The following is a 115,343-nucleotide window of genomic DNA, read 5'->3' on the forward strand; positions in this document are numbered from 1 at the left end:
ACTTGAAAATTAAATGTTTAACAGCATATATTTAATTTTTGTCATCTACTAAAAAAATAACTAATTTTGCATTCGGATAGGGAGCAACTCTTTCCAATACATAAGAAAAAAGAAGCGTTATGCTCATCAAGTATTTGGAAACGTAGGAAATTTTCAAATTGCATACTCAGATGGCATAGTGGTTCTCACGCATATAGCGTGGGCTGCTATTACTACATCTGTATGCAAGGTTTCCTACGACCTCCGAATAAAGAAGTGGCATTGCAGTCCGCGCTTTTGTATTTTAATAACCTGCCCTGTTGGACTGATGGGCAAAAAGAAAAACGATATGGAACAAAAATTCTGTCAAAGCTGCGGTATGCCGCTAACAAACGAAATCCTCGGTACGAATACCGATGGCACACTCAATGAAGATTATTGCATCTACTGCTACAAAGATGGCAAGTTTGCGCAGGATATGACTATGGAGCAGATGATTGACCACTGCGCCCAATTCACTGATGAGATAAACAAGCAGTCAGGACAGAACTTGACACAGGAACAGGCTAAAGACATGATGCGTCAATTCTTCCCTCACCTTAAACGCTGGAAAAAATAGACTCGTTATGTTTATTGCAATTCTCACATACAAAAAGCCGTTGAGCGAGGTTGATAACTATCTGAGTGCGCACCGTGAATATCTCGCCAAACATTATGCCATCGGAGATTTCATAACATCTGGGCCACAGATCCCTCGCATTGGTGGCGTGATAATGATAAAAGCCAACAACCGTGAAGCGGTTGATGCTATTATTTCCGAAGATCCGTTCTACATCAACGGCATCGCCGATTATCAGATAGTGAAGTTTTCTCCGACAATGTTTGCCAACGATTCGTTAAAATCATTTCTGGAATGAAAGTAATCGGTATTAACGGTAGCGCACGGAAAAATGGCAATACGGCAATCTTAATCCGCACAATATTTGAGGAACTGAATAAGAAAGGTGTTGAAACCGAGCTTATTCAGTTGGCAGATGTCGATATAGAGCCGTGCCGTGCTTGCTTCGCCTGCAGAGGCAAGGACAACTGTGTGTTCCGTAAAGATGGTTTTGCCGAGGTATTCAGTAAAATGGTGGAAGCCGACGGAATAATACTCGGCTCTTCGGTCTATTCAGCCGATGTTTCATCCCGGATGAAAGCATTGTTGGACAGGGGTGGTGTTGTAGCAGCCACTAACCCCGGAATTCTTAAACATAAAGTAGGCGTGGCGGTTGCCGCTGTGCGCCGTGCCGGAGGCATGACATCCGTTGATACCATGAATCATTTCTTTCTCAATAAAGAAATGATTGTCATAGGCTCGACTTATTGGAATATGGTATATGGGCGAGAAATCGGCGATGTACTTAACGATGACGAAGGTATTGCCAATATGCGCAACCTCGGTCAGAATATGGCTTCAATTATGTCTAAATTAAATTCGTGAGATTATGTCATATTTCAATCGAAAACATATAATTAACTATACGAAAAGAAAAAAATCAATGAAACTGCAGATTAAATCATTCATTGCTATCGCAATTTTATCGGGAGTAATCGCAACAGGATGTTCTGGTAATAAAAAGAACAGTGCCAATGTCGCAGAAAGCACAACTTTGAAAACAATGGCGGATGCAGACATTCGGGGACAATGGTACATAGAAAACATAGTCTTCAATGATTCGGATTATGTCCGCCCGGACGAAACTATGCACAGTCTTCGCCAATATATCATTTTTGAAGACAGCACATATTTCATCCAGACAAACTGCAACACAATCTCGGGGCCTTACACCATTACAGGTGATTCAATCACTTTTGGCGACGGAGCAATGACCGAGATGGCTTGCGACGACATGGCGGTCGAAGACGCCTTGCGCAGGATTCTACCGGATATATCCACAATAGATCTTCAAAACGATTCGGTAGTCAGACTGAATGGGGCCACACCTGCAGAATGTATCCTGCTTCGTAAAGCGACCGAAATAAAATGATGACCCCAATATAAAATATTTGTGATATTATGCCATACATATCAGTTGAGAGCGGAGCATTGACCTCCGAGCAAAAGAAAGAACTTATCGAACGACTGACAGCAACAGCCGCCGAGATAACCCATATCCCGGAACAGTTCTTCACCGTCACCATCAAGGAATTGCCAGATGAGAACTTCGGCATAGGCGGCAAGTCGATAGACGAAATCAAACGCAACTATATTGGAAAGGAACATTAGAAATGGCATTTGACTATAAAAAAGAGTATAAAGCTTTATATATGCCTGAATCCACACCGGCAGTCGTTGATGTGCCTGTCATGAAATTCATCGCTGTAAATGGTGCAGGCAACCCCAATGACCCTGACGGCGAATATCAGAAGGCTCTTGGCATGCTATATCCGGTGGCTTATGCCATAAAGATGAGTTATAAGACCGATTACCATATTGACGGGTTCTTTGAATATGTTGTGCCGCCGCTTGAAGGCTTGTGGTGGACAAACAATGCCATAGGTGATTTTACCCACAAATCCGCCTTCAAATGGACAGCAATGATACGTGTCCCTGATTTTGTTGACAACAATGATGTTGAATGGGCGAAAGCAGAGGTGCTGAAAAAGAAAAGACTTGACTGTTCCGCCCTTTTCCTCATGACTTTTGAGGAAGGTCTATGCGTACAGAGTATGCACATCGGGGCGTATGATACCGAGCCTGCAACACTTGCCGTGATTGACCGATTTATAAAAACAGGTGGTTATATCAAGGATATTAATTCCTCCCGTCGTCATCACGAGATATATCTTTCCGATCCGAGGAAAACCAGTCCCGATAAGATGAAGACGGTTCTAAGAATCCCCATTGCAAAGCACGAATGAATCTACAGCTACGACCATACAAATCAGCTGATGCCAATATAATCACTACTTGGCTTAAAAGCGAATATCTTATGCGCCAATGGTGCGCTGACCGATATGAGCGTTATCCCGTCACTCCAGATGATATGAACTCTTATCATCAGCAATACATTGACGGACATAACTCTATTGCTCTGACTATGGTTGACGGTGAAGAGATTGTCGGGTATATTACTCTACGCACTCCGGCAGATGATTTATCCGAACAACGTCTTGGTTTTGTTATTGTTGATGACTCAAAGCGTGGCAAAGGATTGGGAAAAACTCTTGTCAGCATGGCGGTTGATTATGCATTCTGCAAACTCGAAGCCACAAAAGTGTCATTGGGCGTGTTTGAAAACAATCCGGCTGCAATACGTTGTTATGAATCGGTTGGATTCCATCGTGTTGGCAGACAAGAAACTGAGAGTTACAGATGTCTTGGTGAAACATGGAATTGTATTGAAATGGAATACCAGAATAATATTACAATACGCACAATTGAATCAGACGAAGCAATGCTCTTGACAGAATTCCTTTATGAAGCCATATATCAGCCGGCAGGAAGTCAGAAAGTGCCTCGTACAGTATTGCAACAACCCATGATATGGGCGTATGTAAAAGATTTCGGCAAATTGCCGGATGACATATGTCTGGTGGCTGTCGTTGACGGTCTGATTGTCGGGGCGGCATGGTCGAGGCTCGGCTGTTCATACGGCAAGATTGATGACACAACGCCTGAATTTGCAATCTCCGTATATCCCGAATACCGAGGAAAAGGCATTGGCACAAGGCTTCTTTCTTCCTTATTGGATGCTATTCATAAAATAGGATATGGAACAGTCTCATTGTCAGTCGATAAATCCAATTATGCTGTGGGAATGTATCTTAAAGCCGGTTTTGAAATATTGGAAGAAAGAGAACATGATTATATAATGGTTAAACGCTGGAATAATGAGTGAAATTCGACATATTTCATACGACAGTACCTACCTAAACAAGCAGATGGCACTCGCGGTCTATCTTCCTGATGAATATAAATATGGCAGTAAATTCCCTGTATTGTATTTTCTGCATGGAAGAAGTGGTGATGAGTCTTTTATTGAGCAGTTAGGTTTGGCACAATTGACAGATTCACTGATTGCCGCATCCAAAATAGAACCGATGATAATCGTTTGTCCACGAATGGATAATAGCCGTGGTCTGAACTCAGCCAAGATTGCACGTCAGGAAAAGATAGGTAATAATGTGATAGATGTCGGTAGATATGAGGATTATTTTATCCAAGAAATTATTCCATATATTGATGGGAATTTCAATACAATAGCCTCTCGAAAGGGAAGATATGTAGGAGGGTGTTCTGCCGGAGGATTTGCAGCAATCCATTACGGCTTAAAATACCCCGAACTATTTTCCAGGATAGGTGGACATATGCCTGCTATAGAAACTGAACTTGCCCTATCGGATATTCCCTATTATGGGAACGAACACAGTTTTCATAAAAACAATCCTCTGGAGTTCGAGCGATTTGAAAAGCTACATCAAAAGCAAGAGTGGTTTCTTGATGCAGGGGATGAAGATGAGGGTGGTTTCAACAATGCGGTGGAATCATTGTCCAAGAAATTAATATCACATGGAATCTGCGTCGAGCATCATATATCGCCCGGACATCATAATCTTCAATATGTCAAAAGCAATATTTGGAAATACTTAATCTTTTACGGAAACAGGATATGAACGAGTTCAAACAATTAGGTTCACATACGGATTTTACCGCTAATAATTGTATACTGCTATGGAAAGTCGCAAAGTAATCATAACTTGGATTGCCGTTACAGTAGCAGTGATGTTCGCATTGCCGTTTGCTGTGGCAGGATTCGCGTCGGAATGTTCGGGAATGGCTTTGTGTATGATATTGTTTCATGACTTCATAAGGTAATTGGAAATGGAAAGAATGGGTCAGTCCGAAAACCATGTGGGTGATTAATCGTAAACGATGAGTTATAATACTGGTACCCAATCAAGCGGTTGTCTGACATACTTAATTTATAGGGTGTTCAGTTCTATGTTCCAAAATTAACTCGCATTATTGAGTGTTCTGGAACGCAGAGCCACCCGATTCGGAGATAGATTCTCCTTGGCCCAGAGATCTATGTCCTTAAGTTTAACATTGGCCAAGCGTACTTTGAAATTTTGTTTTTTAGCGTCAGAATAGACAGCGATTTTGGGATATAGCGGCAGCATTAGAATCATCGGTGTGAACCCGTGAAGTTTATTGGAAGATACCTTTGATTTCAATATACCGAATTCAGATTCAATTATGTCCGAGGAAATGTTTCGTATCTGCCTGCTGTCATTAAGCACAGCAGCCTGTCGTTTGAAATAATCCAGCATTCTGAGACCGACACAAGCCCGCCTGTTGGTGGCGTTGCCGATTAGATTCCGGATGATATGATGCTGACAAAGGGCGTTGGTTCTGAGTCCAAACCCTTCACGCTTGCAAAGAGTTTCAAGATAGGTTACGGACTCGACGCAGACACCAAGTTCGTCAATGAGGTCTCTATACTGAAGGAGAAAAGAATAAGCTTCCTTCATGTCGTCATCCAGGGAATCAAGACAACCAAGCATTTTCTGACCCCACGTGACCCATTCACGAAGATTCATGAACCGAGCCATGGCACGCATATTGGGAGGCAGAAGCCATGCCTTGTCGGTGAGATGATATTGCAGCCTGATTTTGCCGAGTTTTTCGGTTAGTGACACAAAATCAGCATCCTTCCCATAGACATGCTTCATGCAGTTGCCCAATGTGTGGCTTATGTCAAGATGATGGGCAATGCCTGCATCCTTAAAGCCGCCTACAAGATTATGCGCACCGTCGGATATACCGTATTCCGGAGAACTTCCGGTTTTCTCAGAGGCTTTGTCAATGACCTCTTTGACATCATTCCGTTTGAAGCGGTTCCCGATGTGCATACCCAATATGGTGACATCATCATGATTCAGTGGTTTGCCTGTATGTTCAGCAGGAACACCCAGCACTACAAGAAGTTTCTCCTTGTTAATCATGATGCTTTCATCGATTATGTGAGCATACTTACCGCCTTGTGGAGCATCATCCTCATAGACGGAGAGTCCGAGCTTGCGAACCCAGTTGGCTACAGAGTTGTAGCACGGGAGCTTCCCCAATGGCTCTCCGGTAACCTCCTCAAATATCCCGATTATGGATATGACGGTTCGCAGTCCGCATCCTGTCCGTACATAGATCAGCACGCAAAGCATTATTAGCTGAATAGAGAATCTATGTCCGGGAACAGGCTCGAAAGCAACTTGCGTTGTTCTTCGGTCACGGTTATTGTCGGCACGTCTTTTTTTTTGAGTTCTTTCTTCAAATCTGAGATTTTGGCTTTGTCAGCCTCCTTTTGAGATTTGAGTTTGCTTTTAAGCTTGGAGTTCTCTTTACGAAGACGTTTCAACTCCTGTTCCGGGGTCTCCTCGGGGATATTTGAACCTGATTTTTTCATTGTTTCTTTTAGTTGATTATTAGACTATAAAGATACTAAAAATCAATGAACTACCAAAACTCCCAATGTACTCTTTTGCGCTAAAATTCAATATTTTAAGCACGTATTTTTATTAAATTTTTAGGTGTTTTGAATGACGTTGTTCGGAACATCAAACTGAACACCCTACTTAATTTATAATGCCTTAAAAGAATCTGTATTCTTACATTGCAATATTGGAATTTTTTCAAAATATTATGTCCACAGGGTTTTCGGACTGATCCGAAAGAATCACTGATCAATGCATAGTCGCTCGGCAGTTTTCTTAAATAATACAAAAACACCCGATTTTACATTCTTGGGTGTAAAATCGGGTGTTCATTTTACAATTTGCTGATTTTCAGCGTTTATTGCGGAGAGACAGGGATTCGAACCCCGGGTACCTCGCAGTACAACGGTTTTCAAGACCGCCGCAATCGACCACTCTGCCACCTCTCCAAACTCCTCTTTCAAGAAGTGCTTTTCTCTTAAAGCGATGCAAAGGTACAAATCATTTTTTATTCTACAAACTTTTCTGCACAAAAAAAGAGCAATTATAGCAAAATTCTTGTTCATACCCACTACGAAACCAGCATAACAGCATTTAGACTATTTGTTAAAATGTACCAAAGACAATATAACATTCTACAACAAACTGATTATCAGCGCATTTACAAAGACCCACATTCAGTATACGATTGAACCCTATTCAGTATACGACTGAATGGCATTCACTATACGACTGAATTAGGTTCAGAATACGACTGTTCCTTAAACCTACATCATTTGTAAATAATGCAGATTATTATCCGATTCTTGTTCTGTTCATAAACCATATATTAAAGAAAGTATTAACATCTCCACTTCCACAGACATTCACTACCTAATGACAGTTATTTTATACTGTTCAACATAAAAAGGGTAATCTCTCTTATAAAATTACGGAATTTATTCAGTATTTTTGCACGCTCTAAAGGATAACATTATCTAACCTACTAACAAAAACAAATTTTATGGAATTGAACAAAACCTTTACCAATGGGCTTTGGAGCAAAGAAATCAATGTCAGTGACTTCGTCAGTAGAAACATCGCACCCTATACCGGGGATGCATCCTTCTTGCAGGGACCTACCGAACGTACCAAACGTATCTGGGACATCTGTCTGCAGGCTCTTGAAGAAGAAAGAAACAACAATGGCGTCCGCTCACTAGACAATACCACCGTGTCTACCATCACTTCTCACAAGGCCGGGTATATTGATAAAGACAATGAACTTATTGTCGGTTTGCAGACTGACGAACTGTTGAAACGTTCCATCAAACCTTTCGGAGGCATCAACGTGGTAGCAAAGGCATGCCGTGAAAACGGAGTGGAAGTGGACGATAGAGTAAAAGACATCTTCACCCATTACCGCAAAACACATAACGACGGCGTATTCGATGTATATACCGAAGAAATCCGTTCCTTCCGTTCATTGGGATTCCTGACCGGTCTTCCCGACAACTATGCTCGCGGACGTATCATCGGTGACTACCGTCGTCTGGCACTCTACGGCATCGACCGGCTTATCGAAGCCAAGCAAGAAGACTTGCGCAATCTGACAGGTCCCATGACCGAAGCCCGTATCCGTCTGCGTGAAGAAGTATCAGAGCAAATCAAGGCCCTGAAAGACATCAAAGTGATGGGCGAATACTACGGACTCGACCTCAGCCGCCCCGCAACATCAGCGCAAGAAGCTGTGCAATGGGTATATATGGCTTATCTGGCTGCCGTGAAAGAACAGGACGGTGCTGCCATGTCATTGGGCAACGTTTCTTCATTCCTCGACATCTTTATCGAATATGATTTGGCTCACGGCAAGATTGACGAAACTTTTGCACAGGAACTGATAGACCAGTTCGTCATCAAGCTGCGCATGGTACGCCATCTGCGTATGCAGTCGTACAATGACATCTTTGCCGGAGACCCGACTTGGGTAACCGAAGCCATTGGCGGCCGTTTCAACGACGGACGCGTGAAAGTGACCAAAACCTCTTTCCGTTTTCTGCAAACCCTATACAATCTCGGTCCCTCTCCCGAACCGAACATGACGGTACTTTGGAGCCCGGAATTGCCGGAAGGCTTCAAGGATTTCTGTGCCAAAGTTTCCGTAGACACAAGCTCTATCCAATACGAGAACGATAACCTGATGCGCGAAGTGCGCAACTGCGACGATTATGGTATCGCCTGTTGTGTATCTTACCAAGCCATCGGAAAGCAAATCCAGTTCTTCGGCGCACGTGCCAACCTAGCCAAAGCATTGCTGCTTGCCATCAACGGCGGACGTTGCGAAAATACCGGAACCGTCATGGTGAAAGGTATTCCCGTATTGACCGGCAACACGCTGAAGTTCGAGGAAGTAATGGCCAACTACAAGAAGGTACTGACTGAAATTGCCCGCGTATACAACGAAGCCATGAACATTATTCACTATATGCATGACAAGTATTACTACGAAAAGGCTCAGATGGCATTCATAGATACCGACCCGCGCATCAATCTGGCTTACGGTGTGGCAGGACTTTCCATCGCCATCGACTCCCTCTCTGCCATCAAATATGCCAAAGTCACCGCCCGCCGTAATGACATTGGTCTGACAGAGGGCTTTGATATGGAAGGTTCTTTCCCTTGCTTTGGTAATAACGATGACCGTGTAGATCACCTCGGCGTGGATTTAGTATACTACTTCAGCGAAGAACTAAAAAAGCTGCCCGTCTACAAGAACGCCCGTCCTACCCTCTCCTTGCTGACTATCACCTCCAACGTAATGTACGGCAAAAAGACCGGTGCCACTCCAGACGGACGCGCCAAAGGCGTTGCGTTTGCTCCGGGTGCCAACCCCATGCACGGGCGTGACAAGAACGGTGCCATCGCTTCCTTGAGTTCCGTAGCCAAATTGCGCTACCGCGACTCGCAGGATGGTATCAGCAATACTTTCTCCATCGTTCCCAAATCACTGGGCCCGACACCGGAAGAACGTGTAGAGAACCTGGTAACCATGATGGACGGCTACTTCACCAAAGGTGCCCACCACTTGAACGTAAACGTACTGAACCGCGAGATGCTGGAAGATGCCATGGAGCATCCCGAAAAGTACCCGCAACTCACAATCCGTGTTTCCGGCTACGCCGTGAACTTCGTGAAATTGAGCCGCGAGCATCAGTTGGAAGTCATCAGCCGTTCATTCCACGAAAGAATGTAATATGATAAATGTACACTCCTACGAAAGTATGGGAACATTCGACGGGCCGGGTCTCCGGCTCGTCGTTTTCCTGCAAGGATGTTTGTTCCGTTGTCTGTATTGCGCCAATCCGGACACTATCGACGTGAAAGGCGGTACCCCTACCACTCCGGAAGAGATTCTGCAAATGGCAGTCAGTCAAAAGGCATTCTTCGGGAAGAAAGGAGGTATTACTTTCTCCGGCGGCGAGCCTACCTTGCAAGCAGAAGCACTGATTCCTCTTTTCAAAGAACTGAAGGCAAACGGCATCCACATCTGCCTGGACAGTAACGGAGGTATCTGGAATGAAAAAGTGGAAGAACTCTTCAGCCTGACCGACCTCGTGTTGCTGGACATCAAGCAATTCAATCCCGAACGCCACCGCATGCTGACGGGACGAAGCAACGAACAGACACTCTGCACTGCTGCCTGGCTAGAAGAGCATGAGCGTCCCTTCTGGTTGCGCTATGTACTGGTTCCCGGTTACAGCGACTCGGAAGAAGACATACGCCTGCTGGGCGAAAGTCTTGCCAAATACCAGCAGATACAGCGGGTAGAAATTCTTCCTTACCACCGTCTGGGCGTTCATAAATACGAAGCCATGGGATGGGAGTATAAACTGAAAGAAGTGAAAGAAAACAGCCCGGAACAGTTGGCACGAGCAGAAAAAGTGTTCAAAGAATATTTCACGAATGTTGTAACCAACTGAAAAGTCCCCCAAAACAAGGCTGTCCGGATATGGTTCCGAACAGCCTTTCCTCTATAGGACAAGAATCCTATTCTTTCAAGTCATAGGTAATCTGCCGCACATCGTCACTACTGCCGCCCACCATAAAGACGAAATCACCGTCCTGACCGAATCTCTCGCCCACTGTCACGATAATGACATCCGAAGCCTCAGCAGCCTACATACAAGGTCACCACTTTGTTCCGGTCTGTAGTGGCAGCAAAGCACCTGCCATATCGTACTGGGATGTTGATAGTCCTCCTATCAAGGTTATCTTACTCGTCTGTACCGTTAACGGAAGCACGGATTCTCAGTAAAAAGCCGTGTCCCTTCATCCACCAACGAAGAAACACGGCCGAAAGTTATTAAGAAAATTCTGAATCTACAAGAAAGTGGACAAAAACATGTCTGTCCTGCTATCAATAAGTAAGACGTATGCCGGCCTGCAGCGTAAAGTTACACGGGTTCTCCTTGCGTATGGTCTGTATAGACGAACCGTCATCAAAGAAATAGGATACTCCCGGCTCCACATACAAGCCCACCCTATCGTTTATGTTATACTGAGCACCGACAGCACCCATGACAGAAAGCTGTACCGGTTTCACTGTTTCACTCTCAGTACCAATCTTGCCATACACACATTTTTCAATGGCACCACCCGCCGAAACATACATCGCAAAGTTCTTCGTATTTACAAAGTTCCAATTGGCCCGTACCGGGATGCCAATATAATGCAGCTTTTGGCTTATCTTTTCCGAGCTGCCCTCATATCTTACGTCAGAAGTAAGATAAGTATACGTCAGCCCACTTTCCACAGAGAAGCCTTTCGCCAAATTTTTACGTACCGAAATTCCGAAGTTGAGCGGCTGCTTGTGGTCAATGTCCGCAATCCTTTTCTTATGCCTTTGAAGATAGGGCATACCGTCCTTGAAAACCAGTTCCTGCCCATCGGGGATGGTAACAATACCATTGGCCGTAGAGGACAAATCCACATTACCGCCATAAATAGGACTTTCAGGCATGCTATTCGACATGACATTCGCCTCCCCTTCATTAACCAACGAAAAGCCTCCCGTGTTTCCTACGCACAAACCCACTGCCCATCCTTTAGCATCCCTGCCAGAACTGTTTCTTTCCGGAAGATGCAGTTTGTCTCGCCCGGACGGACGGTAGCGGTCTTCCCTTGTCCTCTCCGGTTCCTCTGTCGGCATTGTGGTTTCATGGCCCGCATCTTCCACTAGCAGCTCCTCTGTCTGCTGTCCGATACCGGCAGTCTCATCTGCCGTTTCATCCGGAAACATTTCCTCCCTCTGTTCTTCGTTAACCCATATTCCGACATGTCGTGCAACCAAAGGGCGACTTGCCTCCTTCTCGGATGCCGATACATTTCCATATGTCCGATAAGCAGGTTCTACGGAATTAGTCCGTACAGCAGGTAACATCTGTTCCGGCAAGACGTCTGGAACCACAGCCCAGGCAGGCACTGACGTATGCCGCATCTCATTACCTATCGGGCTCTGCAACAGCCACAGACTGACGGACGATACTGCCGCCAACAACACTGCTGCCGTAGCCACCGCCCAGCGGTGGAAAGGTATCATCTTATGCGGTCTGGCTATCGGAGTTCCGGAAACGGACAATTCCTTCTCCAACCGCTCCCATCCGGCAACCAGCAACGGTTCGGAATAGTCTTTCAGCTTGTCTTTTATCTTTTCCAACCACAATTCATCTTCCATACGTTCCTTCATTTAATCATTTCTTTTTATCCACTCACGTACTTTTGCCGCTAAAGTCGCTTTAGCACGCGTCAACTGCGAGGCAGAGGATTTTTCATTAATTCCCAATAGTCGAGCAATCTCCTTATGAGATTTCTCTTCAAAAATATATAAGTTGAATACGGTACGGTAGCCGGCAGGCAATTCACTGATAAACTGCATCAATACCTTTTGAGGAACGGCATCTATTGACGAACCTTCCGGTTCCTCATAAGCTTCGGGTGCATTCTCCAAGGGCGATGACTGATTCATCACATCATTTTTCCGCAAATATTGCAATACCGTATTCACCATTACGCGTTCCATCCATGCCCGCAGAGAACCCTCTCCCCGCCAAGTGAACTTATCGAAAGAATCAAAAAGTTTCAGAAAACCGTCATGCATCAGGTCTTGAGCAGTCTCCTGGCTACCTGCATAACGGAGGCATACGCTGAACATGCGTCCCGCATAGCGCTCATACAGTTCTTTGCGGGCAAGATTGTCTCCTTGTCTACAGTGTTCTGCCAATTCCTGTTCTTCCATTCTTTCTTTTAACACGTGTTTTACCTTAAAAATGCAACTGATACAAAATTACTGCATCAGACAGAGAAGAAAATCATACTTTCATTTCTTTAACAATATACTACGCAGTATTTAGTTTTTCACCGCATTTTCTGAGTACAAAAATAAGTTTTAAACAGAAAAAGAGCTAAAACCTACCACTTATGAAGAAACTGAGAATGACATTGGCAACATCCGTGCTTTTATTTCTTACTGCCGCTGTATTGCAGTCATGTCTGGACGATTGGGATGACAAAAATGCTTTGTTCGCCGTAGGCACGGTGAAGGTCATTGAAGGAAAGGACTACTATTTCTCACTGGACGAAGGAAGTAAACTATATCCCAGTGACACAACCTATGTTCACAACTATGCCGTAATAGACGGACAGAGAACTTTCATCTACTTCCACGAACTGGAGGAGAAACTTCCGGGCTACGAATACAATGCCCAAATAAAGCACATAGAGAACATTCTGACCAAAGACATCTACTCCATGCCTGCCGAAAAGGCGGACAGTATCGGCGACGACAACATCAACGCTACGGATTTATGGATTACGGGCGAGTATCTGAACATCAAATACCAATTCTACCACAGCAATAACAAGGACAAGAAGCACATGCTGAACCTGGTCATCAACGAAGCATCCGCCGGCGAAAACAACAGACCGGATTACGTCAATCTCGAATTCCGCCACAATGCCTACAATGACAGCCAGCTCACACTGGGCACCGGACTGGCCTCCTTCAAGCTGGCCAATATAGCAGAACAGCTGAAAGATAAAAAAGGAGTGAACATCCGTGTCAAAAGTCTATATGACGGTGAACGGTTCATGTCCATAGACATTAAAACAGAAAATAACTAAATCTCCTGAAAACACATCTTTCAACATCTCAATGAGAAGTGGAGTAACATTTCAATTTAAATATGTTACTCCGCTTTATTTCTACGTATCCGATACGGGACTCGGTATTCCCCAAGACAAGCAAGAGAGCATATTCGGCCACTTTGTCAAGCTCAACAATTTTGCCCAAGGCACCGGACTAGGATTGCCCATCTGTCAGATGTTGGTACAGCACATGGGAGGCAATACAAGCTCCCTATTCTCTTTCCGCATCATGTCGGCAGCAAAAGTAAAGCAGATTTCATAACTATATGCCACCAATACTGTCGAGGAGTATCATCGCCAAGTACGGAAAGTTACAAAAACAAAGGCATGCTCCCTAATTAATGACAGCCACGATTTATCAGGTCTGTGGAATAGACCTTTTCGCCTAATTCTATCATTCTTTTAGAAAAGTGTCCCATTCCATCAAGGAGTGTCTTTTTCTTTGCTACAAAGATACGGATATTCAGCTTATAATGGTTCAGTAGCAAAATAGATACGGAGGAAGAATCGTTCTTCCATAACGGAAATATTGTTCCACCGTGGCGAAAAAATCGTTCCACCATGGTGGAACGATTTTTTCCTCATGATGGAACGATTTAAAATATGCTTATTTAGTTCTTAGCGTTATCACTTAGCTGCGTACATACGTGCACGTAACTCTTTAATGTGGTCCGAAGTGATATATTCATCATACTCCATCATCTTGTCGATGATACCGTTCGGAGTCAGCTCGATGATACGGTTGGCAACCGTCTGAATGAACTCATGGTCATGGGATGAGAACAGAATATTGCCCCTATAGGTCTTCAAGTTATTGTTGAATGCCTGAATGGATTCCAAGTCGAGGTGATTGGTCGGTGTATCCAAAATCAGGCAGTTGGCATTACGAAGCTGCATGCGCGCAATCATACAACGCATTTTCTCCCCTCCCGACAATACGCTCGCCTTCTTCAAAACTTCTTCTCCGGAGAAAAGCATACGTCCCAAGAAGCTCTTCATGTAGACTTCATTGCCCTCACCGAACTGGCTCAACCAATCTACCAGATTCAGGTCTGTATTAAAGAATGCAGTATTGTCTAGCGGCAGGTAGGCGGTAGTAATAGTCACCCCCCAGTTGAAGGTACCCGCATCCGGTTTCATATTCCCGTTGATAATCTCGAACAGAGCAGTCATGGCACGCGGGTCATGGGAAAGGAATACAATCTTGTCTCCCTTCTCTACATTGAAGTTGACATCGCGGAACAGCACTGTACCATCTTCCAGCGTCTTTGTCAAACCGGAAACCTCCAGTATCTGATTACCCGGTTCGCGCTCAGGCGTAAAGATGATGCCCGGATACTTACGGGACGATGGCTTGATTTCTTCCACATTCAGTTTCTCCAGCATCTTCTTGCGACTGGTAGTCTGCTTGCTCTTTGCCACATTGGCACTGAAACGGCGGATAAACTCTTCCAATTCCTTTTTCTTCTCCTCGGCTTTTGCCTTCTGGTTCTGCTGCTGACGAAGCGCCAGCTGGCTGGATTCGTACCAGAAGCTATAGTTACCGGCAAAAAGATTAATCTTTCCGTAGTCAATGTCTACCGTATGCGTACAAACGGAGTCGAGGAAGTGGCGGTCATGACTCACAACCAGTACAGTGTGTTCAAAGTTCGACAAATAATCTTCCAGCCAGGTCACAGTCTCCATGTCCAAGTCATTGGTCGGCTCGTCCAGCAGCAAGTTGTCCGGATTTCCATAAAGAGCCTGTGCCAGCATGACACGCACCTTTTCCTTATTGTTCAACTCACCCATCAACAGATAATGCTTGTCTTCCTTGATACCCAAGCCACTCAGCAAGGCGGCGGCATCACTTTCGGCATTCCATCCGTCCAGCTCGGCAAACTTCTCTTCCAATTCGGAAACCTTCAATCCATCCTCGTCCGTGAAATCCTCTTTGGCATACAGCACTTCGCGCTGCTTCATGATGTCCCACAACACCGTGTGTCCCATCATCACTGTGTCCATCACTGTAAAAGCATCCCACTTGAAGTGGTCCTGGCTTAAAACGGAAAGACGCTCTCCCGGAGCCAGCATGATGGAACCCGTCGTAGGATCCAGTTCCCCGGAAATCGCTTTCAAAAATGTAGATTTTCCGGCACCGTTGGCACCGATGATACCATAACAGTTACCACTTGTAAACTTCAGGTTTACGTCATTGAACAACACTCTTTTACCAAACTGTACTGAGACATTAGAGACTGTAATCATCTTTATATTTACGATTTATTTATTTACAATTTACTATATAATACCTAATTAGTCTGCGAATTGCGAATGCAAAGATAGTGCAAATTGAACGTAAAACTTTCATGCTCGCATGAAAAAGTTTTGCTGAGATACCGCCTATCTTATTCAAAGATAGTTATTTTTTCCATGAATAGACACTGGGAAGCGCTGTCAATCTGGCATAAAAGTATTACCTTTGCAGCATTTTCGGCAAAAATATCCGTTTTGGCAAAGTTTTTGCTGGGGCACTGGTATCATATTAACTTAAACCCTTGACAGCAATGAAAGCAAAATCATTTTACAAGAATAACAAGCATAACAATATGAATCCGAAAGAAAAAGAAAACAACCAGGAAGAGGAGTTGAAAACTCAAGCTACTCCTAACGAATGTGACGAAGAAACCGTAGGACAAGAAGCTTCACAAGAAAACGAGGCTCCCCTGACAGAAGAAGAAAAGCTCGTCCAGGAACTGGAAAAGGCAAATGAACAGATTGAAGAGCAGAAGGACAAATATCTGCGCTTATCTGCCGAGTTCGACAATTACCGCAAACGCACCATGAAGGAGAAAGCAGAACTTATCCTGAACGGTGGTGAAAAAAGTATCAGCAGCATCCTGCCCATTGTGGACGACTTTGAACGCGCCCTAAAAAACATGGAAACAGCCACCGACGTAGCTGCCGTAAAAGAAGGTGTTGAACTTATCTACAACAAATTCATGTCCGTACTGGGACAAAACGGTGTTAAAGTGGTAGAGACAAAAGAACAACCGCTCGACACAGACTATCACGAAGCCATCGCCGTGATTCCGGCACCCAATGAAGAACTGAAAGGCAAAATTCTGGACTGTGTACAAACCGGTTACATCCTAAACGACAAAGTGATCCGTCATGCCAAAGTGGTAGTCGGAGAATAACATAAAACTGTATGGAAAAAAGAGATTACTACGAAGTATTGGAAGTCGAAAAGACAGCAACGGCAGAAGAAATAAAGAAAGCCTATCGCAAAAAAGCCATCCAATATCATCCGGACAAGAATCCGGGCGACAAAACAGCCGAAGAAAAATTCAAGGAAGCGGCAGAGGCATATGACGTACTAAGCAATCCGGACAAGCGTGCCCGCTACGATCAGTTCGGTCATGCCGGACTGGGTGGTGCCGCCGGTAATGGCGGTCCGTTTGGTGGCTTCAGCGGAGGTATGTCCATGGACGACATCTTCTCCATGTTCGGTGATATCTTCGGCGGACACAGTGGAGGAGGTTTTGGAGGTTTCGGAGGTTTCGGAGGAGGCGGCGGAACACAACAACGCCGCTACCGTGGTTCGGACTTGCGCGTCAAGGTAAAACTGAACCTCAAGGAAATCTCTACCGGTGTGGAAAAGAAATTCAAGCTGAAGAAATACGTGCCTTGTACCCACTGTCATGGTACGGGAGCCGAAGGCGACGGCGGTGCTGAAACATGTCCGACTTGTAACGGCAGCGGCACGGTAATCCGTAACCAGCAAACCATACTCGGCACCATGCAAACAAGAACGACTTGCCCGACTTGTGGCGGTGAAGGTAAAATCATCAAAAACAAGTGTAAGGAGTGTGCCGGTGAGGGTATTGTATACGGTGAAGAAGTAGTAACCGTAAAAATCCCGAAAGGTGTCGCAGAAGGCATGCAACTCTCTATGGGAGGAAAAGGAAATGCAGGCAAGCACAACGGTGTGCCGGGCGACCTGCTGATTCTTATAGAGGAAGAGCAAGATCCGAACCTGATACGTGACGAAAACGACTTGATTTACAATTTGCTCCTCAGTTTCCCGACAGCTGCCTTAGGTGGTGCGGTCGAAATTCCTACTATTGACGGAAAGGTGAAAGTAAAAATTGACTCAGGTACGCAACCGGGAAAAGTACTCCGCCTGCGCGGCAAAGGTTTACCCAACGTGAACGGATACGGTACGGGAGATTTATTGGTAAACATCAGCGTATATATACCCGAAACGCTGAGTAAGGATGAGAAAAAAGCATTGGAAGAGATGGAGACATCGGATAACTTCAAGCCGAATACTTCGATTAAAGAAAAGATATTCAAGAAGTTCAGAAGTCTGTTTGACTGATAACATGGAACATAAAAGAAGAGGATGTGTCAAAACCCTCTTTTTAACAAAATCACCCTTGCTACAGATATCTGTGACAGGGGTGATTTTCATATTTTTGGTGTTTTGACACATCCCCTTCTTTATGTTCTATCGGGGAAATGTTAAAGCTACTCCAACATCCTCTTCATAAAAGCCTCTATTCCCTCCACATCAGAAGCCTGAGGAGCCCACGAAGCCAAATCCTCTGAAGGCAGAGGCTGATATGGGCCTTTTTTAATTTCAAAAATAACAGTACCTGACTCCAAGGCAATAATACTATGCCATGTATTAGAAGGAATCTCCAGACCATATTTACCTTCCGAAGGATTGAGACATACCCTATCTGTTACATTGCCGGCATCATCATAGAAAAATGCCAGCAGACTTCCACGCAAAATCAGATAAGTTTCCTCCTTATCCGTATGACGGTGAGGAGGAAGATAAGTTCTAGGTTCCAAAGCATTCAGCAACCGATGAATAGGGGCATCCATAGACGCATGAAAATTATAATTCATACGTAAGCGGGAGTTCTCCTTAGCTTGTGAAGTAACGGTATCCAGCAGTTCTTCTGTTATCAGCTTCATCATAACTTCAGTAATTGAGCAAACTTGGCAGGAAGTTCTGCTTTTCCTGCTTCAATAGACAAACTTTTTCCTTCTTTATCTACCAATATAGCAGCCTTCTGCGAGGAAGCCAATGAAGTTACTTCCGCCACATTACCGACAACAAACAAACATCCGGAGAAAAGAGGAGCAATCACCTTCCGGGTACGCCCCTTCCATTTTACAAACACAGCCTGCATCGGGCAATATGTAGTATATCCCGCAGCGTTCAAACACTGCATCAACTTATGCTCAGACTTGGGTGCTGTGTACAATGCATGCCAGCACATCATCTCATTATCCGTCATCATATTGTTTGCTTTTTCCATTCCTTTAATAAATCTTTTACAAATAATATCCATCCCACACTGCCGACACCTGCTAAGAACATGAAGCCGATCAAAATCATCAATTTATTGGGCTTTGCAGGCTTTAAAGGTACCGTAGCCGGCTGAACAACCGTATATACCGGTGTAATCTCCTGCACCTTAGCTCTTGCCATCTGCAATTGTTGAGAAACTTGCGTATATACTTGATAGGCTAAATTCATTTCATTCTGTAAACGCTCTTGCTCTGCACGATAACTCAGCAATATTATATTCTGGTTTGCATCTACAAAATTAGCATATTTCTTCTGGGCATCCTCATAACTGGCCTTTGCTTCTCCGTAAAGTTTTTCGGTAAATGCCAAATCATGACGAGCCTTATTAGTCCGATAATCTGTGATGTAGTTCTGCAGGCAATGCATCACAGTATCCGTCAGTGAAGCAGATATCAAAGGATCCTGCATAGTAACAGACAAGGTTGTCACACCTGTCTTTTTGTCTACAGAAACAGAGATACGTTTACTTAAAGCATCTGCAATGGCAGCCTCATCTTTAGTAAGACGAAAAGGATCCAGCTTTGCATCCCCCCCTTCCGGTTCATCCATAAACAAGGACAATGTCCATCCCAATACCTTAAAAGGAGCGGAAATAATTGCACTCCACCACGGAGAACGTTGTTCCTCTTTCAAATAAGTATATAAAGTTGTGTCAACTTTCGCTTTCTGATCCTTGACTCTAACATCGAACAGTTCAATCAGAAAAGGAGTAGAACTTACAATATCAGGATAGAGTTCGGGTGACAAAGCATCTTCACCGGAAGAAGTACCCAGATTGATACCCGCCATGGCAGCAAGAGCTCCCATACTTCCACCGGCAGACTTGCCACCGCTCTCCGGAGCCAAAGTTACACTTGTAGAGTACTCCTTAGGAATACTAAAAGCAACAACCAAACCTATAAGGGCAGCGATGCCACAGGCCTTAAAAACCAATTTGCGACTAGCCCATACTTTTTGGGCCAGTTCTATCAAATCTATCTCTTGTTCCTCAGGTTGTGGAGAAGATATGTTTTGTATTCTTTCTTCGCTCATAATTCAAATTACTTAAAGAGATTAACCATAGTCGCAATCATCGCTGCAATAGAAGCTGTCGTACTTCCCATTCCCAAAATTTCAGTAGTAGTCATCTTCTTTTTCTGCTCTTTACTTGGAACTATTATTTCACAACCAGGTTCAATTGCCTTCTTGTTTCCAGCTCTTAAACGAGAAACTGTACCATTCATGTATATTACATAGGCCTTGCGTTTCTTGGCATCGTTGCCAAAGCCACCAGCCTGATTGATGTAATATTTCAAGCTTTCACCCTTTTTATATAAAACTGTATTCGGATACATTACAGCACCGTTGATTTTCACTGTACTTACATACTCCGGAACAAACAACACATCTCCCTCACGAAGTACCATATCAGCATCTGAACCAGGATTTTTCAAGGCCTCTCCCAGATTTATACCTACAGAATAGGTATTGGACAAATCCAATCTTTTCACAGATATGGAATCTCCGCCTCCGGCTTGTGCCATACGCAGTGCATCTTCCTTACGACGGAATTCTTCTTCAGTCATTCTACGCATAAGACGTGCTCCTTTTATATAAGCATCGGGAGTTACCCCACCAGCCTTAGCTATCAAGTCACTCAAACGTTCATTCTTTTTCGATAGTGCATAATTACCGCCAAAAAGAACTTCTCCACCCACCATAACATTCTGTTGTTTAAAATAAGACGGACTCTTACGAACATAAACTTCATCAAAAGGTTCAAGATAAAAATCCTGACTTCCTTCTCCCAACAATAAGCCATCCTTCAAATCAAAAGAGAAATTCTGGCCTACCGTAGTACAGAAAGACGTACTTTTGGAATCTTTCATACGCCGTGCCACTTCAACCTTTGTTGTAGCCGCTGCCTCCAACAGACCACCAGCCTGCAACACCAAATCCTCTACTGTCATCTTATCAGAATAAAGATACGTACCCGGATTGGCTATTTCACCATGGATGGTAAGTGTAGCTTCTTCTTTCAAGTCATGAATACTTGGAATATATAAAATGTCATTCTTCTGCAAAGGAATATCTGCCGTTGTCCCGTTCAGCAAACCTTTTACATCTACTTGTATAATCTCATGCGACAAGTCTTCAAGCTCACGGTCGATTATAGCACGATTCAAGAATGCATCTCCGCGAAGTCCTTCCGCTTTCTTAATCAACTGCTTCACTGTATTCATTGTACCGTCCAACTGATATAAGCCTTCACGATATACGGCACCGCGGACTTCCACACGATTCTCAAAACGCTGTAAAACGGAGTCAACCGTAATCTTATCACCATCATCTATGCGGAATACGGAATAATCCATTTCATCCACATTATAAATTTGATGTTCACGTCCACTTTTACGAATTATACGTAATGCTTTCTTATAAGCATCACCCGTAAAACCACCTGAATACTTCAATAATGTACCTACGGTTTCAGTGGGTTTCATTTCATAAAACATCGGACGTTTTACCTTACCCAATATCTGTACCAATGACTGGTAAGGATCCACAAGAATCACATCACCATCCTGCAAACGGATGTCATCCTTCATTTTTCCTTCCATAAGCAAATCGTAAACATCCAAATCCGCTATTGTATTTCCATTGCGAATCACTTTAATACTGCGTAAACTACCAATCGGGTTTACACCACCTGCACGATATAGTGCATGGAATACGGAAGCAAATGATGAAAGGGTATAAGTTCCGGGCACCAGAACTTCACCCATAACGTTTACTTGAATAGAACGTATTTCCCCTAATGTCAATTTAACTTGGGTAGAAGGCACATTTCCAGTTACTCCGGAATATATTCTGGCAAACTCTTGTTTCAAATAATTATTGGCTTCCTTTACAGTTTTACCATTGAGATAAACCGGTCCCAGATTATTCACAAGGATGCTCCCTTCCGGAGATATCGTTTGCCGAATCGTTGTTTCAGAAGCCCCCCACACATCAATAATCACCTCGTCACCAGGTCCCAAACGATAGTTCTCGGGAGTAGCGACATTTACATTGGGCTCGAAAGTCAAATTATCGTTAGTAAAAATATTATGACCATAAATTTGCGAAGCCAGATACTCCGTCTCTTTCTCTTGAGGCAAGGAACGATTATCCATCATTTGTAAAGAATCTCCTGCAGCCACTGTTTGTCCGGCAGAATACGTTTCCGAAGTTGTCCGCAACCCTTTGACCACACCACTCATTTCACCACGTTGACGAGAACGTTTCTCATCTTGCGTATTGCGCTGCGAATTTCCAGATTTGGAGTTTTCATACTTTTTCTGAATTCTTTCAACTTGTTCCTTTGTCACTCCCCGCCGCATTAATTCAGTAGTAATCTGCTTTTGATTTTTGCCCATCTGCTGAGCGTTTTTTACATACTGAACAACCTGATCATCTGACATCTGCTGAGCGAAAGCTACCCCTGACAAAGTAAATACCAAAAAGAATAGTGCTATTAATTTACGCATAAGATGATTAACCTTTTGAGTTCTTGTAATAAATATAAATCGGGCGCAAAGGTAATATATTATTTTTATAATATACATTTATTCCACCTCTAAGTTTCAGAAAAAGCATTAAAAAGCTGTTCTTTTCACGCCTTTTCATTTGGTAGAAGAAAGCGGGGAAATTGACACTATTTTTTTATTTGTCCAATCAAAGCCCTTTTTTTCAATATAACCATGTTGCCCCAAGGCCAGTATAACTTTTCCCCATCCCCGTAGCTCCCACTTCCAGGGTGAGCATACAAGCTTCGAACAAGGCCATCATACAATAAGGATTCATTCATCATGCTTCTTAGCTTGGTGTTTATAATAGAAGCATCAGACCTTTAGCCACTCTTATTTTATGTCTGCTGTCCTTTAGAACTTTTGCCTTGAGAATAGCTAATTAAGGGTTACCATAATAGATTAAAATTTGAAGGATAAGTTTTAGATAAGTTATTTAGTCCACCAGTGGACTATGAATCCTTCTTAAAAAAAATCGAAGAATTATAAAACAAAAGCAGAAGCCTAATTGTTTCAAATATAAGACAATTAATGGGCTTCTGCTTTTGAGCCGCTAGCCAGACTTGAACTGGCGACCTACGCGTTACGAATGCGTTGCTCTACCAACTGAGCTATAGCGGCAATAAGCTTTTGTTTACGGGATGCAAAGGTACACCTTTATTTGAAAAGGCAAAAAGAATTTCTGTTTTTTTTGGAAATATTTTAGAGCCTGTTCAAATTTTCCTCGGTATAACTCAGATGAAGCGTGTCAACCAAATGGGCTATCTGCCCGAAAAGCGTTACGTTTCCTACTGTTCCGGTCTTGCTGCCAGCATTGACACGTTCCTCATCGAGCTGACATGCTGAGAAGCCGAAATATCCATCATGAAAAAACACAGTTCCAAAGCATTCCTAACTTCTTCTCTCGTAGTTAGTCACTGCCGTTTTTGAGGTATCCCCGGCACGGAAATCGCCATAGGAATTAAGCACGTCCGAAAAGCTGACACCTTCAACAATAGAATTTACCTTTGTCACGTCCGTTACACTCTCTGTCTTCTTAATAGCAATTCGGGTAAGGGTTGTCATTCGGCAGAGGCAGAAAGGAGGAAGATGGTAGAGATGTCAGCTATCGAATTAACTGATATGACTTGATGGTTTTCACTCCATTTTTTACTAACTTTGCCCAACTAAAGACATTGTAAAATAAAATGGAAAAGAAGAAAATCATTATCGGAACATTCATCGCACTGACTCTCATCGGAGCAGCTTGTGCAGGAACAGCATACTACTATCTGTTTGCCCCGCAATTCCATCCGCAAAAAACAGTCTATATCTATATAGACCGCGACGACACCACCGATTCCATATATAATAAGGTGAAACGACAAGGCCATCCCCGGAGCTTCAACGGCTTCCGCTGGATGGCCCAATACAAGAAATATCCCACAAACATACACACCGGACGCTACGCCATCCGACCGGGAGAAAATGTATATCACGTATTCAGCCGTCTGTACCGCGGATATCAAGAACCTATGAACCTCACCGTCGGCAGCGTACGCACGCTAGACCGCTTGGCACGCAGCGTAGGCAAACAGCTCATGATAGACTCCACCGAAATAGCCGGACTGATGAACGACTCCGCATTTCAACAAAAACTGGGATACACCAAAGAGACTATGCCTTGCCTCTTCATTCCCGAAACCTACCAAGTCTATTGGGACATGAACGCAGAAGAATTTTTCGAAAGAATGCAGAAAGAGCACCAGAAGTTCTGGAACCAGGAACGCTTAGATAAAGCCAATGCCATCGGAATGACCCCGACGGAAGTCTGTACCCTCGCGTCCATCGTCGAGGAAGAAACAAACAATAATTCCGAGAAACCGATGGTAGCAGGACTCTACATCAACCGACTGCACACCAGCATGCCCCTGCAGGCCGACCCTACCATCAAATTTGCCTTGCAGGACTTCGGTTTGCGGAGAATTACAAATGCACATCTGGCGGTAGAATCACCCTACAATACCTACCTCAATGCCGGACTGCCTCCCGGCCCCATACGTATCCCTTCACCCATCGGGCTGGATGCCGTGCTGAATTATACGAAACACAACTACCTCTACATGTGTGCCAAAGAGGACTTCTCGGGTACCCACAACTTCGCATCCAACTATGCCGAGCATATGAAAAATGCAAGAAAATATTGGAATGCATTAAACGAAAGAAAGATTTTCAAGTAATCTGCTGATAGAATAAAAGCAAAATCCTATATTTGCGTCAAACATTAATCCATGACTAACACTTAAACATTCAGATATGAGCAAGCAACTCTTACTTGGCGATGAAGCCATTGCACAAGCTGCATTAGATGCCGGACTTTCGGGCGTATATGCCTATCCCGGCACTCCTTCTACGGAAATCACCGAATATATCCAGATGGCACCGGTTACTGCCGAAAAGAACATACATAACCGCTGGTGCTCTAACGAGAAAACTGCGATGGAGGCCGCCTTGGGCATGTCCTTTGCAGGCAAGCGTTCACTGGTGTGCATGAAGCACGTGGGTATGAACGTGGCTGCCGACTGTTTCATCAATTCTGCCATTACAGGAGTAAAAGGCGGTCTGATAGTCATTGCTGCCGACGACCCCAGCATGCACTCCTCACAAAACGAGCAGGACAGCCGTTTCTATGGCGACTTCTCCCTCATCCCGATGTACGAGCCAAGCAACCAGCAGGAAGCCTACGACATGGCGTACAACGGATTCAGCTTCTCCGAACAGACCGGCGAGCCCATCCTGATGCGCATGGTTACACGCCTGGCCCACTCCCGCTCCGGCGTAGAGCGCAAGGAACAACAACCGCAGAATGAGATTTCCTTCAGCGACGACCCGCGTCAGTTCATCCTTCTGCCGAGTAATGCACGTAAACGCTACAAAGCATTGCTGCAGCGCCAGGACGAATTTATCAAAGCCTCTGAAAACTCCGCTTACAACAAATACACCGACGGTCCCAACAAAAAACTGGGCATCGTGGCATGCGGCATCGGCTACAACTACCTGATGGAGAACTATCCCGAAGGTTGCGAATATCCGGTACTGAAAATCGGACAATATCCGTTGCCCAAGAAACAGCTGATGCAGCTGGTAGAGACGTGCGACGAGATCCTGGTACTGGAAGACGGGCAACCCTTCGTAGAAAAACAACTGAAAGGTTATCTGGGCATCGGCATCAACGTAAAAGGCCGTCTGGACGGTACCTTGGCGCAAGACGGAGAACTGAACCCAGACAGCGTGGCGCGTGCCATAGGCAAGGAGAACAAGGCTGAGTTCAGTGTTCCTTCTCTGGTAGAGATGCGCCCGCCCGCCTTGTGCGAAGGGTGTGGCCATCGCGACATGTACACGGTGCTGACCCAAGTATTGAAAGAAGAATATCCCACATACAAGGTATTCAGCGACATTGGTTGCTATACGCTTGGAGCCAATGCCCCATTCAACGCCATCAACTCTTGCGTGGATATGGGCGCATCCATCACCATGGCGAAGGGCGCTTCGGATGCCGGTCTGCATCCTGCCGTAGCCGTCATCGGCGACTCCACCTTCACCCACTCGGGCATGACGGGATTGCTGGATTGCGTCAACGAAAACGCCGACGTCACCATCGTCATCTCCGATAATGAAACCACCGCCATGACCGGAGGACAAGACTCTGCCGGCACTGGACGTCTGGAAGCCATCTGCGCCGGCATCGGTGTAGCCCCCGAACATATCCGCGTCGTAGTCCCCTTGAAGAAAAACTACGAGGAAATGAAGCAAATAATCCGGGAAGAAATCGAATACCACGGCGTATCCGTCATCATACCCCGCAGAGAATGTATCCAGACATTAGCACGCAAAAAAAGAAACAAGTAAAACCATGAAAAAAGACATCATACTTTCCGGCGTAGGAGGACAAGGTATCCTCTCCATCGCCACCGTAATCGGCAAAGCAGCCCTTAAGGACGGACTCTATATGAAGCAGGCAGAAGTACACGGCATGAGCCAGCGAGGCGGTGACGTGCAGTCCAATCTACGTATTAGCAACCAACCCATCGCTTCAGACCTCATTCCCACAGGAAAATGCGACCTCATCATCTCCCTGGAACCGATGGAGGCACTGCGCTACCTCCCCTACCTCAGCCCCGAAGGTTGGTTGGTGACCAATGAAGCTCCCTTCATCAACATCCCCAACTATCCTGCAGAAAAACTGATATAAACTATAATTGACCCTAAATTTCACCATACCATGAATAACAAATACTGGGAAGAAGAGATTGAAACAATGCCCCGTGAGCAGTTGCGCGAACTGCAACTGCAACGGTTAAAGAAAACTGTCAGCATTGCCGCCAACTCGCCCTATTACAAAAAGGTATTCCAAGAGCATGGCATCACCGCCGACAGCATCCGGTCTGTAGAAGACATACGCAAGATACCCTTTACCACTAAGGCCGATATGCGCGCCAATTATCCTTTCGGATTAGTCGCAGGAAATATGCGTGAGGACGGAGTACGTATCCATTCTTCCAGTGGCACTACGGGCACACCGACAGTCATCGTACACTCTCAACACGATTTGGACTCTTGGGCTAACTTAGTGGCCCGCTGCCTCTATATGGTAGGCATCCGTAAGACGGATATTTTCCAAAACAGCTCCGGCTACGGCATGTTCACCGGAGGACTGGGTTTTCAGTATGGAGCAGAGCGTCTAGGTGCACTGACTGTTCCGGCCGCTGCCGGCAACAGCAAGCGCCAGATTAAGTTCATCAACGATTTCAAAACCACTGCCCTGCATGCTATTCCCAGCTATGCCATCCGTCTGGCCGAAGTATTCCAGGAAGAAGGTATAGACCCGGCCGGTACAAGTCTGAAAACGCTTGTAATCGGCGCCGAGCCCCACACAGACGAGCAACGCAGAAAGATTGAGCGCATGCTTGGTGTCAAAGCCTACAACAGCTTCGGTATGACGGAAATGAATGGTCCCGGCGTAGCTTTCGAATGTACCGAACAAGACGGCATGCATTTTTGGGAAGATTGTTACCTGGTCGAAATCATCAATCCCGAAACCGGCGCCCCCGTACCGGAAGGTGAAATCGGCGAACTGGTACTGACAACCTTAGACAGAGAAATGATGCCGCTCATCCGTTATCGTACACGCGACCTTACCCGCATTCTGCCCGGCAAGTGCCCTTGCGGACGTACCCACATCCGTATAGACCGCATCAAAGGCCGTAGTGACGACATGTTCATCATCAAGGGAGTCAACATCTTCCCCATGCAGGTGGAAAAGGTGCTGGTACAATTCCCCGAATTGGGCAGCAATTACCTCATCACGCTCGAAACGGTCAACAATCAGGATGAAATGATTGTAGAAGTTGAGCTCAGCGACCTCTCTACCGACAACTATATCGAGCTGGAGAAGATTCGCAAAGCAATCACCCGTCAGTTGAAAGATGAGATTCTGGTCACCCCGAAATTACGGTTGGTAAAGAAAGGCTCCCTACCACAGAGTGAAGGAAAAGCTGTGAGGGTAAAAGATTTGAGGAACAACAAATAAACCGTAAAACCTCTTTTCAAAACAGACCATCTGTTTCACAATCACCCGCATCCGCATAAAAAGAAAGAGGAACAGTTATCCAAACAGATTACCGTTCCTCTTTTATAGAAAGCCGCACCGATGATGTGATGAAACTCCGTATGACATGATTTGAGTGCTCCTCCTCTTTGTAATCCACCGACTCAAAAGTTACCCCGAAGGGCGTGGCCCGCCATTGAGAAGCAAAGCTTGTCTCGGTATTTCATAAAAATTGATGAGTTTCCCGATTCAATCAATGCGGCTATTTTTTCTATAACAAAGGTAATGAGTTTCTATGAAAGAAACAAGAAAAAGCAGCAAATTGTTTCAAGTCCTTTTAAAGTTTTCCTCCCTTCCAGGACTATCAGAAGACAAAAAGTGCTGACTACCAAAATAGTAATCAGCACCTTGCGATTTATTTGCTAACTGTGTTTTTACGCAGCCTTTGCTTTAGCAACGATAGCCTTGAAAGCTTCCGGATGGTTCATCGCTAAATCAGCCAATACTTTGCGGTTGATTTCGATACCGGCTTTGTGCAAAGCGCCCATCAGCTTAGAGTAAGACATACCTTCCAGACGAGCGGCAGCATTGATACGCTGAATCCACAAAGCACGGAAGTTTCTCTTCTTGTTCTTACGGTCACGGAACGCATAGGTCAAACCTTTCTCCCAAGTATTCTTGGCAACAGTCCAAACGTTCTTTCTTGCACCAAAGTAACCTCTGGTCAATTTCAAAATTTTCTTTCTTCTTGCTCTAGAAGCAACATGATTTACTGATCTTGGCATAGTTTTACTTGTTTTTGAATGTTAGCGCCGTTACTTCACGCAGCGGACTTAAAGCTAATGCATTCGGTTAATAACTTTAATACTTTTGTACGCTTTTCAATTACTTCATTGCTAAAAGCTCTTTCACTTGGCTTACATCTGTTGTACTGACAAGTGTAGAGTAGCACAAATTTCTTTTCTGCTTCTTAGTTTTCTTAGTCAAAATGTGACTATGAAAAGCGTGCTTTCTTTTGATTTTACCTGTTCCGGTAAGAGTAAATCTCTTTTTAGCACCGGAGTTAGTCTTCATCTTTGGCATCTTTTTTAAACTTTTTAATTATTAAATTATATGGCAACGCACTATACCTATGGCGTTACTCACTTCTTTATTCTTCTGTTTCAGCCGACACAGCCTTTGGCGCATCTTCTGCAGGCTTGGGAGCTACGTTCTTCTTCGGTGTCGTCATCTTCTTCGGAGAGAGCTGAATAGTCATTCTCTTTCCTTCCAGAACCGGCATCTGGTCTACTTTCGCATAGTCTTCCAAGTCATTGGCAAAACGGAGCAGCAACACTTCTCCCTGCTCTTTGAACAAGATGGAACGGCCTTTAAAAAACACGTAGGCTTTCACCTTATCGCCATCTTCCAAAAAGCCTTTGGCATGCTTCAACTTGAAGTTATAGTCATGGTCATCAGTCTGAGGTCCAAAACGTATTTCCTTCACGTTTACCTTCACCTGCTTTGCCTTTTGCTCTTTCTGACGCTTCTTTAACTGGTAAAGAAATTTAGAATAATCAATAATACGACAAACAGGGGGTTGTGCATTCGGAGAAATCTCCACGAGATCCGCTTCATGTTCTTCAGCAAGTCTTAAAGCCTGCCCTATCGGATACACTTTTGGTTCTACTTCATCGCCCACTATGCGGACTTCTTTGGCCCGGATTTGTTCGTTAATCCGATGTTGCCCTTTTAAGCTGTCATTCTTCATTAAATAACGTTTACTTCCAGTTTGTTTCTTATTTACTATTCCCAAATTAATGTTTTATGTTAAGTAAAAGCAATCTTTAGAACATCCAATATATGCTATGCTTCTACAATTGGGCGCAAAGTTACCATTTATTTATCATATTCTGAACTTCTTCGTTCATTTTTTTGGCAAATTCTTCAAATTTCATGGTTCCTTTATCACCTTCTCCCTGCTTGCGGACAGCAACTTCCTTATTTTCAGCCTCCTTTTCACCTACAACCAGCATGTACGGAATACGCTTCATCTCATTGTCACGAATCTTACGACCAATCTTTTCATTGCGTTCGTCCACAATGGCACGGATGTCATATCCCTTCAAGTATTGTTTCACTTCATGCGCATAGTCGTTGAACTTCTCGCTGATAGGCAGAATAGCGACCTGGTCAGGAGTCAGCCACAACGGGAACTTGCCGGCCGTATGCTCAATAAGAACAGCCACAAAGCGTTCCATAGAACCGAACGGAGCACGGTGAACCATTACGGGACGGTGCTTCTGATTGTCGGCACCGGTATATTCCAGCTGGAAACGTTCCGGCAGATTGTAGTCCACCTGGATGGTACCCAGCTGCCAACGGCGACCGATGGCATCCTTCACCATGAAGTCCAGTTTCGGACCATAGAAAGCGGCTTCGCCATACTCTATTTTCGCCTTCAAGCCCTTTTCTTCACAAGCTTCGATGATGGCGCGTTCTGCCTTTTCCCAGTTTTCGTCGCTACCGATATACTTCTCACGGTTCACTTTGTCGCGCAAAGAAATCTGCGCTTCGAAGTTTTCGAAGTCCATAGATTCGAACACGATGGAGATAATATCCATTACACGGAGGAATTCATCCTTTACCTGGTCCGGACGGCAGAAGATATGCGCATCATCCTGCGTGAAGCTACGCACACGTGTCAATCCGTGCAACTCACCGCTCTGCTCATAACGGCAAACCGTACCGAACTCTGCCAGACGCAAAGGCAAATCTTTGTAAGAACGGGGTGAGTTTTTATAAATCATACAGTGGTGAGGGCAGTTCATCGGTTTCAAGAAGTACTCTTCCCCTTCTTCCGGTGTATGGATAGGCTGGAATGAGTCCTTACCATATTTTGCATAGTGACCGGAAGTGATGTAAAGCAATTTGTTGCCGATAGGCGGACACATTACCTCTTGATAATCGTAACGAGCCTGGATGCGGCGTAAGAAGTCCTGTAAGCGGATGCGCAGTGCAGTACCTTTTGGCAACCACATCGGAAGTCCCTTACCTACCGTGTCGGAGAACATGAACAAGTCCATCTCCTTACCGATTTTGCGGTGGTCGCGCTTCTTTGCCTCTTCCAGCAGAACGAGATACTCATCCAGCATCTTCTTCTTAGGGAAGGTGATACCATAGATACGGGTCATCATTTTACGGTCTTCTTGTCCACGCCAGTAAGCACCGGCAACGGAAGTCAGCTTGATAGCCTTGATAGGAGCTGTGGTCATCAAGTGAGGGCCACGGCACAAATCAGTAAACGCACCTTGCGTATAAGTAGTGATGTGACCGTCTTCCAATTCGGAAATCAGCTCGCATTTATAAGTTTCTCCACGGTCGCCGAACATCTTCAAAGCATCTGCCTTGGCAATGTCTTGTCTGACAACCGCTTCTTTCTTAGCCACCAATTCAGCCATTTTTTTCTCAATGACCGGAAGGTCGGCTTCCTTGATAGTCGTTTCACCCGGATCCACATCATAGTAGAAACCGTTTTCGATAGCAGGACCTATACCGAACTGGATGCCCGGATAGAGCTCTTGCAAAGCCTCGGCCAGCAAGTGGGCACTGGTATGCCAAAAGGCATGCTTGCCCTGCTCATCCTCCCATTTATAAAGAACCACTTCAGCGTCTTGCATGATAGGACGCCCCAAATCATAAGTTTCTCCGTTCACGCCACAAGCCAGCACATCCTGTGCCAGTCGCGAACTGATGCTTTCTGCAATCTGCAGTCCCGTTACTCCTTCGTTATATTCACGAACAGAGCCGTCTGGAAATGTTATCTTTATCATAGTTTATATGTATATTTCATTTTTCAGAACGCAAAAATAACTAATTCTTTTTGATATTCTATTTTTTAGCAAAAAAATGTTATTCACGTGTAACTGTAAACCTCTTTATAATGTTATAGGCCGACACAATGCCCAACTCTCCGGCTTTACTCAAATCGGAAATACCTTGTTTGTTATTCCCCAAAAAGATATGTGTCAATCCACGGTTAAAGTATGCTTCTGCAAAATCGGGACTCAACTCAATCGCCTTATCATAATCCACCAAGGCGGCACGGTAATCCTTCAGTAACGAAGACACATTGCCACGGTTATAATAGCCATAGACAAAATCAGGAGCCAATAGAATAACGTGATCCAGGTCATTCTTCACAACTTCATAATCGATGGCCGTCACTTCTGGCTTCTTCATTTCCGTTGTACCCGAAGTGGCGCCTTCACTCATTGTGGCTTCGGCCTTTTTATATTCCAGTTGCTTATAACGCACCAAAGCACGCATAAAGTATGCCGGGAAGAAAGTATCATCCAACAAAATACTTTTCGTAAAGTCATCTATGGAACTGGCAAAATCCTGAACCAGATAAAAATCCAGACCTCTCATGAAACGTTTTTGGGCATTCCTCTCATCAGCTACCACATCAGACGTATGAGCATCTATCAAAGCAAAGTGGAAACGTACTTGTTCCTCCGTCAGCGGAGCCTCCATATTGGTAATGCGCAGTGGCTTCGGGAACTGTTTCGAATGGTTCAGTTCCTCGATATACTTATGATAATGTACGATACGCTTCACATCGCTCAATTTCTCATAATATGTCAAAGCATACATCGGCTCAAGCTTGATGGTCACATTCCGGTCTTGTACGCGTCCGCGATAATCGCTCTTATAACGCTGGTCAGCTTCCGAATCGTCCGCTATTACAATTTTCCGATAGTTTTCCATGTTCTTGTCCGATTTCTTACGTGTTTTCCCGCCATTGGAGTTTTCCGAAGAATTATCCGCAACATCCTTACTGTCGCTATCTTCTTTTTTCTCACCGGAAGAAACACCGTTGCGCTTATCAATCTGCATCTTCATGATTTTGAACTCATCCTGTTCAGCCCCCTTATGGTCGCCAATCTTTTTACGGGCTTCGGCACGCCGATAATAGCCTGCCATAAAATTAGGATATTCTGCAATCACTTTGGAATAGTCGCTGACTGCTCCCCGGTAATCCCCCGTTTGAGCACGCAACAAACCACGATTGAAGGTAGCCATCATGTTGTCCGGCTCTATCTTCAACACAAAATCAAAATCTTCTATCGCCCGGTTGTCATCGCCTACCTGGGCACGCAGCAACCCCCGGTTGTAGTGCCCGAGAAAATTATTCGGATCAATATCCAGAGCCAAGTCATAGTCGCTCATGGCACCTCTCAAGTTATTCTGATGGAAACGCGCCAAGGCACGGTTGATATAGTTGCCGGCATTCTTTGCACTCAGATGGATGGAGTGGTCCAAATCAGCTTCGGCCTCTTTATACTTCCCCTGCTGAAGACGTACAATGGCTCTTGCCCCCCATCCGTCCGGGTCATAGCGGTCCATACCGATAGCTTTGTCAAAATCATGCAAAGCCTGTATCGTATCGTTCTGTTTCAGAGAAACTTCACCACGCATAAGATAAGCACGTGTATATCTGGGGGCAATTGTCAGAAGCGTACCCAAATCTTCCTTAGCCGACTCATAATCTTCTTTTTGAATATGGCAAAGGGAAAGGTTATGCCAAAGCACCAGATTCTCGGGGTCGTATTTGAGGGCAGTTTTATAATCTTCAATCGCCCCGTCAAACTTGTTCTGCCGGATACGTGCCAGCCCCCTGATTTGGTAAGCACCTACTACGAAAGGATTTCTTTGAATCGCAGCATCACAATCACTCTCCGCTCCCTGATAGTCATCCAAATTGATTTTTGCCAGTCCACGGAAAAAATAAGGCTCATACAAATAAGGTTTCGCGTTGATTACCTGATTAAAATATTGGATAGAAAGCACGTAATCCTCAAAATACAACGCATTCCGAGCAATGGTCATCACCCGTTCCGTATTGATTTGTGCATACAACAATGTAGGTAACAGCAAAATAGCCGTCAGTATTTTTTTTATCATCTTGTTCTATAAATGCTTGTAAACGAAACAAAAGTAACGTTTTTCATTTACTTGTCGGGATTAGCGGAACACTTTTTATATTTTTTGAGCCTTTTATACCATATTATATGATTGACTTACTTCTTGACGGTTTTCACCTTATAAGTACAGTGTGCCTTGCCTTTCAACATAGCGTTCAGTTTTCCTTTAATCATCTGCTTGCGAAGCGGAGACAAATGGTCTATGAACATCTTTCCTTCCAGATGGTCGAATTCATGCTGCATTACGCGTGCCAGATAACCTTCGACAACCTCCTCGTGTTCTTCCAGATTCTCGTCCAGATACTTCACACGTATCTTATCGCCACGCTTCACAGATTCATGAATTCCCGGGAGGCTCAAGCAACCCTCATCCATAGACACGGTTTCACCTCCCACTTCCAAAATATGGGCATTGATATACACCTTACGAAAATCTTTGTATTCCGGCAAATCTTCAGACAGAACATCCAAATTGATAACCACAACACGGATAGGAAGACCTATTTGCGGAGCTGCAAGCCCTACACCTTCGGCATGGTCCATGGTTTCAAACATATTCTCAATAAGTTCCTTCAAGTTCGGATAGTCCGGAGCAATATCCTCTGCCACCTTTCTCAATACGGGCTGGCCGTACACATAAATGGGTAAAATCATTTCCTTAATTACAATATTACTTAATTACACATTACTTCCCTATACATTATAAGAAGGAGAAACGCTTGTTCTCCAAATAAGTTTGCAGAATAATAGTCGCACTGATTTCGTCCACCAACGCTTTGTTCTGGCGAGCTTTCTTCTTCAAGCCGGCCTCAAGCATCGTCCGATGAGCCAGAACAGAAGTAAAACGTTCGTCTACATATTCAACCGGCATGTCAGGCAGTTTCTTCTTCAACGAACGGACAAAAGGCTCGATATTCCTCATGTTTTCCGAAGCCTCATTGTTCATCTGCTTAGGCAGACCTACCAAAATCCGCTCCACCGGTTCCTTAGTCACATAATCAAGAAGGAACTGCAACAGTTGGTGTGTAGGCACAGTTGTCAGTCCATTGGCAATCATCTGCAATGTATCGCTCACGGCTATTCCCGTACGTTTCCGACCGTAGTCTATGGCTATTATTCTACTCATAATGGGCTACAAAATTACGATTAAAATTTGGATTTTGCCGTTAATCTTACATATATAATACAGAAAAAGGGGATGTCTGGTAATATCAAACATCCCCTCCTCTGATTTTTCCACTAATTATTTCAGATGAATTTTGTATGTCAGCCCTCCACTGAAATACTTCATCCTCTGCATTTCCAGCTGCACATGCAGATGCTTGAACAGCAGATAGGTGGCTCCCAGGGCAAAGTCCTTGGAGTCATATTCCGCTATCACCCTCAACTGCGGATGAAAGGAGGGATTGTAGGTGACACCCAATGCCAGCCCGTTCAGCTTGTACTCCTTGCGGTTGTTATAAAGGTAGGAAAGGTGAACACCCACTTCCTCCTTGCCCATGACGGGTATATGCTTGGAAGCAGCAATATAGAAACGGCTGTAATAGCCGTTACCTTCCGTGGTGCCGACTTGTCCCCCTCCGGAGGAAGTGAACGGGTCGGACGTCCCCAGCACGACAGCCGGCATGTATTTCCAGAACTGTCCCTCCTTCAACACACGCAAACGGGCTGAAAAGTAACGGTCCTGGTTCGTGAATCCGCTGTACCCGTATGGTTTCAGGCCCAACGCCTCCGCCTTGAAAAGCGTACATGTGTAGGCCACTTCCAGAAAGGGGAAGATGGTGACATTCAGAAAATAGTTGTAGGTATGATAGTACCAGGTGGGCGGTGTGAGTTCCTTGTTCAGGAAGTTGCCGCCGACCATGAAAGTCTTGTCGCGCTGCATCTCCGCAGAGGGTGCGTGCAACAGCCCCGTCGTACCATACGTCAGCTGAGAAAAGGCCGATAGGGAAAGGCTGCAAGACAGAACGATAAGAAATAGCTTGAACTTCATCATCACATATAAATTCAGTCGCTGATAAAAATGGGTTGCTTTATAACATGCATCGGACATAGTACCAAAAAAAGGCGTCTGAGTCCCAGACGCCTTCATTTTTAGAGTCTATTTGTCACTTGGAGTATATTATTCCAGGATAACTACGCGGTTCAAGAAGTTCTTGCCGAACATATTGGCAGTACCACCGAATCCTACGAGTTCGAGCTGGTCTTTGTCAACACCCTGAGCAATCAAAGCATCGTAAACAACCTGAGCACGCTTTTCAGACAGCTTTTGGTTCCAAGAAGCGCTACCTGTAGCCTTGTCTGCATAACCTGCAACCTTGTACTTCTTGTCCGGATTAGCCTTCAGAATCTTGGCAGCCAATTCGATGTTAACTTTACCATAGTCGTCCAGACGGGCGCTACCAATCTTGAAGAAGATAGCACGCGGACCGGCAACTTCAACTTCCTTGGTCACTTCCTTCACTTCCGGTTTAGCATTAGCCAGTGCGTTCTTGCAGTTAGCCAAATCAGCCTGAGCTTGAGCCAGCTCGCTTCTGTATCTGTTGATTTCTGCATTAACAGCATCTTCGTCAATGTTAGAAGCCTTCACAAATTTCTTGCCACCGAAGATGTAGCTTACACCTGCGGTCAGCATACCTGTACCTTCAGCCTTGCGATGGCTGCTGATGTTACCGAAAATGGACGGAGCGATAGCACCACGAGCTTCTACGTCGATAGCCCACTTGGTGTTGATGTTGAACTTCAAGCCCAAACCGGCAGAAGCGCCTACACGAGCACGCATTTCAGCTTCACCGGCAGGAGTCATAGACTGTGAAGTACCGTCAGCACTAATTGTAACATCTACATTTTGAGATTTTGCTACAGAGATTTGAGGTCCCAAGAAACCGTAAACTTCGAAGAAACGGTTAGGATTGACACCGGCAAACAATGTAGAAAGATTAATCATTGCATCAATGTTACCGCCAACATAAGTCTTGTTGTGTTCCCAATATGCGTCATCCAAGCACAAGTGTTGTGTAACACCGTTCACCTGAGCACGTACACCCCAGGTCGGAGTAATCAGCTTACCCAATGATACGCTGAAATGCGGAGCAATCTTATTGAAACCGTCATTGTTGATGGCGTGAATACCACCACCTACACTGACAAAAATATTATCGCTCCATTTCGGAGTATAGTAGTTTTTCTTTTCTTGTGCATTCAGGTTTGCTGCACAAGCGCCTGCCAATAGTAAGGAGGCTATCATTAATTTACTTTTCATTTTCTCTTTAGTTTAAGATAAATAACAACTAAAACCTCTATTAATCAAGTTCACCAACACCACCACCGGCATTGCCTTCACCATGACCATGACCATGACCGTGGCTATGACCGTGACCAGGAATATCTTGATTTTCAAGAACAAACAGTGTAGAAGTTGTATAATCATCTACTTCAATAGAAGCTAAAGGCTCTGTTTCAGCTTTTGTTACAGCCTTCTTCACTACTTTATATTCAGTTGTTTCAACAGTATAAGTAATAGATGCAGTTGTTCTAGAGTTAGCATAAACTTTATACTTATTCTCCGGTGTTGTTACTGTCGTTTCCTGATATGTATTCTCAAGCGTGTTAAAGAAAGATTCAATAGCTGCGCGTTCAATAAGATCAGTTGTATTGATTTTCTTTTCACCTACTTTTGCACCTTTTTTTACTACATAAGGGAATGATGGAATGTCAAACCAATAAAGCTCGGGGTTATCCCAAGTCTTAACTTTAGGATTCGTTACTGGTTCAAGTTTTGTAGGTTCTGCTACAATCTTAGTATCTGCATCTTCTTCTTGAAGAATGATAGTCGGAGTCAGAGTAGCAAATTGACCAGCTTGCAAAGCAGGAACCTTAACCGTAACAGTTGCACTCAAACCATTATAAGAAGCTGTAACATCAACACTCTTAGCAGCCAGAGTAGGATTACCTGTAAATGTCAACTCTTCAGGTGCGATAGTGGCTTGGCCAGTTACATCTGTAGTAACACCATCCTCTATAGCAAGCACAATCGGGCTGATAACAGCTTGTGCATTAGTAGGAGTTACATTAACGTTGAACTCTTCCTTCTCACAAGAAGTTAAAGTTGTAGCCAAAGCTACTACGGCAAACGCAAATACTGCACTTATGCCGTTTAAGAATTTAATCTTTTTCATCTCAATTAATTAATTAAAAATTTAACAATTCTGACTTAATAAAATATGGGTTAAAACTATTCTTTTCCATTATATTGTCGCTAGCTTCTGCTTTATACTGTCTATAATAGTATCTTTCATTACCCGCATTATAAACAATACCCATATTGGCAGAGGTATTCACACGGGGTATATATCCTTTCCTTTTATATTTATAAGGAGGTAATGCCACTTGAAATCGGAAGCCTCCATTCATCTTTGCATGTTCTGCTTTCATTGCATAGAAACCAATCGAACAATAGCGAAAATGGCGCATCATTTCAAATTTAACACCTTTCTCCTTCAACAAATACTGTTCAGCTTTCAGATTAAACTGAGTGTTAAATTGCGGCCAATAAAAACTACCGCCCACAGACCACGTAACAAGCGCTGTCGAAGGATCATATACATAACGAAATCCGCTCCAATATCCCATTCCTGTATACCCAATCTGAGCCATTAAGGAAAAGCGTTCATCCTTAAAAGGACGATAAAATTGAGCATCTACTCCATATTGGTTAGCACTAAAACACCCTACAGCCACCTTACCAAACACATTATACGGTAGTCGAAAACGCTGTGATATCGTAATATGCCCCGGATGAACTTTATCTTCAAACCTTCCATATCCGTCATTATAAACCGGTATCTTCACTTGCGCCGTTAACTTCATGCCTTTCCATAACGAAACCTCTATCGCAGGGCTCAAATCAAACAAGACCTGGTAAATCTGTGTAATCACCAGATTCTTGAAAGCTAATTGGGGATACACCAGTACATCAACCTTAAACAAAGAACTATTCTTCAACTTTATTTTCCGTGCACTCTCCCAAGCGTCACCCAGCTCATAGCTTACATGCCAGTCTTTACGCTCTGCCTGAGGCACCGAATCACCCTTTAGAGGATGATAATAAAGAGAAATCTGAGGCACATTATTATCCAGAACTATTATCCGGCACGGTTTTTCTTCCGACAAACCCGTCTTCTGGATAACATCCACCGCTTTGCCTATGCCTACGCCTTGCAAACGATATGCAGAATTCTGCAGAACATAAACACGTTCATCGTCATCTTCCGTCCATCCAACATTTTCAAATCCCATTTCCACTAAAGCATCTACAGTACTTTCTCCCGTTTGACAAATTCCTTTTAAAGGAAGCAAACAGAATAAAAAGAACGCCGCACACCGTGCTATTGTTTTAGTATCTAGGCACTTTTTTATGTTAGAGTTTTTATACCTCATTTTTTCAACCTTTTTTGTGTCCGTATAACACAAAATGCGGTGCAAAAATAGATACATTTTTAATAATACCAAAGATTTTTATCTGAAAAGATGAAATAATATCGTTTTTTCTTCAAAAAGAATGAATAGAAAAATTATTTGCAAAAATAGCGGCTGCACCGGAAAAACCATAAACCTGAGGTCTGGCGACGTAAAGGTCAACTTGAGTGGTGCAGAGGTCAACTCAGGCGATGCAAAGCTGACATTGGTACACTTGGTACAGAGGTTCATCCGTCCTCTTGCCTCACACACGCGCGTATGCGCGCCAGGCCAAGCGAAGTACGGAAAGACAGGCCCTCTTAACCTTCCGGTATTTGCGACCGATGCCGTAGGATTCCGTCAGGTGTTACAGGATGCCGGTCCTGATTTTTCTGCCCTTTTCGGATTCCCCCCTCTCTTTCCCGCGCGTACGTGTGTGTGAGGCAAGAGGACGGATGAACCTCTGTACCAAGTGTACCAATGTCTAATAAACCAATTTTACATTGTCAATCCATAGCGAGTTGCCGGGAGACCCTATATAAGCCCCACCATGACTAGAGGTGAATTGCAACAGCAAATGAGTGGGCACATCGTCCTCCGTGCCCCAGGCAACCTCCTTAACCGGTACACTTTCTCCTTTACTATTAACTGCATAGCGTTCTTCAACCTGAAGGCGCATCATGTGAGCCTTGTATGCAGGATCACCGGTAATATCACCGTACATGATGGAATAAGTGGCATTATTATGCCAACCGGTAGTAGTATAATATCTTACGACCATCGTTCCTACGCGCTTGGCATAGATATTCCCCTTCTCATCCTCCCAGCGCTTTTGCAAGAACAGATTCACTTCCGGAAAGTCCTTTCCTTCCACATCTGTGATACGGCTAAAGCCCGTTGCACGGATACGCTTCTCGCGGTCGGACATCTTTACTTTATAATCAAACTGTATGGCGATAGGTTTCTTTGTAAAAGGTATGCCGGAATTCAGCATTTTCTGCGGATTCTTGGTTCCCTTGATAGGTTCGTGCACCTCACCCAGAAACATGGATCCGGCAGCCAGCACTGTGATATCCACGAGTCCAAAAACCTTTACACTCTCCATACGGGTGTCCATGCGGGCGCAGAAACCATCTCCCCTTTTTTCCGGAAAAACAGAAGTATTGGTTTTCGTAATACCGGCTACCCGGGCCATCACATTGGATGTCGCCCATGGCGAACCTCCCATATTCTTATATGCCTTGGTTTCGGTGACAGTGGCAGCGGGCCCGATGGCATACACATTCTTCGTAGCACCGCCAATAATACCGGACTCCTTGATTTGACGGTCAATCCACTGATCCATATTTCCGAAAGGAATCAACTCTATCTCGTGCTGCTGCGCAGAAACAAATCCGCAACAGAGCATGGCGGACAGCACTCCCCATATACGAACTTTCTTTTGAATCATTTTTTTCATTGATAATCGGCAGTCATTATAAATCGTAATTCCACTGTTGCAGCGCAAAATTCCAGTTATCCTGAACCAACTGCACCGTACGCTCATCATACTTGTATCTATTCTTCTTATACCCTTTCTTTCCGCCTACATACTTCTCAATATCGGCACGCGCTTCTGCAAAACCCGGTATGGACAAGGCCTTGTAGATATGCTCAGTCATTCCCATCGCATCCGCTTCGAAGTCCTCAAACTTCACCTCTATCAGATTTCCTTCAGGAATACATGCCTTGTCCGCCTCGTACTTATGATACAGTTTGGCATAAATGGACAATATGTTCTTTTCAAGTTCCTCATTACTGATGTCCTGCAGTTTCAACGGCTGAATGGTGTTAGTAAAGAAACTACGTGTACTTTCGAAAACAGTATAAGGATTGCGCATCAGATAGATGAACTTAGCATTGGGGAACATCTTGACAAGCTCTTTCACACGTCCCGTATGAGGCGGATTCTTACTAAGGAACTGGGTTCCGTTCGTATTCCAAAGAGAAATCTTTATCAGTTTGACGAAAGTCTCCTCAAACACTTTCAGTTCTTGCTCCGTGATATCATCAAACAGCAGGTATTTATCGGCATACTCTTGCTGATACTTGGGCAGAAACCAGAAATTATAATAGGTGTAGGGCATCATATTTGCCAAAGCAAACTCCTCTTCCTGTGGAAGGTCAACAGCAAGCTCCATATTGTCCGTGGGACGTTTGTCCGGCATCAGCCAACTCATGTTCTTCTTAAAGAAAGGCTGCCCCCACATCATAAGATGCGGAAATACAGTCTGGTATGTCGTGTTGTAGCCGAAATGCCTGTCGCAGGAGAAGACATTATGCACAAACGTAGTCCCGCTACGCCAGTGTCCCAAAATGAATACCGGGTCGTGCTCCAGAGGCTTAGCAGCCAGAAGCTTTTCATAGCGCCTGTCCTGCAGAGGAGCCAAAGTGGACAGCAGACGGCAGACGGCTTTTGTCAGCCGGTACTTACCTTTGTAGGCGGCACCGATATCACGACCGCCTGTTATATCCTTGAATGTCTTCCAATCCGCACCTACCAATGTGTTTATAGGAAGCTTGTTGAATTCTAATAATCCCATTATAGTCTATATATTAATATATTACATTTAGCACACATATACCTCTCACGGCAAAAGCCGTTTCCTCTGCAGGAAACGGTCATACTCCGCACAAGTAACGTCTATTCCTTCTCTATAATCACTGCAATGCCCTGGCGTTTAAGTTCCTTCACAGCCTTTTCGATAGCCTCATAATGTTCGGGAGCAATACCCAACTTAGGCAGGTTCAGCACAGGCATGTCCTCGGACAAGTGCATATCCTTATCCTCCATCCTATCGATAATCATACCTACAGCACTGGTATTGTTGGTTATCGGGTCTATCAGGATAAACGAACCGGTAGCCTTATTCTGCTGATAAGGGTCAAAGAAAAGCTCTTTGGCAGTAGTCAGCACCACGCGCGCAATTTGATTGAGCTGCATCGGCAATGTTTCCTTGCTCAGTTTTCCGTTGTCAAGGGAAAGATGCTCCATCGTATTGACATCCACCTTATACTTAATGCTGTCGATACGGGTGCGGCTTATATTGGTGGTCTGCTTGATGAAGAATGATTTGTTTATATCCATCGGCTCTTCATCCATCCAAACCAGCATCGTCTCAAAATTGCGGTCCATGACAGGCAGGTTATCCGGATGTACCAGCATTTCCCCTCTCGACACATCTATCTCGTCTTCCAGCGTCAAAGTGACGGACTGGGGCGGAAAGGCGTAATCCAATTCGCCGTCGTATGTAACTATACTCTTGACATGCGACTTCTTGCCGGAAGGCAATGCCATCACTTCATCTCCCTTACGGACAATGCCCGAAGCCACCTTGCCGCAAAAACCACGGAAATCGAGATTGGGGCGCAAGACGTATTGAACCGGGAAACGAAAATCCTTCAGATTATGGTCATTGTCAATATGTACCGTCTCCAGGAAGTCAAGAAGTGAAATGCCCTCATACCAAGGAGTACGTTCCGACTTCTCCACCACATTGTCTCCGTCCAAGGCTGACAGCGGAATGCAGTTCACATCAGGAATGCCCAACGGAGCTATAAACTTCCGATACTCATCGACTATCTCATTAAAACGTTTTTCGGAAAAATCCACCAGGTCCATCTTGTTAACAGCAAGCACCACATGCTTGATGCCCAGCAACGACACCAGGAAAGTATGCCGGCGCGTCTGCGTAATGACACCCATACGTGCATCCACCAGAATAATTGCCAAGTTGGCCGTAGAGCCTCCGGTAATCATGTTGCGCGTGTATTGCTCGTGTCCCGGAGTGTCGGCAATGATAAACTTACGGTTATTGGTCGAGAAGTAGCGGTATGCCACGTCGATGGTGATGCCTTGTTCGCGCTCTGCCTTCAAGCCGTCCAGCAAAAGGGCATAGTCTATATGGTCACCGGCATTTCCCATGCGTTTGCTGTCACGCTCCAGTGCGTCCAGCTGGTCTTCGTACAATTTCTTGCTGTCGAACAACAAACGGCCTATCAATGTGGATTTTCCGTCATCCACAGAACCGGCAGTCAACAGCCTCAGCAAATCCTTTTGCTCATCTTTGTCAAGGAAAGCCTTTATATCAAGTGTAGAATCGTTCATCCTAATCTTTCTGTTTTTAATTCTTAATTTCTAATTCCTTTAGAAGTATCCCTCACGCTTCTTCTGCTCCATGCTTGCGTCCTGGTCGAAGTCAATGACCCGGGTTGTCCGTTCACTCTTGGTAGTGGTCATCATTTCTTCGACAATCTTCTCGATGGTATCGGCATCGCTTTCCACAGCACCGGTCAAGGGCCAACAGCCCAACGTACGGAAACGCACCATACGCATCTTTATCTGGCCGCGGTACTGTTCCGGCAAACGGTCGTCATCTGCCATTATCAGATTTCCGTCAATCTCCACGCAAGGACGTTCCTTGGCAAAATACAACGGCACAATAGGAATGTTTTCCAGACGTATATATTGCCAGATGTCCAGCTCCGTCCAATTACTTAACGGAAATACGCGGATGCTCTCTCCCTTATGTACGCGGGCATTATAAATATCCCACAACTCGGGACGCTGATTTTTGGGGTCCCATTGATGGAACTTGTCGCGGAAGGAGAAAATACGCTCTTTAGCGCGTGACTTCTCCTCGTCGCGGCGAGCGCCACCGAATGCAGCATCAAACTTATGCTTATCCAATGCGTGGAGCAAAGCTTGCGTTTTCATCAGGTCCGTATGTACCTTGCTGCCATGCGTAAAGGGTCCGACCCCCGCATTGAAAGCTTCCATATTGCTTTCCACTATCAGGTTCCAACCGTACTTCCCGGCATACTCGTCACGAAACTCTATCATCTCCTTAAACTTCCACTTGGAATCGATGTGCATCAACGGGAACGGCACTTTGCCGGGAGCAAACGCTTTCTCGGCCAAGCGCACCATAACCGAAGAATCCTTGCCGATGCTATACAGCATCACCGGATTCTCAAACTCCGCCGCCACTTCACGGATAATATGAATGGACTCTGCTTCGAGTTCCTTCAAATGGCTCAATTTATATTCTTCTTTCATTATATTTTATTTCTTCTGAGTTCTTGGTAAAATAAGTTCCAGCAGCTTGTTGACTGATTCTTCCAGGCTGAGAACAGAGGTGTCCAACGTCAGAGCCGGATGGACAGGTTCCTCAAAAGGCGCGGAAATACCCGTAAAATTCTTGATTTCTCCCTTGCGTGCCTTGGCATAAAGCCCCTTCACGTCACGGCGTTCACACTCTTCAAGCGGGGTACTGACATAAACTTCCAGAAAATCGTCTTGTCCGATAATATCAGCCGCCATCTCACGAATATCGTTATTGGGACTGATAAAAGCCGCAATTGTTATGATACCCGTATCAAGAAAGAGTTTTGATACTTCGGCTATACGCCGGATATTCTCCACACGGTCGGCCTCCGTAAAACCGAGGTTATTGTTGATGCCACTACGAATATTGTCACCATCCAAAATACGGCAAAGCAATCCCCTCTTATGAAGCTCACGCTCCAAGGCAATGGCTATCGTGCTTTTGCCGGATCCGCTCAAACCGGTAAACCAAATCATCACGCTGCGCTGCTTCAACAAATCTTCTTTGTCCTTCCGCATCAGCATTCTGTCAAATATCGGATATATGTGATTGTTTTCTTCCATATGTTATTATTTCTTCTTTTTTTTAAAATGGCCAAATTAAAGGAATCAAGAAAACGGATATCAAGAAAGTGATGATATTCAAAGGCAATCCGATACGTACAAAATCCGTAAACTTATAGTTACCGATACCTTGTACAATCAAATTAGTCTGATATCCTATAGGAGTGGAGAAACTGGCAGAAGCCGCCATACAAATCACCACAAAGAAAGGCATTGGGCTGACTCCCATCTGTGAAGAAATGGAAAGTGCCAACGGGAAAGCAAGTGCCGCAGCCGCATTGTTCGTAATCAGTTCCGTAAACAAGTTCGTTATGATAAACATAGCAGCCAGTAACACGTGGGGGCCATAATGATGGCTCATGCCTATAATGAAACGCGCCACAACATCCGCCACACCGGAATTCACCATCGCCTTGCTGATGGCAAAAGCACAAGCAATCGTAATCAGAATATCCCAAGATATATACTTGGTATACTTGCGGGCCGGGAATATCTTTGTCCAGGCCATAATGATGGTAGTAATGGAAACGAAGAAAAACATGTCCAGCTTGATTTTCGGGAAAGCTTCCTTGACAGCCGGAAGTTCACCGACCGTCGCACCCACTATCATCAATATCAGCAAAGCCAAGGCAAACCAGCGCTTTCCCTTTCCGGGCACCGGTTCCGTATCCTTGCCATTGGCCAGCAACACGAATACCGAAGATTCCCCCCAGGTCTTTACAAAAGAGTCATCGGCCATCACCACCAGCGTATCCCCTTCGCGGAGATATTCATTTTCCAAATTTCCGGCAATGCTCTGACCGCTACGCTTAATCTCTTTCACTTCGGCCCCATAATGCCGTTTGAAATTAAAATCACCCAGTTTCTTGTTGATACCGGGAAAACGGGCACCGAGTACAGCCTCCACCCGATGCAAATCTCCATGCTCCTCCGGCTCCTCATCAAGCTTCACCGCATCCGTACGAACATCCGGCAAAAGCCTTGAGGAAAAAGCGAACAGATAAATAACTCCCACAATCGCAATGAAAATCCCCACTTTGCCCAACTCGAACATTGCGAAACCCTCATATCCGGCTTCCAATATCATACCATGCACCACCAGATTGGTCGATGTGCCTATCAACGTACAGATACCACCAAGTATCGTAACGTATGAAAGAGGTATAAGGAACTTGGTAGCGGGCAACTTCACCGATTCCGCCCAACGCTTGATAATGGGAGCAAAGATAACAACCACCGGAGTATTGTTTAGAAAAGCTGAAATAAAGGCGATGGTGGGTAACATACGGAATTGTGCTTTAAAGACCGTAGTCTTACCTTGGGGAAGCAGTTTCTTGATTATTTGCCCCAAGGCACCCGACTGCCTGATACCTTCACTGACCAGAAACAGCATGGCGACGGTCATCATCCCCTTATTACTGAACCCTTCCAACATCTCCTTAGGAGTGAGGATACCTGCACACAGGAACAATACTACGACGGAAAAGAGTACCATGCCCGGACGCATTTTATCCAGAACCAAGGCAATCACCATGCCCAACAATCCCAACAGCACAAACAAAATCTCAAATGTCATAAAATCGTTATTTTATTTCGGTACGTTCAGGCTCTACGATGAACCACGGATTCAGCAAATCCTCCTTATTATATTGCAAAGGTTCCTCCTTCCCCGCCTGATAAATCTCCATTCCGGCAGCACGTGCAATAGCATGCCCTGCCGCCGTATCCCATTCCATCGTAGGAGCAAAACGAGGATATACATCAGCCTTGCCTTCAGCCACCAGACAAATCTTGAGGGAACTCCCGCTTGATATCAGGTCGACTTCCGCATGGCTGCGTTTCATCTGTTCTATATAATCTTCCGTCTCGGGCGTCAGATGTGAGCGGGAAGCCACAATTACAAACCGCTCATGCGCGCTTGTCTCCGGCAACCGGACAGCTTTCGCAATCAGTTCATCCCAAGGCATTCCATCACGTGCAACAATACCGGACAGCTTATAGGCACCCGAACCATGCACGCCAAAATAAAGTTCTTTTTTTACCGGCAAATAAATGACTCCCATCACCGGTACCGACTGATGTACCAAAGCTATATTCACTGTAAACTCACCGTTCCTCTTTATGAACTCCTTCGTACCGTCCAAAGGGTCTACAATCCATAAGGTCTCCCAACTCCGTCGTTCCGGAAAAGGCAAATGCTTACCTTCCTCGCTCAGCAGAGGGAAAGGTGTATCAGCCAAAAAACGGCAGATAGTTTCATGAGCCTTACGGTCGGCAATAGTAAGAGGAGAATTATCCGCTTTTTTTTCTACCTGAAAATCCGATGCCGGATCATCGTAAATGGAAAGAATTTTCTCGCCAGCCTGCAAGGCGGCATCAATCGCATTCAGTATATATCGTTGTTCCATACTATATTCTTCTCAAAGATAAAGTGCAAAATTAAAAACTTTTTCAGGCCCGAAAGTTTTCACCCCTTGTTTTATAACTTCTTTTAAACGAAAGAGAGAATATTATAAGCACTTTTCACAATCAGGAAAATAAAGCCGGAGCAAAGAAACAGAGGGAAGTATTCACGAAGGAAGAGGGAATAAAATTCTTTCGGCATATCATCAAAAAGGCAGTAACTTCGCAGTTACTGCCTCATCATGAAAGGAAACATATATTCCTTTCTGTTCTGTTATGAATTACCAAAAAGAATTCTATTAATTGACGCTATACAGCAGCCATGCTTTCTGGAAGTCATCATTCGAAGGATGCTTGGCCTTGAAAGAGTCGCGCAGATTCTCGGCGGATGCTCTGTCATCGAATGTACCGATAACTACACGATACAGATTTCTTTCTGCATTGTAAACCACCATTGCAGCATAACCTTCATTCACCAATGTCTGCTTCACACCTTCTGCATTAGCTTTCACGCTATAAGCTCCGCAAACCACACTGAAGGTTTTCAAGCTGGTACCACCTGATACCACAGTCACCTTTTCCTGACGCATGCCGACAGGTGCGCTTTCCACCACTTTCACTTCTACCGGAGCGGTAACCACCGGAGCCACCTCTTCAGCAGGGGCAGTTGTTTGCGGCTCGGCCAATTCCTGCTGTTTTGCCTTTTCGTATGCTTTCTTATAAGCACTTTCACTTGATTTACAAGAAGAGAATGCCAGAGCTATGCACACTCCCATTCCCAATACGGCTAATCTTTTCATCTTTTCTATTGTTTTTATTAGTAAAATCTATGTCTATTCTTATCTTTATCTCAAAATTTCCGAAAAACTGATTTCGTGCTCCCATATTCCAAACGCAATGAAGAGTAGGACAATTCTTCTACTTTAAAGGTGCGTTTTCCTTCCGGCCATCCGAAATAAGTATCATAATTTTCATCGTTAACACTTTCGGGCAACAAAATAATGGAAATTTCAGCACCTTTCAAAGAATAATTTCCAAAAAACGTAGTCAATCCGCCATCTTTCAACAAACATATGGCAGAAAAACTTCCTTTTTGAAAATTATAGAATACACTGTCCACCTTTTCCGATGTACCGTCGGCATATTGGTACTGACGCAACTGCCACTTACCGGCCAAGTCTCCTCCACCATTCATGCAAGCAGTCAGAGTACAAGCCAGTGATACGATCCAAAGATATTTTAAATGCGATTCCATCTTTTTTCCATCCCATTTCTAAATATGGAACAAAAGTACACCATAACATGCGATTATACCTCAGCTTCCTTAGTTAAATATAATTAAACCCTACCATAAAAAGAGATTTCCCGAAATACTTGACGTATATTTGCCAAATATAAACAGAGCATGAGGCTCACTTAATTGATTGCATGACATTTGAAAATTTGAATTTGATAGAACCTATATTGAAGGCTCTTCAAGAAGAGGGGTATTCCGCCCCTACCCCAATCCAAGAAAAATCAATCCCTATATTACTTCAAGGAAAAGACTTATTAGGATGTGCCCAGACCGGAACAGGCAAAACCGCCGCATTTTCCATCCCTATCTTGCAAAAACTGTATAAAACAGATAACCGCAAAAGTATCAAAGCACTCATTCTGACACCGACCCGCGAGCTAGCCATACAGATAGGAGAATGCTTCAGTGCGTACGGCAAGTATACCGGATTGAGGCACGCCGTCATCTTCGGCGGCGTAGGACAAAAGCCACAGACAGACGAACTGAGACGTGGAGTACAAATACTGGTTGCAACTCCCGGACGACTGCAAGACCTGGTCAACCAAGGTTTCATCAACCTAAAAACACTCGAATTCTTCGTTTTGGACGAAGCGGACCGTATGTTGGACATGGGATTCATACATGATATCCGACGCATATTAAAGCTATTGCCCGCAAAACGACAGACTCTCTTCTTTTCGGCCACAATGCCTCCCGAAATAGAAACCTTGGCAAACACCATGCTGACGTCCCCCGAGAAAGTGGAAGTCACCCCCGCATCGTCTACAGTTGACACAATCTCCCAATCAGTCTATTTCGTTGAGAAAAAGGAGAAAAAAGACTTACTGATTCATCTGCTGAAGAATCCGGCTATCGAATCCGTACTAATCTTCACCAGAACTAAATATGGAGCAGACAAACTTGCGCGTATTCTAAACAAATCAGAAATAAGGGCTGAAGCCATACACGGGAACAAGTCACAGAACGCCCGACAGCGCGCACTGACCGGTTTCAAAAGCCACGATTTGCGCGTACTGATTGCAACCGACATTGCAGCGCGGGGAATTGACGTAGAGCAGCTGTCACACGTCATCAACTACGAGCTGCCCAATATCCCGGAAACATACGTACACCGCATCGGACGCACCGGACGTGCCGGCCACGATGGCATTGCACTTTCTTTTTGCGAATCGGAAGAGCTGCCTTACCTGAAAGACATCCAAAAGCTGATAGGAAAAAATATACCGGTGATAAAGGAACACCCTTTTGTCACTGCCGTCGGCGTGAAGGCACAGGAAATCAAAACAGAAGAAATCAAGGCCAAAGCCAAGGAGAATAAAATCTATCGCGGAAACCGCTCGAACGGAGACTATTGGAGAAGAAAGAAACGCACCACACAGAACGCCCCGCAAAAGAAAGACCGGTAAGACAATACGCGCTATGCGCATATTTTTGGTGCGATTATCTTATAAAAATACTGATATTCCGAACAAACTTCCAAGAAAATTGTTAGCTTTGTTGTATTAACTTCAAAAAAAGAAAGGAATATCATTATGAAAGGATTAAATGTTCTAGCAGCTTTTCTGGGTGGTGCCGCAGTAGGCGCAGCCCTTGGTATCTTGTTCGCTCCTGAAAAAGGAGAAGACACACGTAACAAAATCGCAGAGATTCTCCGCAAAAAAGGCATTCGCCTGAGCCGGAACGAGATGGATGACCTGGTGAATGAAATTGCAGCAGAGATTAAAGGTGAAGTAACGGAATAAGATTAAAAATAGAGCCACTATGTTCGCAGATGACAAAAGTATAGAAAATATGCAGCAGTTGTTCACGGAATTCAAGAAATACCTGGAGCTGCAAAAGGAATACACCAAATTGGAGATTATTGAAAAAACATCCCAACTACTCTCCACTCTTTTATTAGTGCTACTGCTTATTACTCTCGGCGTAGTGGTTCTGTTTCATCTGTCGTTTACGCTGGTCTATGTTTTAGCACCATTGGTAGGCGGGCTCATGATGAGTTTTGCACTTATCACATGTTTTCACATACTACTCATCGTTCTGCTTGTCTCTTTCCGCAGAAGACTTATTATCAATCCGATAACAAAGTTTATCGCTAAATTATTCTTAAACAATTAATTTGAAATATTTATGAATAATACCACCAATACCATTCCAGTCACTTTAGAAAGCATCGCCCGGCAGAAAGCCGAGCTTCAGCAGAAAATACGGTTGCAAAAAGAAATCATGACCGGACTTACACACGAGATTTTCGCTCCGCTGCGACCTGCCACTAACAAGGGCAACGCCATGATGAGGACATTCAACACGGGTATGGCAATCTTTGACGGTATAGTATTGGGAGTAAAAATGATGAAGAAGTTCAAAAGATTCTTTGGAAGAAAGAAGTAATACTCCGAATAAAAAAAGATAAGGGTGGCATTTTTTGCGAAATGCCACCCTTATCTTTTTATCTAAATGCTCCAAAACTCTTACACGTATGTTTCAAGCAGTTTTACCGAGCCCTCAGGCACAATTGTGACCTCTTGAGTTGCAGCCGGAAGCAATACCGTCTCCCCTGCCTGTACAGTAACTTCATTCTTTTCATTGTCTATCATGCGACATGCGCCTTCCACACAAATAAAGATAACAAAGGAATCCAGTTCAGAATAGTCACAAGTGATTTCTTCCGTCATGTCATAGATTGAAGTCGTGAAATACGGACTTGCCACCATTTCTACCGGTTCATTCTGCACCTGTTCGTATTCCGTACGAAAATCGTCCTGCACATCTGCAAAATTAATGGCATCAATAGCCTGGCTTGTATGCAGTTCTCTTGATTTACCGTCCTTATCCTTACGGTTATAATCAAAAATACGGTAAGTGATATCCGACGTCTGCTGTATTTCTGCTACAAAAGCTCCCGCACCGATTCCGTGCACACGGCCTGCAGGCACATAAAACACATCGCCCGGTTTGATGGCACAAGTCTGCAGGACATCCGCAAACGTACCATTATACACCCGTTCCTTATATTCTTTCGGAGTAATCTGCTCTGCAAAACCGGAAATCAGCTTGGCACCTTGGTCAGCGGCAACAACATACCACATTTCATTTTTACCAAAACTGCTATGACGTTTCTTAGCCAACTCATCACCCGGGTGTACCTGAATCGACAAGTCCAACTTGGCATCAATAAACTTTATCAACAAAGGGAACTTATTTCCGAAACGTGCATAGTTAGCTTCTCCTACCAGGTCTTCCTTATATTTCCTGACCATATCCGGCAACGTTAATCCTTTGTCAGCACCATTGGCCACAATGGACTCACTACCTTCTACTGCCGATACTTCCCAGCTCTCACCTACATTGGCAAGGGTATCATTCAAATGTTTGAATGGAATAATCTTATCGCCTCCCCAAAGCGTTTGCTTCAGAATAGGCTCAAATTTTAGAGGATACATTCGTTGTTTTTATTAGAACTTTCTGTTAATGATGTAATTTTTTCTAGATTCCGGGGACAAACATACAAAAAATATCAATTTGTATTCCATTTGCTAAACGCTAAACTTTCCTAAAATGTTCTTCACATTTCCTTCCAATTACTTGGGGGAACAAAAGAATTTCTTTTTATTTGCAAGAAATTTAATTAATACCATGGATATGATAAACACTACTCCAACAGAAAGTAATTTGTCCGGTTTGAACCCCCGAGACTTTCAAAAGGATATAAATAACAAAAAGACAGATTTGTTTATCCTGAAGAATGCCCAGGGAATGGAAGTTGCAGTTACTAATTACGGCTGTGCAATACTTTCCATCATGGTACCCGACAAAAATGGCAAATATGCCAATGTTGTATTAGGACACGACAGTATTGAGCATGTAATCAACAGTCCGGAACCTTTTCTGAACACTACCATCGGACGCTACGGCAACCGGATAGCCAAAGGAAAGTTCACTTTATACGGCGAAGAGCACCAATTGGCAATCAATAATGGTCCCAACTCACTGCATGGCGGTCCGACCGGTTTTCATGCTCGCGTATGGGATGCTGTCCAACCGGAGCAATCAACGGTTATCTTCAACTATATATCCGCTGACGGTGAAGAAGGCTTCCCCGGAAATCTCGAAGTAGAAATGACTTATCGCTTGGAGGATGAAACCAATGCTCTGGTCATCGAATACCGGGCTACTACCGATAAAGCCACCATCGTCAATCTGACCAATCACGGTTTCTTCAATCTTGCCGGTATAGCCAATCCCTCTCCTACAGTCTTAAACAATATCGTTACCATCAACGCAGATTTTTATGTACCCATTGATGAAGTATCCATCCCTACCGGAGAAATATTAAAGGTAGAAGGTACTCCAATGGATTTCCGTACTCCCCATACTCTTGGTGAACGGATTGATGAAAAACATACGCAAATTGTGAATGGTGCAGGATATGACCATTGCTATGTACTGAACAAGACAGAAAGTGGAGAACTGAGCCTTGCAGCTACCTGCACAGAGCCCGACAGCGGACGAACCATGGAAGTATATACAACTGAGAATGGCGTACAGCTCTACACCGGAAACTGGCTTGGAGGTTTTGAAGGTGCCCATGGAGCTACTTTCCCGGCAAGAAGCGCAGTCTGCTTTGAAGCCCAGTGTTTTCCCGACACGCCCAACAAGTCTCATTTTCCGTCGGCAGTATTGCTGCCGGGTGACGAATACCAGCAAGTGACTATTTATAAGTTTGGCATACAAAAATAAAATATTATTAATAATAATTCAACACAAATTTCATCATGAGTAACCCAAAAAAACAATGGGGAGCCATCATCATTATGATTGCGCTCTTCGCAATGATTGCTTTCGTAACAAATCTATGCTCGCCGATGGCAATTATCGTTAAGAACGATTTCGGTGCCAGCAATGTATTGGCACAAATCGGAAACATCGGAAATTTCATCGCTTATCTGGTCATGGGTATCCCTGCCGGTATGCTTATTTCCAAATTCGGCTATAAGAAAACCGCCCTCATAGGTCTTGCCATCGGTATCGTCGGCATCTTGATACAATGGCTTAGCGGACATGTGGGCAAAGAAAGTGCATTCCTTGTTTATCTGATTGGTGCATTCATCAGCGGATTCACCATGTGTATTTTGAACTGTGTGGTCAACCCGATGTTAAATATTCTGGGCGGCGGCGGCAACAAAGGCAACCAGCTTATCCAGATTGGTGGCGTATTCAACAGCAGTGCTGCAGTTGCCGTTTATATCATCATGGGTGCCTTGATTGGTGATGCTACCAAAGCACATATTGCCGATGCAACTCCTGCTTTGATGATTGCACTTGCTATCTTTGTAATAGCAGCCATCGTTATATTTTTCACTAAAATAGAAGAACCGGAACAGGCTCCTATCGACATCACACTGATAAAAGGCGCTATGAAGTACCGCCATTTCATGCTAGGTACATTAGCCATCTTCCTCTACATGGGTATCGAAGTAGGCACACCTACCTACATCCTTCAATACCTGACCTCCGCACCCGATGCCGCGACTCCGGGACGTGGAATGGATGCCAACATCGTAGGACTTATCGTGGCTGTCTATTGGCTGATGATGCTTGTCGGACGTTTTGTAGGCGGTAGTATCGGTGGCAAGGTAAGCAGCCGTACAATGATTACCACCGTATCCTCAGTCAGCATCCTTCTTGTCATCTTCGGCATGTTCGCGCCAGCAGACGTCACAGTAAACGTACCGGGTATCGACTGGGCTAACATTTCAGTGATTTGGGCAGAAGTCCCCATGGGCATCTTCGCTTTCCTGCTCGTTGGCCTCTGCACCAGCGTAATGTGGGGTGGTATCTTCAATATGGCAGTCGAAGGATTGGGCAAATACACAGCCATCGCCAGCGGTATCTTCATGACAATGGTGTTCGGATGCGCTGTTATGGTGCCTCTGCAAGGCTGGATTGCCGACATTACCGGCAACTACATGTCAAGCTACTGGGTAGTGGTATTCTGCTCTGCTTATGTATTGTTCTATGCTTTGGTCGGTTCCAAAGTATCTGACGGAAAGAAATAACCTCAGAAAAAGCGAAAGAATAAAATAAAAATCTATTATTCACCTTAAAAAATAAATATCATGGATATAGAATACGTAAGAAGCCGTTTCATCAAGCACTTTGACGGAACAACGGGAGCAGTTTATGCTTCTCCGGGACGCATCAACCTTATCGGTGAGCATACAGACTATAACGGTGGTTTTGTATTCCCCGGAGCAATCGACAAAGGAATGATTGCAGAAATAAAGCCCAACGGTACAAACACAGTAAAAGCTTATTCCATCGACCTGAAAGATTATGTGGAATTCGGCTTGAATGAAGAAGACGCACCCCGCGCAAGCTGGGCAAGATATATTTTCGGCGTGTGCCGGGAAATGATGAAACGCGGTGTAGATGTAAAAGGATTCAATACTGCTTTTGCAGGCGATGTGCCTCTGGGTGCAGGAATGTCCTCTTCAGCAGCTTTGGAAAGTACCTATGCCTATGCTTTGAACGACTTGTTCGGTGACAACAAAATTGACAAATTTGAACTGGCAAAAGTGGGACAATCTACAGAACACAACTATTGTGGTGTAAACTGTGGTATCATGGACCAATTTGCTTCCGTATTCGGAAAGAAAGGAAGCCTCATCCGCTTGGATTGCCGTTCACTGGAATATCAGTATTTCCCATTCAATCCGCAAGGTTACCGTCTGGTTCTTGTAGATTCTGTAGTGAAACACGAACTTGCATCTTCAGCATACAACAAACGTCGTCAAAGCTGCGAAGCTGCCGTTGCCGCTGTCCAGAAGAAACATCCACACGTAGAGTTCCTGCGTGACGTTACCATGGGAATGCTGGAAGAGGCCAAAGCCGACATCAGCGCAGAAGACTACATGCGTGCAGAGTATGTCATCGAAGAGATTCAACGCGTACTTGACGTTTGCGATGCCCTGGAAAAAGGCGACTATGAAACTGTAGGTCAAAAGATGTATGAAACACATCATGGCATGAGTAAGTTGTATGAAGTAAGCTGCGAAGAACTTGATTTTCTGAATGACCTTGCATTCGATTGTGGAGTTACCGGTTCACGTGTCATGGGCGGTGGATTCGGTGGATGTACAATCAATCTGGTAAAGGATGAATTGTACAGCACATTCATCGAAAAAGCAAAAGATGAATTCAAGAAGAAGTTCGGCAGAAGCCCGAAAGTATATGATGTAGTCATTAGCGACGGTGCCCGCAGATTAGAATAACAGACATCAGCATTCAATAAAAGGCGTTTCCCGGCAATGGGAAGCGCCTTTTTCTTCCCCCCTATTCCACCGTTTTCCACTCTGAAAACAAAATCATCCGAGAAGTTTATTCCGAACACATCTATCTGTACAGCCAGTTGGCACAGATATGTTTCTTGACATTTATGTTGCATAACATATAAAAGTGTACAGCCTACACTAAAGAAAAGTGTTACTTTTACACCAAAAGAAAGATAATCATCTCATTCACATTAAATACAAAACCATGAAAAGACATGTTCTACTTGCAGGAATTACCGCAATAATGCTGATTGCGTGCAATCAAAAGACAGAAACAACGCTTACGCTGTCCGGTCTTAATCCAGTAAAATTCCAAACAACAATCAATGATGCCCAAACACAGCTTTATACGCTGAAGAATAAAGCGGGTATGGAAGTATGCATCACAAACTTTGGAGGACGTATTGTATCCATTATGGTACCCGACAAAAATGGAGTTATGCAGGATGTAGTGTTGGGCTTTGACAGCATTGCGGATTACATCAACATTCCAAGTGACTTTGGCGCTTCTATCGGACGCTACGCCAACCGGATTAATCAAGGAAAAATAGTTCTTGACGGAGATACCATACAGTTACCACAGAACAATTTCGGACATTGCCTGCACGGTGGCCCCAAAGGATGGCAGTACCAAGTATACAGCGCCAATCCCATTGACAGCACTACTCTGGAGCTCACCCGCATTTCACCGGATGGAGACGGGAATTTTCCGGGTAACGTTACGGCAAAAGTACTTTTTAAATTAACAGATGACAATGCAATTGATATAAAATACAGTGCTGCAACAGACCAAAAGACGATTATCAATATGACTAACCATTCTTACTTCAATTTGTCAGGTGATCCTTCAAAGGCAGCAACAGACCACATCTTATATATCAATGCGGACAACTATACTCCGGTAGACAGTACTTTCATGACAACCGGAGAGATTGTTACTGTAAAAGATACTCCTATGGACTTCACAACTCCGAGAACTGTCGGACAAGATATTACCAATTACGACTTTATACAATTGAAGAACGGAAACGGTTACGACCACAATTGGGTTTTGAATACAAAAGGCGATATAAATCAAGTAGCCGCCCAGCTGACTTCACCGACAAGCGGCATCACTTTGGAAGTCTATACCAATGAACCAGGCATCCAAGTGTATACCGGCAACTTTCTAGATGGTACAATAAAGGGGAAAAAAGAAATCACATACCACCAACGTGCTTCTGTATGCCTTGAAACACAGCATTATCCAGACAGTCCCAACAAGCCTCAATGGCCTTCCGTTGTTCTGGAGCCCGGACAAATTTACAATAGTGAATGTATTTTCAAATTTTCCGTAGAAAAATAACGATAACCTTATAAATCATTTATTATCGTGGAGACATTAGATTGGTTAGTCATTGGAATCTTTTGCCTGGCTTTGATTGGAATTATTGTCTGGGTTGTCAAACAGAAACAGAATGACTCAGCAGACTATTTTTTAGGTGGCCGTGATGCCACATGGCTCGCTATCGGTGCATCTATCTTTGCATCCAACATCGGTTCGGAACACTTAATTGGATTAGCCGGCGCCGGTGTTTCCAGCGGTATGGCTATGGCACATTGGGAAATACAAGGCTGGATGATTCTTATCTTAGGTTGGGTATTTGTACCATTCTATTCGCGAAGCATGGTATTCACAATGCCTGAGTTCCTAGAACGCCGTTATAATCCACAGTCACGTACAATATTGTTTGTAATATCTCTAATCAGCTATGTACTGACAAAGGTTGCCGTGACGGTTTATGCTGGAGGATTGGTATTCCAACAAGTATTTGGTATAAAAGAACTTTGGGGAATCGACTTCTTTTGGATTGCCGCCATCGGCCTGGTTATACTGACTGCGCTCTACACAATCTTCGGAGGAATGAAGTCGGTGCTTTACACCTCCGTCTTGCAAACCCCTATCTTGCTGTTAGGTTCACTGATAATCCTTGTACTCGGCTTCAAAGAATTGGGAGGCTGGGATGAGATGATGAGAATCTGCGGTGCAATCACAGTGAACGATTATGGTAACACAATGACAGAACTTATACGCAATAACAACGACCCTAATTTCCCGTGGTTGGGTGCACTGATTGGTTCAGCCATTATCGGATTCTGGTATTGGTGTACAGACCAGTTCATCGTGCAACGCGTACTTTCCGGAAAGAATGAAAAGGAAGCACGACGCGGCACCATTTTCGGAGCTTACCTGAATTATTGCCCGTATTCTTATTCCTTATCCCGGGCATGATTGCTTTCGCATTACACCAAAAATATCTCGGTACAGGAGGAGAAGGTTTTCTGCCTATGTTGGCAAACGGAAATGCCAATGCGGATGCTGCTTTCCCGACTCTAGTAGCAAAATTGCTTCCTGCTGGAGTTAAAGGTTTGGTTGTATGCGGTATTCTTGCAGCACTGATGAGCTCTCTCGCATCTTTGTTCAACTCATCTGCCATGCTTTTCACCATTGACTTCTACAAACGTTTCAAGCCGAACACTTCTGAAAAAAAGCTGGTGGGAATTGGACAGATGGCAACTGTTGTGATTGTGATATCGGGCATACTCTGGATTCCTATTATGCGCAGTGTAGGCGATGTTCTTTACACCTACTTACAAGATGTACAATCTGTATTGGCGCCAGGAATTGCCGCAGCCTTCCTTTTGGGAATCTGCTGGAAACGAACCTCTGCACAAGGCGGTATGTGGGGACTGATTGCCGGAATGATTATCGGTTTAACCCGTTTGGGGGCAAAAGTATATTACAGCAATGCAGGAGATGTGTCAAGTAGTACCTTCAAGTATTTGTTCTATGATATGAACTGGCTGTTTTTCTGCGGATGGATGTTCTTGTTCTGCATCATAGTGGTTATCGCAGTCAGCGTGTTTACAACTGCCCCAAGCGAAGAAAAGATTCAAGGACTGGTATTCGGGACTTCAACTCCCGAACAAAAAGCAGCTACACATGCGAGTTGGAATAAATGGGATATAATTCATACCCTTATCATCCTCGGTATTACAGCAGCTTTTTATTGGTATTTCTGGTAAATCGGTATGTTGCTATGACATAAATCCATACAGCATCCCACTTAATAAAAATCAAGATATGAGTAATTACTATAATTCAAATCCGAAACTTTATGTAGGTATCGACTGCATTATTTTCGGTTTCAATGAAGGAGAGCTGAACCTGCTGTTGCTGAAGCGCAATTTCGAACCGGCAATGGGTGAATGGTCGCTGATGGGAGGATTCGTACAGGAAGGCGAAAGCGTGGATGATGCAGCCAAACGAGTCCTAAATGAACTTACCGGACTGGAAGATGTATATATGGAACAAGTCAAAGCTTTCGGAGCCATAGATCGTGACCCGGGAGAACGCGTAGTCTCCATTGCTTACTATGCGCTCATCAACATCAACGAATACGACAAAGAATCCGTACAACTACATAATGCTTTCTGGGTAAATATCAATGAACTTCCAGCGCTAATCTTTGATCATCCGCAAATGGTGGAACAAGCTCGGAAGTTGATGCAACAAAAAGCGTCCACCGAACCAATCGGCTTTAATCTGCTACCCAAACTGTTCACGCTGTCACAACTGCAAAGCTTATACGAAGCTATATACGGTGAAAATATTGACAAACGGAACTTCCGAAAACGCATAGCAGAAATGGACTATATAGAGAAAACTGACAAGATAGACAAAACAGGGTCTAAACGTGGGGCTGCCTTATATCAGTTTAATGAGAAGGCATACCGCAAAGCTCCGAAATTCAAACTCTGAGAGCCTAATATTCTACAATTGTAATTAATAATTAAAACAACATGCTGGAAGCACTGAAAGACAAAGTATTCCATGCCAACCTTGAACTGGTGAAGCACGGATTGGTTATCTTCACATGGGGCAACGTATCGGGCATTGACCGCGAGTCCGGTCTGGTAGTCATCAAGCCCAGTGGAGTGAGTTACGATAAAATGAAAGCAGAAGATATGGTGGTGATAGACCTCGACGGTAAAGTCATAGAGGGTAAGTTAAACCCTTCCTCGGACACCCCTACTCATATTGTCCTATACAAAGCATTCCCCAAAATTGGTGGAGTGGTGCATACACATTCCACCTATGCCACAGCCTGGGCACAAGCAGGATGTGACATACCGAATATCGGGACAACACATGCCGATTACTTCCACGACGCCATACCCTGCACAGCAGACATGACGAAGGAGGAAGTGGAAGGAGCGTATGAACTGGAAACGGGAAATGTTATCGTAAAACGCTTTGAGGGGCTAAACCCGGTACATACTCCCGGAGTATTGGTAAAGAACCACGGTCCCTTCTCGTGGGGAAAAGATGCACACGAAGCGGTACATAATGCCGTAGTGATGGAGCAGGTGGCAAAAATGGCCAGTATAGCCTATGCCGTGAACCCCCGCCTGACTATGAATTCGGTGTTGATAGAGAAGCATTTCAGCCGCAAGCACGGTCCTAACGCTTATTATGGACAGAAATAACTATCATTCTTTAAATATAAACTATAAAAATAAATTATATGAACGCATTTGAACAATATGAAGTATGGTTCGTAACCGGAGCACAGCTTTTATACGGAGGTGACGCAGTTATCGCAGTAGACGCACATAGTAATGAAATGGTGAAAGGCCTGAATGATTCCGGAAAACTGCCCGTAAAGGTAGTATATAAAGGTACGGTCAATTCATCCAAAGAAGTAACCGCTGCCTTCAAGGCTGCCAACAACGACGAAAAGTGTATCGGAGTCATCACCTGGATGCACACTTTCTCTCCTGCAAAAATGTGGATTCACGGTTTGCAGGAACTGAAGAAGCCGTTACTACACTTCCATACACAGTTCAACAAGGAGATTCCTTGGGAGACGATGGACATGGATTTCATGAACCTGAACCAATCGGCTCACGGTGACCGCGAATTCGGACACATCGTGACACGTATGCGAAAGAACCGCAAAGTGGTAGTAGGCCACTGGCAGGACGAAAAAGCACAAAACCAGATTGCTGCATGGATGCGTGTAGCTGCCGCATGGGCTGATGCACAAGATATGCTCATCATCCGCTTCGGCGACCAGATGAATAACGTGGCTGTGACGGACGGTGATAAGGTCAGCGCCGAACAAGTATTGGGCTATCATGTGGACTACTATCCCATCAATGATGTAATGACATACTACAACGCGGTCAGCGACGAAGACGTGGAGGCGCTCGTAACAGAATACTTTAAGCTCTACGACCACGCTCCCGAACTGGAAGACACACGTACGGAAGCCTATGCCAAGGTATGGAACTCAGCCAAGGCTGAAATAGCCATTCGCCGCGTGCTGAAAGATACGGACGCCAAAGGCTTCACCACCAACTTCAACGATTTGGGTGACTTTGACCAAATCCCCGGACTGGCCTCACAGCGACTGATGGCGGAAGGTTACGGCTTCGGTGCCGAAGGCGACTGGAAAACCGCAGCACTGTACCGTACCACTTGGGTGATGAGCCAGGGCATGCCGAAGGGGTGCTCCTTCCTCGAAGACTATACACTGAACTTTGACGGAGAAAAGAGCGCCATCCTGCAGGCACACATGCTGGAAGTCTGCCCACTGATTGCCGAACAGAAGCCGAAACTGGAAGTACACCGTCTGAGCATCGGTATCAACAGCAAAACAGCCCGCCTGGTATTTACCAGCAAACAAGGTGAAGGTGTAGCCGCCACCATTGTAGATTTGGGAAACCGTTTCCGCCTCATTGTGAACAAAGTAGAATGCGTCAAGAGCAAGCCTCTGCCCAAGTTGCCCGTTGCCAGCGCACTGTGGATTCCGATGCCCAACCTCGAAGTTGGCGCCGCAGCCTGGATTCTGGCCGGAGGTACACATCATACCAGCTTCTCCTACGACCTGACGGTGGAGTATTGGGAAGACTTTGCCGAAATGGCCGGCATCGAAATGGTGGTCATTGATGAAAATACCACCATCAGCGAGTTCAAAAAAGAATTGCGCATGAATGAAGTCTACTATATGCTGAACAAGGCACTTTGCTGATAATCATTACGGATTACCGATTGCGAATTCCTAATTACACGCACCACAAACGTAACTAGCAATTTGCAATCAGTAATTCGTAGTTTATAATCGTACTATAAATCCATAATTCATCATTAATACCATGAAATTAGATGCAAAATCAACCATTGAAGCAGGTAAGGCCATCCTTGGCATAGAACTTGGTTCCACACGAATCAAGGCGGTTTTGATAGACCAGGAAAACAAACCCATCGCCCAAGGAAGCCACACTTGGGAGAATCAGTTAGTCGACGGACTGTGGACATATAGCGTCGAGGCAGTCTGGTATGGATTGCAGAATTGCTACGCAAACCTCCGTACTAATGTAAAGAGCCTTTACGATACAGAGATAGAAACCCTGGCAGCCATCGGTGTCAGTGCCATGATGCACGGCTATATGGCATTCAACGAAAAAGAAGAAATCCTTGTGCCCTTCCGTACCTGGAGAAATACTAATACCGGTCAGGCTGCCGCAGCCCTATCCGAACTATTTATCTACAACATCCCGCTGCGTTGGAGCATTTCCCACCTCTACCAAGCCATTCTGGATAATGAAGAGCATGTTCCATCCATCAATTACCTGACCACCCTTGCAGGGTTTGTCCACTGGCAAATAACCGGCCAAAAGGTACTGGGTATAGGCGATGCCTCCGGTATGCTTCCCATCGATTCTATCACCAAAGACTATTCTTCTGAAATGGTGGATAAGTTCGACAAACTTATTGCTCCGAAAGGATACGACTGGAAGCTTCGAGATATTCTTCCGAAGGTATTGTCGGCCGGTGAAAGCGCAGGTTTCCTTACTCCTGAAGGAGCCAGCCGTCTTGACGTATCAGGACATCTGAAAGCAGGAATTCCCATTTGTCCGCCCGAAGGTGACGCTGGCACCGGCATGGTTGCCACCAACGCTGTAAAGCAGCGTACCGGAAACGTATCGGCAGGCACTTCCTCTTTCTCAATGATTGTATTGGAGAAAGAATTGTCCAAACCCTACGAAATGATTGACATGGTAACCACCCCCGATGGAAGCCTCGTAGCTATGGTACATTGCAACAACTGTACTTCCGACCTCAATGCCTGGATTAATATTTTCAAAGAATATCAGGAACTGATGGGTATTCTCGTAGATATGGACGAGATTTACGGAAAACTTTATAACCACGCCTTGACAGGCAATGCAGACTGCGGAGGGCTCATCTCTTACAACTACATATCAGGCGAACCTATAACGGGACTGGCAGACGGACGCCCACTGTTTGTACGTTCGGCAAACGACAAGTTCAACCTTGCCAACTTCATACGCACCCATCTGTATGCTTCAGTGGGAGTCCTCAAAATAGGCAACGACATCCTTTTCAATGAAGAAAAGATTAAAGTAGACAGAATCACCGCTCATGGAGGACTCTTCAAAACCAAAGGAGTAGGCCAGAGAATATTGGCAGCTGCCATCAACTCCCCCATTTCTGTTATGGAAACAGCCGGCGAAGGTGGTGCCTGGGGAATCGCCCTCCTCGCTTCCTACCTTGTAAACAATGGAAAATGCCAATCCCTTGCCGACTTTCTGGATAAGGATGTATTCACTGGAGATGCCGGTATAGAAATCTCACCGACAGCCGAAGATGTAAACGGATTCAACACCTACATCGAAAGATATAAAGCAGGATTACCCATCGAAGAAGCATCAGTAAGATTCAAGAACTAAGTATTTAATAACACTAAAGATCCTATGAACACAAAGTTATTTATCAGTAGCATATTTCTCTCTGCTTCGTTGTCACTCTTCGCACAGAAAAGTACCACTATCACTTTACACACAGACCAGAGCGAGCAAATCATTCCCAAAGAAATCTACGGCCAGTTTGCAGAACATTTGGGAACTTGCATCTATGGCGGACTTTGGGTAGGCGAAAATTCCGATATTCCCAATATCAACGGTTATCGCACCGACGTGTTCAATGCACTGAAAGAGCTCCGCGTACCTGTCCTTCGCTGGCCGGGCGGCTGCTTTGCCGACGAATACCATTGGATGGACGGTATCGGCCCTAAAGAAAACCGTCCCAAAATGGTGAACAACAACTGGGGAGGCACTATCGAAGACAACAGTTTCGGAACCCATGAGTTCCTCAATCTCTGCGAAATGCTGGGTTGTGAGCCCTATATCAGCGGAAACGTAGGTAGTGGTACCGTAGAAGAACTTGCCAAATGGGTAGAATACATGACCTCCGAAGGAGACTCCCCCATGGCACGCCTGCGCCGCCAAAACGGTCGCGATAAGGCCTGGAAAGTGAAATACCTCGGTGTAGGAAACGAAAGCTGGGGTTGCGGTGGAAGCATGCGTCCCGAATATTATGCCGACCTCTACCGCCGCTATTCCACCTACTGCCGCAACTACGACGGCAATAGCCTCTTCAAGATAGCCAGCGGTGCCAGCGACTACGACTATAACTGGACTAAAGTACTGATGGACCGTGTAGGCGGCCGTATGCAAGGTCTTTCCTTGCACTACTATACCGTCAGCGGATGGAACGGCAGCAAAGGTGCCGCCACCCAATTCAGCAAAGACGACTATTACTGGACATTGGGCAAATGCCGCGAAATAGAAGATGTCATCAAGAAGCATTGCACCATTATGGATGAATACGACCCTCAAAAGAACGTGGCTCTTATGCTTGACGAATGGGGAACTTGGTGGGACACTGAACCGGGTACCAATCCCGGACATCTGTACCAGCAGAATACATTGCGTGATGCTTTTGTCGCCTCCCTCAGCTTCGACATTTTCCATAAATATACCGACCGTCTGAAAATGGCAAACATAGCCCAAGTCGTCAATGTATTACAATCCATGATTCTGACCAGCGGAAAAGACATGGTACTCACTCCCACTTATTATGTATTCAAAATGTACAACGTACACCAGGATGCTATTTACATTCCTCTTAAGCTAACCTGCGACATGATGGATGTACGCGGCAACCGCAGAATACCAATGGTCAGCGCTACCGCCTCCAAAGACCAAAACGGCAAGATACACATTTCCATATCCAACGTAGATGCGGACAATGCACAAGAAGTGACCATCAATCTGTCTGGAACGAAAGCCAAGAAAGCAGTTGGTGAAATATTGACTTCCGACAACCTGACGGACTACAATTCATTTGAAAATCCCGACAATGTGAAACCCGTTCCGTTCAAAGAGGTAAAAATCAATAAAGATATTCTCAAGATTAAACTTCCGGCCAAATCAATCGTTACTATTGAGTTACAGTAAAACTACCGTGCGCTTCACAAAATCAGCTAAATACGTTTAGTATCATTTTAACTGCAAAAAGGCAGTAATACTGATAAAAAAGGCACTCTGCGAGTGTTGTGAATTACGCATAAAGAGTTATCTTTGCCCTTGGAAAACCTACAAGGACAAAATAACCCGTTGATAATATTCAAAATTAATTAGATTCAATATGAACGACAACAAACTTATGAACCGTGCGGCAGACAATATCCGTATCCTTGCTGCATCCATGGTTGAGAAGGCCAACTCCGGACACCCAGGCGGTGCCATGGGTGGTGCTGACTTTGTAAATGTACTCTTCTCAGAGTTCCTAGTATATGATCCTGAAAATCCGGCATGGGAAGGTCGTGACCGTTTTTTCCTCGATCCGGGACACATGTCACCGATGCTTTACTCTACATTGGCTCTGGCCGGCAAGTTCACCCTGGACGAACTGAAAGAGTTCCGTCAATGGGGAAGCCCCACTCCGGGACATCCCGAACGTGACATCATGCGCGGTATTGAAAACACCTCCGGTCCGTTGGGGCAAGGTCACACATTTGCAGTCGGTGCAGCCATTGCAGCCAAGTTCATGAAGGCACGTTTCGAAGAAGTAATGCCACAGACCATCTACGCTTATATTTCTGACGGTGGCATTCAGGAAGAGATTTCCCAAGGCTCGGGCCGCATCGCCGGGGCATTGGGGCTGGACAATCTTATCATGTTCTATGATGCCAACGACATTCAACTTTCTACCGAAACAAAGGACGTGACCATCGAAGATACCGGCAAGAAATATGAAGCTTGGGGCTGGAAAGTCATCAAAATCAATGGTAACGATTCCGATGCCATCCGCAGTGCACTGAACGAAGCCAAAGCAGAGAAAGAGCGTCCGACGCTGATTATCGGCCATACCATAATGGGCAAGGGTGCCCGCAAGGAAGACGGCAGCAGCTACGAGGCCAATTGTGCCACTCACGGTGCTCCTCTGGGCGGCGACGCTTATGTAAACACTATCAAGAATTTGGGTGGTGACCCGACAAATCCGTTTGTCATCTTCCCCGAAGTGGCCGGGCTATATGCCAAGCGTGCAGCTGAGCTGAAGAAAATCATGGCTGAAAAGTATGCAGCCAAAGCCGCATGGACAAAGGCTAACCCGGAAAAGGCAGCCAAACTGGAAATGTTCTTCTCCGGTAAAGTTCCCGAAGTGAATTGGTCCGCCATCGAACAGAAAGCAGGCGTTGCCACGCGTGCAGCATCCGCTACTGTACTCGGTGCTCTCGCCACTCAAGTAGAAAATATGATTGTGGCTTCCGCTGACCTTTCCAATTCTGACAAGACAGACGGATTCCTCAAGAAAACACATGCCTTCAAGAAAAATGACTTCAGCGGTGCATTCTTCCAGGCTGGTGTTGCCGAGCTGACTATGGCTTGCTGCTGTATCGGTATGGCACTGCACGGTGGTGTAATTCCCGCTTGCGGAACATTCTTCGTTTTCTCCGATTACATGAAACCTGCTATACGTATGGCAGCCTTGATGGAAGTTCCCGTGAAGTTCATCTGGACACACGATGCCTTCCGTGTAGGTGAAGACGGTCCTACCCACGAACCAGTAGAACAAGAAGTCCAAATCCGCTTGATGGAAAAACTAAAAAACCACAAGGGACACAATTCGATGTTGGTACTCCGTCCGGCAGATGCAGAAGAAACAACTATGGCATGGAAACTGGCAATGGAAAACACCACGACCCCAACCGGTTTGATTTTCTCCCGCCAGAATATCGCCAACCTGCCCGAAGGCAATGATTACGAACAAGCTGCCAAAGGCGCTTATATCGTAGCCGGATCTGATGAAAATCCGAATGTAATCCTCGTTGCTTCAGGCTCGGAAGTTGCCACATTGGTAGCCGGCGCTGAATTACTGCGCAAGGATGGCGTCAAGGTACGTATCGTGTCCGTTCCTTCAGAAGGTCTGTTCCGTAGCCAGGCTCCGGGATATCAAGAAAGCATTATCCCGTGTGGCACCAAGGTATTCGGCTTGACAGCCGGTCTGCCCGTCACACTGCAAGGGCTGGTAGGTCCGCGCGGTAAAGTATGGGGATTGGAATCATTTGGATTCTCTGCACCTTATAAAGTGCTGGACGAAAAGCTTGGTTTCACTGCCGAGAACGTTTACAAGCAAGTAAAAACAATGTTATAATCATCAACCGATGTGCTGATGTGCTGGTTGCCTGCGCCCCACAAGCTGCAGGCATCAGCACATTGGCATATTAATATATTAACTGACTATTATGAAAACAATAGGAATCTGTTCCGACCATGCAGGCTTCGAATTGAAGGAATATGTCCGCGGCTGGTTGGAAGCCAAAGGCTGGGCTTACAAGGACTTCGGGACTTACTCTACCGAGAGTTGCGACTATCCCGACTTTGCACATCCGCTGGCACTGGCCGTTGAAACCGGAGAGTGTTATCCGGGAATTGCCATCTGCGGAAGCGGCGAAGGCATCAGTATGACGCTGAACAAACACCAAGGCATCCGCGCCGCTCTCTGCTGGAAGCCCGAGATAGCCCGTCTGGCACGCCAACACAACAATGCCAACGTGCTTGTCATGCCGGGACGTTTCATCTCTACGGAAGAAGCCGACAAAATTATGAGGGAATTCTTTCAAACGGATTTCGAAGGTGGACGCCATCAAAAGCGAATTGACAAGATACCTGTCAAATAACCACGCTTTGGAGTTATAAAAATACATTAAGATAACTATGTGCCATCTTTAGATATGGAACAACATGGATGATTCCATTCCAAGAGCACTAACTATAAGAGGTATGTCAAACTCCAACAAGATATACCATTCTGCCATGCAGAATGTAATGAAGCATCTCCTCTCCTACTCACAACAAGGATAGATTAACTTCATTTAAATCAATAATAATGATGAATTTTTAGTTTTGACATACACTCTTATAGTTAATGCTCATTCGATATAACTCACGTGAATAACAACTGTTCTCATAAAAGAAAACGTTGTTCAGCTTGAAGTAACCGTTTTCTTTATAAATAGATATCATATAGAATAAGGTTTAAGGGCACTGTAAATCTGTGTACCTGTATTTTATTCTATATAAGCTCTAATATATATCACATCTTTTCAATAATCTTCTTGAATCTATTATACTGAAAATCTCCTGAATGCCGTTTCCACTCTTGATTGTCCCCCACAAGAGTCTTGGTTACAACGATTTCTCCATAGCCTAATGATAGTTCAATATGGGAAGTATCTACCGATTCGAACAAACAGGCACCGACAGAATCCAACCCGGGATGGTCGACCGCTGTACATAACTCGACACACAAAAGCCCGGAACACTCACTAAACACTCGTGAGCCCAGCTTTTTTACGGCAGGTAATATAACATTTTCAAGTGAAGTACACTTCCAGAAGACATGAGTATCACATGTTTCCGCTTTCGGCAAAACTATTGTCGCAAGTGAAGCACATTCCGCGAATGCCATATTCTCAACAGATACAGCCTCTGGCAGGTCTACCGTTTCCAACAGTGTACAATTCCTAAAAACATATCCACCTATTGTTGTAACCTTGGGCAAGCTGGCCTCCCGAAGAGATTGACAAAGTGAAAAAAGACCAGTCTCCAATGATGTAACTTTACTCAACGACACAACAGTAAGTCCCGTGCAGCCCTCAAAAACATTCACACCGGTAAATGTTTCCAACTTTGGGAATAACACATCTGACAAAGATACCAGCGACGTACAGTTTTTAAATCCACATTCACCTATTGCCTTCACCTCCGGAAAGACAATGTCGACCAGAGCGCTGCAATCGCAAAATGTGTAACGTTTTATTTCAGTAATACCGGGAAGAGAAACACTCTCAAGCGATGAACACTCGATAAATGCAGATTCTTCAACGGTTGTGACCGAGGAGGATGCAAACTTCTTCAAACTAATACAACTGTAAAATGCACTCTTGCCAATCGTTTTCAGAGCAGGCATATCGATTTCCTCCAAAGCCGCACAATTATTGAATGCCAATTCTCCAATAGCAACTACTTTGGGTGCCGAAATTTTCGTAAGAGATGTGTCAGGCTCATCCCAACGGTGGTTCAAAGCCTTGTCCGGTATTGAAACAGCACTATTAAGAGTCAATTCTTGCAGTCCTTTCAGTTGTCCCACAATATAGTCATAGTCATCTTTATTCAATGTACCGTCCACAACAAGCGTTCGTATTATTTCCGGAGTGACACCGGACAATCGTTTTTCAACAGCCGCCTGCAATCCACCTTCAGCCACTGTTTCCTTTAAAACTAAATCCATTCTACCGCATCTGACAGGACGTGAAGAAGTAATCTCCCTTCCTCTATTATCAATAACTGTAACACGAACAATAGCGCATGAACCGACAACTGCCGCCGAAATAGGAGTGATTATTATCGCTGCATCATTGTTATAGGTTCCATTGGTAAATGTCGGCTTGATTATTTCAATCTCCCAGCCCGATGAACCTGCACGAGTGACAATACCCCCGGGAGTTATGACATCAGCAATAATGGCAGAAAAAAAGCCTTCTTTTAATCCCGAAGAGAAATTAACTGCGATAGTCGTTTTCTGATTGATTTCCATCACTTCATTATTCTCCGAGACATCACCGATTGAAAACGAAATATCCGATTGTTTAGGTAATGTAATCTTAGTCTTTCCATCGGCAAGAGTTAGCACAACATAATCTGCATTCGAGTTATCTATATCCTTGAACATACTATCACCCTGATTTCCGGTTGCTTTTACGCCCGTCGAAGTGTAGGTTTTTCCTCCGTCAATGGAAATCTCCCATTCGTTGGTATTATCATTAATACGGACTTGCGGCGCTACCGCATCCAGTCCCTTATCTCCTTGTGCTTTTACACCAGTATCAGTAGTACCAATCCACCAATTGCCGTTATCACCGATGTAAGGGCTTAAACCGGAAATGCCCTGCTCTCCTTGTGCTTTTACACCAGTGTCAGTAGTACCAATCCACCAATTGCCGTTATCACCGATGTAAGGGCTTAAACCGGAAATGCCCTGCTCTCCTTGTGCTTTTACACCAGTGTCAGTAGTACCAACCCACCAATTGCCGTTATCACCGATGTAAGGGTTCAGGCCGTTATTTCCGTCAACACCATCTTCACCATCAGCGCCATCTTCACCATCAGCGCCATCTTCACCATCAACCCCGTCTTTACCATTATTCCCGGTGGCGCGTACCATATCACCATCCGCATCAGTCAACCAATCCGTATTTCCATCCTGCGTTTGAACAGTCCAATAATAAAAACCATCAGAATACTTGGCTACACCTATTATAGGGGTATAACCGTCAATACCATCTTCACCGTCAATACCATCCTTTCCATTCCGGATAATGATGTTTCCACCTTTGTAAAATGTAATCCTATAACCATCCTCAAGAGTCTCCACCCCGGTTACATAATCTTTGTTTTCCAGAGCTGTTATTAATCCTTTCAACGAAATAATTTCACTGTTAACGGTTGAGCACCATTCTTCAAGTTTTGTAACTCTGTCTTCCACCTTATCCAGACGGTCCTTGATTTCACTGTCATCATATTGATCACTACATGATGAAATGGAAAATAAGCTCCATCCAGTTAACACGACAATACTTAAAAATCCGAATACATTTTTCATAAACTCTTCAATTGTTGTTTTTTCTTTTTGGAACAAAAATACAGAAACCGGCATTCAGTTCCTTTTCCTATGCGCAATTCTTCATTTACTATACGCAAACCTCTGCTTAACAACAAAAAAACTATTTCGAACCCACCAGCTTTCGATATTCACCAGGAGTAATGTCATAATAATTACGATAATATTTCGTGAAAGTACTTTGCGACTGAAACCCACATGCCATCCCTATTTCTTCCAAAGACATTTCGGTATGTTGATCCAACAAACGACGCGCACGCTTCACACGCATTTCTGCTACAAACAATGACACACTTTTTCCTTGCGTACAGGTAGAAATGGCTTCTGCCACATACGTACGGTTTGTATTCAGTAACGCAGCCAGCTCATCACGCCCCAACCTAGGACGCGACAGTACTTTTTCATCAGACAGCAACATTTGTATCTGTCTGAAAAGTTGCTTTTCGCGCGACACCTCCCCGCCCTTAGGCAACACTGTTTCCACAAAAGTACATGCTTCCATAGCACGCTCTTCCGCCTCTTCCTGGCTACGTATACGCTCCACCAATTCCCGGTTCTTCCGGCGCAAGCGGTAAAAATGCACCATCAACAAGAGACAAATAAGAAATATCATCACACTTACCACAGCTATGCACACAACCAGTACACAAGCTTTCTTATGCTCAGCTTGTACCACTCTTTTCTCCTGCTCCAACTCGTTCAAACGGAAAAGTTTCGTAATACGCTCAAGCCGCAAATTAGAATTTGTCATTAGTGAACTGTCTGCTGCAAGGGCATATAAATGGAAATACTCGGCAGCCTCCGCAGACAAGTTTTCCAAGCGCTTCACTTCGGCCAATGTACGGCAATACCGTGCTATCCTAGAGTGGTTATTTTGCTGCAAACTATAATCGACCAGCATCTTCAGAATCCTGTCTGCTTCAGAATAGTTACCTACCAACCGTTCATAACGAGCCAATGTATATTGCAGCTCTTCTTGCTGCGAAGCATCCGCATATACCTTATTATAATAAAGCATACTGTCTCGCTGGACAGCAGCAGCCTTCGCATCCTTCATATTGATGAATATCTTCAGACGATACATAGCCTGCTGCACACGGAGTACCGGATTGACGGCAATGCCTTTCTTCTGCTCCCACGAACGGATATGACAAGGCAATGAATCGCTCAAGGCCAAAGCACCCGCCCAATCATTACGCACCAGCAGAATAGAAATCAAATTAAATCCGCAACGTGCCACCTTGCCCGGTACATCCAAATCAGCAAAACACCCCATGGCACATCGGTAATGGCGTTCTGCCTCGTCAAGCTGCCCGTTATTCAAATAACACTGCGCAAAATAAAAATGAGAAATAGCCATGCCTATAGGGTGATTGTGCCGCTGAGCATAGGCCGACATTTCCCGCAACGAAAGAACCGCCTCCACATAATCTCCCCACTTCAACAAACAATCCGGCAACCGTCCCCAAGTCTCGTATAGCAAAGAATCCTCATCCATTTCCTGATAATAACGCACCAGCCTATCACACGCTTGCCGATACTCCTCCTTCTCTTTCCTCACTTCATAATATGAAAGCAAGGCCACCCTGAAGACGTAATCGAAATGAGCGTTTCGTATAGCCTCTGCCCGTTGCAACCCACACTGTCTCAACTCCAGAAAAACAGAAGACCTGATGCTGTCATACATCTGCATGGATAAGGCATAGAGAGTACTGTCGCCAAAATAGCCACCTTGATTGGCAGACAAACGACCGGCCACCAAAGAGACGACAACCATAAAAAAAACAATTTTATACTTACGCATTACTTCCGCCTTCCCAAACAGTTTCATTCCACTTCATTGTTTCCAAATGCCGCACATATCGGCTATACACATTGATTATACAGAACAAAAGTAACCAATTAGAGATAACTAGCACACTTTTTCCTGCAAAATTCAACCCTAAGATATGCTTTGTCTTCAAATAAAAACTATCTTTGTGGTTCAGTAACCCGGATATTGTTTAAATATGGAACGATTGAATACCATAAAAGAGCTTATTAACCAGGGAAAGGTGGAGCAAGCCATTCAGCAGCTTGACGAAATACTGCAAACAGACTTTTCCGGCAAAGACGAAGCTTACTACCTGCGGGGAAATGCCTATCGGAAACAAGGCAACTGGCAACAAGCACTGAACAATTATCAGTATGCCATCGACCTGAACCCCGAAAGCCCGGCAAAACATGCCCATCAAATGGCTATGGACATCCTGAACTTCTATAACAAGGATATGTACAATCAATAAATAAAGAACGTAAATTATGGCAAAAATCAAAGGAGCAATCGTAGTAGACACCGAACGTTGCAAAGGCTGCAACTTGTGTGTGGTAGCGTGTCCGCTCAACGTAATAGCCCTCACCAAGGAGGTGAATGTGAAAGGGTATAACTATGCCCAACAGATATTGGAAGATACCTGCAACGGCTGCGCCTCGTGCGCCACAGTATGTCCGGACGGATGTATCTCTGTATATAAAACAAAAGTAGAATAAACCTGTAAATCAGCAGAATATGGCAGAAGAAGTTGTATTAATGAAAGGAAACGAAGCCATCGCCCACGCAGCTATCCGTTGCGGTGCAGACGGTTACTTCGGATATCCCATTACTCCGCAATCGGAAGTATTGGAAACTCTTGCCGAACTGAAACCCTGGGAAACGACCGGCATGGTGGTTCTTCAGGCAGAAAGTGAAGTGGCAGCTATCAATATGGTGTACGGCGGTGCCGGAAGTGGAAAAATGGTCATGACCTCCTCCTCCAGCCCCGGTGTCAGCCTGAAGCAGGAAGGCATCTCTTATCTGGCAGGTGCCGAGCTGCCTTGCTTGATTGTAAACGTTATGCGCGGCGGTCCCGGTCTGGGAACTATCCAACCGAGCCAGGCCGACTATTTCCAGACAGTAAAAGGAGGCGGTCACGGTGACTATCGTCTGATTGCCCTTGCTCCGGCTTCGGTACAGGAAATGGCAGATTTTGTAGGACTGGCATTCGAACTTGCCTTCAAATACCGTAACCCTGCAATCATCCTTGCCGACGGTGTCATCGGCCAGATGATGGAAAAAGTAGTGCTTCCGGCACAAAAGCCACGCCGCACCGATGCGGAAGTCATCGAACAATGCCCATGGGCCACTACCGGCAGAACCAACGGACGCAAGCCCAACATCATCACCTCGTTAGAACTGAAACCGGAAGAAATGGAAAAAAACAACATCCGCTTCCAAAACAAATACAAGCAGATTGAAGAGAATGAGGTTCGCTTCGAGGAAATTCATTGCGATGATGCCGACTACCTGATTGTAGCCTTCGGTTCCATGGCACGCATCGGGCAGAAAGCAATGGAACTGGCACGCGAAGAAGGAATCAAGGTAGGTATGCTCCGCCCCATCACGTTGTGGCCATTCCCAACCAAAGCCATTGCCGCATATGCCGACAAGGTGAAAGGCATGCTTGTTACAGAATTAAATGCCGGACAGATGGTGGAAGATGTCCGCCTGGCCGTGAACGGTAAAGTGAAAGTGGAACATTTCGGACGCCTCGGCGGCATTGTTCCCGATCCGGATGAGATAGTAGATGCATTGAAAGAAAAACTGATTAAGAAATGAATCCTGATAAAATAAGAAACGTACTGAACATTCTCTTCATGATACTTGCCCTAGCAGCTATCATTATATATTTTGCAGCAAAAGATGACTTCAAACTGTTCATCTACGTCTGCGGTGCAGCAATATTCGTCAAGCTGATGGAGTTTTTCATACGGTTCACCAACAGATAAGGAGAAGTGATTATGACAAAAGAAGATATTATAAAGCCCGAGAATCTGGTTGCCAAAAAACCGACTCTGATGAACGATAATCCCATGCACTACTGCCCGGGATGCAGCCACGGCGTAGTTCATAAACTCGTAGCCGAGGTTATCGAAGAAATGGGACTGGAAGACAAAGCAATAGGCATCTCCCCCGTAGGATGTGCCGTGTTCATCTATAATTATATAGACATCGACTGGCAGGAAGCCGCCCACGGACGTGCACCCGCACTTGCCACTGCCATCAAGCGCCTTTGGCCGGACCGTCTGGTGTTCACTTACCAAGGAGACGGCGACTTGGCTTGTATCGGTACTGCCGAGACCATCCACGCCTTGAACCGCGGCGAAAACATCACCATCATCTTCATCAACAATGCCATCTATGGTATGACCGGGGGACAAATGGCTCCCACTACCCTTGTAGGCATGAAGACGGCGACCAGCCCTTACGGACGCGACGTGCATCTGCACGGCTATCCGCTGAAGATGGCCGATATTGCCGCACAACTGGAAGGAACCGCTTATGTGACACGCCAAAGCGTACAGTCTGTTCCCGCCATCCGCAAAGCGAAAAAGGCTATCCGCAAAGCATTCGAGAACTCTATGGCAGGCAAAGGCTCCAACCTTGTGGAAATCGTTTCCACCTGCAACTCCGGCTGGAAGATGTCTCCTGCGAAATCCAATGAATGGATGGTAGAGAACATGTTCCCCTTCTATCCGCTGGGCGACCTGAAAGATAAATAATCATGCTAAAGACAGAAGAACAATGAAAGAAGAAATCATTATAGCAGGCTTCGGTGGGCAAGGTGTATTGTCCATGGGAAAGATTCTGGCATATTCCGGACTAATGGAAGGCAAAGAAGTAACTTGGATGCCGGCTTACGGACCGGAACAGCGCGGTGGCACAGCAAACGTGACCGTTATTGTAAGTGATGAGAAAATCTCCTCACCCATCCTCAGCAAGTACGATGCCGCCATCATCCTGAACCAGCCGTCATTGGAGAAGTTCGAGGGCAAAGTGAAGCCCGGCGGCATACTCATCTACGACGGCTACGGCATCATCCATCCGCCTACGCGCAAGGACATCCACGTCTATCGCATCGACGCCATGGATGCCGCCAATGAAATGAACAACGCCAAAGCGTTCAACATGATTGTTTTAGGCGGATTATTAAAACTAAAACCGATGGTCGCACTGGAAAGCGTGCTCAAGGGACTGAAGAAAACACTTCCCGAACGTCACCACCACTTGATACCGATGAACGAAGAAGCTATCAAGAAAGGAATGGAACTTATTCAGGAAATGAAATGAAAAGCTATATAAAGCCACTTCCCATAAGGAGGGACTTCATGCCAGAATAAAGGACAAAGGAAAAACGGATATGCCCTTGTGATATTGATTTATTGCAAGGGCTTATTTTATTTCAAGCCAGAAAAAGATGGATTCAAGGGCGGAGAACCGGAAGCAGTATAGGACAAAACAGAAAACAAGACAGTTTAAAAGAAGCAAAAAAGACTGAATTCAGTAAGCAAACAATTTTTTATTGTATCTTTGCGCCTAATTATGAGACGAATTGTACTGACATATATATTTCTGTCCGTTATAGGGATATGGGGGGCTATGGCTCAAAACACCTTAAACCCGACGAACAGTCGCGACCGGTTCGGTAACCAAATTGACCCGAACACCCAGCCGGACAATCTGGAAGACAGTACCAATACTGAGATTCAAAGTCTTCCGCCCAAGCTTTACATGTGGAAACTAAGTGAGACACTGGGTAACCGTACCATCATGCCTGCCGACACGGCCAGCCTCAACTTCCAGAACACCAATCTGGTGGAAGGAATGTTCGGCCACTACAATTATTTGGGGAATTTAGGTTCACCACGCCTCTCACGTCTGTTCTTCGAACGGGAAGAAAGCGAGCCGACCATCTTCATGGCTCCCTTCTCCAGTTTTTTCACACGTCCCGACCAGGTGCTTTTCACCAACAGCAACGTGCCTTACACCAATCTTACCTACTATAAGGCCGGCAACAAAGTGAACGGTGAAGAACGCTTCAAGTCCTATTTCTCCGTCAACGTCAACAAGCAGTTGGCATTTGGCTTTAACATCGACTATCTGTACGGGCGCGGTTATTACCAGAACCAGTCCACCTCGCACTTCAATGCAGGTCTGTTCGGCAGCTATATCGGCGAGAAATACCAGGTACAAGCAGTCTACAACAATTTTTTCCTGAAGATGAACGAGAACGGCGGTATTGCAGACGACCAATACATCACCCGTCCCGAAAACATGTCCGGAGGAAAGAAAGAGTACGAATCCACCACTATACCGGTCAAATTGGAACAGACTTCCAACCGCAACAAGGATTTTTATATCTATCTGACACAGCGCTATCGTCTAGGTTTTACGCGGAGAGTACGGAGCACACAAAAAGGCAAACCGTCGGTATCTGTACCCAAAGCTTCATCCTCTCCCTCTTCCGAAACCGAAATATCCGCTTCGAACAATGACATGGCATTGCCAAACGACAGCATAGTATCAACATCGGTCAGCACACTTGCAGCAGCCAATGACAGCTTGCCGCCTGTTTCTACCGCAGACAACGACTCACTTTTCGAAGAAGAGTTCGTCCCCGTCACCAGCTTTATCCATACCCTGAAAGTAGAACGGTCGCGACACCAATTCCGTTCGGGAAGCGAGCCCGAAGGATTCTTTCCGGAAGACTACAAGCTTTACAAGAATTACAGTAACGACTCTACCACGGCATTCAGTGTAAAGAACGTGTTCGGAATAGCCTTGCTGGAGGGTTTCAACAAATATGCCAAAGCCGGACTTACGGCTTATGTCTCCCACAAGTTCAGCCGGTACGACCTGATGAACACGGACACGCTTACCGACATGCGCCGCATCCGCTATACCGAGCAGGAAATCTTCCTGGGCGGCGAACTCGCCAAGCGCGAAGGCAAACTGCTGCACTACAACGTAAACGGCGAAGTGGGGTTGGTAGACAAAGCCATCGGACAGTTCCGCGTCAACGCCAATCTGGACCTGAACTTCCGTCTATGGAAAGATACGGTGAACTTCTACGCCCGCGGTTATGTGAGTAACACGCTTCCTTCCTTCTATATGCGTCATTATCACTCCAACCACTACAACTGGGACAATGACAACATGGACAAGGAATTCCGTACGCGTGTGGAAGGCGAGCTGAACATTTCCCATTGGGGAACCAATCTCCGTGCCGGTGCAGAAAATATCAAGAACTACACTTACTTCAACCAAAGCGCCCTGCCCGAACAGAACGGAGGCAACATACAAGTGCTGTCTGCCACGCTGAAACAAGACTTCCGCCTTGGTGTCTTCCATCTGGACAACGAAGTGACCTGGCAGAAGACAAGCAATGAAGCGGTACTTCCATTGCCCAAACTCTCGCTCTACCATAACTTCTACATACTGACCAAACTCGCCAAGAAGGTGCTGACCGTTCAGCTGGGTGCCGATGTCCGTTACTTCACCAAGTATAACGCACCCGCCTATGCGCCCGGTGTCCAGCAGTTCCATCTGCAGCCTACGGACGACTTGGTGGAAATAGGCGGTTACCCCATCGTAAACGTATATGCCAACCTGCACTTGAAACGGACGCGTATCTTTGCCATGATGTATCACGTCAACGCGGGTATGGGAAGCGCCAATTCCTTCCTGACACCACACTACCCCATCAATCCGCGCTTGTTCAAGATTGGCGTCTCATGGAATTTCTATGACTAACAGACAACTGTATGATAAAAAGCAGACTGCTCAAATACGCACTTCTGGGAGTTACGGCAGCTCTCATAGCCCACTATCTCATCAAGAAAGAAGAGAAACAGAAAGGTCATCCGCGCGACTATGCCGAGATAGCTGCCGAAGGCATCATACATGTTTCGACGGAATACAACTCCATCAGTTTCTATGTGGATGATGACACCTTGTCCGGTTTCCACTACGAGCTGATAGAAGCTTTTGCACGCGACCACGGACTGCAGGCTGCCATATCACCGGAAATGAGCTTCAACAAGCGGCTGGAAGGTCTGGCCGACGGGCAATATGACGTGATTGCCTACGGCATCCTTGCCACCAGCGAGCTGAAAGACTCCTTGCTGCTTACCACCCCCATCGTACTGAACAAGCAAGTGCTGGTGCAGCGCAAGCTCGAGAATGTTCCCGACTCATCACTGTTCATCAAAAACCAACTGGACTTGGCGGGCAAGACGCTACACGTAGTGAAAGGCTCCCCTTCCATACTACGTATCCGCAACCTAGGAAATGAGATAGGCGACACCATCTACGTTAAGGAGATAGAGAAGTACGGTTCCGAACAACTGATTGCATTGGTAGCCCACGGAGACATTGACTATGCCGTATGCGACGAAAGCATTGCCCGTACCGCAGCCGACAGTATTCCTCAAATAGACATCAATACCGCCGTCAGCTTCACGCAATTCTATTCCTGGGGAGTGAGCAAACAGTCACCTATCCTGCTGGACAGCCTCAATACATGGCTGGATAGTTTCAAAAAGGGAAAGGAATACAAGAAAATCTACAAACGATACTACGGGAAACGAAACTAAGCTGCACTTTTCCATACACGCAGCATATCCCTACTTTTACAACCAGCTATTAATCAATAGATTATTACTGCAAAATCCTGCACATCGATATGCAGTACGACTGCAACAGTTATGCAGTGATACTGCAACACGTTTGCAGTGGCACTGCAAACCACATGCAGCAAGAATGCAAACAAGATGCAGTCATCAAATACCCATAGATATTACGGCACGCCCGAAGTAAAGAATCAAAGTCCTTCCACCTCCCTTAGCCACATCTCCGATGAGGCATCGCTCGGCATCCTCCAATCACCGCGCGGACTGAGGGAGATACTCCCGACCTTCGGACCATCCGGCAAGCAGGAACGCTTGAACTGCTGGTTGAAGAAACGGCGGCAGAAGATTTGCAACCATTTCTTGATGGTTTCTTCATCATACATCCCTTTGAATGTGCGTGCTGCCAAGAAGAAAATCTTGGAAGGACGGAAACCGCAGCGCAGGAAGTAATAAAGAAAGAAGTCGTGAAGCTCATACGGACCCACCAAGTCCTCAGTAATCTGCCGGATATTTCCGTTCTTATCTGCGGGAATCAGTTCCGGACTAATGGGAGTATCCACAATGTCGAGCAACGTAACGCGTGAAGCATCATCCATGTCATGCTCTGCCACCCATTTCACCAAGTGCTTCACCAGAGTCTTGGGGACGCTGGCATTCACACCATACATCGACATGTGGTCGCCATTGTAGGTGGCCCATCCTAAGGCAAGTTCCGAAAGGTCACCCGTACCGATAACCATTCCCCAAGTCTGGTTGGCAATATCCATCAAGATTTGGGTACGCTCCCGTGCCTGCGCGTTCTCGTAGACCACGTCGTGCACATGGACATCATGGTCTATATCCTTGAAATGCTGTATGCAAGCCTCCTTGATACTGACTTCGCGGACGGTCACACCGAGGGAGTTCATTAAGTCCATCGCATTAGTATATGTACGGTCGGTCGTCCCGAATCCCGGCATGGTGACCCCGACAATGCCCTGGCGAGACCATCCCAACTTATCGAAAGTCTTCACACAGACCAATAGCGCCAACGTAGAATCCAGTCCGCCCGAAATGCCGATAACGGCACTCTTCGCTTTAGTATGCACCAGACGTTGCGCCAGTCCGGACACCTGAATGGAAAATACTTCCTCGCAGCGTTCGTCCAGCATTATCCCCTGCGGAACAAACGGATGCGGCTCAAAAGTACGTGTCAGGTTCAAATCCCTGCTGTCGACATACTCCGTAGAGATTCGTACCGGGAGGTCTGAGACACAATTTGCATGGCAAGCCGAGAAGGTCGTATTCACCCGTCGCTCCGTACGCAAGTGTTCCACATCAATTTCGCTGATGACCACCTGCCCCTCGAAGGAGAAGCGTTCGTTTGCCGCCAGCAGAGTCCCGTTCTCATAAATCAGCCCGCTGCCGGCAAACACCACATCCGTAGTGGATTCTCCGAAACCGCACGAGCTGAATACATACCCGGCAATGCAACGTGCCGACTGCTGGCTGATGAGCGAGCGCAGATAATTGTGCTTGCCGATACCTTCATTGTCGGCCGAAAGATTGAACAAGACTTCCGCACCCTGCAGCGCCAGCGTAGAGCTGGGCGGTATGGGCGCCCACAAATCCTCGCATATCTCCACCCCGAAAGTGGTATCAGCCGTTTCGAACAGCAGGTTTCTCCCCATCGGAATAATCTGTCCGCAAAGGCGCACACTGTTTTCCGATACATCACAAGCCGAAGTAAACCAGCGTTTCTCATAAAACTCCTTATAATTAGGAAGATAAGTCTTGGGGACAACGCCCAGCACCTTTCCCTTCTGAATGATAACCGCCGCATTCAGCAACACACCGTTCAGTGCAACGGGCATGCCCAATATCGAAATAATATCCAGCTGGCGCGTATTGTTCAGAATCTGTATCAACCCCATTTCCGCCTCTTCGAGCAAAAGCTGCTGGGCAAAAAGGTCACCACAAGTATATCCGGTAATGCACAACTCCGGAAAAGCAATGATTTGCACACCTTTCCCGTCGGCTATAATAATCTCTTTTTCAATCTCTGAGGCATTGAACTTACAGTCAGCCACCTTGACACGGGGCACAGCCGCCGCTACTTTTACATATCCGTAATTCATAAGGATGTCATATTATTTATTCGATTTGCACTATCTTCGTTTTCGTGGCAAAGATAGTGCAAAATTCTGATTAAGAGAGATAAGAGATAAAACGTTTTCTCTTACCGGACACGGCTCTTTCATTTAAGAGAGTTAAAGGGAGTTAAATGAAAGAGCTGTGGCTTACCGGCACGAGGAACATATCAGCATTTTTAATGGTTGCTGCTAAAAATATTCCGGAAATCTTTTGGAGAATTATAGGAACTTCTTATCTTTGCAAAAAAATTAAAAATGTAATTATTACAAGTTTGAATAATAAGATGACATGGATGTAATAAAACGATTGCAAAATCATCACATTAAGCCTTCAGTGCAGCGCATAGCCATTATGAACTATCTGATGGAGCATCGTACGCATCCCACGGTGGATGAAATATATACGGCATTGTCTCCCTCTATACCGACATTGTCCAAGACAACGGTATACAATACCCTGAAGTTGCTTAGTGAGCAAGGCGCGGCACAAACTCTGACCATTGACGAGCGTAACACATGTTACGATGCCGATACCAGTCCGCACGGTCACTTTTTATGTAAACGTTGCGGAAAAATTTATGACTTGATGTGCAATAACAACACCAAGACAGTAATAGACATGGATATGGACGGACACGACGTGCAGGAAATCCACTATTACTACAAAGGCATCTGCAAGCATTGTATGGAAGAAGAACGTTTAAGAATAACGAAGAATAATTAATTCAACTAATTAAAATCTGAGAGAAAATGAAAAAATTTAGATGCACAGTATGCGGTTACGTATACGAAGGAGATGCAGCTCCCGAAAAATGCCCATTGTGTAAAGCTCCCGCAAGCAAGTTTGTAGAAGTTGAAGAAGCAACAGCCGGCGGTCCGTTGGTATTTGCCGACGAACACGTTATCGGTGTAGCCAAAGGTTGCGACGATGAAATGATTAAGGACTTGAACAACCACTTCATGGGTGAATGCACAGAAGTAGGCATGTACTTGGCAATGAGCCGCCAGGCAGACCGTGAAGGCTATCCCGAAGTGGCAGAGGCTTTCAAGCGTTACGCCTGGGAAGAAGCAGAACACGCTTCCAAGTTTGCCGAACTGCTGGGCGACTGTGTATGGGATACCAAAACAAACCTCGAGAAACGAATGAACGCAGAATCAGGTGCATGCGAAGACAAGAAGCGCATCGCTACCCGCGCTAAAGCTTTGAACCTCGACGCTATCCATGATACCGTTCACGAAATGGCTAAGGACGAAGCTCGTCACGGTAAAGGTTTCGAAGGCCTGTACAACCGCTATTTCAAGAAATAATCCTTATTTCTGAATATATTGAAGTGCCCTTCCGTTTCCGGAAGGGCACTTTTTTTATACGCCAACGCCACACTGCCACACAGACAGCAGACCTTAAGCCATCTCACCTACCTTGCAAGGACATCTCATCCTACCGGAAAAACTGGCTGAAGCAGGGAACAAGATTTATCTTCACACTGAAGATATACATATCCAGTATGAAGATATATGTCTTCAAGTTGAATATCTACATCTTCAGCCTAAAGATAAAGTTTAAAGTAGGCATCAGATCTCTTTCTCTATAGGAAGAGACTACCTCATTTGCAGGTCAGATGTTTCTTTTTCCCTATCTTTGATGTCACGTTTATCAATCCCATTCGTCTTATCTACAGAAATGGAACTCAAAGAATTCAAAATAACCGTTCTTCCACTCCGTGCCAAGCTGTTGAGCTATGCACGGAAGTTGACCGACGCCCCGGAGGATGCAGAAGATGCCGTTCAGGAGGTACTGCTCAAGCTATGGAACAAAAGGCTTGAACTGAATCAGTACCGGAGCATCGAGGCATTTGCCATGACGTTGACGCACAACACCTGCATAGATATGTGGCGCTGCAAACGTAATGACAATCAGTCTCTCGACATTGTGCAGGCAGCATCCCCTGCCGGAACACCTGAACAGCTGTTGGAAATCAAAGATGAAATCTGCCTGATGCACGAAATCATCAACTCGCTGCCCCATCTTCAACGCACCATCATGCGGATGAAGGACATCGAAGGATACGAGACGGATGAAATCGCTGAAATCACGGGATGCGGACCGGAAGCCATCCGCAGCAACCTGTCGAGAGCCCGGAAAAAAGTGAGAAACATTTACCTGCAAACCATACAAGGAAAAAGAGAAAGGAGAAAGGAAGCATGAAGATAGATGAACTGCTGGATAAATATTTTGAAGGAGAAACCTCCTGCGAAGAAGAACGCCGGTTGCGCCGTTTCTTTACAGAAGAAGAAAAGGTGCCGGAACATCTGCTGGTTTACCGCCCCCTATTCGTCTATCTGGATAAGGAAGCCGTTTCAGTGACCAGGAAGGAAGCCGTTTCAACAATCACGCCGAAGGAAAAACAACAGGAACAGCCTTCCGGAAAGCCCTCCCGCTTTTACCGCATGTGCTATGCCATAAGCGGCGTTGCCGCCGGATTGCTCCTGCTTCTCGGGGTAGCCAAGACTATATTTCCGCTTTCCGGTGTTCTTGAAAATTATGTCGTCATCGACGGAAAACGGTACACGGACGAGAAGCTGGTGGAAGCCAAAGCGCTGGAAGCCCTGCAACATGCCGGCTTCACGGAGGAAGACTTAAACAACTTACTGTTTCAACACTAATATAAACAAGCTTATGAAAACATCTATACAGATTTGCCTGCGCAGGCTGTGCCTCTTGTCCCTGCTGATTTGCCTGCCAGCCTTTGCACATGCGCAAGAGGGACTGCAAATAGCCGACCTGTTCAACAAGTACGGCGAACAAAAGGGCGTGACCAGGGTAGAGCTGAACGGCAGCATCCTGAAATCTTACCGAATGACTACCTACAAGAGCCTTGTATTCAAGGATGTATTCCCCTATTGCCGGGAAATCCAGCAGGCCATTGCCCACGACAAGCAGGACAACGCAAAGAAGGCGCAAGAGGTAATGGAAAGCGGCATTCTGCGTAGCGCCTATTACCAACTGAAAGAGGTGGAACGCAACGGGAAGAAGCTGAACCGCTACCTCATTTTCAAGATAGGAAAAGGCTCCATGGGTACCTTGATTTACATAGAGGGCCTGCTCAGTGAAAAGGAAATGATGAATATGCTTTACAAATCGGAATAACTCTAAAAACAATATACGATATGAAAACCAGAATTATGATTTTGGCCTGCCTGCTTGCTGTGCCGGCCGGCCGCATGACAGCACAACAACAGACTGCCCCTGAACAAAAAGCTACAGTACAGACACAAGGCGATTCCATCATCATCCGGAAAGGAAAAGGAGACATGCGCATCAAGGTGTACGAAGAGCAGCTGGAAGACGGCGAAAAAAAAGAAGTGCAAATTTATGAAGGAGTCTATCTCGAGAAAGTGGATGCAGACAAGCGCACTTTCCTCGACGCCCTGCCATTCATCCCCAAAAAGAGAAGATACAATGCTTACGAACCGCACTGTTCCGGTCTGTATATTGGCTACAGCCGGCTGGCTAACGACTTCCTTTCCTTCGGAGCAAGCGACAAGATGGTACTCGACTTATCCAAGTCATGGGAATTCGGCTTCAACATCCTCTCCGTATATCACAACTTCAAGAAGAACCCGCATTGGGGAATCAATCTGGGAGTCAGCTGGGGATACCGTTCTTTCAATATCGACGGTAACTATGCCTTGCTAAAGGAAAACGGAACCAGCATCTTCACCGCAGGCAACGAAGAGACCAGCTACAATAAAAGCCGTCTGCGCCATTTCTTCTTCCGCGTACCCGTATTGATGGAATGGCAACAAAGAGTGGGAAGACGCAAAGTGTTCTTCAATGCCGGTCCCGAATTTGAGATACGCCACGGTGTGAAGTCATTCTCACACATCAACGGAGGCAAGAAGAAAACCGTAGGCAAAGGTATGTATGTGCAGCCCGTCGGCATAAACCTGCTGGCACAAGCCGGTTATGGTAATATCGGCATTTACCTGCGCTACTCCACATACGGATTATTCCAGAAAGACAAGGGACCGGAAGTATCTCCCTATTCATTTGGCGTGGCATGGTATCTGTAATCCCTCCCTTATAACACAAGACTCCCCGAAATGTATTTGTACATTCCGGGGAGTTCTTTTATACCCTAAGGTATTGACAATGAAAGGTTATATGCAATGAAAATTGTTCTTTTAGAAACGCACACCTAACGTAAGCAGTACTTGGCTGCGCGTATTGGTTACTTTGGTTGCTTGTGCCAAAGTTGTCCCATCAAATGTATCAAATGGATAGAACTTTGCATCATAAGTAGTATACTTATAAGCTAAATCGGCATAGAACATAGAACCGCGATAGCCTATACCCAGTGTATAGTTACTCAATGACTCACTGTTGGCAAAGTCCGTATCTGTCTGGATGGAGTTTAGCGGAAGATCCTTAAAAGCATCATCCTTGAAAATAGAAGATTGATAATTATAACCGGCGCGCAAGGCAAACTGAGGAATCACCTTATACTCTGCTCCCAAACGAATGGTACTGACACCTTTCAACATGTCTGTAGTAGAATTCTCATAATCGAAAGAATCAGCATAACCTGCATCATCTCTGAACTGAATAGAAGAATAATCCTTATATTCATATTCAGCTCCCAATGCCAAATTATTACCTACAGTATATCCTAAACTGAGATTATAGGTCCACGGAGTACGAAGTTGAAATTTGCTTACCATGTCGCCATTAAGGATATCATAAGTATCTTCATCATAATGTCCTATCTCATTGCTCGGAGTACCCACTTCATTCTTCACATTCAAGTCATTCCATACATCAGACTCCAAACGTGCATTGGTTTTATAATCCAGGCTATAGAATATCGGTGTGTGTATCGAGAACCCTATACGTAATGGAGAATACTCAAACGGACGTACGATAGCTCCCAACTTCACATCAAAGCCTGCTCCATTGATTTTACTCCATGTCTGTAAGTTATAGCCTTCACCTCCACCATAATTTTCATCATAGATACAGTATTTGCTATAGTCCAATGCATAAGCTCCAACAGTTAATCCAAAATAGATACGGTCGTTAAAATTAAAGGCAACATTAAAGTCAAACCGATCAATTCCTCCACGTTCCTCAGAACGAAACTTAGCATCTGCTCCGGTGTACATACCTACATATTCGCCCGGAGTGCGGTACATCAATTCTTCATCCACGTTTTGCACTTGCACACCATCTTTCATATAAGGTACATAGTTAGAATAATTGGGGTTTGAAGCCAACAAATTATCTAAATCTCCTTGCGAAATCAAGTCCGTAATCAAATAACCATTATATCCCATAGCAGAGAGCCAACCTATATTATTATCCCGGTAAGGATTATCAGGCCAATCTTTAATACCACCTGCATCTGATGCCTGATTAGCCATATAAATAGTTTGAGAGAAATCACCAAGATTACCTTCCATCTGCATGTTATTATAAAAAGATTTTACACGCTGGTAGTTGAACCCAAAGTTCACGTATCGCAAGGGCGTTACATTTCCCACCTTTGTGGAAAACACAAAACCTGCATTATTAAAATCTGCCCGTGTCTTATCCGAACTCATTTTATTACCCATATAGTTACTTTCAGTTCCATATGAAGAGAATCCAAAAGAAACAGCAGCATCATTACTACGATATATACCTATGCCTGCAGGATTAGTTCCCATAGTGGTGATATCTCCTCCCAATGCTCCCATAGCACCTCCCATTCCCACAAAACGAGCAGTCCCATTCAAATCTTTATTTGCAATATTAGCTGCATCATAGATAGTCTGTGCATTGACACTTACGGCTGTAGACATAGCAAGTGCCATTATCATTATATTTTTTTTCATAAATCCACTTTTTAGAATTAATCAGTAAGTCCTTTATCTCCTTCTGGAACTTCCACCACTTGAACGAGAAGATCCTCCACCGGTTGAATAACTTCCACCCGAGGAACGAGAACCACCTCCAGAAGAAAAGCTGGAAGAGGAACCACTATTACTGCCACTATTATTATAAGAACGCGTACTACTATTATTATAAGAACGGCTACTGCGATTATTATTGAAATTACTACGTGCAGGAGCAGTACTTGAGCCACGATTATAAGTTGCCGAGCTACGGGTAGTACTCCGCGAAGATGTCCCTACCGATGAACGGCCGCCTGCTGTAGAACTACTACGTCGTACTCCCTCTACAGTAGAACGACTACTACCATAGGAACTACTACGTGTACTACTTGGACGAGTATAAGTAGAGCGTCTGCTCGTAGCGGCATCCGAACGCGTAGCACTGGAGCGAATAGCGCTGGAACGCGTAGCAGCAGATGACCTTGTCCCTACTACTCTGCGATTAGTGTCGGTACTTCCACGCCTGACTTGTCCCGTTGCAGCACCACTGCGACGCACTGTTTGCCCACCATTCACATAAGAAGAACGTCTGGTTGTAGTACTTCCTCCATAGGCAGAGACCCTATTTCCACGAGAACTTCCAAATGAACGTCTGTTTGTATAGGTATTTCCCCAATGACTGCCTCCTCCCCAATGGCCACCGCCGCCGGGATAATATCCGGGATGATAGTGATGGTGATGATGATGGTGTCCCCACCAGCCACCGCCGTACCAGCCGCCCCAGCCAAAGCTCCAGCTCGGACTGTGCCAGCTGTTCCATCCCCAGCCATAGTAAGGATATCCGCCCCAACCGTAAGAGTTATAGCGCCAGTCCCACCACAAGCGGTTGGTAAATGTCGGGAAAGCGTATGCATACAGACCATCGGTGTACACGTTCCAATCCCAGGAATTCAAGCCATAGACCACATCCCAATACAGTGGGCTGCTGATGCTGATGGCATAACGGGGATTGCGGAAACGGATAATACGGGTAGCATACTCGTAATCATCTTGTGAACCTTCAAACTCACCGTTCACCCATTCGCCGTCCAAGCCGTCATCTTCTTTTTCATTGATGTAAAGGGTATCGTTCTCCATCACGAAATCATTGTTGCGGGAGTCGTAACGACGGTTATATTCGTCCACGTCGCGGGTTTTCCCCTTACGGTCTTTTACTACAACGGTAGTGCTTCCCGGCGACGAATAGATAGTGGTCGGCGCATTCGACTTTACTACAATCTCTTCTACGGGAGCAGCTACTTTCTTCTCCTGCTTCACCTCTTTTTTTTTCTCTTCCTTATTCTTGGAAGGAATGTAGTAAAGGTCGTCATCTATACTTTGTGCCGCCAGTGTCCATGGAAGGCACAAGGCAAAAAGCGATAAAAAAACAATCTTTTTCATATTAGTTTGGTTTATGGATTTTACATTTATCTATTTCTTCACGTCACAAAGATAACGCCTGATTTTATCCCATGCAGCAGATTTTCCCCAAAGATTGATAGGGAATTCCCTAAATACACTATCATTCAATAAATCAAAGTCCCTAGCGGATAAAAAAAGAGCACGTTCGTTTTATTCTCCCCCCGGTTTGCATTACCTTTGCAGAAAGATAAACAAATATACGCAGAAACCGGTTTGCTTCTAAGAAGCATATTCTGTATTTAACAAACAATTATATTCCGATGAAATATTTAGAATTTACATTCCGCACCGTTCCGTGTACAGAAATAGTCAACGATGTACTTTCCGGCGTCCTGGGCGAAGCCGGCTTTGAAAGTTTTGTCGAACAGACCGACGGCATCACCGCTTACATACAGAAAGAACTTTATAGCGAAACCGTTCTTAAAGAGGCACTTGCCTACTTTCCCCTGCCCGACGCACAAATAGAATACAGTTATGTGGAAGCAGAAGATAAAGACTGGAACGAGGAATGGGAGAAGAACTTCTTCCAGCCTATCGTTATCGGAGACCGTTGTGTCATTCACAGCACTTTTCACAACGATGTCCCACAAGCAGAATATGACATCGTCATCAATCCGCAGATGGCATTCGGCACGGGACACCACGAGACCACCAGCCTCATCATCGGCGAACTGCTGGACAGTGACCTGCAAGGCAAATCACTGCTCGATATGGGGTGTGGAACTTCCATCCTCGCCATACTGGCACGTATGCGTGGAGCCTCTCCTTGTACGGCTATCGACATAGATGAATGGTGTGTACGCAACTCCCTCGAAAATATAGCATTGAATGGAGTGGATAACATTACCGTATCCCAAGGTGACGCCTCCTCTCTGGAAAGCAAAGGTCCGTTTGATATGGTTATCGCCAACATCAACCGCAATATCCTCCTGGCGGACATGAAGTACTACATAGCCCGCATGAATCCCGGAGCGGAGTTGTTGATGAGCGGTTTCTACATAGATGACATTCCCGTCATCCGCGAAGAAGCCGAACGCAACGGACTGCACTTTGTCCACCATTGTGAAAAGAACCGATGGGCGGCGGTGAAGTTTCAAAAACCGTAATTCTTCATGCCTGTAAAAGTGTTGAAGGATTGATTACTCATCCTTCAACGCTCTCACCAGAGAAATGGTACTGATTCTGTATGCCGGAACAGATATTCCCAGACACGTTACCAGCATCATCAACAGATATACCAGCAACGAAACAATCATAAAGTGCAAACCGAAATGGCCGGGCAAATAGGAATCGGACGTAACAACCATTCTCTTTTCATAAGAATACAGATCGCCAAAAGCATACAAACCCTCAAAACACGCCCACTGGAAATAGACGAAACATCCCAGCAACACGGCAACTGTCGTCAATGCTATCCCCTCGCCAAACAGCATCAGCCGGATTTTTCCGGGCGAAGCACCATACGAAAGACGGATACCTATTTCTTCATGCCGGCCACTGGTGTTCATCCAAAACGTCCCGCTCACTGCAAGCAGCAAATTGAACAGGAAAAAGACAGCAAGGAGATATTTAGAGCGTATCTCATTGGTAACGCCTTTCTCCAAATCCGAAGCTGCCTGTATTTCGTGAAACGGCAAGAAATCCTTGAACACCAATGACCCTCCCGTCAGATTCTCATCCGACCATTGCAAAAATTGCTCTACAAAACGCTCTTCCGAGATTCCTTCCTTTGCACGAATAAAGATGCGCATCCCATTAAATCCCCACTCGGGCATCTCACCTATAATAGGCACCAGCCGCACGGCACAAGGCTGCATGCCATTACGCATCTTGAAAGGCCGCATCAACGCCACCACCCGATAAGAGGGGCCGTCTCCATTACCTTCATGCACAGTCTGACCTACCATGTCGCCTCCTCCGGACAAAACTGCGGCGGCATCTTCACTCAAGATAATACCATCATCAGGCACTTCCAGATTCTCCAAGGTCTCCCATGTGCCGTCTGATGCCGAACGGAAACGCCAAGTACGGAAAAAGTCCGAACCACGGAAAAAAGGAATATAGGTAGTGGTTATCGCTACGGTATCTTTCACTATATTGTTGGCATTCATACCCGGCGAACTGGGATAAGCACCACGCAACACACAAGTAGCGGCATCAACGGAAGGTATGTTGCGCAACTTCTGCATAATCAGCCGATAGTCATCGGCCGGATTGGACACCGTATCTTCCGGATTCCGCATCAGTTGCAAGCGATACAGCCCGTCAACATCATAACCGTCAGGAATTCCACGGTTATAATTCAGCACAAAAAGCGGATCTATCACCATCCAGCTGACGATAGTAATTACAATCAGCTCTATCATAATCCACAAATTGTGGCGACGGCAGTTCCAAAGGTATCGTATGATTTGTCCAAACATAATAATATCATTTTTGTTTGTTAAGAGAATAAACAATATTTTTCTTCAAAGATAGAAAAGCCGGTATCAATGCTGAAACCAAATTCAACAACACACAGATGAGAAACGTGAACAAGAACACGTATGGATTGAAAAGCATGTCCCACGTAACGCCCTGTGTGCCATCCGGAAAGAGCTGTGTTCCTCCGTCAAGCATAGTCAGCAACCACTGTTGTGCCAAAAACAGCATACCAAAAGAGATCAATAATCCCAGCACTCCCCCCAATACCGTCAATAGCAAATTCTCCCAGACTATCTGTGCAAACAACCTGCCGCGGGTTGCCCCGAATGCCTTACGCACTCCCATTTCGGGCAGACGCCACTCCATACGTGAAGCAATCATCCCCGAAAGGTTGAGCGCCGGCACCAATAACAGCAACAGCAACCAAACACCCATCTCACGAAGAATCTTCGCATAATCCAACTCTTCCATGTCATTCTGATAGAACATTGATTTCCAATACATGTAGGGCTGTCCATGCAGCACCAGCCTATAACCATCGTGTGGCTGCAGGTTGAACTTACGTACATATTCGTCCACACACTCCTTCACCCTTCCGGCATCCCCGGCAGAATGCAAAAGAATGGCCACTTGGAAAGCCCCTATTACATCCATATAACTGTCTTTCAAAGACACATCACACGTATAAGGTAACCACACATCCGCAAAACTAAGTTTCATAGCATAGCTAGGCGACTTCACTACCCCACAAATCCTATATTTCCGATAATTCATGTTCAACTCGCTTCCCACGACATCTACCCGCCCGAATATGCGCCGGGCCAGTTCTTCCGAAACTACTGCCACAGGAACTCCACTCTGAAAGTCCGCCTCCGTAAACGGCCCACCGGCTATGAACTTAAAATCGAACACTTTCCAAAACGCCACATCCGTAAACTTCCGCATGACAGACAACGGCCGTTTCATCATCTCCGATTTCACAGTGACCGGATCGACTTTCGTGACTGCCGTCACAGCTTCCACATCCTCCAACGGATAAAAACAATTCTTGACAAACGGCAAAGAATAGCACCAAGTCGTATTATTAGAAGTATCCTCTCCCTGCATATGTGCAGACAAAGCCACCATCATTCTGCTACGATGGCTTTCCGGATAAATATCTCCCACCTTTATATAGTAGAGTATGGCAAGTACCATCGCCAAAGCTATGGCGAGTCCGGTGCCCAAGATGTAAAGACTACTGAACAAGGGATTTTGTTTCAGTAACATAAAAGATTGTTGCAAATACTTTCTTATCATATCACAGCTATTTGGGCAATAGAAAAACAAGTTGCATGCCAATATTGTAATATACTGACTGTGAGATTCATAACATATTAACATCCTGTCCGATAACGGACACTTGTTCAATAACGAACACTTGCATGAAATAGTCGCCACATGAAATGTGTTGTGTACAGTGGTGCCAGGATTATTCTTGCAGAGTAAGTGCCTGCAATTTTTCCAATGTCCCGTTGAATACGTTCAGGTCAACTTCCTCTTCAATACCGGGCACAGAACCCACATCGGTATGCTGCCAAAAGTGCCACTTGCCTTCATAGCACACGGAATCTACATAATAGTGGGCTATCCAGTAAGGATAAGCATTGAAAATGGAGTCGCTGAGATAGCGTTTCTTGAATTTATAGGAAGTATAAAGAATAGGCTTTATGCCATAATGAGACTCAATTCTGTCCAGCCAAGTCTTGACAGCCGTTTTAAGTTCCTGCGGTGACTGCTTGCCGATAGTCTCCACATCAAGTACGGGAGGCAGGTCTCCCTTTGCCAGCTGCACGGTACGGATAAAGAAATCGGCTTGCTTGTGGGCATCGGTCCTAGGGATAAAGTAGTGATAGGCACCACGGATAAAACCATACTTACGCGCCTGACCGAAGTTCTGCGTAAACGTATCATCGCCATGGTCGCCGCCCTCGGTGGCCTTCAGAAAAACAAAATGGATGGGAAATTTGGCTTCTCTGTTATGTGCCAGGAGTTCCCAATCTATCTTCCCCTGATGATGGGATATGTCTATGCCATGCACCTCATAGTTGCAGGGCATGCACACACCATATCCTTTCTGGCCGTAACAAGGCTTCCAACGATAAGCGTATGGACGAATGAAAAACCAGTAAAAGCCGGTAGAAAAAATAAGAATGATACAGACCGCCCAAAGATTGCGCAACCATACGGGCATGGTACGCGGCTGCGATTTCTTCTTACTCCGCGAAGAGGGAGAGGAAGAGCGACGGGTGGCAGCAGTTCTGCGCCGGGGATTTGTGGAGGTCTTGGTTGCCATGAGTAAATCAAAAAAAAGGGCGGAATGAACCGCCCTTCCGTTTTATTGTCAACTTGTTGATGCGTCAACTTATTTAGCCTGTTCCAGCTGCAAAGTCTTCGTAGCCTGGTCGCAAACCTCTGTCGGACCGAAGTACTGGATAGGACCCGGATAAACATAGTCTGTTTCCATAGCCCAACGGTCACGCTGAGCAGCGAATGCCTTGAACGGAGCACCGTCCAGTTTCACCAGAGCCTTCTGGATAACCGGCTTCATTTCGCCGTGACGACGTTCCATGTTCATCATCATGGTGATGGGCACACCGCCTGCAATCCATTCTTCGGCAGGAGCAGTAGTGTTGCGTACAGAAGACATGTAACCGGTCTTTCCGTTGGCAATCAATGCTGATGCAGCATAACCCAAAGAGTAGCAGTAGTCAGCATCGAAGTTTGACGGAGCCGCGCAACGTCCTTCGTAACCGAAGAAGTGGTGCTGTGCAGCAAACTTACCTACGAACTTACCCTCTTCTTTCCACTGAGCCAGCTTGGTACCCACCATTTCAGACAGCAATTTTTCAGTTTCAATCAAAGACACCTGTACGTTTCCGTGCGGGTCGCGGTCCAGAGACAACTGACGTGCCACACCCTCGGGAAGGCTTGCGTAAATGGCAGCATTCTCCGGAGAGAGTTTACGGATGATATAGTCGCGTTGAGCCGATTTCTTGATTTGGGCAAATTCCTCTGCATTGGCAGCAAGGAAGTCGTTCAACTCAGCAATCAGACGCTTCATGGCCGGAATGAATTCAACCAATCCTTCGGGAATAAGAACCGTACCGAAGTTATTTCCCTGAGCTGCACGTTCAGCAACAACCTTGGCAATGCTGGTCACGATGTCGTCCAAAGACATATCCTTAGCTTCAACCTCTTCAGAAATGATACACATATTAGGCTGTACCTGCAATGCACATTCCAAAGCGATGTGAGAGGCAGAACGTCCCATCAACTTGATGAAGTGCCAGTATTTACGGGCAGAGTTACAGTCACGTTGAATGTTACCGATTACTTCAGAATAAGTCTTGCAAGCCGTATCGAAACCGAAAGAAGTTTCAATCATATCATTCTTCAAGTCACCGTCAATGGTCTTAGGGCAACCAATTACCTGCACGCCATAATTCTTGGCAGCATAGTATTCAGCCAGTACGCAAGCATTGGTGTTAGAGTCATCACCACCAATAATTACCAGTGCCTTGATGTTGAGTTCCTTCAGAATCTCATAACCTTTTTCAAACTGTTCTTCCTTCTCCAGCTTAGTACGACCTGATCCGATGATATCGAAACCACCAGTATTGCGGTATTCATCGACAATTTCGGCAGTCAGTTCGATGTAATTATGATCAACCAAGCCACCGGGACCCAGAATAAAGCCATACAATTTGCTGTCTTTGTTCAGCTTCTTTATACCGTCGAAGATACCGGAAATCACATTGTGACCGCCAGGAGCCTGTCCACCGGAAAGGATAACCCCCACGTTCATTGCGGGAAAGTTGGCTGCCTCATCAGTAGTCTCAAACTTAATCAAAGGCATTCCGTACGTGTTGGGGAACAATTTCTTGATTTCTTCCTGATCAGCAACAGACTGAGTAGCTGCGCCTTCTGCAGCCTTAACAGTTCCTTTCAGCGCTTTCGGAAGTTTGGGCTGATAGGCAGCCCTTGCAATTTGCAATGCACTTTTAGTCATTTCTCTTAATTATTTAAAGGTGTTAGTAAAGTTCCGTTTAAAAGCGTCGCAAATTTCGTTTTTTTTCGTAAGATATGCAAACGAGAGGCCGAAATAATGTATAAAATGACATTTATCGTCTTTTATCCTAAAATAAAAAGGGAAAGAAAGCAATTAACTGATTTATTGTGTTATCTTTGTCGCAAAGTTCGAGTTACGAGTCATTATCGCATTGTTCTTCTTTATAATACATAACTATTATCAGGCGGTCTCTTCCATAATTATTCTCCATACTCCAATTTAATAATTACAATTAATTAAAATTTCAAATGAACATTTACATTTCAGGTTTAAACTTCAGCACAACAGACGCTGACTTAAACGATTTATTTTCAGAGTACGGGGAAGTTTCTTCTGCAAGAATCATCACAGACAGAGAAACAAGAAGATCCAGAGGTTTCGGTTTTGTAGAAATGCCGGACGACGCAGCCGCCCAAAAAGCCATTGACGAGTTGAACGGTGCCGAATTTGACCGCAAACAAATTTCAGTAAACATTGCACGCCCCAGAGAAGAAAGATCTTTCAATGGCGGCAATCGCGACAGAAGAGGCGGTTACAACTCCAGAAGATATTAATATTCTTGACTATTGACAAAAGCAGGGGGTATTGCAACAACACCCCCTGCTTTTTTTATAACCGGATAAATAAAAACGCTAATCGTCATTCGGTTTGCCAGCCGCCCCCCAATGCCTTATAGACATTTACCATGGCAATAAGCTCGTCACGGATAGCATTACTCACTCCAATTTGAGCATCGAAATAACCACGCTGGGCATCGAGCACATCCATATAATTGATAACACCATTGATGTATTGCAATTGTGCCAAATCCACGTACCCTTTGGCAGAGCGTTCAAGTTTGGCACGCAGCTGGTAGACTTCCTTTATTTTATTGAAATCCACAATAGCATTCTTTGCCTCCTTAAAAGCATTCAGTACGGTCTTTTCATAGCTATGTATCTCGGCTTCAAAAGAAGCTTTCTGAGCTTTCAGGGCGGCACGATTCTTTCCCCAACCGAAAAGCGGAGCCAATATCGCACCATTCAATAAGGAATAGGGAGATTCCAAAAAATTAGACAGCACATCACTTTCCAATCCAAACTGTCCGGTCAACGCCAGACGGGGAAACATATTGGTATAAGCAATTTTCACTCTGGCATGCTCGGCCCTCAACTGCTGCTCTGCCGCACGAATATCAGGACGGCGCTCCAACAAATCGGAAGGAAGACCTACCGGTAAAGACTCCGGCACATCCAGTTCCTGTAGAAAATTTACACGCTTAATGCGGGTAGGAAATTCACCTACAAGAAAAGCGATATCATTTTCTTTCAGAGAGATACGGCGTTCTAAATCGGGCACAAGCGTAGCCGTACGGGCCAACTCCACTTGTGCCTGCTGATAAGAGGTCTCGGAGGTCAGTCCACCTTCAAAACGGATACGGGCCAAGCGAACTCCCTCTTCACGCGCCTTTTGCGTCTGGCGTACAATCTCCAGTTCGGTATCAAGGGCTACCAGCTCATAATAAGCCTGTGCAACTTCGGCAACGATAGTCATGCGCAACGCACGCTGTGCCTCCACACTTTGCAGGTATTCGGCCACGGCGGCCACTTTCTTCCATCTCAAGTTTCCCCAAAGATCCAGTTCCCAGGAAAGCAATGCCTTGGCTTCATAGGTATTGCCTACATCACGGCTATGACCGCCATAATTATCCACTTCACGCTCGGCCTCCACTTTTCCGGTGAGCTGCGGCAGAAGATTGGCAACACTGATACGCTTTTGGGCAGCCATCTCCTTGACGCGGAAAGCCGCAATCTGCATGTCCTTATTATACTCCAATGCACGGTCTATCAAGCTGCGCAGAGTACTGTCCGTATAAACAGCTTGCCATTGCTGGTCGGCAATGCTGATACTGTCCTGCTGTTGCACAAGGCTGTCCGGCAAGGACATTTCAGGACGGACATAACTCTTTCCGACCTTACAGGAAGTGAATATGGAAATACTCAGCAGCAAAAGGATATATATTTTATTTTTTTTCATAACAGTCTTTGTTTAAGTGAATCAGTCTTTCTTGATTTTATGCTGCACTTTTGCCTTTGCCTTATAAACCAGCACAAAGAAGAACGGTACAAGCACAATACCGAATACAATGGCAAATATCATTCCGAAGAAAACACCGGTACCGATAGCCTGACGGCTTGCTGAGCCCGGTCCGCTTGCCAACACCATAGGAAGCATACCCAATACAAAAGCAAGGGAAGTCATCAGAATAGGCCGGAAACGAAGTTGGGCAGCATGGATGGCCGACAAAATCAAGTCTTCCCCCTTGTCAACCTGTACCTTGGCAAACTCCACAATCAAAATGGCATTTTTTGCCGCAAGTCCCACCAGCATCACCAAGCCAATCTGGAAATAAATATCATTTTCCAACCCGCATATCACAACACCCAGATAGGCACCCAAAGCAGCAACCGGCAGTGAAAGCAACACTGCGATAGGCACCGTCCAGCTTTCGTATTGCGCAGCCAGGAAGAGAAATACAAAAAGGAATACCAACGTAAGTACAAGACCCGTCTGCCCTCCCGCCTTCTTTTCCTGATAGGAAAGACCGCTCCATTCCAGACCGATATTGTCCGGCAAGTGGTCGTGCGCAATCTGCTCCATAATCTCCATTGCCTGACCGGAGCTATAGCCTTGTGCAGCAGAACCGCGGATTACGGCAGTGGTAAACATGTTGAAACGCTTGATGCTGCCCGGTCCGGTAGTATAGGAAGCATTTCCCAAAGAGGTAAGCGGCACCATCACTCCATCCTTCGCCTTCACAAAGAACAGATTGATGTTGTCTTTATGCTCGCGATAAGGAGCCTCGGCTTGAATATATACCTTATATATACGGTTGAACATATTGAAATCATTCACATAGACAGAACCGGTATAAGCTTTCATGGTAGAAAACACATCTGCCAAAGGTACTCCCAGCATCTTCACCTTGTCTCGATCCACATCAAAATAGAGTTGCGGGATTTCGGACTGCAAGGAAGAGGAAAGCCCTGCCAACTCCTTGTACTTTCGGGCATATAACATCAACGTATCTGCCGCTTGCACCAAATCATCAAACGTTGCGTCTCCGCGTGCCTCAAGCTGCATTTCGAAACCTCCCGAAGTACCCAGACCCGGAATGACCGGCGGTGTGGAAAGATAGACTCTACATTCGGGATATTCTTTCAAATCCTTCTCCACATTCTCCATTATCTTATCAATGGAAATTCCCTTACGTTCTTCCCAGGGTTTGAGGATAACCGTCAGTTCACTGCGCGCCTGGTTACTTCCCACGCGGGGGCTGCTACCCGTGACGTTCTGCACGTATGCCACGTACGGATTCTTCTCCAGGTATTGCACGGCACGATCGGTCACTACACGGGTACGTTCCAAAGTGGCACCTTCCGGCAATTCCAATTCAATCTTAAAATAGCCTTGGTCTTCTGTCGGCAGGAAGCTGGTAGGCACCAGCCGATGGATAATGAAAATGGCAACCAGTACCAGACCAAACGCACTCATCAATCGGCGAGGATTCCTGATGACCCGGTTGATGACAGCCACATATTTGTGGTTTCCCAGATTCAACCATTCATTAATCTTACGGAAAACGATGTTCTTTTTCTTTCCACTGTCGGGCTTCAATATGAGCGAACACATAACAGGACTGAGCGTCAAAGCCACTACTGTAGAAAGCAATACGGAAACAGCAATAGTAATGGTAAACTGACGGTATAGCTGTCCGGTGATTCCGCTCAAGAAACTTACCGGCACAAATACGGCACAAAGCACCAATGAAGTAGCAATCAAAGCACTTGCCAACCCGTTCATAGCTTTTTTGGTAGCTTCATACGGACCCAGTTTCTCCGTCTCCATGAGGTGTTCCACGTTCTCTACCACCACAATGGCATCATCCACCACAATACCGATGGCGAGAATCAATCCAAGCAAAGTCAGTATGTTCAGAGAGAAACCGAAAATAAGCATGAAACCGAAGGTACCAATCAGTGAAATAGGTACCGCAACAATCGGTATCACCGTCGCACGCCAACTTTGCAAAGAAAGGAATACGACCAGTACAACCAGAATCAACGCTTCGAACAACGTCTTGTATACTTCATGAATGGATTCGGAAATATAAGTCGTCATGTCGAAGGGAATCTCATAACTCATTCCCTCAGGGAAATTCGCACTGATTTCCTCCATAGCGGCCTTTACATTCTTTGCAACTTCCATGGCATTGGCTCCGGGAAGCATATAGATGCCGAGCACAGCAGCATTCTCACCGTTGATTCCGCTCTCGGTACTATACGAAGAGGCTTCCAGCGAAACACGTGCCACATCGCGCAAGCGGATGATGGAACCATTGGCATTGGCACGGACCACGATGTCCTCAAACTGCTTTACCGAACTTAAACGTCCCTGGGTAGTGATAGGAATAGTAATGTCAAGTCCCTTCACCGGTTGTTGTCCCAAAACACCTGCAGCAGACTCACGATTCTGATCTTTCAGGGCATTCTGCAAGTCTTGCACCGTCAGGCCGAAGTTGGCAAGTTTATCAGGCAACGCCCATATCTGCATGGCATAGTAACGGCTGCCGATGTTGGAAACACGTCCCACCCCGGGGATACGGCGCAACAAATCGAGCACATTGATAGTGGCAAAGTTACTCAGATAAATTTCGTCGAACTTCGGGTCACTGGAAGTCAGACAGATGGTCATCAACTGGCTGGGAGCCTGTTTTTCCACAGAAATACCATTCTGAATCACTTCGGCCGGTAAACGACTCTCTGCCAGTTTCACACGGTTCTGTATTTCTACGGCAGCCAAATCCGGGTCGGCGGATACGTCGAAAGTGACCGTAGCCGAAAAACCTCCGGAATTAGAACTGTTGGACTCCATATACAGCATACCGGGAGTACCGTTTATCTCCTGCTCAATAGGAGTTGCCACCGCCTGCGAAACAGTCAATGCACTGGCTCCCGGATAGGAAGCACTGATTTTCACTACAGGAGGTGTTATCTGCGGATATTGGTCTACCGGCAGCATGGTCAGGCCAATGATACCGACAATTACAATCACAATCGATATCACCGCCGAGAATACCGGACGGTCTATAAAAAAACTTACTTTCATAACATCATTACTTTGAAGGGTTGTTGTCCTTTGATTTATTCTCAACCGGGGTAGTCTGCTCCGTTTCAGAAACGACCTGCTTGTTCAGAGAATCATTCGTCTGCCCGCCCTCTTTTTTAGGAACGGCAGCTTGGGCACGTACTTTCATACCCGGAGTCAGCTTGTGAAAACCTTCTGTCACAATTTGTTCTCCGGCAGCCAAACCACGCTCAACTACCCAATTGTTACCAAATTCAGGTCCCAGCTCAATAAAACGCTTTTCAACCGTAGAGTCCCGGCGCATTACAAAAACATATGCACCACCTTTCTCAATGGTAACTGCCTTTTGAGGAACAGCGACAGCACCCTCACGTACATCCAGCAACAGCTTCACTTTTGTAAATTGCCCCGGCAACAACACTCTGTCAGGATTCGGCATTTCTGCACGTACGGAGAATGTTCCGGTCTGAGGGTCTACCTGAGGTTCGGCAAAATCCACATAGCCTTTATAAGGATAGACAGTATTATTCGCCAAAGTAATTGTAATGTTCGGCTGCCAGGAACGTGTAGAATCCTGACGCCCTATCTCGATATTCCGTTCCTTGCTTTTCAGGTAATCCAATGCTGTCATGCTGAAATCTACCAGCACCGTATCACTTTTCACAATCGTAGCCAGCAAAGACTTACCTCCCGGTCCGACCAATGTTCCCAAATCCACATTTCTTTCACTGATATGTCCCGATAACGGAGAACGGACCAACGTATACCCCAATTCCAATTCGGCCTGGTCCAAATCGGCCTGACTCATCGCCACCGAAGCTTCTGCCGTCTCGTAGGCAGCCTGGGCATTATCCAAGTCCAACTGGCTGGCAGCATTCTGCGCATGAAGAGGGCGGATACGCTCCAAATCTCGTTTTGCCTTCAATGCCTGCGCCTCATCTTTCTTTAACTGTGCACGGGCTTTGTCGGCCTTTGCCCTATACTGGTCTTGGTTTATAACAAAAAGCACCTGGTTCTTGGTGACATACGTTCCTTCTGCAAAAAGCATATTCTCCAAATACCCTTCCACACGCGCACGTACCTCTACAAACTGCTGGGCACGAATACGCCCCACGTACTCGCCATATATCTCCACATCTCCTTTTTCTGCTGATTCCACAATCACGGTAGGAGCTTCCGGTTCAACCTTCTTAGGCCAAGTCAGAATAAAGTAACCTGCCAACAATACCGCCATGCAGACAACCATCATCAACAACCTCTTCTTCTTTAATTTCAATTCTTTTTTCGTAAAAAACTGTCTCATGTTTGTTTGTCTATTAAATTTAACCCTGTTTCTTTCTATTAAGACAAATCCGATGCCAATCTATCACCATCTTATCCATCACATATAACAATCTATATATCAGATATAAAAGAAAAAATCATTTTTTTATTCATGGTGGCATCTTCTGTTTTTTCTTGTGGAATGTGTCCACAGTTTGTGGAATAATTCCACAAAATTACTAAATTAAAAACACATAAAAACCCTTTTTTGCTCTACACTAACAAAGAAAAACATTATCTTTACCGAAAATAATTCAAATTATTCATTTTAAACGTAAAAATTATGGCAAGTAGAAAAGAACTAAAGAAGAATATAAACTATATTGCGGGTGAATTGTTCACAGAGTGTCTTGTAAACAGCTTATATATACCTGGAATAGAGAAACAAAAAGCCGACAATCTGATGGCTGAAATTCTAAAAATGCAAGATGAATTCATAAGCCGCATCAGCCACACCGAGCCGGGAAATGTAAAAGGTTTCTACAAAAAACTTCGTGCTGATTTCAATGCGAAGGTAGACGAAATCATTGACGCAATGGGCAAGCTGAAATAAGATGAAGAAAGCCTTTTATAGCTTCATTTATTATCGCCTGCTGGGCTGGAAGACAAACGTGACGGTGCCCAACTACGACAAATGTGTAATTTGTGCGGCACCCCATACTTCCAATTGGGACTTATTTATCGGTAAATTGTTTTATGGCGCCATCGGCCGCAAGACCAGCTTCATGATGAAAAAGGAATGGTTCTTTTTTCCTCTGGGATTGATATTCAAAGCCGTTGGTGGCATCCCGGTGAACCGGGGACGTAAATCTTCCTTAGTAGACCAAATGACCGAAAAGTTTGTAAGCAGCAAGCATTTCCACCTGGCCATTACACCGGAAGGAACCCGTAAAGCCAATCCCAACTGGAAGAAAGGTTTTTATTACATAGCGCTTAAAGCAAAAGTACCCATCATGCTTATCGGGATTGACTATCCTTCCAAGACCATCTCCTCTACCAAAGCTGTCATGCCTACCGGAGACATAGAAAAGGATATGCGCGAGATAAAACTGTATTTCAAGAACTTTAAAGGGAAAAATCCCGAAAATTTTGATTTAGGAGATATCTAATCAGGTATTAAGCATTCATGCCATGCGAATAAGCATTCTGCAAACAGACATCGTCTGGGAAAATAAACAAGAAAATCTCCGTCGTCTCCACGAGAAGTTAGAAACTCTTCGTGGAACAACGGAGATTGTTGTTTTACCGGAAACATTCTCCACCGGCTTCAGTATGAACACCGCCAGCTTGGCCGAACCCACAACAGGAGAAACTATCACAACGCTGCGCCGATGGTCTGAAGAGTACCGACTCGCTCTTGCAGGCAGCTTTATTGCCAACGAGACAGCTCCAGAAGGAGGAAAGCCATCCTACTACAACCGTGCATTCTTCCTTACGCCCGAAGGCGATGCCTACTATTACGACAAACGGCACCTCTTCCGGATGGGGCACGAAACAGAGCATTTCACTTCCGGCTACCAACGTCCCATTATCCGGTATCGCGGCTGGAACATACTGTTGCTTGTATGTTATGATCTTCGCTTCCCGGTATGGAGTCGCAACAGGAACAATGAATACGACCTTTTGATTTGTGTCGCCAACTGGCCCGTTCCCCGCCGGAAGGTTTGGGACATCCTGCTGCAAGCACGTGCTTTGGAAAACATCAGTTATGTCTGCGGTGTCAACCGCATCGGCAGAGATGGCAGAGACACTCCACACTGTGGAGGCAGTGCGGTCTACTCTCCAAAAGGAGAAGTGCTTGCCACTGTGCCCGATGACAAAGAAGCGACTGCCACTGCCTCCCTCAGCCTTTCCTCCCTGCAGGAGTTCAGGCAAAAGTTCCCCGCTTGGAAAGATGCGGACGGTTTCGTTATTTCTTCAGATAATAGTTCACGGTAGTCACTACGCGCACGCTCTTTATATAAGGAGTATAAGCATCGCGGTCGCTGATGGAGAACTGCCCTTGCGAAGCATTACGGATTTTGCCCAACTCGCTGTCCGAATCCTTGGCAAACTTCTCGGCTGCGGCACGGGCATTCTTGGTAGCCTCTTCTATCATCTTTGGCTTCACTTCATTAAGACCGGTAAATTCATAAGACACGTTATATTTGTAGTCTCCTCCTGTGATGGCAATGCCCTGCTTCAAGAGCTCGGCTTGCCCGGACATGAGTCTACGCACCCTATCCACATTCTTGGAAGTGACAGTGATGACAGACGTGGCATTATAACGATAGACCACATTGCGGTCACCGTAACGTTCAGCCTGCATGTCAATCACCTCGGGGGGTGCAATGCTGATTTCTTCCTTCTCTATGCCGTTGCTTTCAAGATAACTCACGATGGCTGCATTCTTCTTCTCCATATTGGCATAAAGCAGAGCAGGGTCATTGCCTATGTCTTTGTAGACAAGAGGCCAGACCACCTTGTCGGCAGGCACTTCCATTTCGGCCAGTCCTTTTACACTGACCACACGATCCTTATTCACAAAATTGTCAATACCGCCTTTTACCTTGATTCCCAACAAAAGCAGCCCCACGGCTATAATGGCTGCTTCTACTTTCCAGCTTTTCATACGTTGATATTTTAGAGTTTATAAACAAATACAAATATAACAAACCCAAACGGAAAAAGTGCGATGAACGGTTTATTTTTGCATGATTATCCTCATTATACCCCTAGCAACCTATTTATAGAAGCTATGCCTTTTCCTCCACAAAGTCCGCCTATCCATCTCCTTCCTATAGCGAACCATCATTAAAAGCCTTTTAATAGCATATCAGTCGTAAGTTTACTCCGGTATCCCCCTATAAGCATTCCGCTTCTATTTCTATATAATAAGAACACATTTTAAGGAAAGAGACATCCTGCAAAATGCACCAAATCTGCTTTTTTTAGAGTATTTAATGAAAATACCCTAAAAGAAGGAGTACATATTCTCCAAAAAGTGCCTATTTTTGTCCTCTGAAACAATGTCAGAACAACGACATGATTAATTTAATAACTCTAACCCCTAAATCCTATGTTGACTCAACTTATCAACGCCCGCATCCTTACCCCGCAAGGATGGCTTAAAGACGGCTCTGTACTCATCAGGGACGGAAAAATATTGGAAGTGACTAACTGTGACCTTGCAGTAATCGGTGCACAATTGATAGACGTAAAAGGTATGTATGTACTCCCCGGCGGTGTGGAAATCCATGCCCATGGCGGTGGAGGCCGTGACTTTATGGAATGTACTGAAGATGCCTTTCGTGTAGCCGTCAAAACCCATATGAAATATGGAACAACCAGCATTTTCCCCACCCTCTCCTCCTCCACCGTTCCCATGATTGAGCAGGCAGCCGAAACCTGCACCAAACTCATGGAAGAAAAAGACAGCCCTATCCTTGGCCTGCATCTGGAAGGACACTACCTGAACATGGCGATGGCAGGCGGACAAATCCCCGAGAACATCAAGAGTCCCGACCCCAACGAATACATCCCTATCGTGGAAACCTGGTCTTGTATCAAGCGCTGGGACGCTGCCCCCGAACTTCCGGGAGCCATGCAGTTTGGAAAATACATCACCGCCAAAGGCATTTTGGCATCGGTAGCCCATACGCAAGCGGAGTTTGAAGACATCCGTACAGCCTACGAAGCAGGCTATACCCATGCCACCCACTTCTACAATGCAATGCCCGGTTTCCACAAACGCCGTGAGTACAAATACGAAGGCACAGTAGAAAGCATCTATCTGCTGGACGATATGACGGTGGAAGTGGTGGCCGACGGTATCCATGTTCCTCCCACCATCCTGCGACTGGTCTACAAGATAAAAGGCGTAGAACGCACCTGCCTCATAACCGACGCCTTGGCATGCGCCGCAAGCGACAGCCAGGAGGCCTTTGACCCGCGCGTCATCATCGAAGACGGAGTCTGCAAGCTTGCAGACCATTCCGCCCTTGCCGGCAGCGTAGCCACCATGGACCGGCTGATACGCACCGTAGTACAAAAAGCTGAAATTCCGTTGGCAGACGCCGTACGCATGGCTTCTGAAACCCCGGCAAAGATTATGGGCGTATACGACCGCAAAGGCTCCCTCCAAAAAGGCAAGGATGCCGACATCATTGTCATGGACGAAAACTTGAACGTAAGAGCCGTATGGGCCATGGGCAAACTTGTACCGGAGACCTATACAATCTCTTAATTAATCTTCAACGACATGCGAATGAACATTGTTTTTCGTATATTTGTTTTTCAAAGAACAGTGCAATATTTAATCATTTATTAATATTCTATTTATGAAAACCAATCTAAGCTCTCAAATCACTCTCAACAGAGTATCCCCCAGATACTACAGGCCTGAGAATGCATTTGAACGGTCGGTATTGACCCGACTGGAAAAAATACCGACAGACATTTACGAGTCTGCCGAAGAAGGCGCCAACCAGATTGCCCTTGACATTGCACAGTTAATCCGTGACAAGCAAAAAGCGGGACGTTTCTGTGTGTTGGCACTGGCAGGAGGAAACTCTCCACGCAACGTATATGCAGCCCTCATCCGCATGCATAAAGAAGAAGGCTTGAGTTTCCGCAATGTAGTCGTATTCAACCTTTACGAATATTATCCACTGGCACCGGATGCCATTAACAGCAACCTCAATGCCTTGAAAGAAATGCTGCTCGACCATGTGGATATTGACAGGCAGAACATCTTCAGCCCGGACAGTACGATTGCCAAAGACACCATTTTTGAATATTGCCGTCTGTACGAACAGCGCATCGAAAGCTTCGGCGGAGTAGACGCCGCTATCATAGGCATAGGCCGCGTAGGCAACATCGGTTTCAACGAACCGGGTTCACGCATGAACTCTACCACCCGTCTGATTCTGCTAGATAATGATTCACGTAACGAAGCTTCCAAGATGTTCGGCAGCATCGAAAGTACTCCTATCAGTTCCATCACAATGGGTGTTTCCACTATCCTTGCCGCAAAGAAAGTATACCTGATGGCATGGGGTGAAGAAAAAGCCAAGATGGTAAAAGAGTGTGTGGAAGGTGCAGTTACCGACACCATTCCAGCTTCTTACTTGCAGACTCACAACAATGCGCACATCGTCATCGACTTGTCTGCCGCCGCCAACTTGACGCGTATCCAACGCCCCTGGCTGGTAACTTCCTGCGAATGGAACGACAAGCTCATCCGCAGCGCCATCGTCTGGTTGTGCCAGCTCACCGGAAAACCCATTCTGAAGCTAACCAACAAGGACTACAACGAAAACGGTCTGAGTGAGCTGCTAGCATTGTTCGGTTCAGCCTATAACGTGAACATCAAGATATTCAATGACCTGCAACATACCATCACCGGATGGCCGGGCGGCAAGCCGAACGCAGACGACACCTATCGTCCCGAACGTGCGAAACCTTATCCCAAACGTGTGGTCGTGTTCTCTCCGCATCCCGATGATGACGTTATCTCCATGGGAGGTACCATCCGTCGTCTAGTAGAGCAGAAACATGACGTGCATGTGGCTTACGAAACTTCCGGCAACATTGCCGTAGGCGATGAAGAAGTGATCCGTTTCCTACACTTCATCAACGGATTCAACCAAATCTTCAACAACAGCGAGGACCAGGTTATCAACGACAAATACGCCGAAATCCGTAAGTATCTGAAGGAGAAAAAAGACGGTGACATGGACACGCGCGACATCCTGACCATCAAGGGACTGATTCGTCGTGGCGAAGCACGTACTGCATGTACATATAATAACATACCTTTGGATCACTGCCACTTCCTTGACCTGCCGTTCTACGAAACGGGCAAGATACAGAAGAATCCTATCAGCGAAGCAGACGTGGAAATCGTACGCAACCTGTTGCGCGAAGTGAAGCCCCATCAGATTTTCGTTGCCGGCGACCTGGCCGACCCGCACGGAACACACCGTGTTTGTACGGATGCCGTATTTGCCGCTATCGACCTGGAAAAAGAAGAAGATGCCAAATGGTTGAAGGAATGCCGCATCTGGATGTATCGCGGTGCATGGGCAGAATGGGAAATCGAAAACATCGAAATGGCCGTTCCCATCAGCCCGGAAGAATTGCGTGCCAAACGCAACTCTATCCTGAAGCATCAGTCGCAGATGGAAAGCGCACCGTTCTTGGGCAATGACGAACGTCTGTTCTGGCAACGCAGCGAAGACCGTAACCGCGGAACAGCTGCCTTGTATGACAGTCTCGGACTTGCTTCCTATGAAGCAATGGAGGCCTTTGTGGAATACATTCCACTATAACCTGCTGAAACAAGAAAATTCGGAAACGAGATAAATACATTCAGGAAAGAGGTGCATCGCTCTGATTATGCACCTCTTTTTTAATCCCCTAAAAGTTTGTTCTAATATTTTTCTGCGGAGCGTAGCGGGTATGTGACGAATAAAAACCTGGCAAGCGAAATTCAAACAAGCTCTAAAATGAACTGCGAATATGAAAAAACCTGTTCTTTTCTTTCTTTTGTTGCTACACGGGACGTGGCTGTCTGCCCAAGACATTCAATCGAACGTGGCAGAATGCCTGCAAACCTTCTTCAATGAATATTCCTCCCCGATAAACATAGGCACTTGCCGTCCGGACAGCTTCCAAATCGACTTCCGGAAAAAGAAATTGTTCATCTACGCAAACGAGCGCTTTGCCTACCAGCCTCTACGACCAGAAACCGTCGATGCCATTTACCGATATCTGAGACAAATCCTGCCGGGACCGGTGAACAACTTCGGCCTCACCATCTTTGCTGACGGGAAAAACATCGAAGAGCTTATCCCCAACCTCTACCGGAAAGGGAAGAAAGACAAAGCACGTCTGTTCAGCCACCTGGAATACAAAGGTACACCCTGGGTAACCCGCACTTCGCGCCCCTACGAAATTACCCGAGGACTGGAAGGAAGACACATCGCCCTTTGGCAAAGCCACGGGAAATATTACATTAATGACAAAGACAAATGGGGATGGCAACGCCCCAGGTTGTTCTGTACCACAGAAGACCAGTTCACCCAGTCGTTCATCCTGCCCTACCTTCTGCCCATGCTGGAGAATGCAGGAGCCAATGTATTCACTCCCCGCGAAAGGAACACACAAAAGCGAGAAGTCATTGTAGACAATGACGGTAGCCTGAGCGGACATGGAGGACAAGGTTCCCTCTATCTGGATGTAAAAAGCCGGAAAGCACGTTGGGAGCAGACCTCCCGACCCGGATTTGCCCAACGGAAACAAATCTATCAGGACAATGAAAACCCTTTCCTTACCGGCACGGCACGCTTTGCCAAAACTGAAAAGAAGAAAGACAAAGCTTTTGCCGAATGGGTGCCCGATATTCCGGGAACAGGAGAATATGCCGTATACGTATCTTATCAGACACTGCCGGGCAGCGTAAGCGATGCCAAATACCTTGTATTCCACAATGGAGGCGTCACGGAATTCAAGGTGAACCAGCAAATAGGAGGAGGTACATGGGTATACCTTGGCACATTCACTTTCGACAAAGGCCGGAATGACTATGGCATGGTGGTATTGAGCAACGAAAGCAAGGAAAAAGGGGTGGTCTGTGCCGATGCCGTCCGCTTTGGAGGAGGCATGGGCAACATTGCCCGCAGCGGACAAGCCAGCGGCTTGCCCAGATATCTGGAAGGTGCACGCTACTCTGCTCAATGGGCAGGTATGCCTTACTCTGTCTACGGAGGCTATGAGGGGAACAATGACATGAATGATGACATCAACGCGCGTTCCCGTACAGTGAATTATCTCGCAGGAAAATCAGTATTCAATCCGACGGAAGAAGGCTTGGGCATCCCCTTTGAAATGAGTATGGCCCTGCACAGCGATGCCGGCTTCAGCAAGGAAGACGAGATTATAGGCACTCTCGGCATTTATACCACCAACTTCAACAACGGCAGGCTGAATGCCGGTACAGACCGCCATGCCTCCCGCGACCTCTCGGACGTCTTGCTGACGCAGTTGCAGCATGACATCCGCTCCACCTTTAACGTAGACTGGACACGCCGCAGCCTATGGAACCGCAACTACAGTGAAACGCGCCTGCCCGCCGTTCCTTCCACCATCGTAGAACTGTTGTCGCACCAGAACTTCGCAGATATGCGTCTGGGGCATGACCCCAACTTCAAGTTCATCGTCGGACGCGCGCTCTATAAAGCCATCTTGCAATATATATGCGGCCAGCACGGCAAGGAGTATGCAGTCCAACCGCTTCCCGTCAGCCACTTTGCCATCCGCTTCGGGAAAAAGGAAAATACTTTAGAGCTTTCCTGGCAAGGCAAGGAAGACCCGCTAGAGCCGACTGCCAAGCCACGCGAATATATTGTATATACACGTATCGGACGCGGAGGATTTGACAATGGCGTACGTGTCAGTTCTCCGTCCCATACCGTAAAAATAGAACCCGGCATCATCTATTCCTTCAAAGTAACCGCCGTGAACCGGGGCGGTGAAAGCTTCCCTTCGGAAATTCTTGCTGCCTATAAAGCCAAACGGGAAAAAGGACAGATACTTATCGTCAACGGATTCGACCGTATCAGCGGGCCGGCCGTCATAGACACTCCCGATGCTGCAGGTTTCGACCTGTCGCAAGATCCCGGCGTTCCTTACCTCTATGACATCTCCCTTTGCGGCGCCCAGCAGAACTTCAGCCGGGAAGAAGCGGGAAAACGTCTGGGAGAGAGTGGAGAGGAATACGAAGGCATGAAAATCATCGGAAATACTTTCGATTACCCCTTCGTACACGGCAAGGCCATACAAGCCGCCGGAAACTACAGCTTCGTCTCATGCAGCGATGAGGCTGTGGAAAAAGGTATCCTCTCTTTAGAAGACTATCCGATAGTAGACTATATCCTCGGACTGGAGAAAGAAGACAATTCCAGCAATCCGGCACGCAATACCTACTACAAAACATTCTCCTCGCCCATGCAGCGCATACTGACTTCCTATTGCCGGTCGGGAGGTCATCTCCTGGTCAGCGGTGCCTACGTAGGCAGCGATATGGACAGCTCGCAGGGCAATAAAGAATTTATTCAGAATATCTTGAAGTACCGGCATGGCAACTCTCTGAAAACAGACGGGGACAAAATCAATGTCCGGGGACTGGGGCATACCTTCACCCTTCCCCGACTACCGAATGAGCAGGACTATCCGGTCACTTCCCCCGATTGCATCCTGCCCATGTCTCCCGCTTTTCCAGTCATGACCTATGCCACCGACAACGCATCCGCCGCCGTGGCCTATCAAGGCAGCGATTACCGCACCTTCATCATGGGATTCCCTTTTGAAAGCATCAAGGAAGAAACGTCCAGAAATGCAATTATGGCCTCCATACTTCACTTTCTCACCACAAATCAGGTTGAGTAATACAGAGAAAAACAACAATCCCTATAAATAATCTGTAGAAATCTGTGTAATCTGTGGTGAAAAAACTATCTTTGCTTCTATTAATCATTAAACATTAACCACTAAACATTAAACAACATGTACACCATACAAGCTAATCCCAGCGGAACCCGCAGTTTAGAAGTTTCAGAAGAAAACCTTGCCACTATCGAAAAATACGGACTCTTCCGTCATCTCATCGACAGCAATGGCATTGTGGAAGAAACCGTACTCGACAAGTTGAAACTGAACATCCGCTCTCTCATCGCCGCGCAAGAGGAAGACAGCAAAGACCTGCTCGACCTCTGCATCGACGTTATCTACCACAACAACATGAAGGCCTTCGGACTACAGCAACTCATCAAGCTCTATCTGCAATGGCTTTCCCAACAAGACACCATAGAAGAAGAATAAATGAAAACCATCGACACCTGCGGACAACAGCATTACAGCCCTCTAATTCCTGCCATAAAAACCATGTGCGAGGTCGGGAAAGGCGAGAAGCTGGAAATCATCATGGATGACGCCACTGCCTTCAATGATATGAAAGAGTATCTTGCCGAGCAACAGATAGGCTTCCGTGAGATTTATGACGGAGAACGAATGACATTACAATTTACAATGGATTAATGAAAGAATATCGCCTTACAGACTGGCTCCCCACCACCAAAAAAGAAGTAGAGCTGCATGGTTGGGACGAATTGGATGTAATACTTTTCAGCGGTGATGCCTACGTAGACCATCCGTCTTTTGGAGCTGCCGTCATAGGCCGTATCCTCGAGGCGGAAGGATTACGCGTAGCCATCGTTCCCCAGCCCAACTGGCGCGACGACTTGCGCGACTTCAAGAAGCTGGGACGTCCCCGTCTGTTTTTCGGCATCAGTCCCGGCTGTATGGATTCGATGGTCAATAAATACACTGCCAACAAACGCTTGCGCAGTGATGACGCCTATACACCGGACGCACGTCCGGATATGCGCCCCGAATATCCTTCCATTGTATATACCCACATATTGAAGAAACTATTTCCCGACGTCCCCGTCGTACTGGGCGGCATCGAGGCAAGCATGCGCCGCCTGACACACTATGACTATTGGCAAGACCGTGTACGCCCCAGTATCCTTCTCGACAGTGGTGCCGACTCACTCATCTACGGCATGGGAGAGAAACCGGTGGTGGAACTTGCAGAGAGACTGAAACGCCAACAGACACAAGTGGACGCCCAAAGCTTCAAAGAGCTCATCGCCGATATTCCTCAAATGGTTTATCTTGACAAGGAAGTAGTAGCACAAGAAGGAGATATCACCCTCTTTTCCCATGAAGAATGTCTGAAAGATAAAAAGAAAGAAGCTGCCAACTTCCGTCATATCGAGGAGGAAAGTAACAAATATACAGCATCGCGCATGCTGCAGAAGACCGGCAAACAGACAGTGGTGGTCAATCCCCCCTATCCCCCTTTAACGGAAGCCGAGCTCGACCATTCTTTTGACTTGCCTTATACACGCCTGCCCCACCCCAAATATAAGGGGAAACGCATTCCGGCATACGACATGATAAAGTTCTCCGTCAACCTGCACCGCGGATGTTTCGGAGGATGTGCGTTCTGTACCATTTCCGCACATCAGGGCAAGTTCATCGTAGGCCGCAGCAAGAAAAGCATTCTGAAAGAGGTAAAAGCCATCACAGAGCTGCCCGACTTTAAGGGTTACTTAAGTGACCTGGGAGGTCCGTCGGCCAATATGTACCGGATGAAGGGACGGGATGAGGCTATCTGCAGAAAATGTAAACGTCCGTCGTGCATCTACCCCAAAGTATGCCCCAATCTGAATACAGACCACCGTCCACTGCTTGACATCTATCATGCCGTAGATGCCCTGCCCGGCATCAAGAAGTCGTTCATCGGCAGCGGTGTACGCTATGACCTGCTACTGCACCAGAGCAAGAATCCGGACACCGACAAAAGTACGCAGGAATATACCCGCGAGCTCATCGCCCGCCATGTCAGCGGCCGTCTGAAAGTGGCTCCGGAGCATACCTCGGACCGCGTGCTCAACATCATGCGCAAACCTTCGTTCAGCCAGTTCGGTGAGTTCAAGAAGATATTCGACAGAATCAACCGTGAAGAAGGACTGCGTCAGCAGCTTATCCCTTATTTCATCAGTAGCCATCCCGGATGCAAGGAGGAGGATATGGCTGAACTTGCCGTCATCACCAAACGCCTGGATTTCCATCTGGAACAAGTACAGGACTTTACCCCTACTCCCATGACCGTTGCCACCGAAGCATGGTACACGGGCTTCCATCCTTATACGTTGGAACCGGTGTTCAGCGCCAAGACGCAACGCGAGAAGCTGGCGCAACGCCAGTTCTTCTTCTGGTACAAACCAGAGGAACGCAGGAACATCATAAACGAACTGCGCCGGATAGGACGGGCGGATTTGATAGACAAGCTATACGGTAAGCGATAGAAAGATTCGATACTTCAAAAAACTCAAGAAAAAGAATGAAACGATTCCTCCTCTGTCTATCCCTACTCTCCATCGGAGTGACAGGAATGCTGGCACAAAGCGAATGCCTACCGCAAAATTACAGCATCATCCTTGGTGGCGGTGTTTCCTTGCCCCATGTAGAAGGAAACCGCAACGACTTCTTCAGCAAGAATGGCAACCGGGTGGGATATGACCTGATGACAGAAGGCCGCTACTACATCACGCCCCTATTTGCCGCAGGACTTCAATATGACTATCTACGCATGGCACGCCTGCCGGATAAGGCACATCTGCACTGCATACGCCCCAACATCACATACCGGCCCTTGTGGAGCAACGGGAATCAAGGACTGTTCCTCTCGTTCGGCATCGGGTATATGAACTATCAGGAACGGACATATAAACGCGGTGAACGGAACGGACACCTTTTCCATAAAGGATATTGTGGAATAACTTTCGCTGCAGGCTATGAATTCCGCATCAGCCGTAAACTCTCGGGCATGATTCGCTGTGATTTCCTGACAGCAGACTGGTTTGCCAACCCCGATGCACGACTTTACAACACGGACGGCTATGATGACGGAGTGAATCACAATTGGTTCAAAAACAACATCACATTCTTCAATCTGGGATTCGCGTTACAATTCGGAAAATAATAACAAACCAACTTTTCCATGCCAGCAGGAGACAAAAGAAAGTCATCCACACTGTGGATATTCACAGTTCTTTCCTGCAAGCATATTTACATCACTGATTATCAGTGACCATTCATTTTAATCGGTACAACCTCTGTTTTGACAAATACACAGAATGTAGGGACAAATGCAAACCGTTGTATTTCATCGCTTTGCATATACGTGTTGTACCGCCTCTTTTCAGTCCTTTTATGGAATGTCCGCTATCAGATACAAGGTATTGAGTGATAGGGTATTTCCGCAGGTATGTTACAGAACACTTGTTGAATACAAAGGTAGTGGTTTTCTTGGGATTTCTGTGGTTTGCGGTGTGATTTTTATTCCTTGAAAAGTGTTGGATAGTAGAAAATGGGTTATAGAAGCAGAAAATTTCT

101 protein-coding genes, 2 tRNA genes and 5 pseudogenes are annotated in these 115,343 nt (G+C 45.6%); 61 read left to right on the forward strand and 47 right to left on the reverse strand.

Features of this window, described 5'->3' with window-relative positions; translation table 11 throughout:
* The first annotated feature begins 328 nt into the window (after positions 1 to 328).
* From E5355_RS03655 to E5355_RS03690, 8 genes are read left to right on the forward strand one after another with little or no spacing between them, the layout of a single operon-like run.
* Complete coding sequence (locus tag E5355_RS03655) at positions 329 to 598, forward strand: zinc ribbon domain-containing protein (RefSeq protein WP_008664964.1); 270 nt, start codon at positions 329 to 331, stop codon at positions 596 to 598.
* A 7-nt stretch (positions 599 to 605) separates the two neighbouring features.
* A complete protein-coding gene (locus tag E5355_RS03660; protein WP_008664965.1) occupies positions 606 to 896 on the forward strand; it encodes a YciI family protein in 291 nt (96 codons plus the stop codon).
* Positions 893 to 1,462, forward strand: a complete 570-nt coding sequence (locus E5355_RS03665; protein ID WP_136009225.1) for a flavodoxin family protein — start codon at positions 893 to 895, stop codon at positions 1,460 to 1,462. The genes E5355_RS03660 and E5355_RS03665 overlap by 4 nt, the downstream gene beginning before the upstream one ends.
* A 58-nt stretch (positions 1,463 to 1,520) precedes the next feature.
* On the forward strand, positions 1,521 to 2,009 hold the full coding sequence (locus tag E5355_RS03670) for an META domain-containing protein (protein WP_168354270.1): 489 nt from the start codon (positions 1,521 to 1,523) through the stop codon (positions 2,007 to 2,009).
* Positions 2,010 to 2,038: 29 nt separating this feature from the next.
* Positions 2,039 to 2,248, forward strand: coding sequence for a 4-oxalocrotonate tautomerase DmpI (gene dmpI / locus E5355_RS03675; protein WP_008664971.1), 210 nt, complete (start codon positions 2,039 to 2,041; stop codon positions 2,246 to 2,248).
* Between the two features lie 2 nt (positions 2,249 to 2,250).
* On the forward strand, positions 2,251 to 2,883 hold the full coding sequence (locus E5355_RS03680; RefSeq protein ID WP_136009226.1) for a GyrI-like domain-containing protein: 633 nt from the start codon (positions 2,251 to 2,253) through the stop codon (positions 2,881 to 2,883).
* Complete coding sequence (locus E5355_RS03685; protein ID WP_008664975.1) at positions 2,880 to 3,863, forward strand: GNAT family N-acetyltransferase; 984 nt, start codon at positions 2,880 to 2,882, stop codon at positions 3,861 to 3,863. Before E5355_RS03680 ends, E5355_RS03685 begins: the two co-directional genes overlap by 4 nt.
* Entirely contained in the window at positions 3,856 to 4,638 is a 783-nt protein-coding gene (locus E5355_RS03690) for an alpha/beta hydrolase (RefSeq protein WP_008664978.1), read from the forward strand. Before E5355_RS03685 ends, E5355_RS03690 begins: the two co-directional genes overlap by 8 nt.
* A gap of 339 nt (positions 4,639 to 4,977) precedes the next feature.
* On the opposite strand, the gene E5355_RS03695 is transcribed toward E5355_RS03690, so the two are convergent.
* The 3 genes from E5355_RS03695 to E5355_RS03705 all read right to left on the reverse strand — a co-directional run bounded on the left by E5355_RS03695 (position 4,978) and on the right by E5355_RS03705 (position 6,902).
* Positions 4,978 to 6,174, reverse strand: coding sequence for a hypothetical protein (locus tag E5355_RS03695; RefSeq protein ID WP_246866885.1), 1,197 nt, complete (start codon positions 6,172 to 6,174; stop codon positions 4,978 to 4,980).
* Between the two features lie 11 nt (positions 6,175 to 6,185).
* On the reverse strand, positions 6,186 to 6,425 hold the full coding sequence (locus E5355_RS03700; RefSeq protein ID WP_136009228.1) for a hypothetical protein: 240 nt from the start codon (positions 6,423 to 6,425) through the stop codon (positions 6,186 to 6,188).
* Between the two features lie 392 nt (positions 6,426 to 6,817).
* Positions 6,818 to 6,902, reverse strand: a tRNA-Ser gene (locus tag E5355_RS03705).
* Positions 6,903 to 7,456: 554 nt separating this feature from the next.
* Here E5355_RS03705 and pflB point away from each other — a divergent pair.
* Together pflB and pflA are read left to right on the forward strand one after the other, a co-directional pair.
* Positions 7,457 to 9,685, forward strand: a complete 2,229-nt coding sequence (gene pflB / locus E5355_RS03710; RefSeq protein WP_136009229.1) for a formate C-acetyltransferase — start codon at positions 7,457 to 7,459, stop codon at positions 9,683 to 9,685.
* A gap of 1 nt (position 9,686) precedes the next feature.
* A complete protein-coding gene (gene pflA, locus E5355_RS03715; RefSeq protein ID WP_136009230.1) occupies positions 9,687 to 10,412 on the forward strand; it encodes a pyruvate formate-lyase-activating protein in 726 nt (241 codons plus the stop codon).
* Positions 10,413 to 10,849: 437 nt separating this feature from the next.
* On the opposite strand, the gene E5355_RS03725 is transcribed toward pflA, so the two are convergent.
* Both E5355_RS03725 and E5355_RS03730 read right to left on the reverse strand, forming a co-directional pair.
* On the reverse strand, positions 10,850 to 12,178 hold the full coding sequence (locus E5355_RS03725; RefSeq protein WP_136009231.1) for a porin family protein: 1,329 nt from the start codon (positions 12,176 to 12,178) through the stop codon (positions 10,850 to 10,852).
* Complete coding sequence (locus E5355_RS03730) at positions 12,179 to 12,727, reverse strand: RNA polymerase sigma factor (RefSeq protein WP_136009232.1); 549 nt, start codon at positions 12,725 to 12,727, stop codon at positions 12,179 to 12,181.
* Positions 12,728 to 12,909: 182 nt separating this feature from the next.
* Between E5355_RS03730 and E5355_RS03735 the strand changes: the two genes are divergently transcribed.
* The gene (locus tag E5355_RS03735; protein WP_136009233.1) at positions 12,910 to 13,611 is read left to right on the forward strand and encodes a NigD-like protein; all 702 of its coding nucleotides are present in this window, start codon (positions 12,910 to 12,912) and stop codon (positions 13,609 to 13,611) included.
* A gap of 70 nt (positions 13,612 to 13,681) precedes the next feature.
* A pseudogene (locus E5355_RS20195) lies at positions 13,682 to 13,834 on the forward strand (ATP-binding protein); the annotation flags it as partial.
* Between the two features lie 139 nt (positions 13,835 to 13,973).
* Here the strand turns inward: E5355_RS20195 and E5355_RS03745 are convergent.
* Together E5355_RS03745 and E5355_RS03750 are read right to left on the reverse strand one after the other, a co-directional pair.
* A complete protein-coding gene (locus tag E5355_RS03745) occupies positions 13,974 to 14,198 on the reverse strand; it encodes a hypothetical protein (protein WP_136009234.1) in 225 nt (74 codons plus the stop codon).
* Positions 14,199 to 14,262: 64 nt separating this feature from the next.
* Positions 14,263 to 15,882: an ABC-F family ATP-binding cassette domain-containing protein gene (locus tag E5355_RS03750; protein ID WP_136009235.1), complete on the reverse strand. Its 1,620-nt coding sequence runs from the start codon at positions 15,880 to 15,882 to the stop codon at positions 14,263 to 14,265.
* A 299-nt stretch (positions 15,883 to 16,181) separates the two neighbouring features.
* On the opposite strand from E5355_RS03750, the gene E5355_RS03755 reads away from it, so the two are divergent.
* Both E5355_RS03755 and dnaJ read left to right on the forward strand, forming a co-directional pair.
* The gene (locus E5355_RS03755) at positions 16,182 to 16,814 is read left to right on the forward strand and encodes a nucleotide exchange factor GrpE (protein WP_136009236.1); all 633 of its coding nucleotides are present in this window, start codon (positions 16,182 to 16,184) and stop codon (positions 16,812 to 16,814) included.
* An 11-nt stretch (positions 16,815 to 16,825) separates the two neighbouring features.
* Positions 16,826 to 17,998, forward strand: coding sequence for a molecular chaperone DnaJ (gene dnaJ, locus E5355_RS03760; RefSeq protein WP_136009237.1), 1,173 nt, complete (start codon positions 16,826 to 16,828; stop codon positions 17,996 to 17,998).
* Positions 17,999 to 18,147: 149 nt separating this feature from the next.
* Here dnaJ and E5355_RS03765 read toward each other — a convergent pair whose 3' ends face one another.
* The 6 genes and pseudogenes from E5355_RS03765 to E5355_RS03785 form a co-directional block, all read right to left on the reverse strand.
* On the reverse strand, positions 18,148 to 18,606 hold the full coding sequence (locus tag E5355_RS03765; protein WP_136009238.1) for a WbuC family cupin fold metalloprotein: 459 nt from the start codon (positions 18,604 to 18,606) through the stop codon (positions 18,148 to 18,150).
* Positions 18,603 to 18,950 carry a UpxY family transcription antiterminator gene (locus tag E5355_RS03770; protein WP_136009239.1) on the reverse strand — a complete coding sequence of 116 codons (348 nt, stop codon included), beginning with the start codon at positions 18,948 to 18,950 and terminating at the stop codon, positions 18,603 to 18,605. The genes E5355_RS03765 and E5355_RS03770 overlap by 4 nt, the downstream gene beginning before the upstream one ends.
* Entirely contained in the window at positions 18,929 to 20,035 is a 1,107-nt protein-coding gene (locus tag E5355_RS03775; RefSeq protein WP_136009240.1) for a Wzz/FepE/Etk N-terminal domain-containing protein, read from the reverse strand. Before E5355_RS03775 ends, E5355_RS03770 begins: the two co-directional genes overlap by 22 nt.
* A gap of 8 nt (positions 20,036 to 20,043) precedes the next feature.
* Positions 20,044 to 22,107, reverse strand: a pseudogene (locus tag E5355_RS03780) (SLBB domain-containing protein); the annotation flags it as partial.
* A gap of 204 nt (positions 22,108 to 22,311) precedes the next feature.
* Positions 22,312 to 22,512, reverse strand: a pseudogene (locus E5355_RS20295) (hypothetical protein); the annotation flags it as partial.
* Between the two features lie 587 nt (positions 22,513 to 23,099).
* Positions 23,100 to 23,172, reverse strand: a tRNA-Thr gene (locus tag E5355_RS03785).
* 566 nt (positions 23,173 to 23,738) lie between these two features.
* On the opposite strand from E5355_RS03785, the gene mltG reads away from it, so the two are divergent.
* The 4 genes and pseudogenes from mltG to E5355_RS03805 all read left to right on the forward strand — a co-directional run bounded on the left by mltG (position 23,739) and on the right by E5355_RS03805 (position 28,120).
* Complete coding sequence (mltG, locus tag E5355_RS03790) at positions 23,739 to 24,770, forward strand: endolytic transglycosylase MltG (RefSeq protein WP_136009242.1); 1,032 nt, start codon at positions 23,739 to 23,741, stop codon at positions 24,768 to 24,770.
* A 76-nt stretch (positions 24,771 to 24,846) separates the two neighbouring features.
* A complete protein-coding gene (locus E5355_RS03795; protein ID WP_136009243.1) occupies positions 24,847 to 26,439 on the forward strand; it encodes a thiamine pyrophosphate-dependent enzyme in 1,593 nt (530 codons plus the stop codon).
* Between the two features lie 4 nt (positions 26,440 to 26,443).
* Positions 26,444 to 26,770 (forward strand): annotated as a pseudogene (locus E5355_RS03800) (indolepyruvate oxidoreductase subunit beta); the annotation flags it as partial.
* Positions 26,771 to 26,812: 42 nt separating this feature from the next.
* Positions 26,813 to 28,120, forward strand: a complete 1,308-nt coding sequence (locus tag E5355_RS03805; protein ID WP_136009244.1) for a phenylacetate--CoA ligase — start codon at positions 26,813 to 26,815, stop codon at positions 28,118 to 28,120.
* Positions 28,121 to 28,572: 452 nt separating this feature from the next.
* On the opposite strand, the gene rplT is transcribed toward E5355_RS03805, so the two are convergent.
* The 11 genes from rplT to E5355_RS03860 all read right to left on the reverse strand — a co-directional run bounded on the left by rplT (position 28,573) and on the right by E5355_RS03860 (position 39,543).
* Positions 28,573 to 28,923, reverse strand: a complete 351-nt coding sequence (gene rplT, locus E5355_RS03810) for a 50S ribosomal protein L20 (protein ID WP_007214085.1) — start codon at positions 28,921 to 28,923, stop codon at positions 28,573 to 28,575.
* A 100-nt stretch (positions 28,924 to 29,023) separates the two neighbouring features.
* Entirely contained in the window at positions 29,024 to 29,221 is a 198-nt protein-coding gene (gene rpmI, locus E5355_RS03815) for a 50S ribosomal protein L35 (protein WP_016273436.1), read from the reverse strand.
* A gap of 67 nt (positions 29,222 to 29,288) precedes the next feature.
* Positions 29,289 to 29,888, reverse strand: a complete 600-nt coding sequence (gene infC / locus E5355_RS03820) for a translation initiation factor IF-3 (protein WP_136009245.1) — start codon at positions 29,886 to 29,888, stop codon at positions 29,289 to 29,291.
* 121 nt (positions 29,889 to 30,009) lie between these two features.
* On the reverse strand, positions 30,010 to 31,950 hold the full coding sequence (gene thrS / locus E5355_RS03825; protein ID WP_136009246.1) for a threonine--tRNA ligase: 1,941 nt from the start codon (positions 31,948 to 31,950) through the stop codon (positions 30,010 to 30,012).
* A gap of 79 nt (positions 31,951 to 32,029) precedes the next feature.
* Positions 32,030 to 34,084 carry a tetratricopeptide repeat protein gene (locus tag E5355_RS03830; protein WP_136009247.1) on the reverse strand — a complete coding sequence of 685 codons (2,055 nt, stop codon included), beginning with the start codon at positions 34,082 to 34,084 and terminating at the stop codon, positions 32,030 to 32,032.
* A gap of 116 nt (positions 34,085 to 34,200) precedes the next feature.
* Positions 34,201 to 34,758 carry a peptide deformylase gene (gene def, locus E5355_RS03835; protein ID WP_136009248.1) on the reverse strand — a complete coding sequence of 186 codons (558 nt, stop codon included), beginning with the start codon at positions 34,756 to 34,758 and terminating at the stop codon, positions 34,201 to 34,203.
* Positions 34,759 to 34,804: 46 nt separating this feature from the next.
* Entirely contained in the window at positions 34,805 to 35,230 is a 426-nt protein-coding gene (gene ruvX / locus E5355_RS03840; protein ID WP_016273432.1) for a Holliday junction resolvase RuvX, read from the reverse strand.
* A gap of 117 nt (positions 35,231 to 35,347) precedes the next feature.
* Positions 35,348 to 36,100 (reverse strand): YjbH domain-containing protein, encoded by a 753-nt coding sequence (locus E5355_RS03845; protein ID WP_230469218.1) that lies wholly within the window; start codon positions 36,098 to 36,100, stop codon positions 35,348 to 35,350.
* Positions 36,101 to 36,226: 126 nt separating this feature from the next.
* A complete protein-coding gene (locus E5355_RS03850) occupies positions 36,227 to 37,366 on the reverse strand; it encodes an OmpA family protein (RefSeq protein WP_136009249.1) in 1,140 nt (379 codons plus the stop codon).
* Positions 37,367 to 37,406: 40 nt separating this feature from the next.
* The gene (locus E5355_RS03855) at positions 37,407 to 38,282 is read right to left on the reverse strand and encodes a DUF3869 domain-containing protein (RefSeq protein ID WP_136009250.1); all 876 of its coding nucleotides are present in this window, start codon (positions 38,280 to 38,282) and stop codon (positions 37,407 to 37,409) included.
* A gap of 13 nt (positions 38,283 to 38,295) precedes the next feature.
* A complete protein-coding gene (locus E5355_RS03860) occupies positions 38,296 to 39,543 on the reverse strand; it encodes a YjbH domain-containing protein (RefSeq protein WP_136009251.1) in 1,248 nt (415 codons plus the stop codon).
* A 121-nt stretch (positions 39,544 to 39,664) separates the two neighbouring features.
* Here E5355_RS03860 and E5355_RS03865 point away from each other — a divergent pair, with 121 nt between their 5' ends.
* Entirely contained in the window at positions 39,665 to 40,003 is a 339-nt protein-coding gene (locus E5355_RS03865) for a hypothetical protein (protein WP_136009252.1), read from the forward strand.
* A gap of 42 nt (positions 40,004 to 40,045) precedes the next feature.
* On the opposite strand, the gene E5355_RS03870 is transcribed toward E5355_RS03865, so the two are convergent.
* From E5355_RS03870 to E5355_RS03910, 9 genes are all read right to left on the reverse strand, one after another.
* The gene (locus E5355_RS03870) at positions 40,046 to 41,011 is read right to left on the reverse strand and encodes a PCMD domain-containing protein (RefSeq protein WP_136009253.1); all 966 of its coding nucleotides are present in this window, start codon (positions 41,009 to 41,011) and stop codon (positions 40,046 to 40,048) included.
* Between the two features lie 25 nt (positions 41,012 to 41,036).
* Complete coding sequence (locus E5355_RS03875; protein ID WP_136009254.1) at positions 41,037 to 42,143, reverse strand: sulfotransferase family protein; 1,107 nt, start codon at positions 42,141 to 42,143, stop codon at positions 41,037 to 41,039.
* 101 nt (positions 42,144 to 42,244) lie between these two features.
* A complete protein-coding gene (gene cysN, locus E5355_RS03880) occupies positions 42,245 to 43,708 on the reverse strand; it encodes a sulfate adenylyltransferase subunit CysN (RefSeq protein ID WP_136009255.1) in 1,464 nt (487 codons plus the stop codon).
* Positions 43,709 to 43,747: 39 nt separating this feature from the next.
* A complete protein-coding gene (gene cysD / locus E5355_RS03885; RefSeq protein WP_136009256.1) occupies positions 43,748 to 44,659 on the reverse strand; it encodes a sulfate adenylyltransferase subunit CysD in 912 nt (303 codons plus the stop codon).
* Positions 44,660 to 44,665: 6 nt separating this feature from the next.
* On the reverse strand, positions 44,666 to 45,271 hold the full coding sequence (gene cysC, locus E5355_RS03890; protein ID WP_136009257.1) for an adenylyl-sulfate kinase: 606 nt from the start codon (positions 45,269 to 45,271) through the stop codon (positions 44,666 to 44,668).
* Positions 45,272 to 45,293: 22 nt separating this feature from the next.
* Positions 45,294 to 46,847, reverse strand: coding sequence for an SLC13 family permease (locus E5355_RS03895; protein ID WP_016273421.1), 1,554 nt, complete (start codon positions 46,845 to 46,847; stop codon positions 45,294 to 45,296).
* Positions 46,848 to 46,854: 7 nt separating this feature from the next.
* A complete protein-coding gene (gene cysQ, locus E5355_RS03900; RefSeq protein ID WP_136009258.1) occupies positions 46,855 to 47,679 on the reverse strand; it encodes a 3'(2'),5'-bisphosphate nucleotidase CysQ in 825 nt (274 codons plus the stop codon).
* Positions 47,680 to 47,973: 294 nt separating this feature from the next.
* Positions 47,974 to 48,474: an SPOR domain-containing protein gene (locus E5355_RS03905; RefSeq protein ID WP_016273419.1), complete on the reverse strand. Its 501-nt coding sequence runs from the start codon at positions 48,472 to 48,474 to the stop codon at positions 47,974 to 47,976.
* 50 nt (positions 48,475 to 48,524) lie between these two features.
* Positions 48,525 to 48,929: a lipocalin-like domain-containing protein gene (locus E5355_RS03910; RefSeq protein ID WP_016273418.1), complete on the reverse strand. Its 405-nt coding sequence runs from the start codon at positions 48,927 to 48,929 to the stop codon at positions 48,525 to 48,527.
* Positions 48,930 to 49,102: 173 nt separating this feature from the next.
* Here E5355_RS03910 and E5355_RS03915 point away from each other — a divergent pair, with 173 nt between their 5' ends.
* From E5355_RS03915 to E5355_RS03930, 4 genes are all read left to right on the forward strand, one after another.
* The gene (locus E5355_RS03915; RefSeq protein ID WP_136009259.1) at positions 49,103 to 50,377 is read left to right on the forward strand and encodes a DEAD/DEAH box helicase; all 1,275 of its coding nucleotides are present in this window, start codon (positions 49,103 to 49,105) and stop codon (positions 50,375 to 50,377) included.
* 126 nt (positions 50,378 to 50,503) lie between these two features.
* Positions 50,504 to 50,713, forward strand: a complete 210-nt coding sequence (locus tag E5355_RS03920) for a YtxH domain-containing protein (protein WP_016273416.1) — start codon at positions 50,504 to 50,506, stop codon at positions 50,711 to 50,713.
* Positions 50,714 to 50,732: 19 nt separating this feature from the next.
* Entirely contained in the window at positions 50,733 to 51,086 is a 354-nt protein-coding gene (locus tag E5355_RS03925) for a phage holin family protein (protein ID WP_016273415.1), read from the forward strand.
* A gap of 12 nt (positions 51,087 to 51,098) precedes the next feature.
* Positions 51,099 to 51,359 (forward strand): hypothetical protein, encoded by a 261-nt coding sequence (locus tag E5355_RS03930; RefSeq protein ID WP_016273414.1) that lies wholly within the window; start codon positions 51,099 to 51,101, stop codon positions 51,357 to 51,359.
* Positions 51,360 to 51,439: 80 nt separating this feature from the next.
* Here E5355_RS03930 and E5355_RS03935 read toward each other — a convergent pair whose 3' ends face one another.
* Positions 51,440 to 52,411 carry a type I phosphomannose isomerase catalytic subunit gene (locus E5355_RS03935; protein WP_016273413.1) on the reverse strand — a complete coding sequence of 324 codons (972 nt, stop codon included), beginning with the start codon at positions 52,409 to 52,411 and terminating at the stop codon, positions 51,440 to 51,442.
* 199 nt (positions 52,412 to 52,610) lie between these two features.
* Between E5355_RS03935 and E5355_RS03940 the strand changes: the two genes are divergently transcribed.
* From E5355_RS03940 to rpiB, 12 genes and pseudogenes are all read left to right on the forward strand, one after another.
* Positions 52,611 to 53,708 (forward strand): aldose epimerase family protein, encoded by a 1,098-nt coding sequence (locus tag E5355_RS03940; protein ID WP_136009315.1) that lies wholly within the window; start codon positions 52,611 to 52,613, stop codon positions 53,706 to 53,708.
* A gap of 35 nt (positions 53,709 to 53,743) precedes the next feature.
* Positions 53,744 to 55,027: an MFS transporter gene (locus E5355_RS03945; protein ID WP_136009260.1), complete on the forward strand. Its 1,284-nt coding sequence runs from the start codon at positions 53,744 to 53,746 to the stop codon at positions 55,025 to 55,027.
* 60 nt (positions 55,028 to 55,087) lie between these two features.
* A complete protein-coding gene (gene galK / locus E5355_RS03950) occupies positions 55,088 to 56,242 on the forward strand; it encodes a galactokinase (protein WP_136009261.1) in 1,155 nt (384 codons plus the stop codon).
* Between the two features lie 265 nt (positions 56,243 to 56,507).
* The gene (locus E5355_RS03955; protein ID WP_136009262.1) at positions 56,508 to 57,647 is read left to right on the forward strand and encodes an aldose epimerase family protein; all 1,140 of its coding nucleotides are present in this window, start codon (positions 56,508 to 56,510) and stop codon (positions 57,645 to 57,647) included.
* 27 nt (positions 57,648 to 57,674) lie between these two features.
* Positions 57,675 to 59,368 (forward strand): annotated as a pseudogene (locus E5355_RS03960) (sodium:solute symporter).
* 58 nt (positions 59,369 to 59,426) lie between these two features.
* A complete protein-coding gene (locus tag E5355_RS03965) occupies positions 59,427 to 60,104 on the forward strand; it encodes an NUDIX hydrolase (protein WP_136009263.1) in 678 nt (225 codons plus the stop codon).
* 41 nt (positions 60,105 to 60,145) lie between these two features.
* Positions 60,146 to 60,832 (forward strand): L-ribulose-5-phosphate 4-epimerase, encoded by a 687-nt coding sequence (locus tag E5355_RS03970; RefSeq protein ID WP_136009264.1) that lies wholly within the window; start codon positions 60,146 to 60,148, stop codon positions 60,830 to 60,832.
* A gap of 38 nt (positions 60,833 to 60,870) precedes the next feature.
* The gene (araA, locus tag E5355_RS03975) at positions 60,871 to 62,379 is read left to right on the forward strand and encodes an L-arabinose isomerase (protein ID WP_136009265.1); all 1,509 of its coding nucleotides are present in this window, start codon (positions 60,871 to 60,873) and stop codon (positions 62,377 to 62,379) included.
* Positions 62,380 to 62,503: 124 nt separating this feature from the next.
* The gene (locus tag E5355_RS03980) at positions 62,504 to 64,102 is read left to right on the forward strand and encodes a xylulokinase (RefSeq protein WP_136009266.1); all 1,599 of its coding nucleotides are present in this window, start codon (positions 62,504 to 62,506) and stop codon (positions 64,100 to 64,102) included.
* 24 nt (positions 64,103 to 64,126) lie between these two features.
* A complete protein-coding gene (locus E5355_RS03985) occupies positions 64,127 to 65,671 on the forward strand; it encodes an alpha-N-arabinofuranosidase (protein WP_136009267.1) in 1,545 nt (514 codons plus the stop codon).
* A 190-nt stretch (positions 65,672 to 65,861) separates the two neighbouring features.
* Positions 65,862 to 67,871: a transketolase family protein gene (locus E5355_RS03990; protein ID WP_136009268.1), complete on the forward strand. Its 2,010-nt coding sequence runs from the start codon at positions 65,862 to 65,864 to the stop codon at positions 67,869 to 67,871.
* A 91-nt stretch (positions 67,872 to 67,962) separates the two neighbouring features.
* Positions 67,963 to 68,397: a ribose 5-phosphate isomerase B gene (gene rpiB, locus E5355_RS03995; RefSeq protein ID WP_136009269.1), complete on the forward strand. Its 435-nt coding sequence runs from the start codon at positions 67,963 to 67,965 to the stop codon at positions 68,395 to 68,397.
* Positions 68,398 to 68,813: 416 nt separating this feature from the next.
* Here rpiB and E5355_RS04000 read toward each other — a convergent pair whose 3' ends face one another.
* A complete protein-coding gene (locus E5355_RS04000; protein ID WP_136009270.1) occupies positions 68,814 to 71,435 on the reverse strand; it encodes a leucine-rich repeat protein in 2,622 nt (873 codons plus the stop codon).
* A 67-nt stretch (positions 71,436 to 71,502) separates the two neighbouring features.
* Positions 71,503 to 73,230, reverse strand: a complete 1,728-nt coding sequence (locus tag E5355_RS04005) for a helix-turn-helix domain-containing protein (protein WP_136009271.1) — start codon at positions 73,228 to 73,230, stop codon at positions 71,503 to 71,505.
* A gap of 178 nt (positions 73,231 to 73,408) precedes the next feature.
* Here E5355_RS04005 and E5355_RS04010 point away from each other — a divergent pair, with 178 nt between their 5' ends.
* The 8 genes from E5355_RS04010 to E5355_RS04045 all read left to right on the forward strand — a co-directional run bounded on the left by E5355_RS04010 (position 73,409) and on the right by E5355_RS04045 (position 79,850).
* Complete coding sequence (locus E5355_RS04010; protein ID WP_136009272.1) at positions 73,409 to 73,684, forward strand: tetratricopeptide repeat protein; 276 nt, start codon at positions 73,409 to 73,411, stop codon at positions 73,682 to 73,684.
* A 16-nt stretch (positions 73,685 to 73,700) separates the two neighbouring features.
* The gene (locus E5355_RS04015; protein ID WP_136009273.1) at positions 73,701 to 73,928 is read left to right on the forward strand and encodes a 4Fe-4S dicluster domain-containing protein; all 228 of its coding nucleotides are present in this window, start codon (positions 73,701 to 73,703) and stop codon (positions 73,926 to 73,928) included.
* A gap of 19 nt (positions 73,929 to 73,947) precedes the next feature.
* Positions 73,948 to 75,033, forward strand: coding sequence for a 3-methyl-2-oxobutanoate dehydrogenase subunit VorB (locus E5355_RS04020; protein ID WP_136009274.1), 1,086 nt, complete (start codon positions 73,948 to 73,950; stop codon positions 75,031 to 75,033).
* Entirely contained in the window at positions 75,030 to 75,203 is a 174-nt protein-coding gene (locus E5355_RS04025; protein ID WP_136009275.1) for a hypothetical protein, read from the forward strand. Before E5355_RS04020 ends, E5355_RS04025 begins: the two co-directional genes overlap by 4 nt.
* A gap of 12 nt (positions 75,204 to 75,215) precedes the next feature.
* The gene (locus E5355_RS04030; protein WP_136009276.1) at positions 75,216 to 75,977 is read left to right on the forward strand and encodes a thiamine pyrophosphate-dependent enzyme; all 762 of its coding nucleotides are present in this window, start codon (positions 75,216 to 75,218) and stop codon (positions 75,975 to 75,977) included.
* Positions 75,978 to 75,999: 22 nt separating this feature from the next.
* Positions 76,000 to 76,545, forward strand: coding sequence for a 2-oxoacid:acceptor oxidoreductase family protein (locus E5355_RS04035; RefSeq protein WP_136009277.1), 546 nt, complete (start codon positions 76,000 to 76,002; stop codon positions 76,543 to 76,545).
* Between the two features lie 252 nt (positions 76,546 to 76,797).
* Complete coding sequence (locus E5355_RS04040) at positions 76,798 to 79,008, forward strand: putative porin (protein WP_136009278.1); 2,211 nt, start codon at positions 76,798 to 76,800, stop codon at positions 79,006 to 79,008.
* An 11-nt stretch (positions 79,009 to 79,019) separates the two neighbouring features.
* Complete coding sequence (locus tag E5355_RS04045; RefSeq protein ID WP_136009279.1) at positions 79,020 to 79,850, forward strand: transporter substrate-binding domain-containing protein; 831 nt, start codon at positions 79,020 to 79,022, stop codon at positions 79,848 to 79,850.
* A 227-nt stretch (positions 79,851 to 80,077) separates the two neighbouring features.
* Here E5355_RS04045 and E5355_RS04050 read toward each other — a convergent pair whose 3' ends face one another.
* Positions 80,078 to 82,003 (reverse strand): NAD(+) synthase, encoded by a 1,926-nt coding sequence (locus tag E5355_RS04050; RefSeq protein ID WP_136009280.1) that lies wholly within the window; start codon positions 82,001 to 82,003, stop codon positions 80,078 to 80,080.
* 304 nt (positions 82,004 to 82,307) lie between these two features.
* On the opposite strand from E5355_RS04050, the gene E5355_RS04055 reads away from it, so the two are divergent.
* The 6 genes from E5355_RS04055 to E5355_RS04080 all read left to right on the forward strand — a co-directional run bounded on the left by E5355_RS04055 (position 82,308) and on the right by E5355_RS04080 (position 86,092).
* Positions 82,308 to 82,742, forward strand: coding sequence for a Fur family transcriptional regulator (locus tag E5355_RS04055; RefSeq protein ID WP_136009281.1), 435 nt, complete (start codon positions 82,308 to 82,310; stop codon positions 82,740 to 82,742).
* Between the two features lie 26 nt (positions 82,743 to 82,768).
* Complete coding sequence (locus E5355_RS04060; protein WP_009123967.1) at positions 82,769 to 83,326, forward strand: NADH peroxidase; 558 nt, start codon at positions 82,769 to 82,771, stop codon at positions 83,324 to 83,326.
* Between the two features lie 373 nt (positions 83,327 to 83,699).
* The gene (locus E5355_RS04065; RefSeq protein ID WP_136009282.1) at positions 83,700 to 84,224 is read left to right on the forward strand and encodes an RNA polymerase sigma factor; all 525 of its coding nucleotides are present in this window, start codon (positions 83,700 to 83,702) and stop codon (positions 84,222 to 84,224) included.
* Positions 84,221 to 84,682 carry a hypothetical protein gene (locus E5355_RS04070; protein ID WP_136009283.1) on the forward strand — a complete coding sequence of 154 codons (462 nt, stop codon included), beginning with the start codon at positions 84,221 to 84,223 and terminating at the stop codon, positions 84,680 to 84,682. The genes E5355_RS04065 and E5355_RS04070 overlap by 4 nt, the downstream gene beginning before the upstream one ends.
* 13 nt (positions 84,683 to 84,695) lie before the next feature.
* Entirely contained in the window at positions 84,696 to 85,166 is a 471-nt protein-coding gene (locus E5355_RS04075; protein WP_136009284.1) for a DUF6108 family protein, read from the forward strand.
* 20 nt (positions 85,167 to 85,186) lie between these two features.
* Positions 85,187 to 86,092 (forward strand): hypothetical protein, encoded by a 906-nt coding sequence (locus E5355_RS04080; RefSeq protein ID WP_136009285.1) that lies wholly within the window; start codon positions 85,187 to 85,189, stop codon positions 86,090 to 86,092.
* A 111-nt stretch (positions 86,093 to 86,203) separates the two neighbouring features.
* On the opposite strand, the gene E5355_RS04085 is transcribed toward E5355_RS04080, so the two are convergent.
* Positions 86,204 to 87,892 carry an OmpP1/FadL family transporter gene (locus tag E5355_RS04085; protein WP_136009286.1) on the reverse strand — a complete coding sequence of 563 codons (1,689 nt, stop codon included), beginning with the start codon at positions 87,890 to 87,892 and terminating at the stop codon, positions 86,204 to 86,206.
* 33 nt (positions 87,893 to 87,925) lie between these two features.
* Positions 87,926 to 89,332, reverse strand: coding sequence for a hypothetical protein (locus E5355_RS04090; RefSeq protein ID WP_136009287.1), 1,407 nt, complete (start codon positions 89,330 to 89,332; stop codon positions 87,926 to 87,928).
* A gap of 281 nt (positions 89,333 to 89,613) precedes the next feature.
* On the opposite strand from E5355_RS04090, the gene prmA reads away from it, so the two are divergent.
* Positions 89,614 to 90,459, forward strand: coding sequence for a 50S ribosomal protein L11 methyltransferase (gene prmA / locus E5355_RS04100; protein WP_136009288.1), 846 nt, complete (start codon positions 89,614 to 89,616; stop codon positions 90,457 to 90,459).
* A gap of 33 nt (positions 90,460 to 90,492) precedes the next feature.
* Here the strand turns inward: prmA and E5355_RS04105 are convergent, their stop codons facing one another.
* The 4 genes from E5355_RS04105 to E5355_RS04120 form a co-directional block, all read right to left on the reverse strand.
* Positions 90,493 to 91,776 carry an ABC transporter permease gene (locus E5355_RS04105; RefSeq protein WP_136009289.1) on the reverse strand — a complete coding sequence of 428 codons (1,284 nt, stop codon included), beginning with the start codon at positions 91,774 to 91,776 and terminating at the stop codon, positions 90,493 to 90,495.
* A 7-nt stretch (positions 91,777 to 91,783) separates the two neighbouring features.
* Entirely contained in the window at positions 91,784 to 93,046 is a 1,263-nt protein-coding gene (locus tag E5355_RS04110; protein WP_246866886.1) for an ABC transporter permease, read from the reverse strand.
* 202 nt (positions 93,047 to 93,248) lie between these two features.
* Complete coding sequence (locus E5355_RS04115; protein ID WP_168354271.1) at positions 93,249 to 94,112, reverse strand: glycoside hydrolase family 25 protein; 864 nt, start codon at positions 94,110 to 94,112, stop codon at positions 93,249 to 93,251.
* Between the two features lie 69 nt (positions 94,113 to 94,181).
* Positions 94,182 to 95,828 carry a diphosphate--fructose-6-phosphate 1-phosphotransferase gene (locus E5355_RS04120; protein WP_136009291.1) on the reverse strand — a complete coding sequence of 549 codons (1,647 nt, stop codon included), beginning with the start codon at positions 95,826 to 95,828 and terminating at the stop codon, positions 94,182 to 94,184.
* 308 nt (positions 95,829 to 96,136) lie between these two features.
* On the opposite strand from E5355_RS04120, the gene E5355_RS04125 reads away from it, so the two are divergent.
* Complete coding sequence (locus E5355_RS04125; RefSeq protein ID WP_136009292.1) at positions 96,137 to 96,442, forward strand: RNA recognition motif domain-containing protein; 306 nt, start codon at positions 96,137 to 96,139, stop codon at positions 96,440 to 96,442.
* Between the two features lie 85 nt (positions 96,443 to 96,527).
* Here E5355_RS04125 and E5355_RS04130 read toward each other — a convergent pair whose 3' ends face one another.
* From E5355_RS04130 to E5355_RS04140, 3 genes are read right to left on the reverse strand one after another with little or no spacing between them, the layout of a single operon-like run.
* Positions 96,528 to 97,904, reverse strand: coding sequence for an efflux transporter outer membrane subunit (locus E5355_RS04130; protein ID WP_136009293.1), 1,377 nt, complete (start codon positions 97,902 to 97,904; stop codon positions 96,528 to 96,530).
* A 21-nt stretch (positions 97,905 to 97,925) separates the two neighbouring features.
* Positions 97,926 to 101,036, reverse strand: a complete 3,111-nt coding sequence (locus tag E5355_RS04135; protein WP_136009294.1) for an efflux RND transporter permease subunit — start codon at positions 101,034 to 101,036, stop codon at positions 97,926 to 97,928.
* A gap of 7 nt (positions 101,037 to 101,043) precedes the next feature.
* Positions 101,044 to 102,318, reverse strand: coding sequence for an efflux RND transporter periplasmic adaptor subunit (locus E5355_RS04140; RefSeq protein WP_136009295.1), 1,275 nt, complete (start codon positions 102,316 to 102,318; stop codon positions 101,044 to 101,046).
* A 303-nt stretch (positions 102,319 to 102,621) separates the two neighbouring features.
* On the opposite strand from E5355_RS04140, the gene E5355_RS04145 reads away from it, so the two are divergent.
* Genes E5355_RS04145 through E5355_RS04155 form a run of 3 tightly spaced genes read left to right on the forward strand, consistent with a single transcriptional unit; the run spans position 102,622 to position 104,276 of the window.
* Positions 102,622 to 102,891: a hypothetical protein gene (locus E5355_RS04145; protein WP_136009296.1), complete on the forward strand. Its 270-nt coding sequence runs from the start codon at positions 102,622 to 102,624 to the stop codon at positions 102,889 to 102,891.
* A gap of 1 nt (position 102,892) precedes the next feature.
* Positions 102,893 to 103,447: a 1-acyl-sn-glycerol-3-phosphate acyltransferase gene (locus E5355_RS04150; protein WP_136009297.1), complete on the forward strand. Its 555-nt coding sequence runs from the start codon at positions 102,893 to 102,895 to the stop codon at positions 103,445 to 103,447.
* 22 nt (positions 103,448 to 103,469) lie between these two features.
* Entirely contained in the window at positions 103,470 to 104,276 is an 807-nt protein-coding gene (locus E5355_RS04155) for an amidohydrolase (RefSeq protein ID WP_136009298.1), read from the forward strand.
* On the opposite strand, the gene E5355_RS04160 is transcribed toward E5355_RS04155, so the two are convergent.
* On the reverse strand, positions 104,248 to 104,949 hold the full coding sequence (locus tag E5355_RS04160; protein WP_136009299.1) for an SIMPL domain-containing protein: 702 nt from the start codon (positions 104,947 to 104,949) through the stop codon (positions 104,248 to 104,250). The genes E5355_RS04155 and E5355_RS04160 overlap by 29 nt on opposite strands.
* Before the next feature lie 447 nt (positions 104,950 to 105,396).
* Here E5355_RS04160 and nagA point away from each other — a divergent pair, with 447 nt between their 5' ends.
* From nagA to E5355_RS04195, 7 genes are all read left to right on the forward strand, one after another.
* On the forward strand, positions 105,397 to 106,563 hold the full coding sequence (nagA, locus tag E5355_RS04165; protein WP_136009300.1) for an N-acetylglucosamine-6-phosphate deacetylase: 1,167 nt from the start codon (positions 105,397 to 105,399) through the stop codon (positions 106,561 to 106,563).
* Between the two features lie 94 nt (positions 106,564 to 106,657).
* Positions 106,658 to 108,649, forward strand: coding sequence for a glucosamine-6-phosphate deaminase (locus tag E5355_RS04170; protein WP_136009301.1), 1,992 nt, complete (start codon positions 106,658 to 106,660; stop codon positions 108,647 to 108,649).
* A gap of 190 nt (positions 108,650 to 108,839) precedes the next feature.
* The gene (locus tag E5355_RS04175; protein ID WP_136009302.1) at positions 108,840 to 111,767 is read left to right on the forward strand and encodes a xanthan lyase; all 2,928 of its coding nucleotides are present in this window, start codon (positions 108,840 to 108,842) and stop codon (positions 111,765 to 111,767) included.
* 117 nt (positions 111,768 to 111,884) lie between these two features.
* Positions 111,885 to 112,199, forward strand: a complete 315-nt coding sequence (locus E5355_RS04180) for a hypothetical protein (protein WP_136009303.1) — start codon at positions 111,885 to 111,887, stop codon at positions 112,197 to 112,199.
* The gene (locus tag E5355_RS04185; protein ID WP_136009304.1) at positions 112,200 to 112,415 is read left to right on the forward strand and encodes a sulfurtransferase TusA family protein; all 216 of its coding nucleotides are present in this window, start codon (positions 112,200 to 112,202) and stop codon (positions 112,413 to 112,415) included. It abuts the gene before it with no gap.
* Positions 112,415 to 114,253 carry a YgiQ family radical SAM protein gene (locus E5355_RS04190; protein WP_136009305.1) on the forward strand — a complete coding sequence of 613 codons (1,839 nt, stop codon included), beginning with the start codon at positions 112,415 to 112,417 and terminating at the stop codon, positions 114,251 to 114,253. Before E5355_RS04185 ends, E5355_RS04190 begins: the two co-directional genes overlap by 1 nt.
* 35 nt (positions 114,254 to 114,288) lie before the next feature.
* Positions 114,289 to 114,930 (forward strand): hypothetical protein, encoded by a 642-nt coding sequence (locus E5355_RS04195; protein ID WP_136009306.1) that lies wholly within the window; start codon positions 114,289 to 114,291, stop codon positions 114,928 to 114,930.
* Positions 114,931 to 115,343 lie beyond the last annotated feature (413 nt).

The organism is Bacteroides muris (ex Afrizal et al. 2022), assembly GCF_004793475.1.
Taxonomy (GTDB): Bacteria; Bacteroidota; Bacteroidia; order Bacteroidales; family Bacteroidaceae; genus Bacteroides; species Bacteroides muris.

Bases quoted from the DNA above. Each gene is read 5' to 3' on its own strand.
- E5355_RS03990 (WP_136009268.1), top strand. From the start codon at position 65,862: ATGAACGACAACAAACTTATGAACCGTGCGGCAGACAATATCCGTATC.
- E5355_RS04025 (WP_136009275.1), top strand. From the start codon at position 75,030: ATGAATCCTGATAAAATAAGAAACGTACTGAACATTCTCTTCATGATA.
- cysQ (WP_136009258.1), bottom strand. From the start codon at position 47,679: ATGGAACAACGATATATACTGAATGCGATTGATGCCGCCTTGCAGGCT.
- E5355_RS03795 (WP_136009243.1), top strand. From the start codon at position 24,847: ATGAGCAAGCAACTCTTACTTGGCGATGAAGCCATTGCACAAGCTGCA.
- E5355_RS03865 (WP_136009252.1), top strand. From the start codon at position 39,665: ATGAATAGAAAAATTATTTGCAAAAATAGCGGCTGCACCGGAAAAACC.
- E5355_RS04135 (WP_136009294.1), bottom strand. From the start codon at position 101,036: ATGAAAGTAAGTTTTTTTATAGACCGTCCGGTATTCTCGGCGGTGATA.
- E5355_RS03805 (WP_136009244.1), top strand. From the start codon at position 26,813: ATGAATAACAAATACTGGGAAGAAGAGATTGAAACAATGCCCCGTGAG.
- E5355_RS04020 (WP_136009274.1), top strand. From the start codon at position 73,948: ATGGCAGAAGAAGTTGTATTAATGAAAGGAAACGAAGCCATCGCCCAC.
- E5355_RS03970 (WP_136009264.1), top strand. From the start codon at position 60,146: ATGCTGGAAGCACTGAAAGACAAAGTATTCCATGCCAACCTTGAACTG.
- cysD (WP_136009256.1), bottom strand. From the start codon at position 44,659: ATGAAAGAAGAATATAAATTGAGCCATTTGAAGGAACTCGAAGCAGAG.
- E5355_RS03855 (WP_136009250.1), bottom strand. From the start codon at position 38,282: ATGAAAAAGATTAAATTCTTAAACGGCATAAGTGCAGTATTTGCGTTT.
- E5355_RS03770 (WP_136009239.1), bottom strand. From the start codon at position 18,950: ATGGAAAAAGCAAACAATATGATGACGGATAATGAGATGATGTGCTGG.
- E5355_RS04105 (WP_136009289.1), bottom strand. From the start codon at position 91,776: ATGTTTGGACAAATCATACGATACCTTTGGAACTGCCGTCGCCACAAT.
- E5355_RS04180 (WP_136009303.1), top strand. From the start codon at position 111,885: ATGTACACCATACAAGCTAATCCCAGCGGAACCCGCAGTTTAGAAGTT.
- E5355_RS03690 (WP_008664978.1), top strand. From the start codon at position 3,856: ATGAGTGAAATTCGACATATTTCATACGACAGTACCTACCTAAACAAG.
- cysC (WP_136009257.1), bottom strand. From the start codon at position 45,271: ATGGAAGAAAACAATCACATATATCCGATATTTGACAGAATGCTGATG.
- rpiB (WP_136009269.1), top strand. From the start codon at position 67,963: ATGAAAACAATAGGAATCTGTTCCGACCATGCAGGCTTCGAATTGAAG.
- thrS (WP_136009246.1), bottom strand. From the start codon at position 31,950: ATGATAAAGATAACATTTCCAGACGGCTCTGTTCGTGAATATAACGAA.
- def (WP_136009248.1), bottom strand. From the start codon at position 34,758: ATGATTTTACCCATTTATGTGTACGGCCAGCCCGTATTGAGAAAGGTG.
- E5355_RS03775 (WP_136009240.1), bottom strand. From the start codon at position 20,035: ATGAGCGAAGAAAGAATACAAAACATATCTTCTCCACAACCTGAGGAA.
- E5355_RS03915 (WP_136009259.1), top strand. From the start codon at position 49,103: ATGACATTTGAAAATTTGAATTTGATAGAACCTATATTGAAGGCTCTT.
- E5355_RS03660 (WP_008664965.1), top strand. From the start codon at position 606: ATGTTTATTGCAATTCTCACATACAAAAAGCCGTTGAGCGAGGTTGAT.
- nagA (WP_136009300.1), top strand. From the start codon at position 105,397: ATGTTGACTCAACTTATCAACGCCCGCATCCTTACCCCGCAAGGATGG.
- E5355_RS03935 (WP_016273413.1), bottom strand. From the start codon at position 52,411: ATGTATCCTCTAAAATTTGAGCCTATTCTGAAGCAAACGCTTTGGGGA.
- E5355_RS04175 (WP_136009302.1), top strand. From the start codon at position 108,840: ATGAAAAAACCTGTTCTTTTCTTTCTTTTGTTGCTACACGGGACGTGG.
- E5355_RS03735 (WP_136009233.1), top strand. From the start codon at position 12,910: ATGAAGAAACTGAGAATGACATTGGCAACATCCGTGCTTTTATTTCTT.
- E5355_RS04070 (WP_136009283.1), top strand. From the start codon at position 84,221: ATGAAGATAGATGAACTGCTGGATAAATATTTTGAAGGAGAAACCTCC.
- E5355_RS03670 (WP_168354270.1), top strand. From the start codon at position 1,521: ATGAAACTGCAGATTAAATCATTCATTGCTATCGCAATTTTATCGGGA.
- E5355_RS03655 (WP_008664964.1), top strand. From the start codon at position 329: ATGGAACAAAAATTCTGTCAAAGCTGCGGTATGCCGCTAACAAACGAA.
- E5355_RS03940 (WP_136009315.1), top strand. From the start codon at position 52,611: ATGATAAACACTACTCCAACAGAAAGTAATTTGTCCGGTTTGAACCCC.
- ruvX (WP_016273432.1), bottom strand. From the start codon at position 35,230: ATGAGTAGAATAATAGCCATAGACTACGGTCGGAAACGTACGGGAATA.
- E5355_RS04155 (WP_136009298.1), top strand. From the start codon at position 103,470: ATGCGAATAAGCATTCTGCAAACAGACATCGTCTGGGAAAATAAACAA.
- E5355_RS03680 (WP_136009226.1), top strand. From the start codon at position 2,251: ATGGCATTTGACTATAAAAAAGAGTATAAAGCTTTATATATGCCTGAA.
- E5355_RS04015 (WP_136009273.1), top strand. From the start codon at position 73,701: ATGGCAAAAATCAAAGGAGCAATCGTAGTAGACACCGAACGTTGCAAA.
- E5355_RS03685 (WP_008664975.1), top strand. From the start codon at position 2,880: ATGAATCTACAGCTACGACCATACAAATCAGCTGATGCCAATATAATC.
- E5355_RS04195 (WP_136009306.1), top strand. From the start codon at position 114,289: ATGAAACGATTCCTCCTCTGTCTATCCCTACTCTCCATCGGAGTGACA.
- E5355_RS04050 (WP_136009280.1), bottom strand. From the start codon at position 82,003: ATGAATTACGGATATGTAAAAGTAGCGGCGGCTGTGCCCCGTGTCAAG.
- E5355_RS03905 (WP_016273419.1), bottom strand. From the start codon at position 48,474: ATGAAAAGATTAGCCGTATTGGGAATGGGAGTGTGCATAGCTCTGGCA.
- E5355_RS04005 (WP_136009271.1), bottom strand. From the start codon at position 73,230: ATGAAACTGTTTGGGAAGGCGGAAGTAATGCGTAAGTATAAAATTGTT.
- prmA (WP_136009288.1), top strand. From the start codon at position 89,614: ATGAAATATTTAGAATTTACATTCCGCACCGTTCCGTGTACAGAAATA.
- rpmI (WP_016273436.1), bottom strand. From the start codon at position 29,221: ATGCCAAAGATGAAGACTAACTCCGGTGCTAAAAAGAGATTTACTCTT.
- E5355_RS04130 (WP_136009293.1), bottom strand. From the start codon at position 97,904: ATGAAAAAAAATAAAATATATATCCTTTTGCTGCTGAGTATTTCCATA.
- E5355_RS04140 (WP_136009295.1), bottom strand. From the start codon at position 102,318: ATGAGACAGTTTTTTACGAAAAAAGAATTGAAATTAAAGAAGAAGAGG.
- E5355_RS03830 (WP_136009247.1), bottom strand. From the start codon at position 34,084: ATGATAAAAAAAATACTGACGGCTATTTTGCTGTTACCTACATTGTTG.
- E5355_RS04045 (WP_136009279.1), top strand. From the start codon at position 79,020: ATGATAAAAAGCAGACTGCTCAAATACGCACTTCTGGGAGTTACGGCA.
- E5355_RS03980 (WP_136009266.1), top strand. From the start codon at position 62,504: ATGAAATTAGATGCAAAATCAACCATTGAAGCAGGTAAGGCCATCCTT.
- E5355_RS03955 (WP_136009262.1), top strand. From the start codon at position 56,508: ATGAAAAGACATGTTCTACTTGCAGGAATTACCGCAATAATGCTGATT.
- araA (WP_136009265.1), top strand. From the start codon at position 60,871: ATGAACGCATTTGAACAATATGAAGTATGGTTCGTAACCGGAGCACAG.
- E5355_RS03965 (WP_136009263.1), top strand. From the start codon at position 59,427: ATGAGTAATTACTATAATTCAAATCCGAAACTTTATGTAGGTATCGAC.
- E5355_RS04120 (WP_136009291.1), bottom strand. From the start codon at position 95,828: ATGACTAAAAGTGCATTGCAAATTGCAAGGGCTGCCTATCAGCCCAAA.
- E5355_RS03895 (WP_016273421.1), bottom strand. From the start codon at position 46,847: ATGACATTTGAGATTTTGTTTGTGCTGTTGGGATTGTTGGGCATGGTG.
- E5355_RS04090 (WP_136009287.1), bottom strand. From the start codon at position 89,332: ATGAAAAAGATTGTTTTTTTATCGCTTTTTGCCTTGTGCCTTCCATGG.
- E5355_RS03930 (WP_016273414.1), top strand. From the start codon at position 51,099: ATGAATAATACCACCAATACCATTCCAGTCACTTTAGAAAGCATCGCC.
- E5355_RS03850 (WP_136009249.1), bottom strand. From the start codon at position 37,366: ATGAAAAGTAAATTAATGATAGCCTCCTTACTATTGGCAGGCGCTTGT.
- dmpI (WP_008664971.1), top strand. From the start codon at position 2,039: ATGCCATACATATCAGTTGAGAGCGGAGCATTGACCTCCGAGCAAAAG.
- E5355_RS04170 (WP_136009301.1), top strand. From the start codon at position 106,658: ATGAAAACCAATCTAAGCTCTCAAATCACTCTCAACAGAGTATCCCCC.
- cysN (WP_136009255.1), bottom strand. From the start codon at position 43,708: ATGAACGATTCTACACTTGATATAAAGGCTTTCCTTGACAAAGATGAG.
- galK (WP_136009261.1), top strand. From the start codon at position 55,088: ATGGATATAGAATACGTAAGAAGCCGTTTCATCAAGCACTTTGACGGA.
- pflA (WP_136009230.1), top strand. From the start codon at position 9,687: ATGATAAATGTACACTCCTACGAAAGTATGGGAACATTCGACGGGCCG.
- E5355_RS04185 (WP_136009304.1), top strand. From the start codon at position 112,200: ATGAAAACCATCGACACCTGCGGACAACAGCATTACAGCCCTCTAATT.
- E5355_RS04115 (WP_168354271.1), bottom strand. From the start codon at position 94,112: ATGGCAACCAAGACCTCCACAAATCCCCGGCGCAGAACTGCTGCCACC.
- dnaJ (WP_136009237.1), top strand. From the start codon at position 16,826: ATGGAAAAAAGAGATTACTACGAAGTATTGGAAGTCGAAAAGACAGCA.
- E5355_RS04160 (WP_136009299.1), bottom strand. From the start codon at position 104,949: ATGAAAAGCTGGAAAGTAGAAGCAGCCATTATAGCCGTGGGGCTGCTT.
- E5355_RS03725 (WP_136009231.1), bottom strand. From the start codon at position 12,178: ATGAAGGAACGTATGGAAGATGAATTGTGGTTGGAAAAGATAAAAGAC.
- mltG (WP_136009242.1), top strand. From the start codon at position 23,739: ATGGAAAAGAAGAAAATCATTATCGGAACATTCATCGCACTGACTCTC.
- E5355_RS03920 (WP_016273416.1), top strand. From the start codon at position 50,504: ATGAAAGGATTAAATGTTCTAGCAGCTTTTCTGGGTGGTGCCGCAGTA.
- E5355_RS04055 (WP_136009281.1), top strand. From the start codon at position 82,308: ATGGATGTAATAAAACGATTGCAAAATCATCACATTAAGCCTTCAGTG.
- E5355_RS03745 (WP_136009234.1), bottom strand. From the start codon at position 14,198: ATGGTGGAACGATTTTTTCGCCACGGTGGAACAATATTTCCGTTATGG.
- E5355_RS03910 (WP_016273418.1), bottom strand. From the start codon at position 48,929: ATGGAATCGCATTTAAAATATCTTTGGATCGTATCACTGGCTTGTACT.
- E5355_RS04060 (WP_009123967.1), top strand. From the start codon at position 82,769: ATGAAAAAATTTAGATGCACAGTATGCGGTTACGTATACGAAGGAGAT.
- E5355_RS03730 (WP_136009232.1), bottom strand. From the start codon at position 12,727: ATGGAAGAACAGGAATTGGCAGAACACTGTAGACAAGGAGACAATCTT.
- E5355_RS03700 (WP_136009228.1), bottom strand. From the start codon at position 6,425: ATGAAAAAATCAGGTTCAAATATCCCCGAGGAGACCCCGGAACAGGAG.
- E5355_RS03985 (WP_136009267.1), top strand. From the start codon at position 64,127: ATGAACACAAAGTTATTTATCAGTAGCATATTTCTCTCTGCTTCGTTG.
- E5355_RS04125 (WP_136009292.1), top strand. From the start codon at position 96,137: ATGAACATTTACATTTCAGGTTTAAACTTCAGCACAACAGACGCTGAC.
- E5355_RS03755 (WP_136009236.1), top strand. From the start codon at position 16,182: ATGAAAGCAAAATCATTTTACAAGAATAACAAGCATAACAATATGAAT.
- E5355_RS04110 (WP_246866886.1), bottom strand. From the start codon at position 93,046: ATGTTACTGAAACAAAATCCCTTGTTCAGTAGTCTTTACATCTTGGGC.
- E5355_RS03860 (WP_136009251.1), bottom strand. From the start codon at position 39,543: ATGAGGTATAAAAACTCTAACATAAAAAAGTGCCTAGATACTAAAACA.
- infC (WP_136009245.1), bottom strand. From the start codon at position 29,888: ATGAAGAATGACAGCTTAAAAGGGCAACATCGGATTAACGAACAAATC.
- E5355_RS04150 (WP_136009297.1), top strand. From the start codon at position 102,893: ATGAAGAAAGCCTTTTATAGCTTCATTTATTATCGCCTGCTGGGCTGG.
- E5355_RS03870 (WP_136009253.1), bottom strand. From the start codon at position 41,011: ATGATTCAAAAGAAAGTTCGTATATGGGGAGTGCTGTCCGCCATGCTC.
- E5355_RS04190 (WP_136009305.1), top strand. From the start codon at position 112,415: ATGAAAGAATATCGCCTTACAGACTGGCTCCCCACCACCAAAAAAGAA.
- E5355_RS04075 (WP_136009284.1), top strand. From the start codon at position 84,696: ATGAAAACATCTATACAGATTTGCCTGCGCAGGCTGTGCCTCTTGTCC.
- E5355_RS04030 (WP_136009276.1), top strand. From the start codon at position 75,216: ATGACAAAAGAAGATATTATAAAGCCCGAGAATCTGGTTGCCAAAAAA.
- rplT (WP_007214085.1), bottom strand. From the start codon at position 28,923: ATGCCAAGATCAGTAAATCATGTTGCTTCTAGAGCAAGAAGAAAGAAA.
- E5355_RS03750 (WP_136009235.1), bottom strand. From the start codon at position 15,882: ATGATTACAGTCTCTAATGTCTCAGTACAGTTTGGTAAAAGAGTGTTG.
- E5355_RS03665 (WP_136009225.1), top strand. From the start codon at position 893: ATGAAAGTAATCGGTATTAACGGTAGCGCACGGAAAAATGGCAATACG.
- E5355_RS04085 (WP_136009286.1), bottom strand. From the start codon at position 87,892: ATGAAAAAAAATATAATGATAATGGCACTTGCTATGTCTACAGCCGTA.
- E5355_RS03925 (WP_016273415.1), top strand. From the start codon at position 50,733: ATGTTCGCAGATGACAAAAGTATAGAAAATATGCAGCAGTTGTTCACG.
- E5355_RS04040 (WP_136009278.1), top strand. From the start codon at position 76,798: ATGAGACGAATTGTACTGACATATATATTTCTGTCCGTTATAGGGATA.
- E5355_RS03765 (WP_136009238.1), bottom strand. From the start codon at position 18,606: ATGATGAAGCTGATAACAGAAGAACTGCTGGATACCGTTACTTCACAA.
- E5355_RS04065 (WP_136009282.1), top strand. From the start codon at position 83,700: ATGGAACTCAAAGAATTCAAAATAACCGTTCTTCCACTCCGTGCCAAG.
- E5355_RS03845 (WP_230469218.1), bottom strand. From the start codon at position 36,100: ATGATGAAGTTCAAGCTATTTCTTATCGTTCTGTCTTGCAGCCTTTCC.
- E5355_RS04145 (WP_136009296.1), top strand. From the start codon at position 102,622: ATGGCAAGTAGAAAAGAACTAAAGAAGAATATAAACTATATTGCGGGT.
- pflB (WP_136009229.1), top strand. From the start codon at position 7,457: ATGGAATTGAACAAAACCTTTACCAATGGGCTTTGGAGCAAAGAAATC.
- E5355_RS04035 (WP_136009277.1), top strand. From the start codon at position 76,000: ATGAAAGAAGAAATCATTATAGCAGGCTTCGGTGGGCAAGGTGTATTG.
- E5355_RS04080 (WP_136009285.1), top strand. From the start codon at position 85,187: ATGAAAACCAGAATTATGATTTTGGCCTGCCTGCTTGCTGTGCCGGCC.
- E5355_RS03875 (WP_136009254.1), bottom strand. From the start codon at position 42,143: ATGGGATTATTAGAATTCAACAAGCTTCCTATAAACACATTGGTAGGT.
- E5355_RS04010 (WP_136009272.1), top strand. From the start codon at position 73,409: ATGGAACGATTGAATACCATAAAAGAGCTTATTAACCAGGGAAAGGTG.
- E5355_RS04000 (WP_136009270.1), bottom strand. From the start codon at position 71,435: ATGCCGGTTTCTGTATTTTTGTTCCAAAAAGAAAAAACAACAATTGAA.
- E5355_RS03945 (WP_136009260.1), top strand. From the start codon at position 53,744: ATGAGTAACCCAAAAAAACAATGGGGAGCCATCATCATTATGATTGCG.